The following is a 112,056-nucleotide window of genomic DNA, read 5'->3' as shown; positions in this document are numbered from 1 at the left end:
TCGTCGCGAAGGTGCTCGACGTCGACAAATCGAGCCAGCAGATCGACCTGTCGATCAAGGACGTCAACGACCACCAGCGCTCGGACAAGATCCAGGAGTGGAAGAACGAGCGGAAGGCCGATAACTGGATGGGCATCGCCTTCGGCGAGGACGTCGACGACGACACCTACACCGCCGTCGCGGAGGCGCTGTACGCCGAGTTCGGATCAATGTACGACGGCTTCGAGGCCGCCGCGATCCACGGCGAGGAGGCGCTGGAGGACACCGACCTCACCGACGACCAGATCGAGGCCATCGTCGAGACCGCCCGCGAGAACGTCTCCGTCCCGTACGTGAACGTCACGGGCTACGTCGACCTCTCGTCGCCGGGCCACGACGGCGTCGACGACGTGCGCGCCGCGCTGGAGGCCGCCGAGGGCAACGGCGAGGTCCCCGACGAGATCGAACTCGACGTGTCGTACGTCGGCTCCCCCGAGTACCGCATCAAGGTGCGCGCGCCCGACTACAAGACCGCCGAGACCGAGCTGGAGGCGTCCGCCGAGCGCGCCCGCGAGGCGATCGAGGCCAAGGGCGGCACCGGCCGCTTCCACCGCGAGCGCGAGACCGAGGACGAGTAACCCCGTTCCAGACGCGTGAAGTCCGACATCCGCGTGTGCGGCGACTGGGAGGCGGCCCACGAGCGGCCCGTCTACACCCTCGGCGACGCCTGTCCCGAGTGCGGCGCCGACGCGGTGAACTCCGCGCCCGCGCCGTTCAATCCCGAGGACCCCCACGGGGAGTACCGACGACGGGCGCGCCGTCGGAATCTCGGCGGCGACGCTGACCGCGACGGCGACGCTGACCGCGACGGCGACGCTGACCGCGACGGCGACGACGAGTAGCGAGGGTCGACTTTCGGCGACAACGACCCCGACCAGCCGCGGGCGTGCACACCGCGCGAACGGGTGCGACGACGCCCGTCAGAACCACGGGTGGGACTGGAAGGGGCCGCCGGCCTCGTCAGTCGAGGCGAAGCAAGCACTGGAGCGAGCGCCGGAGGCGCGAGCGAAGCGCGCACCGAGCCGCAGACGACGAGGCCGGCGGGGGCTTCCGCGGTCGTCGTCGCGGTCGCGGCCCTCGCGGCGGCAACACGGTGCACCCTCACGGACCCGTCGGAATCGGATCGAACGGATCGAGCCGACGCGTCTTTACCTCCCCCGCCCGCCAGCAACGAGCATGGACGACATCGACATCGAGGTCGTGAGCGATCCCGATCTCACCGACCCCGTCTTCATCGAGGGGCTGCCCGGCGTCGGCCACGTCGGCAAGCTCGTCGCCGAGCACCTCGTCGAGGAGTTCGACGGCGAGCTCGTCAGGCGCGTGTACACGACCGACTTCCCGCCGCAGGTGACCGTCGACGACGACGGCGTCGCCGAGCTGACGCACGCGGAGTTCCACCACGTCGACGCCGACGGCCAGGATCTCGTTGTTCTGACCGGCGACCACCAGGCCGCGAGCAACGAGGGCCACTACACCCTGACGACCGCGTTCCTCGACATCGCCGAGGAGTTCGGCTGCGAGCGCGCGTTCGCGCTCGGCGGGGTGCCCACGGGCGAGCTCATCGAGGACGACGAGTACGACGTGCTCGCCGCCCGCACCGGCGACACCGACCGCGAGGAGCTTGAGGCCGCGGGCGTCGAGTTCCGCGAGAACGAGCCCGCCGGCGGCATCGTCGGCGTCTCCGGGCTGGTGCTCGGGCTGGGCACCCGGCGCGGGCTCTCCGCGGCGTGTCTGATGGGCGAGACCTCGGGCTACCTCGTCGACCCCAAGAGCGCGCAGGCCGTGCTCGAAGTGCTGCAGAACCTGCTCGACATCGAGGTCGACTTCTCGGACCTGGAGGAGCGTGCCGAGGAGATGGAGGAGGTCGTCGGCAAGATCCAGGAGATGCAGGGCAGCGGCGGCGGCGGGATGCCCAGCGAGGACGAACTGCGCTACATCGGCTGATCGCGCTCTTGGCGACGAGGTCGGCACCCGCCCGGATACCGGCAGCCCGCGCGCCTGCCACAACGCCTTTTCGCGCGAGTCGCCTCCGATCGATCGATGACAGACCAGCAGTCGTTCGGTCCCGACGACATCCCGTCCGCAAAGGGCATGCCGCGACTCGGCCTCGGCACCTGGGAGAACACCGATCCCGAGGCGTGTCGAAACGCGGTCGCGACCGCCCTGGAGATGGGATACCGTCACATCGACACCGCCCAGATCTACGGCAACGAGGCTGAGGTCGGCGACGGCATCGCCCGCGCTGACGTGGACCGGGAGGACGTGTTCCTCGCGACCAAGGTGTGGATCGACAACCTCGCGCCCGAGGACGTGCGCCGAACGACCGAGGAGAGCCTCGACCGCCTCGGCGTCGACAGCGTCGACCTCATGTACGTCCACTGGCCGGCGCGCGAGTACGAGCCGGAGGCGACGCTGAACGCGTTCAACGAGCTGTACGACGACGGCCTGATCGACCGCATCGGGATCTCCAACTTCGAGCCCGAACAGGTCGCCGATGCCGTCGAGATCAGCGACGCGCCGGTGTTCGCCAACCAGTTCGAGTGTCACCCGCTGCTCCGGCAGGCGGAGCTGCGCGAGGCGTGCGCCGAGCACGACGTCGAGGTCGTCGCGTACTCGCCGCTCGCGCGGGGGGAGGTGTTCGACGTGCCGGAGCTGACCGAGATCGCCGAGAAACACGGCGCCAGCGAGGCGCAGGTGAGCCTCGCGTGGCTGCGCGAGAAGGGCGTCACCGCCATCCCGAAGGCGACGAGCGAGGCGCACATCCGCGACAACTGGGAGTCGCTGGGCGTGACGCTCGACGACGAGGACGTGGCGGCCATCGACGGCATCGACCGCGAGGACCGCCGCGTCGACCCCGGGTTCGCGCCCTGGAACTGAGGCGACGGGCCCGGCCTCCCGGTCCCCGGCTCCTCACGGTCGAACCGTCGGAAGCGTCGGAAGCGTGAGAGGAACCGCGGACGAGCGAAACTTTCAATCGGCGGCCGGAGAATCCCTCGCTCGATGGAGCAACGTTCCACGGGGCTGTTGGGTGCCGTCCGGATCGACATCGCGAGGCTCCACGCCACGTGGATGGAGCTTGCGTTCCCCCGGCAACTCGACCCCGGGAGGGTCGTCGGGAAGTGGACGCCCGAGACGACCCCGCAGGCGATCGCGTACTACCTCTGGGCGGCCGTCGGCGTGCCGCTGGTCGCAGTCGGCTACCCCCTGTTGTTGTTCGGGTTCGCCGCGCGCGTTTACGTCAACAGGGTCGACTCGGCGGCCACGCGGCTCGGCGTCGTCGGCGTCGTCCTCCTCTCGCTGGTCGCGTGGGGGGCGCTCACCGTCGCCGCCTGGGTTCGGGAGTTCTCGACTGGCGGCCTGATCGCCGTCGGCGCCGCCGGCGCGGTCGCGACCGTCGCCGCGGCGGTCGCCGTCGGCGCCTCCCGCGTCGGCGGCCGGGGGACGAGCGTCCTGATCGCGTACCCCGCGGCCGTGACCGCGTTCCTCCTCCCGCCGGTCGTCGCGGCGCTGTACTCGCCGGCGCTGGCGGACGTGGTCTTCCCGAACACCACGTCGCTCGCGGTGTGGATCCTCGACGGGCCGCTCGCGGTCGGCGGGCTCAACGAGCTCATCCGCGCGCGGTTCGACCTGCGCGGCACCGCCTACGTGCTGATGTGGGTCGGCATCTCCGTGCCGGTCGGCTGGCTCTTCGGCATGCTCGTCGCGCTCGCGGACGTGATCCGGCCGAAGCGGGAGACCGGAACCAGCGCGCGGATCTGAACGGTCGGCAGCGGTCGACCCCGGACCGCGGACCGGGCTGGCGGCGACCGACCACGAGAAGGCTCACCTCGATCCGATCACTCGCGTCCGGTTGCGATCATCCACGACCGCCGTCGCCGCGGTTTCCGCCGATGTTGGCGTCGCCGGTCGATCCGGATCCGGTCTCGTCGATGACCTCGTCGAGCGTCTCGTCGGAGACGCTGGCGGCGACGCGGACGCCGACGAGCGCGAGCGCGATGCCGCCGACGATGAACACCGCGAGCCGCTGGGTCGGCGTCAGCGCGTACCCGAGGAGGACGAGCGGTTCCTTTCCGGCCTCCTGTTCGAGGAAGTAGCCGGAGAAGCCGCGAAACAGCAACCCGACGGCGAGCACGCCGAACGGGAGGTTCAGGTACGGCGTCCGGACGCCCTCGTCGCGGATGAGCTCGTCGAGCAGCCGGCCGAACGACGCCGTCAGCGCCGCCAGCGCCAGCCACGGCACCGCGGCGTACGCGAACTGGAGCCCGGCGACGAACTCCGCGCCCTCGACGGGCGACGCCGAGAGGACGCCGAGGAAGACCCCGACGACCGACAGCCCGAGCGCGGCGACGTACGTCACGACCGACACCTGCCCGGAGTACAGCGCCTCCCGGGCGTGCTCGGGTGCCGACTCGACGGCCTCGTCCATCCCCATCCCGTAGTACAACAGCGTCGCGCCAAGCAGCGTCGTCACGGCCGCCACCGCGATCGCGGGCGAGAAGTACACGAGCAGCGCCGGGAGGATGAGCAGCCCGACGCCGATCGGTACCAGCACCGTCTCGCGAAGCTCCTCGTCGGCCATGAACTGCTTGAGGAGGTAGTACGTCGACTCCAGGTCGCGCGCCTGTCGGACGACGACGCGGTCGACCGCGTCGACGGGCAGCCGGGATTCGATCATCGGAACGGCGCGCTCGTCGGCGGCGGAGTCGATGACGACGACCGCGGAGTCGAACTCGTTCGTCGCGAGCACGTCGTCGAGCTGGCGCGCGAGCGCGCGGTCGGCCCGCACGGCGGAGTCGCCGGCGCCCGAGACGACCGCGACGGCGACCTCCTCGCCCTCGTCGGAGAGGTCGCGGGCGACCCGGAGCGATTCGAGCAGCGAGTTGACGCCGGCGTCCTCGGGGTCCGCGAGGCCGAGATCCGTCACGAGCGAGCGGACCGCCTCCCACCCCACGACCGGGGTGTCGACGCCGGCCTTCCGGCCCACGTCGTTCGAACGGTCCACGCACAGGACCAGCGTCGTCACGTGTGTTGGGATGGCCCCCCGGGTGAAAAAGGCCACCATGGCGGGGGTTCACGACCGACGGGGTACCGACGGAGCGCCGGGGCGTCGAACCGCCGGACCGCCGGACCGCCGCAGCGAGTTACCGTCGGAAGCGCATATCGCCCGCGCCGTTCCCGCCCGTGCTCCCGTCTCCGGCGACGGCGTCGGCGACGCCGGCGCCGAGGGCGTACGCCGTCGCGGCGGCGCCGCCGCGGAGTCGTCTCATGAGCCCCCGCCCGGGCGTGAACTCCTCGACGACGGCCTCGTGCCCGGTCAACTCCTCGATCCGGTCGAGCACGGCCTCGCGGTCCCCCAGCCCGTCGACGAGGCCGCGCTCGTGCGCCTCGGTTCCGAGGAACACCCGCGCTTCCGTCTCGCGGACCGCCTCCTCGTCCATGTCGCGGCCCTCGGCGACCTGCTCGACGAACTGGTCGTAGTAGTCGTCGACGATGCCCTGGAGGTACGCCCGCTCGTCGGGCGTGACCTCCTTCAGCGGGAGGCCGGCGTCCTTGTATTCGCCGGCGGTGAACTGCTCGTAGCTGACGCCGAGGCGGTCGGCCAGCTCGTGGACGTTCGGGCGCGAACCGATGACCCCGATGGAGCCGACGACGCTGCCCTCGCGGGCCCACAGCTCGTCGCAGCCGACAGCGATCGCGTAGCCGCCGCTGGCGCAGGTGTCGGTCGCGTAGCCGACCGTCGGGCCGTCGAAGCGCTCGGCCGCCAGCCGGATGTCCTCGCTGGGGACGATCTGGCCGCCGGGCGTGTTCAGTTTCACCAGCAACGCCTCGGCGTTCGGGTCCTCGTCGGCGCGCTCGATCTGGTCGACGACCTCGTCGGCGCCCGGCGATCCGGGCGCCGGCGGGAACGATGGCGAGTCGCCGTCGCGGGTGATCGGCCCCTCGACGGCGACCTCGGCGACCGTGTAGTCGGCGAACCGCGACGCCAGCGTCCCGCCGGCGACCTTGAGCGCGACCGCGACGACCGCGACGGTGAGCACGACGCCGATCAACTCCGCGAGGTCGCCCGGCACGACCACGAACAGGACGTAGCCGACCAGCGCCGCGATCACGGCGGCGGCGACGAGCACGGCCACGCCGAGGACGGATCTCCCTGTGGTGTCTGCCATGGCCTCGCTTCGAACGGGAGCGAAATAAGATCGGGTGCCGGCGCACGGGCGCGGCGGCTCTCGGGTATGGGAAAACCGCAGAACGTCAGATCGCGATTCGGACCGTCGGCGCGTCGGATCCCGCGCTCAGAGAAGCCCGGTCTTCTGGAGCTTCATCAGGTCCTCGGTGTCGAGGGTTTCGCCTTCCTTGAACTTCTGGTAGATCTCCTCGGCCTCCTCGCGCTCCTCTTCCATCTTGGCCTCGCGCTCCTCCTTCTTCTCCTCTTCCTCCTCCTTGTCCAGCTCGCGCAGGCGCTTCTGGACGCGGACGAAGTCCTCGTGGTGCTGGTCGGCCGACTCCTGTGCCTCCACGAACAGCTCGTGCATGGCGTCCGCCTCGTCGCGGATCTCGTCGGCCTCGCGGTAGGCCTCGATCATCTGGTTGTGGTGCTCCTGGGCCTCGTCGGCCAGCTCGGTCACCTTCTGGTGGTGCGTCGACGCCTCCGAGCGGACCTCCTCGGCCTCCTCGATGAGCTCCTCCAGCTCGTCGCTTTGGTCGACCTTGCCCTTCTTCTCGGCGAGCTTCTCGCGCTTGTTCTCGATCTTCTCGATGAGTTCGCGCTCCTCGTCGGTGCCGAGGACTTCGGTCTGCTGTTTGAACTCAAGGTCTTCGATCTCCTCTTTGAGCTCCTCGATGGACTTGCCCGAGCCGAGCTCGAGGTCCTGCTTCATCTCCTCGACCTCGTCGAACAGCTCGTTCGCCTCGGCGTTCAGCTCGTTGCGCGACTCCTTGTGCTCCTGGACCTGTTCGTTGAGCTCGTCGCGCATCTCGCGATGCTCCTGCGCCTCGTCGACCTTCTCGCGTGTCTTCGCGTTCAGGTCGTCGCGCTTGGATGCGCGCTCGGACGCCATCTGGTTGAGCTCGTTACGTCGGTCGCGGAGTTGACCGGCCTTCTTGATCAGCTGGCCCTTCGAATCGTTCTCCAGTTCCTCCTCGGAAAGGGAGACGTTTCGTGATTCATCCAACTGATCGAGACCGTACTCTTCGAGAACTTCCTCTTTCGTTACCATGGTTCGTTACCTCGACACCATACTGCTTCGGACTGAGCGGACGCTCTGCGACTGCCTGCGTCCGTCTGGGGGTGAAAACACCGTGTCATTCAGCGATCGATGCCACCACGCCCGAAGGCGTTCTGGTACCTGTACATATACGGTTTCCGTATATAACTCCTTCGCTGTTTCGGGGCGAAAACGCGTGGTAGGGGCCCTCATACCGCCGGGAACGTGTGATCCGCTCACACGCCGGGGCTCGTTCGACCGATCCGGAAGCGGCCGATCATAACGCAACCGATCCGAACGCGACGGGGCGTCCTCAGTCAGATCCGACGATACGCACCCAGTCGGGTACCGTCGAGGAGGTACGCCTCGCCGTCGACGAGCGCGTCCGGGAGGAACGGCGCGAGAAATCCCTGTCCCTCGACGTTCACCCACGTCCCGCCCGAGCGGTCGTTGAACGCCGGAAACACGATCAGCTCCGGATCCCGCCACTCCACGCCGGCGCCCGCGAGATCAACACTACCGTCGAAGGCCGCACGCGAGAGCGGCCCGCGTAGCCAGGCCTTCTCCGCGCGCGCGCCGCCGACGTCGTCCTCCAGCCTGACGGCGACGTGTTCGTGGCCCATACAGACGACCGTCGCGCCGAGCACCTCCGGCGACGGCCACGTGTGGCCGTGGAGCACGCCCACGTCGCCGAGGCGGGCGCCGCCGGGCGGCGTCGCCTCGATCCGGTCGCCGAACGACTCGGCGATCCCAGTGTCGTGGTTGCCGGGCGCGAGCGTCACGGGGACGCCGACCGCCGACAGCAATCCCTCCAGTTCCTCGCGCTCGGCGTCGCCGGCGCCGCCGACCCGGTGGCTCAGGTCGCCGAGGACGACGAGCCGGTCGGCGCCGGTGCGCGCGAGCAGGTCGAGCACGCGCTCGCGACGCTCGTCGCCGGCGCTGTCGAGTTCGACGCCGCGCTCGTAGCGGAGGCCGGCCTCGATGCCGGCGTGATAGTCGGCGATCAGCAGCCCGGTTTCCCCGCCCAGGTCCGCGACGGCGGCGGGCGCGTCCGGCACCGGCTCGACGAGCGGCGACGACCGCCGGTCCGACGGCGGGTCCCGGTCCGCGCTCCCGCCCATCAGATCGGCTTGAGCGCCCCGTCGGCCGGCTCGTAGCACTTGCCGCTCATCAGCGCCTCCTGGATGGCGTCCTCGGCGTCCCCGGGATCGGCGCCGTGGCGCTCGACCGCGGCCGCGACGACGGCCTCGCGGTCGGCGCCGTCGCCGCCGTCCAACTCCGCCATCAGGTCGACGACGGCGTCCTCCAGGTCCACGTCCCCGGCGGCGTCGTCCGTCGCGGCTGCCTCCTCGTCGGACTCGTCGAACTCGCCGAGGTCCTCGTCGGAGGACGTGTCGGCGGCTGCGGACACGTCGTCGCTACCGGCGGACGCGTCCTCGGCGGCACCGGCGTCGTCGGATCCGTCCGTCGAATCGGCGGCCGGCTCGGAAGCCTCCGCGGGGTCCGTTCCGTCGTCGTCCGGCTCGGGCGTCTCAATGCCGGACTCGCCGGCGTCGGGCACCTCGCTCCCCGTGGAGAACTCGACGCCGTGTTCCTCCTCGACCTCGCGGCGCTCCTCGTCGCTGAGGGCGTCCTCGAAGTCCTCGGGGTCCGCGTCGGCGTCGACGGCCGAGTCGTCCGCCTCCGCGTCGAACTCGCCGAGGTCGCCGTCGGCGTCCTCGAAGTCGCCGAGATCGTCGACGCCGTCGGACTCCGCGGGCTCCGGCTCCGCGCTCGCGCCCTGATCGGTCTCGGCGACCGACGCCTCCGTGTCGAGGTCTCCGGCCGCGTCCGCGGGTTCAGTCGCCGCGGCGGCGTCCCCGTCGCCCTCGTCCGCGGCGTCGGCCGCGGCCGGCTCGCCGTCGTCACCTTCGTCCGGTTCGGCGCCGGCGTCGGCGGACTCGACGGGCTCCGGATCGGCCCCCGCGCCGGGATCGGCCTCCGCGACGGCGACATCGTCGTCGCTCGTGTCCGCCGCCTCTGCCGGTTCGCCGGCCTCGTCGGGGTCATGGGCGCCGGACTCGTCGACGGTCGACGCCGTCGACGCCGCCGCGTCGGTTCCCGCCGCGGCCGGATCGTCGGCGGCTCCCGTGTCCGCCTCCGACGCGTCCGCATCCGCCGCGTCGACGGACTCGGCCGACTCGACGGGCTCGGACTCGGGTTCGGGAGCGGGCGCGGTCGCGCCCGCGAAGTCGTACGACACCTCGGGGAGCGGGCCGAGGTCGGCGCCGCCGCGGTCGCCCGGGTCGGCCGAGAGCGCGCGCACCTCCTCGCGCTCGTCGGCGACGACCTCGAGCGCGTCGACCGCCACCGTCCGGACGGCCTCCAGGTACCGCGTCCCCGTGTCGTAGTGGTCGATCGCCAGCGGGACCCCCGCCGCCAGCGCCGTCGGGACGCCGGCGTCCTCCAGGCGGGCGCGCAGGCGATCGCCGCGCTCGTCCATCGAGAGCGCCTCGGCGAACACCGCGACCCGCCGGAGCGTCGCCTCCGCGGCGGAGACGACCCAGCGGTCGCGCGTGTCGGCGTCGACGGTCGCGAGGCTCTCCGGGCGGACGGAGGTGTACACCAGATCGGAGTCCTCCGGCTGGAACGTGCGCGCTTTCCCCGTGAGCGCGACGAACGCCGGCGGCGTCGTCCGGTCGAGGAACGCCGCCTCGTCGGGCTGGTACTGCCCGGCGTAGGTGACGAACGCGCCCGTCGGGTCGACGACGCGCCCGCGCAGCGTCTGCTCGTTCACCGATTCGACCTCGGTGAGCACCCCGACCGCGAACAGGCGGTTCACGCGCAGGCCCGTGGGGGTGACGACGTAGTTGGGCGCGCGCTCCTCGTCGCTCTCGGAGTGTTCCAGGTCCGCGTCGTCGAACTCCGCGGCGAAGAGCCGGTGGGCGACCTCTCGGCTGCCCGGTCCGGGGTCGCCCCCCTCGTCGCCGTCGCCGCCGTCGCTCGAACTCACGCGTCCACCTCCGCGAGGAGGTCCGCGGCACGCGCGGCCGGGTCGTCCTCGCTGGGTTCGAACTCGGTCGCGTCGAGGTTCGCGCCGTACTCGTCGACCGAGAGGTGGCCGCGCACGCGGTACTCCCGTCCCACGAGCGTCTCGGCGATGTCGTCGGCGACGACCTCGCGGCTCATCGCGTCGCGGGCGGCCTCCAGTGCATCCTGTAGGGTGCCGCCGTAGATCTCCTCGGTCAACTCCCGATCGAGGATGGCGGTGACGGTCGCGGTGCCGTCGTCGAGGATCGCCTTCACGCGGAGGTCGTCCTCGGGGTCGACCTGCCCGTGGCTGCGACACTGCCCGTTCTGGACGAGCCGGCCGCACTCGGGACACCGCTCGATGAGGCCGGAGCCGTCCCGCACCTCCAGCACGTTGCCGAGCACCTCCACGTCGTACATCCCGCCGGAGGTGACCGCCTCCCCGACGCTCACGCGGGGTGCCTCGTCGCTGACCTCGACGCTCGCGGGCGACACCTCGGTGAACTCGGTGAGGTTCACCGAGGGGACGCCGCGGAACTCCCGGACGTACACGTCCTCGATCCGGAGCTCGGCGCCCTCGACGACCGCCTCGCGGGCCTGCCAGTCGGTGAACGGGAGCCGGGCGGTCTCGTCGCCGATGACCCCCGAGTGGATCGTCGTCTCGCCGTCGCGGCCGTCGATGGTGCGCTGTTCGAGTTCGAGCACCTTCGCCTCGACCGTGCGACCGCGGTCGCCCGCGGCCAGGTCGACGAGGTCGCGCTCGCCGCCGATCTCGTAGGGTACCTCGAGGGTCTCGGACTCCATCGCGACCGACGAGGACTCCCCGAGGTTGAGTTCGGGCGCGCCCTCCCACTCGCGGACGCTCGCGTTGCCCACGGTGACGGTGTCGCCCGCCTCGAAGCCGAAGTCCTGCCAGGCGGTGTAGCTGATCGTCCCGGTCCCGTCGGCGAGTTCGCCCTCGCGGATGACGGTGTCGTCGCCCTGATAGCGGATCGACCGCCGCCCGACCGTCAGCACGCGCGCGGTGACCGTGACGTTGCCCGAGTCGGGCGTGATCTCGGCGATGTCGACCGACGAGGGGGTCGCGTCGCCGCCCCCGCCGCCACCGTACTTCCGGCGCACGGACTGCTTGGCCTCGTCGATGGGAACGCTGTACTCCAGGAGATTCTCCAAGTCGCGCTTGACCTCCTCTGTGTCTTCGCCGAGAGCGGAGGCGAGCTCCTCGGCGTGTGCGTCGATGTCCATGTGTTCCGTCCTGACCTTCCGCCCGACTCCTGTTAAACTCTCCGCGCGGCGGCGTTCTCCGGCTCGCCGACCGGGCGACCCGGGCGCCCGACAGCGCGGGGGAATGGAGACGCGGGCGTGGGTTTACCACGGAGCTCTCGCACCTCCGGTCCAGTACGGCATGCCGGGGCTGGAAGCGTTCCTGGACAACGCCCACGACAGGATCGTCCTCATCGACGCCGACGGCGTCTATCGGTACGCGAACGCCGCGACCGAGCTGGTCGTGGGGTACGAGCCGTCGGAGATCGTGGGGACGGTGGAACGGCGCCGAATAGGTCGAATCGGGATCCGGGCGCGGTCGGTCGCGCCCGGGCTCACTCCCCGTCGAGCCGGTCTTGCCACTCCTGCACCTTCGCCATGAGCTCGACGGGGGGCGTCTCGTTCACGTCCGTCCCTCGCAGCGCCGACAGCACCGCCTCGGTCTCGGGGTCGAGCCCCGCGTCCGCGTCGGCCGTCGCCGCGGCGGCCCCGTTGCCGGCGGGTGCGCGAGCCCCCGGTCGGTCCGCGTCGCCGGCGTCCCCGGCGGCTCGCCCGTGCCCGCCGCCCGTCGCGAACTCGCCCGCCGAGAGGTCGAAGACCGCCTGTCTCGTTTCGCCCCCGTCCCCGCCCTCGGCGCCCTTCGCCTCGATCGCCTTCTCCTCGCGCAGGCGGTCGAGCACCTCGTCCGCGCGGCCGACGACGGGGTCGGGCACCCCCGCGAGGTCGGCGACGTGGACCCCGTAGCTGCGGTCGGTCGGCCCCTCGCGCACGCGGCGGAGGAACGTCACGTCGCCGTCGCGCTCCTCGGCCGCGACGTGGACGTTCGCGACGCGCGGGAGGTGTTCGGCCAGCGCGGTCAGTTCGTGGTAGTGGGTCGCGAACAGCGTCTTCGCGCGCACCTCGTTGTGCAGGTACTCGGTGGCGGCCCAGGCGATGGAGATCCCGTCGTAGGTCGCCGTGCCGCGGCCCACCTCGTCGAGGATGACCAGCGAGTCCTCCGTCGCCGAGTGGAGGATGTTCGACAGCTCCTGCATCTCGACCATGAACGTCGAGCGACCCTGCGCGAGCTCGTCGAGCGCGCCGACGCGGGTGTAGACGCCGTCGACCAGCGGGAGGGTGGCGGCGTCGGCGGGGACGAACGAGCCGATCTGTGCGAGCAGCGATATCAGCGCACACTGGCGCATGTACGTGGACTTCCCGCTCATGTTCGGCCCGGTGACGATGAGGAAGCCGCGCTCGCGGTCCATCCGGAGGTCGTTGGGCACGAAGTCGGTCGTCCGCTCGACGACCGGGTGTCGCCCGGCCTCGATGTGAAGCTCGTCGCCGTCGGTGAACTCCGGGCGCGTCCAGTCGTTCGTCGCCGCGTGGTGGCCCAGCGCCGCGAGCACATCCAACTCGGCCAGGGCGCGCCCCACGTCCTGGAGGAGTTCGGCCTCGCTCGCGACCCGCTCGCGGACCTCCTCGAAGATGCGCCGCTCCAGTTCCTCGCGGCGCTCCTCCATGCGGAGGACGGTGCGCTCGCGCTCCTCCAGCTCCTCGGTGACGAACCGCTTGGAGTTCTTCAGCGTCTTGATCTCGCGGTAGTGCTCGGGCGCCTGCCCGGCGACGGACTTGCCCACCTGGATGTAGTAGCCGTCCGTCTTGTTGCGGTCGACCGACACGTGGCTCAGGCCGTGTCGGCGCTTCTCGCGCTCCGCGAGCGTGTCGAGCCACTCGAGGGCCTCCTCGTACTCGTCGACCAGCTCGTCGAGCTCCTCGTCGTACCCGCGGGCGATGACCCCGCCGTCGCCGCCGATGCTCCCCGGCGGCTCCTCGGCCAGCGCCTCGCGCAGTTCGTCGTGGAGGTCGCGGGCGGCCGCCTGGTCGGGGCGCGCGAGCACGTCGGGGACCGGGGAGTCCGCGAGCTCGGTGCCGTCGATGGCGGCGGCCAGTTCGGGGAGCCGCCCCAGCGCCGACCGGACGGCGACCAGATCCCGCGGCCCGGCCGAGCCGCTCGTCGCGCGCGCGGCCAGCCGTTCGAGGTCGGCGGTGCCGTCGAGGGTGTCGAGCAGGCGATCGCGCGCCAGCGCCGCGCCGGCGAACGCCTCGACGGCGGCGCCGCGCCGCTCCAACTCGCCGCGGTCGCGCCGTGGTCGGGTGAGCCACTCGCGCAGCAGGCGAGTGCCGGCCGCCGTCTCGGTGTGATCGAGGGTGTCCAGCAGGGTGCCGGTGTGCTCGCCCTGCATCGTCTCCACGAGCTCCAGGTTGCGCTGGGTCGTCGCGTCGAGGGCGACCCTGCCGCCCGCGTCCAGGCCGCCGAGCCGGGTCATCGACGCGAGCACGCCCGCGCCGGTGTCGTCGACGTAGTGGAGCACGGCGCCGGCGGCGGCGACCGCGGGGTCGGCGTCGAGCCCGACGGCGTCGAGCGCCTGCGTCCCGAAGTGGTCGCCGAGGCGGTGGCGCGCGCGACCGGGCGCGAACGCCTCGGCCTCGTGGAGCGTGAGGCGGGCGTCCGTGGACTCCCGGAGATCCGCGAGCCGGGCGTCGTCGTCCCGGACGCCCGGGCCGGGAAGCAGTTCGACCGGGGCGAACCGGTGGAGTTCCGTGCGCACCTCGTCGAGGTCGGCGACGGCGGCGGCGTGGAACCGGCCGGTGGTGACCTCCGCGAACGCGACGCCCCACGGCTCGTCGTCGCTCGCCTCGTCGTGTTCGACGGCCGCGAGCCACCGCGCCTCGGCGCCGTCGGGGTCGACGACGGTTCCCGGGGAGACGATGCGCTCGATCTCGCGGGCGTGGCCGTCGTCGGTCTCGTACTGCTCGGCGACGGCGACGCGGTAGCCGCGCTCGACGAGCGCCTTCAGGTACGGCGTCAGCTCCGAGAGGGGGACGCCCGCCATCGGGTACGAGGAGCCGTGGCTCGACTTCTGGGAGACCTTGAGGTCCAGCTCGTCGGCGACGAGCTCGGCGTCGTCGGCGAAGAATTCGTAGAAGTCGCCGCACTGCATCGCGAGCACGTCCGCGTCCGTGGACTCCTTCAGCGAGAGGAACTCGCCCACGATGCCGCCGGCGTCGGTCGTCATTGTCTGGTCGATGATGGTGCCGTGTCCGGGTAAAACGCTACGGGTCCGGCTTCGCCGACGGTATCGCCGCCGCGGCCCGGGGCGACGCCCCTACCCGACGCCCGCGGAGAAGCGGCGACGGTCCCTACTGCGTTCCGGCGGCCGCTTCTACGTTTCGCCTCCCGACATCCCCGGGTCCCGCCGACGCCCCCGCCGTCGGCGACCCCTCACACCCCCGGGATCCCGAGCGCGGAGAAGCCGCCGAAGCCGACCGCCGACAGCAGCGACAACACGAGCGTTGCCGCGAGCCACCCGACGAGCGCGATCCCGGCGGCAGTGATCCAGCCGCCCTTGTAGCGCCACTTGATCACCGCGAGGTACGCGAGATACGTGAGCGCGGTTCCCAACAGCGGCAGCCACCCGAACAGCGTCGAAACGATCACCCACGCCAGCGCGCCGATGAGCGCAGTCCAGACGGCGTGTTCGTAGCTCCGGGCGTCCGACAGCACCGTCGCCCCCGCGTAGATACCGATTCCCCCCACCAGCGCGCTCACGACAAACACGATGAGCGAGTCGATGACTGCGACCATGCACGGAGTGCGTCGGCAGTCGTTGAAAGCCTAACGGCGGTTCGGGCCGGCGAGTGCGGTCCTACGGGTTCGGACCGTCGTCGTCGTCGTCGCCGGCGACGTCCGGCCCCTCGGGATCGTCCCATTCGAGCCTCGTCGTACACCACGGACAGAAGTCGAGGTCGGCGTCGAGGTCCTTCCCGCAGTTGGGACACGCCGGCGCCTCGGCGGCGGTCGTCGCCCCGCGCCCCGCCGCCCCCGCGCCGCTCCCCGCGACGCCGGGGTGGGACGCGTCCGCGGCGCCGGACCCGGCGTCGCCGGCATCGGAACCCGACGGACGCACGCCCGCGTCCTCACGCGTCGCGCGCGCCAGCATGTACGCGTCGACCGCGCTGGCGAGGACGACGATCACCGGCGGCAGCGCCTTGACCGGGTTCGACACCGGGTCGCCCGCGTTGAGCGCCTCGACGACCTCCGGCGGGACGAACAGCAGGACCGCCGCGAACGTCGCCGCGAACCAGCCGAACGCGCGGAGCCACCGCCGGAGGTACGCGTGGCCCAGCCCGGTGACCGCGAGCGCGAGGAGGACCGCGAGCCACGGGCGCTTGCGACCCGTCGAGCCGCCGAGACGGGGGAGGTTCATACCCTCACACGGGTGCCCCACCCGTGAAAAACCCGCCGGTGGGCGCCGGAACGTCCGTCGGTACCGGCGGTCCGTCCGGAACGACGAACCTCCGGGAGCGACGGACACTAACCCCTGGCTTGCCTTCGCAGTCACATGAGCACCGACGACGCATCCGCCGACGACCCGGCCGACGACGCATCCGCCGACGACGCGAGCGACCGGCGACCGGTCACGATCTACTCCGATTTCGTCTGTCCGTTCTGCTACCTCGGACGGGCGTCGCTGCGGCGGTACCGCGAGGACCGCGCCGAGCGCGACCTCCCCGAGGTGGGCGTGGAGTGGCAGTTCTTCGACCTCCGCGGGCACAAGCGCGGCCCCGACGGGGAGATCCGCGACGACGTCGAGGACGGCAAGGACGAGGACTACTACGATCAGGTGCGCGAGAACGTCGTGCGCCTGCGCGAGGAGTACGACGCCGACGGGATGCTCGCGTTCGACGAGGTGCACGACGCCGACTCCTGGGACGCCCAGCAGGCCGCGCTGTACGTGAAACAGACGGCCGACCTCGACACGTTCCGCGACTTCTACGACGCCGTCCTCGAAGCCCACTGGGAGGAGGGCCGCGAGATCGACGACCTCGACACCCTCGCGGAGCTGGCCGAGTCCGTCGGCGTCGACGGCGGGGAGATCCGCGACGCCGTCGACGACGGGGCGCTGGCCGAGGAACTGGAGTCGCAGTTCGAGGCGGCCCGCGAGCGCGGCGTGACCGGCGTGCCGACGTTCGTCGCCGACGGCCACGCCGCCCGCGGAGCGGTGCCGCCGGAACACCTCCGACGACTGCTGGAGGGCGTCTGATCCGCGGGCACCCACTCGGCCACGAGCACAACTTCGGTTGAGGGGGATCGGCCCTCGCCCGCGATCTGCGGCGGTGGACCGCAACTCTATTTGTGTTCGTCTCCAACCGTCGACTGTGAGCGACGACGGCACGGACGGAGACCTCGGCGTTCTCCGACACAAGCGCGACGCGACGCGGTACCGCATCCTCGTCGAGATCGCCGAGCGCCAGCCCGCGGTGAGCCAACGCGAGATCGCCGACGCCATCGGGATCACCGCCCAGGCGGTCTCCGAACACCTCGGCGACCTCGCCGACGGCGGCTTCGTCGACCGCGAGGGGCGCGGACGCTACCGCGTGACGAAGGAGGGCGTCGACTGGCTCATCTCCCGGACCGACGAGCTCAGCGAGTACCTCGACCACGTCACGAGCGACGTGCTCGGCGACGTGGAGGTCGAGACCGCCCTCGCGGACGGTCCCGTCGAGGAGGGCGACCGCGTCGGCCTCTCGATGCGCGAGGGAGTCCTCCACGCGCGCCGGGTCGCCGACGCGGACGGCGACGCTCCCGACACGGACGCCGCGTCCGGTGGCTCGGACGACGCCGGCGCCACCGCGGTCGCCGTCACGTCCGGCGAGTCGGGCGACGACATCGGCGTCGCGGAGTTCGACGGCGTCGTCGACTACGAGCTGGGCGCCGTCACGGCCGTCACGGTCCCCGGCGTCCGCGACGGCGGGAGCGGCGCGGTCGACCCCGACCGACTGCGGGACCTCGCCGGCGACGCCGACCTCGTCGTCGCCGCGGGGACCGAGGCGCTGGCGGCACTGGGTCGCATCGACCGCGACCCCGACGTGCGCTTCGGCACCGTCGACGCCGTCCGCGAGGCCGCTATGCGCGGGCTCGACGTGCTGCTGGTCGTCGTTGCCGGCGACCTCGCGGCACACGCCGAGGGTCTCCGCGAGACGGCCGTCTCCTACGAGGTCGTCGACGCGTCCCGCGGGACGTAGTTTTCAGTTCAGATAACTGGCGGCGTAGGTTGAAGTAGTCGGTCCGGGAGGTCGAGGTATGCGCACCGAGACCGCCGTTCGCGTCCGGCTCGGGCTCGCGACCGCGGCCGTGCTCGCGGTCACCGCCGTCGCCGCGCTCGGCCTCGCCAGCATCGCGCTGTGAGCTATTCCGCGGGGGCGACGACCTCGACCTTCAGGCCGTCCGGGGACTCGCAGTAGAGCGCGTAGTACCCGCCGGCGAAGGGGTGGCGATCCCCGTAGAGCAGTGAGGCGTCCGCGCGTTCGCGGACGCCGTCGGCGAGGCGGTCCACCTGTTCGCGCGAGGCTGCGTGAAACGCGAGGTGATTCAGTCCGGGCGCGGTTCGGTCGAAGCGTTCGGTCGGCCGGTCCGCCTCGACCAACACCAGGTACGTCGGCCCGTTCACCCACGAGCGGCCGCCGTCCCACTCCTCCTTCGGCTCGTAGCCGAGTTCGCCCAGCAGCCAGTCCCAGAAAGGAGTAACGGCGTCGAGCTCCGCCGCGTACAGCTCGACGTGATGAAGCTGGCCCTCGCGGCCGGGGTCGCCGTGATCGAGGTCATCAACCATCGGATCGGTCGATTACTGCTGCGGGAGCTCCTCTCCCTGCGGGACGCCCTGCGCCGCCACCGTCTCGCCGGTCATGTAGCTGGCGGCGTCGCTCGCGAGGAAGCGGGCGATGTCGGCGATCTCCTCGCTCGTGCCGATCCGGCGGTCCACGTCGCCCCGGTCGACCTCGTCGGCAGAGACGCCCATCTGTTGTTCGACGCCCGGCGTCGCCACGAACCCGGGAGCGATGCAGTTGACGCGCACGTCCCGGCCGGCCCACTCCAGCGCGAGCGTCTCGGTGAGGTTGATCACGCCCGCCTTCGCCGCGCCGTAATGGCTCATGTACTGGGCGGCACGTCGGCCCGCGACGCTCGCGAGGTTGACCACCGCGCCGCCGCCGTCGGCGAGGTGGTCGCCGGCGGCCTGCGTGCAGTGGAACGTGCCGTGGAGGTTGATGTCGACGACGGTCTCCCACCCGTTCGCGGAGATGTCCTCGAAGGCCGCCATGAACGACGCGCCCGCGTTGTTCACGAGCACGTCGAGCCCGCCGAACTCCCCGACGGTCGCCTCGACGAGCGCGTCGACTGCGTCGCGGTCGGTCACGTCGCACTCGACGGCGAGACAGCGACCGTGAGCGGGGGCCGCACCCGGCTCGTCGTCACCCTCGGCATCGCCGTCCGCGTCGGCGGCAGCCTCCGCGGCCCCGTTGATCGCCTCGGCGACGGGGTCGACGTTCCCCTGCTCGCGCGAGCAGACGACCACGTCGGCGCCGTCGGCGGCGAACTCCTCGGCGATCGCGCGGCCGATCCCGCTTGAGGCACCCGTGATCACCGCCACGTCGCCCGAAAGCGAGAAGCGGTCGGCGATACGGCGGGCGGCGTCGCCGCCGGCGTCGCTCACGCCGACCACCCGCCGGACGAGGGCGTCGGGGTCGTCGCACCGGTGCGGGCGAGAGGGCGGGGGTTTCCGTGGGGATCCGTGTCGTGTGTGTCCATGTGATGCGATTCCGCGTCGTGTGAGTCAGTGTGTCGTGTCATCGACAGTGGGTCGGGGGCGGAATCCCATGAATCCCGGGGGGCGAACCCGGCCGAAACTTACCATTGGTAAGCTCGCGGCGGTACACCTATCGGTCGGCCCGCGGGTCCCCGTGGTATAACGAGCGGCGGGTCGAAGGGTGGACGACAGTCCAGTCCTCTACTCCTCGCGTAAGGTCCGGAAGATCTCCGGGTCGGTGCGGAACTTGAGGACGTTGTGGACGACGTGGTTCCGGAGGTTCGAGACGACCGCGCCGTGTTCCTTGTAGAACTCGTGGATCCACTTCGACTGGGCCTCCCGGCTCGGGAACATCATCACCGACTTCCACTGGTACTCGCCGTCAGAGAGGAAATACAGCAGCGTGTGGGGGTCGTCGCGGATGTACTCCATCGCCGCGCGCCACTCCTCCGCGAAGTTCGAGGGGTCGAACTTGAACTCGAACAGGCCGAAGGCGTAGTAGTCCTCGTTCGGGACGATGGCGTCGCGGAACACGCCCCGCTCGCGCATCTTCCGGAGCGTCTCGCTGACGGTGACGTGCGAGACCTCGATACCGTAGTCGTCCTCCAGCACCCGCGACAGCTCCCGAGAGGAGATGCCGGGGTTGTCGGCGACCTCCTCGAGGATCGCCACGTCTCGTTCGGAGAAGTCCCACTCCGGGGCGTCGCCGGCGGCGGCCTCTTCGACCTCGTCGCTCATGCGCCACCCCTCCGGGTTCCGGGTACGGGAACGAGACCGAGGGCGAGGCTGCCGCTCCCCGGCCGATCCCGGGCGGCACTCGTCCGCGACCGCGCCGACGATCCGCCGCGACGGACCGCCGGGGCGCCCGCTCCTCGCGCGCTCACAGCAGCTGATCCGAGATGATGTTCTTCTGGATCTCGGAGGTCCCCTCGTAGATCTTCGTGATCCGTGCGTCGCGGTAGAAGCGCTCGGCGGGGTGGTCCGTGACGAAGCCGGCGCCGCCGTGCACCTGGATCCCCTCGTCGGCGACCTCGACGGCGCGCTCGGAGGCGAACAGCTTCGCCATCGACGCGAACTTCGCGGCCAGCTGGTCGTCGCCGTCGGCGTCGACGACCGATGCCGCGCGGTACGTCAGCGACCGCGCCGCCTCCACGTCGGTCGCCATCTCGGCGAGCTTGTGGGAGATGGCCTGGTACTCCTGGATCGTCTTGCCCCCCTGCTCGCGCTCCCCGGCGTACTCGACGGCGGCGTCGAGCGCGCCCTGGGCCGCGCCGACGGCCTGTGCGGCCACGGAGGTGCGTCCCCCCGCGAAGAACGCCATCAACTGGTAGAAGCCCTGATCGACCGCGCCGATCACGTGGTCCTCGGGGACCCGCACGTCGTCGAGGCGGATCTCCGCGAGGTCGGAGGCGCGGATGCCGAGCTTGTTGTCGATCTTCGTCGGCTCGAACCCGTCGCGGTCGGCCTCGACGAGGAACGCGGTGATGCCGCGGTGGCGTTCGCCGGGCGAGGTCTTCGCCATCACGACCGCCACGTCGGCGATCGTCCCGTTCGTGATCCACATCTTGTCGCCGTTGAGCACCCACTCGCCGGCCTCCTCGTCGAGCTCCGCGCGGGTCTCGATACCCGCCACGTCGGAGCCGTGCGCGGGCTCGGAGATGCACGAGCAGGTGGCCGCGTCGCCGGCGGCGACCTTCGGGAGCCACTCCTCCTTCATCCACTCGTCGCCGAACTCCCGGATCATCGTCGTGCCGAAGCCGCGCGAGCCGATCGCCGAGCCGATCCCGGGGTCCGCGCGCCACAGCTCCTCGGTCACGACCACCGCGGTCAGCAGGTCCATCCCGGCGCCGCCGTACTCCTCGGGGATCGTCGGCGCCACCAGGTCGTACCGTGCGGCCTGCTCCACGAGGTCGTGCGGATACTCGCGCGTCTCGTCGTGTTCGCGCGCGACGGGCCGGATCTCGTTTTCCCCGAACTCCCGGACCACGTCCCGGATCGCCTCCTGCTCGCTCGAAAGCTGGAACGACATGGCGGGCCTGGAGTTTCCATCGCTAAATAGCCACCGCCGGTTCCCGCTTCCGCGCGACCGCCGCGAACCGGTTCGGGTCAGTCCGCGAGGAACGTCCGCACCCGCTCGCGGTACGCCTCGGTGCGGTCGTGGGTAACCCAGTGGTAGGCGTCGTCGAGGCCGACGACCTCGGCGTCGCCGGCGACGGCGTCGGCGAGGCGCTCGGCGTTGTCGATCGGCTGGAGCACGTCGTCGGCGCCCCACAGACACAGCGTCTCGGCGGTGATCGCCCCGTAGTCGATGCAGGTCGTGTGGTTGGTGTTCGTCGCGACCGCCGCCCGCGCAAGCGCCGGCCGGCCGCCCTCGCGGGCCCACGGTTCCCGCATCCCCGCGACGAACGCCGGGTCGGCGTCGCCGTGGGCGCCCTCGGCGAACAGGAACTCCATGTTCTCCTCGAACTCCGCGTCGTCCCAGCCCTCGACGACGCCCGGGACGCCGAGGGAGTTGATGTACTCCACCGGCCACGAGTCGAAGCAGGCGGCGTTCGAAAGCACCAGTTTCCGCACCTGTCGGGGGCGGGCCGCGGCGAACCGCAGCGCGACCCCGCCGCCGATGTCGTGGGCGACGAGGTCGACCTCGTCGTACCCCGCGTCGGCGATCAGCTCGGCGATCACGCCCGTCTGCGCGCGGATCGACCGGTCGAAGTCGTCGGTGCGCTGGGAGTTTCCGTAGCCGACGAGGTCGGGCACGATCACGTGTCTGTCCTCGGCGACCGCGGGGGCGATCCCCCGCCAGAGGAACGACCACGTCGGGATGCCGTGGAGGAAGATCGCCGGCGGGCCGTCGTTGTCGCGGCCGGCCTCGTAGTACGCCACGTCCAGCTCCCGGCCGTCGACGACCGCCGTCGTCTCCGACTGGGCGGCCGCCCACGCCTCGTGGTCCGCATCGAGTGTCACCATGACAGCCCCGTCGCCCGCGGGGGACAAAAATCGGGGCGACGGTTCGGTCCCGGCGGCTTCCGGTCGGGGGCGGTTTTTCGCCGGATCCCTACCCGTTCGGTTCGCCGTAGCGCGTCGCGTTCGCCAGCTCCGACTCGTCCACGTCCGAGAAGGCGTCGCGGGCGATGACGCGCCGGTGGACCTCGTCGGCGCCGTCGATGATCCGGAACTGCCGGACCGACTCGTAGAAGTCCCCGATCGGGAGGTCCTTCCCGATGCCGTTTGCGCCGCACAGCTGGAGCGCGGTGTCGACGATGTCCTGTACCGTGTTGGCGGCGAACGTCTTGCTCATCGCCACCTGCACGCGCGCCTCCTCGCCGCGGTCGATCCGGTCGGCGGCGTCGCGAACCATCGTCCGCACGGCGTGCAACTCGGTCTCCGCGTCGGCGACGTCGTGGCGGACGGCCTGCTTGTCCGCGATCGGGCCGCCGAACGCCTCGCGCTCGCTGGTGTAGGCCTTCGCCACGTCGAGCGCGCGCTCGGCCATCCCGGCGAAGCGCATGCAGTGAGTGAGCCGGGCGGGGCCGAGCCGCTGCTGTGCGTGGGCGAACCCCTCGTTCAGGTTCCCGAGGAGGTTCTCCTCGGGGACGCGGACGCCGTCGTACTCGATCTCCGCGTGACCGACGCCGGTCACCTCGCCGCCCACGTGAGGGATGTCGCGGACGATATTCACGCCCGGCGTGTCCGCGGGGACGAGAAACAGCGACGTGCCCTCGTACGGATGCGCGTCGGGGTCGGTGCGCGCCATCACGATGAGCACGTCCGCCTCGGTGCCGCCGGTGGTCCACCACTTGTGGCCGTCGATGACCCACTCGTCGCCGTCCTTCTCGGCGCTCGTGCGGATCATCTTCGGATCGGAGCCGCCGCCCTGCATCGGCTCGGTCATCGAGAAGCCCGAGGAGATCTCGCCGGCGACGAGCGGTCTGAGCCACCGCGCCTGTTGCTCGTCGGTACCGAGCAGCTCCAGCGTGTGCATGTTCCCCTCGTCGGGTGCGTCGACGCGGCAGGCGGCCGCGCCCAACAGCGACCGCCCCGCCTGCTCGAACATCGGCAACACGTCGCGGAAGGCCATCCCCATGCCGCCGAACTCCTCGCCGATCTGCGGGCAGAACACGTCGTACTCGCGGGCCGCCTCCCGGAGCTCCGCGAGCCGCTCGTCGCTCACGGGGCCGTCCCCGAGCACCTCCCGCTCCGCGGGGACGACCTCCTCGTCGACGAACTCCCGGGTTCGCTCGGCGAGCGCACGCGCCGCCTCGCTGTCGTCGTACTCCATACCACGGGGTCCGACCGCCGAGGCAAAACACTACCCCCGAACGGCCGCCAGAATCGCCCGCCCGAACCGTCAACCCGAACCGCTCGACGGGGCGGGGCGACGGCCGCGCGCTCGCGACCCCCGGCGTTTTTCGTGGGCGGTGTGCAACCGACTCGCATGTCCGACGACTCCGAGGCGTACGTCCGACGCCTCGTCGACCCCGAGCGCCTCCGCTCGTATCTCGCGGCCGAGTTGGGCCCGGCCGACCAGTTCGACGTTCGCCGCCACCCGGAGGGCCACTCCAACGAGACGCTGTTCGTCACCCACGGCGACCGCGAGCTGGTGATCCGCCGGCCCCCGCCGGGCGAGACGGCCGAGACCGCCCACGACGTGCTCCGGGAGTACCGCGTGATGGACGCGCTGCAGGACACCGCCGTGCCGCTGCCGGCGACGGTGCTCGGGTGCGACGACCACGACGCGCTGGGCTCGGACTTCTACGTGATGGAGCGAACCGCGGGCGACGTGCTCCGCGACGACGAACCCGAGCGCTTCGCGGCGCCCGAGCACCGCCGTCGCGTCGGCGAGGAGCTGGTCGACGCCCTCGCGGCGGTCCACGCGGTCGACCCCGGGACGGTCGGCCTCGGCGAGTTCGGGCGTCCCGCGGGCTTCACCGAACGGCAGGTCGGCCGCTGGGCGAAGCAGTTCCGGTGGGCGTTCGAGGTGACCGCCGAGGACCGCGAGGTGCCCGAGATCGCCGAGGTCACCGAGTGGCTGCGGGCGAACGTCCCCGCCGACCACGAGCACGCGCTCGTCCACGGCGACTACAAGCTGGACAACGTCATGTTCGCGCCCGGGACGCCGCCCGAGTTGGTCGCCGTCCTCGACTGGGAGCTGTCGGCGCTGGGCGACCCGCTCACCGACCTGGGGTGGATGCTCTCCTTCTGGCGCGACCCCGGCGACCCCGCGCCGGCGACGCCGGAGCTCACCTCGACGTTCATGGAGCGCGAGGGGTACCCGAGTCGGCGGGATCTGGTCGCGCGCTACGAGGACGCGACCGGGATCGACTACGAGCACGACCGCTTCTACCGGACGCTCGCGGTGTACAAGCTCGCAGCCCTCGGCGAGATGTTCTACCGGCGGTACCTGGAGGGCAACAGCGACGACCCGCTGTACCCGACGATGGAGACGCGGGTGCCGGCGTTGGCACAGCGGTGTCTCCGGATCGTCGACGGCGAGGAGCCGTTGTAACTCCGCGAGACCCGGCCGACCGATCGACCGTCCATCGCGGAGTCGTCGTCGCGTCGTCGTCGAGTCGATATCGGGTCGCCGGCGGGTCCGATCGCCGAGTCGCCGGCGCGGACCGCCGTGTCGGTCGGTTGCCACGCGAACTAAGTTCACGGCGGCCCTACGATCGCCTATGACTCTCCGATCGAAGCTCTCCTCGACGATCACGTACGCCGCGCTCGGCGCCGGTCTCACGGTCGCGGCGACGCGCGCGCTTCGCGCGAAGGCGGGACAGCTCGAACCGCCGCTGCGCGGGATCCAGCGCACCTATCGCTGGCGCGGGATGGACATCGCCTACACCGAGGCCGGCGACGGGGACGACGAGACGCTCGTCCTCCTCCACGGGATCAACGCCGCCGGCTCCGCCGGCGAGTGGCGCGAGGTGTTCGCCGCGCTCTCGAAGGACTACCACGTCGTCGCCCCGGATCTCCCGGGGTTCGGGCGCTCCGATCGCCCGCCGCTGCGCTACTCGGCGGCGCTGTACGAGGACTTCGTCCGCGACTTCCTCGCGGAGTACGACGAGCCGCGCGTGGTCGCCTCGTCGCTGACGGGCGCGTACGTCGCCGCCGTCGCCGACGGCCTCGACCTCGCCGATCTCACGCTCGTGTGCCCGACCGCGGTCGCGGGGCCCGAGCCGCCCAAGACCGCGGTGCGGGAGCTGATCCGGGCGCCGATCGTCGGCGAGGCGGTCTTCGGGCTGCTCGCCTCCAAGCCCTCCATCGCCTACTTCAACGCCGACCACGGCTACTGGGACCCCGAGAAGGCCGGCGACGACTGGCCCGACTACGAGTGGCGCACGACCCACCAGAAGAACGCCCGCTTCGCCCCCGCGTCGTTCGTCTCCGGGTTCCTGAACAGCGACGTGGATCTCGCGGACGCGCTCGCGACGCTGGACGCGCCGACGACGATCGTGTGGGGACGGGAGGCCGACCTCCCGCCGCTCGCGGAGGGCCGCGACCTCGCGGACGCCGCCGGCTGCGAGCTGGTCGTGTTCGACGACGCGATGTTGCTCCCGCACGTGGAGTTCGGCGACCAGTTCGTCGGCGTCGTCGCCGGCGCACGCCCCGACGAGACGGTGACCGTCGAGCAGGAGGACGGCGACGACTGAACGCGCGCCGAAATACCCTTGACAATCGGTCACAAACACTAAGCGGACCATGCTGACCACGGGAGACCTCGCGCCCGATTTCTCGATCGTCGGCGTCGTCCGCGCCGAGCGCGACGAGTTCTCGCTGTCGGAGACGACCGACGCCGGGAACCACGTGGTGTTGTTCTTCTACCCGGCCGACTTCAGCCCGGTGTGTACGCCCGAGATGTGTGCCATCCGCGACGCCGACTTCTTCGAGGCCACCCCCAACGTCGTGCCGTGGGCCATCTCGGGCGACTCGACGTACGCGCACCGTACGTTCGCCGACGCCTATGACCTGGGGTTCCCGTTGCTGTCGGACACGGACCACAGCGTCGCGGCGGCGTACGACGTGAAGTACGAGGAATGGGAGGGCCACCGGGGAATGGTGAAACGCGGCGTCTTCCTGATCGACCCCGACCGGCGCGTCCGCTACGCGTGGCGCAGCGACGACGCGTACGTCAAACCGGACCTGTGGCCGTTGCGGCAGGCGCTCGACGAGGCGATCCGCGGCGGGAGCGTCGCAGGTGACCTCGACGAGGCCGTGTCCGTCCCCGACTACGACACCGACGAACTGGAACGGATCGAGTGAACTCGCGACGGGCGGTCCGCCGCGAGCGCGGCGGCCGCCCTACGCCGGCCGGAACACGACCAGGCGCTTGCCCGTCGCGTCGTTGCGCTCCACGTCCGGCCGCACGGCGGTCCCGATCCCGATCTCGTCGGCGGACAACTCGCGGACGATCCCGGTGACGCGGACGAGGCCGAAGTCGATGACCGCGGTGACGTACGGCGGCTCCTCGCCGAAGCCGGAGGGCGCGACGTGGACCTCGGAGAACGTGGCGACCTCGCCGGTATCGGGCAGCGGCTCCTCGGAGAGGTCGGTGCTCCCGCAGTCCGGGCACACGCGCCGCGGCGGGAGGTTCCCGTGCCCGTTCGCACACTCGATGTAGTAGCCGCCCTCTGCCAGCGAGTCGGCCCACTCGTCGTAGCCCGTGTCAGCGGGCCCGTCGGGCTCGGGGTCGCTCATTCCGCCACCTCCAGCACGTGGACGACGGCGCTGGCGACCGTCCCGCCGGCGTTGTGGGTGAGCCCGACCGTCGCGTCGGGCACGGCGTCGCTGTTGGGGTGGTCGCCGCGCAGGATGCGGGTCATCTCCGCGATCTGCGAGCCGCCGGTCGCGCCGACCGGGTGGCCCTTCGCCTTCAGCCCGCCCGAGAGGTTCACCGGGAGGTCGCCGTCGCGGGTGGTGTCGCCGCGGCGGGCGGCGCCGATCCCCTCGCCGGGGTCGAAGAAGTCCAGCGCCTCAAGCGCCATCACCTCCGCGATGGTGAAGCAGTCGTGGACCTCCGCCACGTCGACCTCGTCGCCGGCGACACCGGCGTCGCCGTACGCCTCGGCGGCCGCGTCGGCGGCGGCGGGCGTGCGGGCCATGTCCGTGCGGTCCTGCAGCGCGGCACGGTCGCCGCCCTGTCCCGTCCCGGTTATCGCGACCGGCGCGTCCAGGTCGTGTTCCTCGGCGTACTCCTCGGAGACGAGCACGAGCGCGCTCGCGCCGTCCGTGATCGGGCAGGCGTCGAACAGGTGCAGCGGGGAGGCGACCGCCGGCGAGTCGAGCGCCTGCTCGACGGTGATCTCCCGCTGGTACTGCGCGTACTCGTTGTTCACGGCGTTGGCGTGGTTCTTCGCGGCCACGTGCGCGAGGTCCTCGCGGCCCCCGCCGTACTCGTCGAAGTACGCGCGGGCCATCAGCGCGTACGCGCCGGGGAAGGTGACGCCCGCGCGCACCTCGAACAGCTCGTCGGCGGCGACCGCGAGCGACTCGGTCACGTCCGCCGTCGAGAGGTTCGTCATGCGCTCCATCCCGCCGGCGAGCATCACGTCGTTCTCGCCCGAGCGGACCGCGCGGACCGCCTCGCGGACGGCGACGCCGGCGGAGGCGCACGCCTCCTCGTACCGGGTGCCCGCACAGCGCAGCCCCGCGGCCTCGGCCATCAGCGGCGCCTGGTGGCCCTGACGCTCGGCGAGCGCGCCCATGAAGTTGCCGTAGTTGAGGTGCTCCACGTCGTCGCCGGCGACGCCGGCGTCGTCGAGCGCCGCGAGCGCCGCCTCCGCGAACAGGTCCCGGCCCGTCCGCCCGGCGTGCTCGCCGAACGGCGTCAGCCCGACCCCCGCGACTCGTACTCCTGTCATGTGGTGTGGATGCTCGCTCGCGGGGCAAAGACCTGCCGGAGTTTCGCGTTTTCGCCGCCGCTGCCCGTCGTTTTCACTCGGTTCCGGGTTGTCGTTTTGCCGACGGAGAACCGGGCGTCGCGGGCGACGGAGCCGTCGCTCGTTACTGATACCCGTCGAAGCGGTGAAAACGAACCGTTCGGACCGCGACGCGTCCGACTTACCGGACGAGCAGGTCCTCGCCCTTCTCCACGACGACGCGGAACGGCGGGGACATCTTGTTGTACGCGCGGCGGTACGCCTCCTTCACGGCGTCGGCCTGGTCGACGTCGACGTAGGCCGTGAAGACGGTCTCGCCGGCGCCCATGCGGGCGGCGGTGCCGACCGGCTTGCCGAACGCCTGGCGCATCCCGTCGGAGACGCGGTCCGCGCCCGCGCCGGTCGCCTGCTTGTTCTCGCGCAGGATCTGGTGCGGGAACTTCCGCAGGACCATCTTGTAGTTGCCCTCGCCCAGCTCGCGGATGAGGTGGCGGTTGGCCGACAGGCGCGCCGACTCCAGCGAGCCGTGGCGGATCTGGACGTCCTCCTCGGTGACCAGCGAGATGTGTACGGGGTAGTCCTCGGGGTCCTTCGTCAGGTCGCCCATGTTGTGCTGTGCGATCTTCGAGCCCGGAATACCGGTGACGTAGTCCCGCCGCGTGTACGACGGCTTGTCGATCTTCCGGTACATGGAGGCCGGCTTGTCGGACATGGTTACTTGTCCGTGACGACGGCGGTGGCGTGGTTAAAGCCTACGTTTCGCCCGCCGGCCGTGTGGCCGGTCCCCACGGGCGATCGGATCGGTCCGACGGGGCCCCGAACCGGGACCCGCACACCCCTTGCTCCTCACGTCTCGCCGCCGCCGTCGCTGTCGGCATCCCCGTCCCCGTCCGGCGGTCCGGCGGCGACGTGTTCGAGCCCCTCGTCGGCGAGCAGCTCGCGGGCGCGGTCGGTGATCGACGGCGCGAGCAACACCCCGCGGACCTCGGTGCCGTCGGGTTCCTCGCGTTCGACGGCGTTGACGTAGCGCGCGAGCTGTCCGGCCGCGTCCGGGCCGACGCGCCGGCGCTTCAGCTCCACGACGACCGGCCGTCCCTCGGCGTCGCGGCCGAACACGTCGATGGGGCCCGCGTCGGACTCGCGCTCGGTCGCCAGCGGCTCGAACCCCGGCTCGACGAGTTCCGGGTCGTCAAGGACGCGTTCCTTGAGGTCGGCCTCGCTGCCGACGACCTCCACCGACCGGCCGCCGGTGACGCCGTAGGCGGCGAGCTGGTCGACGGCCGAGAAGCGCACGTCCAGCGTCTCCGCGGGCGACGTGCGCACGCTTCGCACGCGCAGGCCCCCGTCGCGGACCGCCGCGCGGTGTTCGCACCCCGGCGGCTGCCAGTTCACGGGGGTGCGCCCCTCGTCGGTGTGCACCAGCGCCGACCCGTCCGGCTTGAGCACGAGCAGGCGGGCGCCCGGCCCCAGCGAGGAGGCGGCGCGGCCGTCGTACTCGACCGTACAGGTACCGAACAGCGTGATCAGGTCGCCGCGGTCGAACGCCGCCTCCAGCTCCCACAGCGCCTCGCGGTGGGCCGGCTCGTGCAGCGTCGTCGCCGTCACCATGACCACCGCCGACGCGACGGTCGCCGAACCGTGTTCACGTCGACGGGTTCGGCGCGGGCGGAAATAAGCGACGCGCCGGCGACGCCCCAGTGTCGCGCCGGCGACGTTCCGGTGTCGCGGCGGGGACGCACCAGTGTCGCGGCGGCAACGCGTCGGCGACCCCCCGACGACGCGCCGGTGTCGCCCTCGGCGTCGCTGGCGAGCGATCCGACGCCGGCGCGTTCGGCCGAACCGAACGGCGGCGCGGTCGCTCGCTGTCGGGTGAAAAACGGTGAAAACTGCGGCTCGGTCTCGCGACCGACTCGTCGGAACCTTACAGGCGCTGCAGGTTCTTCGCGCGGGGGCCCTTCTCGGCCTCCTCGATATCGAACTCGACCTCCTGACCTTCCTCCAGGTCGGGGCCGCCGACGTCCTCCATGTGGAAGAAAACGTCCTCGTCCGCGTCCTCAGTCTCGATGAATCCGTAGCCGCCGGTGTCGTTGAAGAAGTCGACCTTCCCAGTTGCCATACACGACACGAGCGGAGGACGACGGTTAACCCTTCCGAGTCACCGCCGCGCGTGTGAACGACCCACTCGCGGCGGAGAGATCGACACGTATGAGGATTGTGTCGATGAATTTCGTCGATTTCCCGTCGTCGATGAGGGGCTCCCCGACGAGAACGACGCGGTCAGTCGACGACGACCTCCTCGTCGAGGACGACGCGCTCGGCGGCGTCCATGTCGGCGAACGTCTCGGCGTCGGCGGTCACTTCCCGGCCGAGTTCGGAGTCGAACGCCGCGGCCATGGTCTCGTCGTCGGGGAAGTACAGCTCCGCGAGCGCGTCGTAGGACGCCGACTCGGGGTCCGCCGGGAACGAGACGGAGTATCGCTCGAGTCCGGGCAGGTCGGCCGCGAGGGGCGCGTGTTCCTCCCGGTAGTACTCTCGGAACTCCTCGACGGACATGTCTTCTCCACGCCGGAGCGTGATCGCGAGCTTCGTCATGGTCGGGTTCGCCTTCGGCGAGGGAAGTGATAAGGGACGTGGGGCCGGGCGACCACCCGTCGGGGAGGGTGCTCGGAGCGACAACGTCAGGCTGATTCTGCTGAGTCATCCCGCGCATACCACCACGCCCACGCGATCAGGACGCCCTGGAGCGGGAGTCGGATCCACAGCGCCGCGTCGTAGAGTCGCTCCGCGCGCTCGGGGAGCGGGTTCGGGCCCACGTCGCGGACGGCCATATTGACGTTCGCGGGGAACACTGCGAGCAGCAGCAGGACCAACCCCTTCGCGGACATCTGGCGTGTTCGCGGGATCAGCACGCCGATTCCGAGTGCGATCTCGACGAGCCCGGAGAGGTACACGAGCGCTCGGGGGGCGGGCAACTCCCGGGGGACGATCCGTTCGAAGGGCGTCGGCGCGAGGAAGTGCGCCACGCCCGCGATCACGTAGAGCAGGCTCATCAGGTACAGGAGCGGGCCGTGGGGGTCGGACCGAGCGCGGGGCGCGTCGGAGCGCATCGGTGGCCCGACGTTCCGCGCGGACAAGACCGTTTTCCCGGGGAGGACGGCGAGACCGTCGTTCGACCGTCCCGGTTCTCGGTTGCGGTGCCTTCCCGTTCGCGGCGGCGTCGCCGAGACGAATGTCGCCTCGCTGATCCGTGACCCACGACAACACTTATCACTGGCCATTGTTCCCGTACGCCTACTCGTGATCGACGGCCGCACCGCGATACGACTCTGTGTCGCATTCCTCGTGACCCTCTCGGTCGGGACCGTCGCAGTCGCCTCCGTACAGGGCGTGGACGGGCGAAACACGGATCAGGGTCCGGCCTTCGAGACGGGCGAGCGGGCGGTCGAGCCGCGCAACGGGACGACCGTCGTCACGACGAGTCAGTACGGGAACAACTTCCTCGTCGCGTTCGCGCCGAACGGTTCCGTCCTTCACTACGACGAGGAGTACGCGGTCTACAACGAGATCGTCCACGTTCCGGGGACGCGCGCGACGGTGATCTACGTGGCGACGCGGAACCTGGATCGCCGATCGTGTCACTCGACGGTCCCGTGCAACCGGAACGTCGTCGAGCGGCTGAACCTGACGACCGGCGACCGCGAGCGACTGTACGAGCGAACCAACCCCCGAAGCCGGAACCAGTGGCACGCGATCGACATCGTCGACGAGGACCACGTCGTCGTCGGCGACATCGCCTACGACCGCGTGTTCGTCCTCGACACGGAGCGGGAGCTGATCGAGTGGGAGTGGGAGGCGCAAACCGACCTCCCGCTCTCTGGCGGCGGGATCTATCCGGGCGACTGGACCCACCTGAATCACGTCGAGGCGCTCCCGGACGGCCGGATCATGGTCAGCCTCCGCAACCAGGACCAGGTCGTCTTCCTCGACAGGGAGACGGGTCTCCAGGAGGAGTGGACCCTCGGAGACGACGGCGACCATGACACGCTGTACGAACAGCACAACCCGCAGTACATCACCGAGGAGAACGGCGGCCCGGCGGTGCTCGTCGCCGACTCCGAGAACGGTCGCATCGTCGAATATCAGCGCGAGGCCGGCGAGTGGCGACAGTCGTGGGAGTGGTCCGATTCGCGGATGCAGTGGCCCCGCGACGCCGATCGCCTGTCGAACGGGCACACGATGATCGTCGACTCCAACGGCGCGCGCGTGATGGAACTCGACCGCGACGGCGACGTCGTCTGGCAGGTCGAAACCAAGGGCGCCTACGACATCGAACACATCGACGGCGCCCCGGAGGCCGGCGACCCCGAGAGCGCCGAGCGTCTCGGCCTCGAGACGCGGTCGGTCGGCGGGACCGGCCCCCGTGAGTCGGTCCCTGACCCCGCGTCCGTCCCTAAACAGTCGCTCGATGCCCTCGACGCGGTCCTGCCGAGCATCGTCGTTAACGGTATCCTGTACGTCCTCCCACCGTGGTTCGGGATCGTGGAACTGTTCGCGACCCTCTCGTTCGGCGCGACGGCGGCCGTCTGGGCCGGCGCGGAACTGTGGTGGGCCGGCTGGCGGATCCGCTGGCCGGTGTTCCGCCGCGATGAGGACAGCTGATCCGGGGGCCGGCGACAGCGACCTCGTGGCCTCGTCGACTGCGGGAGGAAATTGACTCGCCGGCCGAACTCGAAGGTGAAACCGGCTCGGGGGTACAGATTCCCGACCGACGGCTCACTCGCTACGCTCGTTCGCGTTGTCGGCCGGAGACTATGCCGCCTCCCAGCATCTGAACCGCCTTCCACCGAAGGACGAATCACTCCTCATCTGGATATCTGAACCAAGATAAATTATTTGAGCGGAGCGGTCCAAGACCTAGTCGAATGGTTGAATCGAACCCAGGATCGTGGACGGAGACAATGAGCGGACGTGAGCGCGTCCGGCACGTCGTGGAGCTGCTGGACGAACCAACGGCGGTGCAAGAGATCGCGGACCGAGCCGACGTTTCCCGCGCAACGGCCGACGATGAACTCCGGCGACTGGAGAGCGACGACTGGGTCACGGAAACGACTGTCGACGGGACGAAAGCCTACGATCTGAATCCCGTACGGATGCTCTTCGACGAGGTGACCGACCTGATCAAGGCTCACTCGCGTGACGAACTAGAGAGTCAACTCACAGAACTAACGGAGGAACAAGAAGAGCTGGCTGCGGAGTACGAGGTCAGTTCGCTCGATGAGTTCCGGGAACAACTCGCGGACGAGGACTTCTCGACGGAGGAACTTCGTGAACGTCGCAACGTGATCGCCACGTGGGAGGCGATCAACACGGAACTCGGGCTCGTGAAACACGCTCTCCAACTGTACGATGACGTCATCGAACTCTCGTCGCCGCGGACTGACTCTCCCTCGACACTCGCCTAATGGTTGTTTTCCTCGCTAATCGGGCGAACTTGCAGAACAAGCGGCTCCACGACCGCATCCAGAACCGACTCAGCGGTGAGTTCGAGAACGTTCGGCAGCGACGCGCTGAGCCGCGTGAAGCTGGCCCGTACCGGGCCGTCGCTGAGGTAAACCCACGCCAGTTCTTAGACGGCGAGTACCCAGTGGCGACCGCGCGGGTCGAGATCGGGTTCCAACTGCAGACTGGGGAGCCACACGAGTACTATTGGTTCAACTGGATCGAGCCAGATCGAAGTCTGCTGGTGGGCTGGCACCAGGATGACACGCACGACGACCTCGGACCAGTTCATCTGCAGGTCAACGACGGCGCGACATCCGTCGCGCACGAACCTGCGGAATTCATCGACTCACATCCACTGGACATTGTCGAGCGCAGACTCAACTCGCTTCGAGACGTGGTCCTCGCTGTCGAGTGGGAGCATGGACGACCCGTCGGAGTTGATTCCATTGCCACAGTGAGTGAGTAGGTCCGTATTTCGGTGAGTTCTGAGCGACAGCAGAGGTCGGGTGGTCACTCGTGTACCGGAGTATGTATTCAGGTACGTACTGAATGTGCGTATTCGAGATCCTTCGCGCAGTACCACCGATATGGATCGAAGTGCGACGACAGTCGCAGCTCGCGATCGGTAAATCGGTTCCGAGAAACCCTGGGAGATCACCCTTGCAGCACCGCAAGTATTTGAACCGTGAGTATGATGCCGCCTCCCCGATTCGAGCTCGCCGAGACGTTCCGGGCGTGCGGCTCGCTTCGCTCGCGACGATGGGTTCGGAAAATGCCGCCTCCCCGATTTGAACGGGGGACAGCTCGATCTTCAGTCGAGTGCTCTCCCAATCTGAGCTAAGGCGGCGCAACTCAACGAACCCCGGCAGTATGAAAAAGCGTTTCGAATCGCCACGCTAGGTGGCGGTCACAGCACGTCGCGTCGCTCCTTGAACGTGATCGTCACGTCGTCCGACTCGACGGTCGTGAGGATCGTGATCCACCCGTCCTCCTGCTGGACCTGGTACCCCTCCGAGTACGAGAGCTTCACGCGACTCGTCTCCGTGGTCGATCCGCCGGCCTCGAGGCTCCCCACGTCGCGCTTCTCCTCCCACACCTTGTCGCCCGAGGCGGTGGAGTTACCGGCGAATATCCGCGTGTACACGCTGATCCCCGTCGCCGTCTCGTCTCGGTTGTTGTCGAGGCGAACGGTCACGTCCCGGCAGGTCTGCCCGCACTCCTCGATCGACGTGACGGCGAACGTGTACGGCGGCAGCGAGTCGCCGCCGGACCCGTCGGATGCGGTACCCTCGCCGCCGTCGTCGCCGGACGATCCGCTCGAGTCGTCGTACACCGTCCCGGTCGACTCCGGCGTCTCCGTCACGGTGTCGGACTGCCCGCCGCCGATGTCGCCCAGCGGCCCGATCCCGGCGATGAACGCCGCCGCGCCGCCGACGGCGACGACCGCGACGACGGCGCCGACGACCGCGACCGTCTTCAGGTTCATCGTGGCTTCTCCCCGCGAATGCGCTCATGCATCGAGAGCCCGTACCGTCCCGACGAACAAAAGGAGGGGTGGCCGTTCAGTCGGCTCAACCCGAAGTAATCCGAGTTCGAGACGGGGGCGCCGGCGCGTCGTCGAGGCGAGCCTACGGGGACCGACCGGCTACCCGAGGACGATCGGGGCCGCGAGGATCCCCGCTTTCACGAGCAGCGACTGGATCCCGAGCAACAGCGTTCCCCCGATGGCGACCGGAATGACGACCCGGATCCACCACAGCCAGACCGTCGAGAAGCCGCTCCCGAACGAGCTTCCGAGGTTCAGTTCCGCGGCCAGTTGGTCGTCGGCGACCCAGCCGACGAACAGCGAGAGGGACAGCACCGCAAGCGGCAACAGGAGCTCGAACACGATGTCGTTGTACCAACCGAGGATGCCGGTGTCGAGCGCGGTGGGCACGCCGGCGAGCGCGACGAACGCGCCGAGGCCCACCGCGGTCGCGGTCCGATCGTACCCGGTCCGGTCGGCGACGAAGGACGTCGGCACCTCGAGGAGGCTGATCGAGCTGGAGAGCGCGGCAAACAGGAGCACGACGAAGAAGCCGAGACCGATGAGTTGGCCGCCCGGGATCTGACTGAACGCGCCGGCGAGTGCGGTGAACGCCGTGCCGGCCCCGCCCGAGTCCGGAACCGACCCCTCGATGGCGAACAGCACCGGGAAGACGACGAAGCCCGCGATGAGGGCGACCAGCGTGTTCACGACGACGATCGCCGACCCGTCCGCGGGGAGGCTGTCGTCGCGTCCGAGGTAGGAGGAGTAGGCGATCATCACGCCGAACCCCAGCGAGAGCGTGAAGAACGCCTGTCCGACGGCCGGCGGAACGATCCCGGCAAGGTTGCCCGCGATCACGCCCACGTCCGGGGAGAGATAGTACGCGTAGCCCGCGGCCGCGCCCTCGAAGGTGCTCACCCAGACGGCGAGCCCGCCCATGAGGACGAAGATCGCGGGCACCATCAGCTTCGTCGCCCGCTCGATGCCGTCGGTGACGCCGAGCGCGACGATCCCGATCGTCAGCGCCATGAACGCCGCGTGGGCGGCGACGGCGATCGGACCCGCGGAGACGGCGCCGAAGTACGCGCCCGCGTCGCCGAGGTAGCCGCCGGTGACGCTGCCGACGATGTAGCTCAACACCCATCCCCCGACGACGCTGTAGAACGCCAGCGTCACGAACGACGAGACGACCCCCAGGCCGCCCACGACCGACCACTCGCCGAAGCCGAGCGACCGGAACGCCTCCACGGCGTTTCGTTCGCTCCGTCGCCCGATGACGAACTCGCCGAGCATCACGGGGAACCCGAGCAGGAACACCGCACACAGGTACACGACGAGGAACGCCGCACCGCCGTTGGAGGCGGTCTGGAAGGGGAACGACCAGATGTTTCCGAGCCCCACCGCGCTGCCGACGGCGGCGAGAATGAAGCCGACTCGTGACGTCCACGTCTCTCGGTCACTCATAGTTCGTCAGGAGGGATTCCGCTGACACTGAAGATTCCTTCGAACTGTTGTAAATAATGTCTCGCCCCGGATACGAGGGAGTACGGCCCGAGGGAGCACCGTCCGATGCCCGACTGCGGGGACCGACGACGGACGCAAAGAAGATGAGTTATCTGCCTCCAGTATCGCAGTGTAGGTAGCACCTTCACACAATGTCCGACACGTACGACCTCGTTATCGTCGGCGGAGGTATCAGCGGTGCGTCGCTGTTGTACACGACGGCGAAGTTCACCGATATCGAGTCGATCGCGCTGATCGAGAAGGAGCCGGAGATCGCCGCGATCAACTCCCACCACACGAACAACTCCCAGACGCTTCACTTCGGGGACATCGAGACCAACTACACCCTGGAGAAGGCCGAGGAGGTCAAGGAGGGCGCCGAGCTGCTCGCCGGCTATCTCGAGAACCAGGACGCCGACCGGGAGATGCACGCCAAGCGCAGCAAGATGGTGCTGGGCGTCGGCGACGAGGAGGTCGAGAAGCTGGAGCAGCGGTACCACGACGAGGGATTCGGGGACCTCTTCCCGAAGCTTCGGCCGATCGGCCGCGACGAGATCGCCGAGATCGAGCCGAAGGTCGTCGAGGGACGCGACCTCGACACGGAGATGCTCGCGCTGCAGACGCCCGACGGCTACGTCGTCGACTACGGCGAGACGACGAAGTCGTTCGTCGAGCAGGCCCGCGAGGAGGCGACCGTCGACGTGAGGACCGGGACGGCCGTCGAGTCCGTCGAGCCGACGCCCGACGGCTACACGTTCGAGACGACCGCCGGCACTATCGAGTCGGAGGCGGCCGTCGTCGCCGCCGGCTCCCACAGCCTTCAGATGGCGAAGCAGCTTGGATACGGCCAGAACAAGGTCCTGCTCCCCGTCGCGGGCAGTTTCTTCCTCGCCGACGACCTCCTGAACGGGAAGGTCTACACGCTGCAGATGAAGAAGCTCCCCTTCGCGGCCGTCCACGGCGACGCCGACGTGCACGACGGCAGCGTGACGCGGTTCGGCCCGACCGCGAAGCTCGTCCCCGCGCTCGAACGCGGGCGTGTCTCGACGGTGCCCGACTTCCTCGACGTGTTCGGGCTCAACGCGGCGGCGTTCCTCAGCTACGCCAACATCCTCGCCGACCGCATCCTCCTGCCGTACGTGCTTCGGAACCTCGTGTACGACCTCCCGTCCGTCGGGCCCAAGCAGTTCCTCCCGCACGTCCGGAAGGTCGTCCCGAGCGTCGAACTCGACGACATCGAGCGCGCCGAGGGCTACGGCGGCGTCCGGCCGCAGATCGTCGACACCGAGGAGCGCTCGCTCGACATGGGCGAGGCGAAGATCGTCGGCAAGGACATCATCTTCAACATCACCCCGTCGCCCGGCGCCTCGACGTGCCTGAAGAACGCGATGCGCGACACGCACACGCTGATGGACTTCTTCGACGGCGAGTACTCCTTCGACGAGGAGGCGTTCCGCGAGGAGACGATCGAGAACTTCCCGTACGCCGAGGCGACCCACGCCCCCGCCCCCGCGCAGTAGCTCATTTAGCCGGAACCTCGCCGTGTCGGCGGCAGAACCGGGCTCGGGCGGAGTTGAACCACGCCGAGACGTTCCGGGTCGCTCACTCCGTTCGCTTCCCGGGCTGCGACTCGTCTGGTTCACTCCTCACCCGCAGAACATCTCGGCCCTCGCTCCGCTCGGGCGCTCGAATGGGCTCGGGCGGAGTTGAACCGGAGCAAGACGTGCTCACTCGCTTCGTTCGTTGCGCGCGACTTGCAGGGCTCAACTCCTGACACGCCGGACGCCGCCGACGGCTCGTCGCTTCGCTCCTCGCCGGGTCGGCGGCAGAACTGGGCTCGGGCGGAGTTGAACCACCGATCTCTTCCTTGTAAGGGAAGCGTCATAACCACTAGACCACGAGCCCGTACCCGAATACACCGCCCGCGCTCGAATAACGCTTACCTTTTGCCCGATACCCTTTCCCGCCCGCCGCCCGACGATACCGGTATGGCCGTCCGCCGCCGCGTCGCCCCCGCGCTCATCGCGCTGCTGGTCGTGTTCGCCGGCTGCACCGGAACCGTGGCGAACGTCGCGAGCGACGGCGAGTACGAACGCACGACCGTCACCGTCGTCGACGAGGACGGTGCCGAGCTCGGCGCCGTGGAGGCGCGCGTCGCCGACACCTACAGCAAGCGCTACACCGGCCTCTCCGACACGGAGTCGCTCGGCGAGAACGAGGGCATGCTGTTCGTCCACGACGAGGAGGACCGGTACGCGTACGTGATGCGCGACATGGCGTTCCCGATCGACATCGTGTTCATCGCCGCCAACGGGACGATCACCCGCATCCACCACGCCGAACTCCCGCCGGAGGGAACGAACGACTCCGAGCTCCGGCGGTACCGCGGCACCGGGAAGTACGTGCTCGAAGTGCCGCACGGCTGGACGAACGATCACGACGTGTGCGAGGGCGACACCGTCGAGATCGCGGGCGACTACTGAGCCGAGCGCGGAGCCAACCGACGGAGAGGGCCGCCGACTGCGGCGTCTCCGGGGTATTTCGATTCGAAGCGAACCGTTTAGGGTTCTGGTGTCGCTGAGAGTATGTAATGAGTCATCCCTCCGACGAGGACGACCCCTTCGAGGATATCCGTGAGAAGACGGATAACCCGATGAAACGGTTGTTCTCGGAGTACGGGTCCAGGAACCTCCGATACTTCGGGCTGGGCTTCTTCGGCAGCGTCGCCGCGCGGATCCTCGATCTGCTCCCGCCGCTGCTGCTCGGGATCGCGATCGACGCCGTGTTCGAGCAGAACATCCCGTTCGACCTCCCGCTGGTGCCCGCGAGCGTCATCCCGACCGGTCCCCGCGACCAACTGTTGTTCACCGTCGGCATCATCGCGTTCGCGTTCTTCGGCGGGTCGGTGTTCCACTGGATCCGCAACTTCGGCTGGAACTCCTTCGCCCAGAACATCCAACACGACATCCGAACCGACACCTACGACAAGATGCAGCGGCTGAACATGGACTTCTTCGCCGAGAAGCAGACCGGCGAGATGATGTCCGTGCTCTCGAACGACGTGAACCGACTGGAGCGGTTCCTCAACGACGGCATGAACTCCGCGTTCAGGCTGTCGGTGATGGTGCTCGGCATCGCGGGGATCATGTTCTGGCTGAACCCCCGACTGGCGATCGTCTCGCTGCTTCCGGTCCCCGTCATCGCCGTCGTGACCTGGAAGTTCATCGACGTGATCCAGCCGAAGTACGCCGACGTGCGCAAGACCGTCGGCCACCTCAACTCCCGGCTGGAGAACAACCTCGGCGGGATCAAGGTGATCAAGACGTTCAACACCGAGGGGTTCGAGTCCGACCGCGTCGACGACGTCTCCGGCGAGTACTACGACGCCAACTGGGACGCCATCACCACCCGGATCAAGTTCTTCCCCGCGCTTCGGGTCATCGCCGGGGTCGGCTTCGTCATCACCTTCGCCGTGGGCGGCCTGTGGGTGCTCGACGAGGCGCCGCTGTGGCTGACCGGCGGCAACGAGTTGACCGTCGGCGTGTTCACCACCTTCATCCTCTACACCCAGCGGTTCATCTGGCCGATGGCGCAGTTCGGCTCCATCATCAACATGTACCAGCGTGCCCGCGCCTCCAGCGCGCGCCTGTTCGGCCTGATGGACACACCCTCGCGGATCGTCGAGGACCCGGCCGCCGAGGACCTCGTGGTCGACGACGGGACGGTCGTCTACGACGACGTGACGTTCGGCTACGACGAGGACGAGACCATCGTCGACGACATCGCCTTCGAGGTCGACGGCGGCGACACCCTCGCGCTCGTCGGCCCGACCGGCGCCGGGAAGTCGACGGTGCTGAAGCTGCTCCTGCGGATGTACGACGTGAACGAGGGAAGCATCGAGATCGACGGGCAGGACATCCGCGACGTGACGATCCCGAGCCTGCGGCGGTCGCTCGGCTACGTGAGCCAGGACACGTTCATGTTCTACGGGACTGTCCGCGACAACATCGCCTACGGCACCTTCGAGGCCGACGAGGAGGACATCGTCGAGGCCGCGAAGGCGGCGGAGGCCCACGAGTTCATCACGAACCTCCCGGAGGGCTACGACACCGAGATCGGCGAGCGCGGCGTGAAGCTCTCGGGCGGCCAGCGCCAACGGCTTTCGATCGCCCGCGCGATCCTGAAGGACCCTGAGATCCTCGTGCTCGACGAGGCGACCTCCGACGTGGACACCGAGACGGAGATGCTCATCCAGCGCTCCATCGACAAGCTGACCGAGGATCGCACCACCTTCGCCATCGCCCACCGCCTCTCGACGATCAAGGACGCCGACCAGATCGTCGTTCTCGAGGAGGGGGAGATCGCCGAGCGCGGCACCCACGAGGAGCTGCTGAGCGATGACGGCCTCTACGCGCACCTGTGGGGCGTACAGGCCGGAGAGATCGACGAGCTCCCGCAGGAGTTCATCGATCGCGCCGCGAAGCGCGCCTCCAGGACCGAGGCCGAAGCGAGCGACGACTGACCCGTCGCGTACGAACGTGGCGAGACGCGCCCGAACGAACCTTCTTCACCGATACCGCACCAGCCACCCCGATGCGCTGACCGCGACGGCGCGCCGACGAGACGTGACGTACCGGGACTGGACTGCCCCGCCCGTCCGTCATTGCCCCGAGCACGGCCACATGTTCGCCACCGATCGAGCGACCGCGTTCGCGGCATCCGCGCCTTCTAAGTCGCACAGCGCCGACCACCAGGACGATGAGTTCCTTCCGTACCCTCGACGACCTGCCCGCCGAGCAGCGCGTCCTCGTCCGCCTCGACCTCAACTCCCCGGTCGAGGACGGCGTCGTACAGGACAATCGCCGCTTCTCCCGGCACGCCGAGACCGTCGCCGAGTTGGCCGAAGACGGCCACCGTGTCGCACTTATGGCCCACCAGGGCCGCCCGGGCAGGGACACCTTCGTCTCGCTGGAACAGCACGCCGACATCCTCGCCGAGCACGCCGGCGCCGACGTGGACTTCGTCGGCGACACGTTCGGCGACGAGGCCCTCGGGGCCGTCCGCGGCCTCGACGCAGGCGACGTGCTCCTGCTCGAGAACACCCGGATGACCGACGACGAATTGCCGGAGAAGGAGCCCGAGGAGCACGCTGACAGCGACTTCGTCCGGACGCTCGCTCCGGAGTTCGACGCCTACGTCAACGACGCGTACTCGGCCGCGCACCGAAAGCACGCGTCGCTGGTGGGGTTCCCGCTCCGGCTGCCGAGCTACGCCGGCCGCGTGATGGAGACCGAGTACGAGGCCAACACCGCCATCGCCGAGCGCGAGTTCGACGGCGACGTGACGATGGTGGTAGGCGGGACGAAGGCGACCGACGTGATCGGCGTCATGGAGGCGCTCGACGGGAAGGTCGACCGGTTCCTGCTCGGCGGCGTCGCCGGCGAGCTGTTCCTTCGCGCGGCCGGCTACCCCGTCGGCGAGGACGTGGACACCGAGCTGTTCGACGAGCAGTGGGACGCCAACGAGGAGACGATCCGCTCGGTCCTCGACGAGCGCCGCGAGCAGGTGACGCTCGCGTCGGATCTGGCGTACGAGGACGCCGAGGACGAGCGCGCCGAGGTCGACGTGGACGACATCGTGGAGAAGACGCAGGCGTTCCTCGACATCGGTTCCGGGACCGTCGCCGATTACGAGCCCGCGATCCGCGACTCCGAGGCCGTGTTCGTGAAGGGCGCGCTCGGCGTCTTCGAGGACGAGCGCTTCAGCGTCGGCACGGTCGGCGTGCTGGAGGCCATCGCCGACACCGACTGCTTCTCCGTCGTCGGCGGGGGCGACACCTCCCGCGCGATAACGATGTACGGCATGTCGGAGGACGACTTCTCGCACGTCTCCATCGCCGGCGGCGCGTACATCCGCGCGCTCACCGGCGAGCCGCTGCCCGCGGTCGAGCTGTTGATTCGGAGCGCCGAGCGCGAAGCATAGTCTCGCAAGCCCGCGCCGTGGTCGCGGCGGTTCGGGCGGACCGTTGATTAGCTCCCGGCGTGACGCCCCACCCATGCTCGTCGGCGTCGTCTCCGACACCCACGACAACGCACAGTACGTCGAGGCCGCGGTCGAGGCGTTCGCGGACGCGGGCGCCGACGCCGTGATCCACTGCGGCGACATCGTCGCGCCGTTCTCCGCGACGCCGTTCGATCCGGACGCGGTCGACGGGTCGGACGCGGACTGGGAGTTTCACGCCGTCCGCGGCAACAACGACGGCGAGTGGGCGCTCGCCGACGCCGTCCGCGGGTTCGGCTCCTACCACGGCGAGTTCGCGTCGCTGACGCTCGACGGGGCCGAGTTCGCCGTCTATCACGGCACCAGCGAGCCGATCGTCGACGCCCTGATCGCCAGCGGGAGCTACGACTACGTCCTCCGGGGGCACACCCACGAGCGCGTCCACGAGGAGCGCGACGGCACCGTCCACCTCAACCCCGGCGGCGTGCCGATCCCCGGCCGGGAGGAGGAGCCGGCGGCGATGCTCGTCGACACGGCGTCCGGGGACGTGACCGTCCGCGACCTGGGATAACAAGTACGGCACGGGGACCGCTCCGCCGTCCTTCCGGCACGCTCAGTCGCTCACTCCGTTCGCTTCCTCGCGTCTCGCCTCATTTGTGGGCGGCTCGGCCAGACGACCTCGCCGCCGTCCTTCCGAGACGCTCAGTCGCTCACTATGTTCGCTTCCTCGCGTCTCGCATCAATCGTCGCCGTTGCTCTTCGGCACCACGCGCTGGCGCTGGCCGTCGAACAGCGACTCCAGCCCCACGCCGAGCGTCTCGTCGGTCGTCGCCATGCTCGTCCCGCGGTCCTCCCAGTCGAGCAGCGCCCTGACCGCGTCGATGTTCTCGGGGATCACGTCCGACTCCTGGTGGATCGACTGGAACAGATAGAGGTCGTTCCCCTCCATCGAGATGGACTCCTCCCAGATGCAGTTCTCCCAGAGGTCGCCGCGCGGGCGGCCGGTGTCCATCGCGAACTCCTTCAACTTCCCCGTTCCGTCGATGCCCGTCTCCTCGGGCACGAGGAACAGCCGCGGTTCGTCCCCGAGCAGTTCGCGCACCTCCTCTGCCGACGGTGACGCATCGAGGGTGACGTTCACCGAGTGGAGGTGCATCAGCGTCGCCGGCACCTTCACGCCGAGGGTGTCGATGTCCACGTCGGGGATGATCGTGTTCACGTCCGGGCCGTGGTGGGAGGGGACCGTGACGGGGTCCGGGAGGATGTCGTTGATCGGGCCGCGGGAGGTCTGTCCGGGGTCGCCGCCGCGGCGGACGAGCGTGACGCGCGACTTCTCGACGCCGTAGGTCTCGATCAGCGGCGTGAGCAGTCGCGAGAGCCCGGTGGTGTTGCAGGAGACGACGCGGGCGGTCTCGACGCCGTCGTCTCTCGCCAGATCGTAGTTGGACCGGGCGTTGAAGCTCACGTCGGCCACGTCGGCGTCCTCGCCGCCCTGGAAGACGGCGGGCGTGTCGTAGCGCTCGTACAGCTCCCGGTTGTCGGCGCCGATCCCGGAGGGCGTCGTGTCGACGACCACGTCGGCGGTCATCACCATGTCCTCGACCTCGCCCGCGAGGTCGATCCCGGCCTCGTGGAACAGGTCCGCGCGCTCGGGGATCGCGGCGTACAGCGGGTACCCCTTCCGGATCGCCGCCTCCGCCTCGTAGTTCGGGCGGGTCTTCGCCACGCCCGTCAGCGTCATGTCGGGCTGTGCGGACACCGCGTCGGCGACGCGCTTCCCGATCGTGCCGTACCCGTTGACGCCCACCTGGATCATTGTCGAATTCTCCTTCGTGCCCGGGGTTAATCGTTACGGGTCGGATAACCAGAAAACAACTACAGAACGAGTAAGCTCCCGGAATTCGCCGGAATCGTCCCGACGATATCGGCGTCGCTGTCGCTCCGACAGGCCCAAACGGGATCGGGTCGCAGCGTCGGTATGGACGACGACCTCCGTGCCGCGGCCGAAACGGCGATCCACCAGTGTCTCGATCTCGGGGACGACGAGTCGCTCGCGGTCGTCACCGACGACAAGCGCGCCGAGATCGGCGAGGCGCTGTACGCGGTCGCCAGCGAGGTGACTGACGACGCGAGCATCGTCCGCTACCCGCCCGCGAGCCAGCACGGCGAGGAGCCGCCCGCGCCCGTCGCCGCCGCGATGCGGGAGGCCGACGCCTTCCTCGCGCCGACGACCAAGAGCCTGAGCCACACCCGCGCCCGCGGCGCCGCCTGCGACGCCGGCGCCCGCGGGGCGACGCTCCCGGGGATCACCCGAGAGGTGTTCGTCACCGGCCTCGACGCCGACTACGGGGCGATCGCCCGCCACTGCGACGACGTGCTCGACCAGATCGGCGACGCCGAGGAGATCCGCGTGACCACCGAGGCCGGCACCGACATCACCTTCGAGCCCGGCGACCGGGAGTTCCTGGCCGATACCGGCGACGTGAGCGAGGCGGGCTCGTTCTCGAACCTCCCGGCCGGCGAGGTGTTCGTCAGCCCCGAGGACGCGAACGGCACCTACGTCGTCGACGGGACGATGATGCCGTACGGGCTGTTGGAGGGGCGAGAACTCCGGTTCGAGGTCGAGGACGGCTACGTCACCGACATCTCCGACGACGAGGTGCGCGAGCAGGTCGAGGCCGCCGCCGAGGAGGTCGGCCGCGACGCGTACAACCTCGCGGAGCTGGGTATCGGGACGAACGTCGGCGTCAGGGACCTCGTCGGGTCGGTGCTGCTCGACGAGAAGGCCGCCGGCACGGTCCACATCGCCATCGGCGACGACGCGGGCATCGGCGGCGACACGGACGCGCCGCTGCATCTCGACGGGATCGTGACGGAGCCGACCGTGTGGGCGGACGGGGAGGTCGTAGACCTCCCGTAAGTCGAGCGGTGCGTGGCCGACCGAAGGGAGGCCACGAGAAGCGAACGGGGAACGGAGTGACCCGTGAGCGGTGAAACCGCGAGACGGCGAGGAAGTGGAACTTCCGCGGTAAACGCCAGCGGTTCGTCAAGGGTCACAGGAGGACGTCGCCGGCGCGGCTCGGCCCGTGCGGCCCGATAGGCGCTCAGTCGTCGCGCGCGGCGTCGAGTCGCCTCGCGTCGCGCCGGGCGATCCCGAACACGAACGCGAGCTTCAGCGCCATCGAGACCGCGCCCGCGACGGCGGCGCGGACGGGTCGCCGGCGGGAGGCGGCGTACAGCGCGTAGGCGAACGGCGCCGCCGAGAGCCCGTTGAGCCGCTCCCAGGCGCCGGGGTCGAGGTCGCCGCGGAGCCACGCGCGCTCGGCGTCGACGCCGCGGGTCATGATCGAGGGCCGATCGATCTCGCGGTCGACTCTCGGGAAGAGCACCGGATTCACGACCGTCCACCCGAGCGCGAGGGCGAGGATCCGCTTGCTCCTGAGGTACACGGCGAGGAGGATCAGCGGGGTCGCGAGCAGCCGCGACCACCCGCTCTTGGGGTTCGCGTGGCGCTCCCAGAACACGTCGAGGTCGGCGAAGCGTCTTCGGAGGCTCATACACACTCCTACGAGGGCGAGAGAAATCAGCGTATCGCGACCGCCGGCGAGGCGGGGTCAGCCGATCCGACGGACGGCGTCGAAGAGCCCCTGCACCGTCGAAACCGTCCGCTCGTCGTGCGCGTTCGGGTCGAGATAGAACTGCGCACGGGCGCCGGCGCGGTGGACGCCGGTGACGAGGGTGTGGAGGAACCGATAGGCCACGCCGAGATCGGCGTACTGGAGGAGCGCGGTCACCGAGTCGAACGCGACGAAGAGGTTCCCCTGCCCGCGGGCCTCCGCCAGCGCGTCCTGCCACTTCATGCACAGCCCGGTGAGGTCCCGCGGGTGCGCGCCCTCGACGGCGAACGAGCCGCCGTCGGCGGCGACGCGCGGCCCAGGGACCTCGCCGGTTCCGGACGCGTCGACGATCATGTGACACGGCGGCGCGCCGACCTCGGCGCGCCAGCGCTCGTGCAGCGTCACCGGGTCGGAGTCGTAGGTGAACTCCACGACGGTGGGGTGATCGACGTACCCCGCGACCGCCTGCCGCTTCAGCATCGTCCGTCGGTCCGGTCCCGGCGGCGTCAACACCAGCTCGGCCTTCGGGGAGCGCTCCCGCTCGACCGCTCGGGGTCCCACTCCCTCCTGCGTCCCACTCCTGCTCATCTGCGTGTCCCTGCGGATGCGGAAAGCGTATTTAATCGATCCGCCGGAGTTCTCAGCGCGTAGAATCGCGGTGCACGGAGCATGCGTGGTCGGCCACGGGTCGAACGCGGAGTCGCGTCCGAACACGGGATTGATACCCCTCGACCCCGAGCGTTCGAGCGATGACCGGGGAGATCCGCGCGCTCGACGACCGCACCGTCCGGGAGATCGCGGCGGGCGAGGTCGTCGAGCGACCCGCCTCCGTCGTGAAGGAGCTCGTCGAGAACGCCCTCGACGCCGGCGCCGACCGCGTCGCCGTCGCCGTCGAGAACGGCGGCATCGACGGCATCCGCGTGCGCGACGACGGCGCGGGCATCCCCCCCGAGGAGATCCCGATGGCGGTGGCGAAACACGCGACCAGCAAGCTCGACGGCATGGACGACCTCGATTCGGGCGTCGCCACGCTCGGGTTCCGCGGGGAGGCGCTCCACTCCGTCGGCGCGGTCGCGGAACTGACCGTCCGCTCGCGCACCCCCGATGCCGACACCGGCGCCGAACTCGTCGTCGATCACGGCGACGAGGGCGAGGTGGAGCCGGCGGGCTGTCCCGTCGGCACGACCGTGGAGGTTCGTGACCTGTTCGGGCGCACGCCCGCGCGCCGGAAGTTCCTCAAGACGCCCGCCACCGAGTTCGACCGCGTCAGCGGCGTCGTCTCGGCGTACGCGCTCGCGAACCCAGACGTGGCGGTGTCGCTGGAGCACGACGGCCGCGAGGTGTTCGCCTCCCCCGGCGACGGGAACCGACGCTCGGCCGTCCTCGCCGTCTACGGCCGCGAGGTCGCCGAGTCGATGGTCGACGTCGCCCACGAGTCCGACTCCGGAGCGGTGTCCGTCTCGGGGCTCGTCTCACATCCGGAGACGACCCGCGCGGGCCGGGAGTACCTCACCACCTACGTGAACGACCGCTGGGTGCGCGACGGCGACCTGCGCGGCGCCGTCGTCGACGCCTACGGCGGCCAACTCGCGACGAACCGCTACCCGTTCGCCGTCCTGTTCGTCGACGTGCCGGCCCCGGCCGTCGACGTGAACGTCCATCCGCGCAAGACGGAGGTGCGCTTCGACGACGACGCGGACGTGATCGGAACCGTCCGCGAGGCGGTCCGGGCGGCGCTGTTGGAGCACGGTCTCGTGCGCTCGTCGGCGCCGCGGGGACGCTCGGCCCCCGACGAGGCCGCCGTCGACCCCGAGGTCGTCGGGGGCGCCGGCACCGACCACGAGCGCGCCGCGCGCGACCGGCGGGAGGACGCGGAGCACGACGACGGCGACGACGACGGTCACGGAACCGCCGACCCCGACGACCACGCCGACCCGGAGACAGCCGACGCGACGAGCGCCGGTGCCGAGACCACCTCCTCGGTGCTCGACGCCTGGGGCGGCCCCGACGCCGGGACTCCGGAGGATCCGACGGACGCCCCGACGGACGGCGTGTCGCCGCCGGAGGACGGCACGGGCGACACGAACGCGGAAGGGACGGACGGCACGGCCACCGAGTCAGCGGTCGACACGGCCGACGCGACCGACACGGACACGGATCCCGACGACGGCGACGCGGCGTGGCGCGTCGGTCTCGGCGGGAGCGGCGACGCGACCGACCGACCGACGGATCACCCCGAGCGCGGGCGGACGGACGCGACCGCGGGCGGGGCCCCGTCGCCGCGGGCGTGGCAGTCCGGCGGCGACGGGGCGGACGGCGGTGACGAGGTGACCGACCGCGAGCACGCGGACGGGCCGGCCGACGGCGCCGGCTCCGACCCCGGCACCTCGGAAGCGACGCCGTCGGATCGATCCCGGACATGGGGGGCGCCCTCGCAGTCGACGCTCGCGGGCGGCACCACCGACGAGCGGACCGATCGCGACCGGCTGCCGTCGATGCGCGTGCTCGGACAGTACGACGGCACGTACGTCGTCTGCGAGACCGACGAGGGCCTCGTCCTCGTCGACCAGCACGCGGCCGACGAGCGCGTCAACTACGAGCGGCTCCGGGACGCCGTCGGCGACAGCGCGCCCGCGCAGACGCTCGCGACGCCCGTCGAACTGGAGCTGACCGCGCGCGAGTCGGAGCTGTTCGAGACGTTCCGCGAGGCGCTGCGCGAGGTCGGGTTCCGCGCGGAGCGCGTGGAGCAGCGCGGCGGGGGCGAGGGCGGCGATGGCGGTTCCGACGGCGACCGCGGCGACGACCCCCCGACGCACGCCGTGGCGGTGACGGCGGTGCCGGCGGTGTTCGACGCGACGCTGGACCCGGATCTGCTCCGGGACGTGCTCGCGGCCTTCGCCGACGAGGTGACCGCCGGCGACCGCCCCGTCTCGGAGGTCGCCGACGCGCTGCTCGCCGACCTGGCCTGTTACCCGTCGGTGACCGGGAACACCTCGCTGACCGAGGGGAGCGTCGCCGACCTGCTGGACGCGCTCGACGCCTGCGAGAACCCATACGCGTGCCCGCACGGACGGCCCGTGCTCGTGGAGTTCGGCCGCGGGGAGATCGAAGATCGGTTCGAGCGCGACTATCCCGGCCACGGCGGGCGGCGCGCGGAGTAGATCGACTCGTCGCCGCCGCGCTTCCAGACCCTTCTTGGTGGACCCCGCCGTCGCCTCGCGCATGACCGACCTCGTCACGTTCGGGGAGACGATGCTGCGACTCTCCCCGCCGCAGGGGACCAGGCTGGAGACGACCGAGGAGTTCGACGTGCGCGTCGGCGGCGCCGAGAGCAACGTCGCCGTCGCGGGCGCGTCGCTGGGGCTGGACTCGGTGTGGCTGTCGAAGCTCCCGCGCTCGCCGCTCGGCCGCCGGGTCGTGAGCGAACTGCGCGCCCACGGCGTCCGCACCGGCGTGGCGTGGGACGACGACGCCCGCCTCGGCACCTACTACCTCGAACACGGCGGCGAGCCCCGCGGCACGAACGTCATCTACGACCGCGCGGACTCCGCGGTGACGACCGTCGCGCCCGAGGAGATCCCGCTGGGCGTGCTCGACGACGCGACCGCGTTCCACACGACGGGGATCACCCCGGCGCTGTCCGATGCCGCCGCCGAGACGACCCGGGCGGTGCTGGAACGGGCGAGCGAGGCGGGCGCGACGACGAGCTTCGATCTGAACTACCGGAGCAAGCTCTGGAGCCACGCCGAGGCCCGCGAGACCCTGACGGACCTGTTGGAGCACGTCGACGCGCTGTTCGTCGCCAAGCGCGACGCGGAGGCGGTACTCGACCGCGACGGCGAGGCCGTCGAGGTCGCCCACGGGCTGGCGACCGACTTCGGCTTCGAGACCGTCGTGATCACCCGCGGCGACCGCGGCGCGCTCGCGCTCCACGACGGAGAGGTGTTCGAGCAGCCTGTGTACGAGGCCGACACGCTCGACGCCATCGGCACCGGCGACGCGTTCGTCGGCGGCTTCCTCTCGAAGCGCGCGCTCGGCGGCGACATCGACGCCGCCCTGGAGTGGGGCGCCGCGACGGCGTCGCTCAAGCGCACGATCGCCGGCGACCTCGCGGTCGTCACCCCAGAAGAGGTCGAACGCGTCGTCGCCGAGGGCGACGGCGGGATCTCGCGGTAGGAACGGACGGTCGGTCAGACGCGGCCGCGACCGGTCCCGGACGACTCCTCGGCGTGATCCAGCGCGGTCGCGTACGCCTCTCGAACCTCCGAGAACGCCTCGCGGCTCCCGCCCTGGTCCGGGTGGGTCTCCTTCACCTTCTCGCGGTATGCCCGCTCGACGGACTCCTCGTCGGCGGTGGCGGGCAGATCGAGCGTGTCGAAGGCGGCGGTGACCGGCCTCGCGGTCGGGTCCGGTCCGAGGTGGAGGTCGGGAACCTCGAACGGGAGGCGCCGCCCGAGGTGGCGGCCGGGCATCTCGTGCTCACAGAGGATCACGCGGGTGTGACGGTCCTCGTCGTCGCGGATGCCGAAGTACGCGTGGACGTCGAAGGTGAGCGCGACGTCCCGCTCTGGGAGGTAGAACTCGACGCGCGTGCCGTCGAGGTCGGCGTTCTCGACGAACCGCTCGTCGATGCGCCTGAGGTAGTCGCGGATCTCCGCCTTCCGCCGGAGCGACCCCTGGTCGGGGGCACCGGTCCGTGCGGGTGGGTCCGGGAACAGGCGGTTGGCCGCGAGGAAGACGCCCGCGACGCCGGCGGAGGCGACCACGCCGGCGGCGACGCCCCACACGAGCCATCCCGGCAGCGCCGCGAGCCACTCACCGATCACACCCGCGATTGGCGACGGTCGCTATTGAACCCCTCGCCGGTCGGGCGACGATCCGTCGCCGCGGTCGCCGGTGGGGCCGCTGGCGCCGTCGCCGGTGCGGTCGCTGGCGCCGTCGCCGACGCGGGATCGAGAAAGTTCGAGAAGGGCAGGTTGTCGTCGCCGCTCAGATCATCCCGTTGTCCTTCAGGCCCTCGATGACGTCGTCGACGAGCGACTCGACGTCCTCGTAGGGGAAGTCCTGGCTGGAGCCCAGCTTCGCCGCCAGCTCCATCGCGGTGACCGAGAAGTCGCCGGACTCGAACTTCGTCCCGGGGCCTTGCGGCAGCGCGGGCACGAGGTCCATCTGGCTCGACACCGGGAAGTCGGCGCCGGAGAACGCGTCCGTGAACTGCTCGCGGAGGTCGGCTTCGACGTCGTCTGACATACCCACATCGCGGGGCGACGACCGCAAAAGCGTTCCGGAACCACAGAGAACTCCGGGAGAGTTTTCACACCCGGCGGTCCGGGCCGGAACCCCCGCGATTAATCGGGGCCGTGCCGAACGGGCGGCCATGGCGTTCGATTTCGACTTCGACCTGCTGCGGGAGTTGACCGAGGCGAGCGGCGTCCCCGGCTACGAGGACCGCGTCCGCGACCGCGTTCGGACCGTGTTCGAGGGGGCCGTCGACGAGGTGCGCACCGACTCGATGGGCAACGTGATCGGGACCGTCGAGGGAACCGGCGACTACGAGGTCGCCGTGGCCGCCCACATGGACGAGATCGGCTTCATGGTGAAACACGTCACCGACGACGGCTTCCTCAAGGTCGACGCCCTCGGCGGGTGGGACGCCCGCGTGCTACGCGCCCAGCGCGTCCGCGTTCACACCCAGCAGGGCGACCTCACGGGCGTCATCGGCTCGGTACCGCCGCACACGCTCTCCGAGGAGGAACGCGAGAAGGAGGACGCCGTCGAGGACGTGGTGATCGACCTCGGGCGCGAGGGCGAGGAGGTCGAGGAGATCGTCTCCGTCGGGGACCTCGTCACGATGGAGCAGTCGACGGTGAAGATGGACGATACGGTCACCGGGAAGGCGCTCGACGACCGCGTGTGTCTGTTCGCGATGCTGGAGTCCGCCCGCGAGCTGGCGGACCCGGAGGCGACGGTCCACTTCTGTGCGACCGTCCAGGAGGAGGTCGGCCTGCGGGGCGCCCAGGCGCTCGGCGTCGACGTGGACCCGGATCTGGCGGTCGCGCTCGACGTGACGATCGCCTCCGACACCGCGGGCGTCGCCGAGGACAAGCAGGTGACCCGGCTGGGCGAGGGCACGGCGGTGAAACTCAAGGACGGCTCGGTCATCACGAACCCGAAGGTGACGCGCCGCCTGCGCGACGTGGCGGAGGCCGAGGGGATCGAGCACCAGCTCGAAGTGCTTCCCTCGGGCGGCACCGACACCGCCGCCTTCCAGAAGGCCAACGGCGCGAAGCCGGTCGGCGCGATCTCGATCCCGACGCGCTACCTCCACACCGTCACCGAGACCGCCCACGGCGACGACATCCGCTCGACGATCGACCTGTTGACGGCGTTCCTCGCGAGCGAGGACGGCGGCAACGACTACTCCCTATAGGCGACTCGGTGCGGAGCGCCGGCGCCGACGGAGGCCGCCGCGACCGATCCCCCCGGTGATCGGTCGGCGGCACGTCGGCTGCCTCCAGTGAACTTCCCGATCCCTCGGTGAACTCCCCGATCCCCCCGTGAACCCTTCTTCTCCCCCCGATCGATCGTTCGGACACTCACTCATGAACGTGTTGTTTTTGAGACAGTAGTTTCCGGATTGCGATCGAGTATCGTCACGACGGTGGCCGAAACTCCCGGTTAGCTCGCCCGAGCCTTCTCCAGCGCCGTTAGCACGCCTCCCCACTCGACCGGCGGTTCGACCGTCGCCAGGTCCTCGTCGATCGCTTCCGACTTCCGGTCGTACCGGTCGCGCCAGGACTGCCGGGCGAGCGCGTCGAGCCGGTCGGCGGTCACGGCGAGTCGGTCCTCGAGGTCGGCCGTCAGGTCCCGGACGGCCTCGTGGGCGGGGTCCTCGGGCTCGGCCCCGAGCCGCTCGTCGACGGTCGTCACATCGGCGGCCGCCGCGCGCAGGTCGGCGGCCTGCAGTTCCAACACGCGGCGGCGGAGCGTGCAGTCGAACCACGTTCGGGCGGAGGTGTCGGCGACATCGGCGTCGCCGTCACCGTGGTCGGCGTCGTCAGCGTCGGTGGCGTCCTCCGCGTCGGCGGCGTCGGCCGCGTCCACCGCGTCGGCAAGGGACGCCGCATCGTCCTCCAGTGCCTCGACCGCGGCGGTCAACTCCTCGGCGTCCGTCCGGAGTTCGTCGTGTCGGACCGAGGGCCGCGCGATCCACCGTCCGAACGACTCGATCTCCGTCGTGAGTTCGTCGGCCTCCCCCTGGAGTCGCGTCGCCTCGGCGTGGATCCGTCGACCCTCGGCGGCGATCCGGTACAGCTCGACTCCCTCGCTCTCGGAAGGGTCCGCCGGAACGGCCGTTTCCTCGGCACGGTCGACGAGGTCCCGGAGGTCCGCGTCCAGCGTCTCCACGTCCGACTCGATCGCCCCCACGCGTGCGGCGAACCCGTCCAGCCGGGCGGCGACGCTCGGTACGTCGGCCACCTCGGTCGCGTCCTCGCGCGCGGAATCGAATTCCATCCGCGACAGCTCCACGCGGGTGGCTGGCGTCGAGACGACCTTCGAGAGGTGCGCCATCGCCGAGTCGACGCTCTCCCCGGTGAGGACGCCGTCGACGGCCACCCCTCGCAGCGTCGCCGCGATCTCCGCGGAGTCTCCCGCGTCGATGCCGTCCGCCGCGGCGACCGTCTCGGCGATGTCCTCGACGGATCGACTCCCGATCCGGCCGTCCTCGGACCGCTCGGCACGTTCCATGCTCGGTCGAGGCTCGCCGCTACCGCGACAAATATTTTCCGTAGTTGACGTGTATACGTTCGGATACGTACCGACTCCGTCACCAACGGAGTCCTATATACCGCACGTGACCGGGACGCGGTCCTCTCATCGGTACTGACCGCACCCGTGTCCTCCGGCGGAGTACCCGGGTCCGGGTACCCCTATTATAAACCCCTTTTTACTAATCCCGGGAGCGTTCAGGTGATGACGAAGGAGAAAGCGGCTCGGAGCGAGTTCGTTTCGCGGAGAAAGTTCCTCGTCGCCGCCGGCGCGGCCGGCGCGACGGGGCTCGCGGGCTGTTCCGGTTCCAGCGGGGGGTCCAACACCGACGCCTCGGACGGGTCGGGCGGATCGGGGGGCTCCGGCGGCGACTCCGGCGGCGACAGCGGGTCGGCCGATAGCGACGGAACGGACACGTCCCTGCTCAACGCCGAGGGGTCCTCGACGGTGTACCCCATCTCGAACAAGGGGAGCTCCTACTGGAACTCCAACGCGCCGCCGAGCGACGGCGAGTACTGGGGGTCCAACTCCGAGAGCACCGTTCCGGGCTGGGAGGAGCTGGGCGAGCCGGACATGATGATCGCCGATTACTTCGCGAGCAAGGCCGGCTTCGAGCCGACCGAACAGCGGTCGGATCCGCCGTTCCCGACGACGGTCGGCCTCTCGCACTCGGGGACCGGCTGTGAGGCGGTCGTCGACGGCCTCGTCGACATCGGCAACTCCTCGGGCCCCATCACGGCCGAGCTCGACTGGAGCGAGGAGCGCAGGGACGAGGAGGTCGTCGACCACGTCGTCGGCCGCGACGGCCAGCCCGTCGTCGTCAGCTCGGACGTGTCGGACGCCGGCGTCACCCAGCTCACCGGCGATCAGATCCGTCGGATCTTCCAGGGCGAGGTCGACAACTGGAGCGACCTCGAGGGCGTCGACTACGACCAGGAGATCTACGTCATCGGCCGCGCCGAGGGCTCCGGAACCGACACCGCGTTCAGGCTCAACATGCTCGGCGACGCCGACGCGCCCATGGACGTCGACACCCGCCAGGGGCAGAACCAGCAGGTCGCCCAGCTCGTCTCGCAGAACGACGGGGCCATCGCGTACATGGCGCTCGCGTTCACCAGCGAGGAGGTCACGCCCATCGGGATCGACTTCGAGGGCACGCTGTACGAGCCGGACCCGGACGCGGAGAACACGATCTTCGACAGCGAGTACCCGCTGAACCGCGACCTGCACATGTACACGAAGATCACCGAGGACACGCCCAGCGGGACCGACCGCCGCGAGGCCGCGTTCCTCAACATGTTCCTGACCGACTTCGGCCAGCAGCTGTTCGTCGAGGACGTGAACTACATCCCGCTGCCGACCGCCGACATCGAATCCGAGCGGGAGAAGCTGAGCGACTGGATCGACTACTGAGTCGGGGGCGGTCGCCTCCGCACCCCCGGGACAGCGCGGCAACGAACGATACTATTTGACTGAAATGACAACAGACACGGAACGGGTAGAATCGGGCGTTCTGGGGGCCCTCCGGCGGCGGGTTCGCCGGGGGAGGGACTTCGTGGACGAGACCGAACCGGCGGCGCTCGCGGCCGTCGTCGTCGCGGTCGCGTCGATGGCCGCCACGTTCGTCGGCTTCCTGCTGGTCTCGTCGCTGACCGTCCTCCCGTTCGCGGTCGCCATCGCGGCGATCGGCTACGGCTGGATCAGCCACCAGGAGGTCACCGCGCGCGTCGTGACGCTGATGATGACCGTCTCGACCGTCCTCGTCCTCGCGCTCATCATCGTCTTCATCTTCATGGAGTCGATCCCGGTGATCGCCTACGAGAGCGCCACCGTGTTCGGCGTGAGCGTTCCCGGGCTCCGGATGTTCATCGAGCCGCGATGGGACGCGGTGTCGGATCCGGTTCGGTACTCGATGGTGCCGATGATCCACGGGACGGTGATGGTGACCGTCATCGCCACGGCGGTGGCCGGCCCGCTGGGGGTCGCCGCGGCGCTGTTCCTCTCGGAGATCGCGCCCCCGATGGTCCGGGAGGCGGTCAAGCCCGGCGTCGAGATACTCGCCGGGATCCCCTCCATTGTCTACGGGTTCATCGGGTTCACCGTGTTGAGTCCGTGGGCGTCGACCCAGTTCGACCTCAACGGGCAGGGGACGTACCTCTTCGTCGGCATCGTCGTCGGGCTGATGGCGCTGCCGACGGTCGTTTCCGTCGCCGAGGACGCCCTCTCGAGCGTCCCCGAGTCGATGAAGAGCGGGTCGCTCGCGATCGGCACGACCGGCTGGCAGACGATGACCTCGATCACGCTCCCCGCGGCGTTCTCGGGCGTCTCCGCGGCCGTACTGCTCGGGGTCGGGCGGGCGATCGGCGAGACGATGGCCGCGACGGTGATGTTGCGCGGGGTGCCCCGGCTCACGGACCCGCTGTACAACGTCTTCTACGGACAGGAGACCCTCACCTCGCTCATCGCGCGCAACTACGGCGACGCCGACGGCCTCCAGATGGACGCCCTGTTCGTCGCCGGCGTGATCCTCTTCGTCACCGTCCTCGTCATCTCGGTCGGCTCGCAGTACATCGAGTGGCGGATGAGCGAGAAGTTCGGGGGTGAGATCTGATGGCGGGCGCGACGCGAACCGAACTCGTCAGTCAGGACACCTCCGGAACCGACGCGGTCGCCGCCGTCGCCGTCGCGATCTCGGCGCTGCTGTTCGGCCTCTCGATCGTGGCGCTCGCTGACCTCGTGTCGATCACGGGCTCGGTCGCGGGCGTCCCGACCGTGTCGCTGCTGGGGACCCTGCTCGTCCTGCTCGGCGGGGCCGTGATGGTCTTCGGCGTCGGGTCCCGCCTCGAAGCGGTGTCGACGACCCCGGACGCGACCGCCGGCTTGATCGCCGGAGTCGTCGCCGGCGCCCTGTGGGTCGTCCTGGGCAGCGGCGTCGGAAGCCTGCTGATCGGCGACATCGGAACCGCCGCCGTCGGGCTCCTCGCCGGCGCCGTGGCCTTCGCGGCGACCGTCCTCCCCCGGGAGGACGTCGGCTCGACGGTCCCGATCGGGGCGGTACCCGTGTTGACCGGACTGGTGTTTCTGACGGGGACGCTCGGCCCCGAGTGGGTGTTCGACCTCGGCTGGGAGCAGGGCGCGTCGCTGACCGCCGCGTTCGTCATCCCGGTCGCGACCCTGTTCAGCGCGATGGTCGCCGGCTGGGCGGCCGCGAAGGCGTACGGCGGCTTCGGCGCCCGCGGCCGGCACCTCGGCGCGTACACGCTCGTCTACCTGAACGCGCTCTCGATCGTCGCGTTCCTGTTCGTCCTCGTCGCGTTCACCGTCGTCAAGGGAGTCCCCGGGCTGCTTACGGGTGCCCAGTTCGGCCCCGGCGTCGGACCGTCGACGACGCTCGGGCTGTTCGGACTGGAGGTGAGCGTCCGGGTGCCGTTCTCCGTCCCCTTCGTGATGAACGGCGTCGCGCTGTTGAACGACTACCAGGGCGTACTCCCGGCGATCGTCGGGACCGTCTGGCTCGTCGTCGGCGCGGTGCTGTTCGCGGTGCCGCTCGGGGTCGGGGCGGCCGTCTTCCTCACCGAGTACGCCGACCGCGGCCGGTTCACGCAGGCCGTCGAGGTCGCGACAAACGGGCTGTGGTCGACGCCGAGCATCGTCTTCGGGCTGTTCGGCTTCGCGTTCCTCGTCCCGCGGTTCGGGAACGGCAAGTCGCTGCTGTCGGGGATGATCACGCTCGGGTTCATGCTGCTCCCGCTGGTGTTGATCACCAGCCGCGAGGCGATGCTCTCGGTCCCCGACGAGTACCGCGACGCCAGCGCCGCCCTCGGCGTGAACAAGTGGCAGACGATCCGCAGCGTCGTCCTGCCCGCGGCGCTGCCGGGCGTCGTCACCGGGGTCATCCTCGGCGTCGGCCGTATCGCCGGCGAGACGGCCCCGATCCTGCTGACGATGGCGGGCGGGACGTTCGTCCCGGGCGGACAGACGGTCGACGTTATCGGCGGCTTCGAGTTCACCGCGTCGCCCCCGTTCGTCGCGAACCCGGAGCTGCTCCAGGCCACCTCGGCGCTCCCCTACCAACTGTTCGCGCTCATCACGGCTGGCGTCGGTCTCGGGGAGAACGTCGCGAACCCGGACGAGTTCCGGTGGGCGACCGCGCTCGTCCTCCTGCTGGTGGTCCTGTCGTTTTACGCCATCGGCATCGGCACGCGATACTACTTCCGGCGGAAGCTGCGGTACGAGTGACAATGAGTGACACAACACAGACACGACAGGCGGGCGAGATCGGCGAATCGGCCGAGGCGACGGCGACGACCACGACGACGACCGGCGAGAGCGACGAGCGCGTCCGCGAGGAGTGGCGCGATCACGAGTTCGCCGGGCGGGCGAAGCTGTCGGTCGAGAACCTGAACGTGCACTACTGCGACGACCACGCGCTGAAGGACGTCTCGATCGACATCCCCGAGCGGAGCGTCACCGCGCTGATCGGCCCCTCGGGCTGCGGCAAGTCGACGTTCCTTCGGTGTCTCAACCGGATGAACGACAGGGTGAGCTCCGCCCGGATCGACGGCTCGGTGCGGCTCGACGGCGAGGAGATCTACCAGGAGGGCGTGAACCTCGTCGAGTTGCGCAAGCGCGTCGGCATGGTGTTTCAGTCGCCGAACCCGTTCCCGAAGTCGATCCGCGACAACATCTCCTACGGCCCCCGCAAGCACGGCGACCTCGAGACGGGCCTGCTCGCTCGCCTGCTCGGCCGATCCGACGAGGACGAGCGCGAGGAACTCGTCGAACGGTGCCTACGAGACGCCGCGCTGTGGGACGAGGTGAACGACCGCCTCGACGACAACGCGCTCGGGCTCTCCGGCGGCCAACAACAACGACTCTGCATCGCCCGCTGTCTCTCCGTCGACCCGGAGGTCATCCTGATGGACGAGCCCGCCTCGGCGCTGGACCCGATCGCGACCGCCAAGATCGAGGACCTCATCGACGACCTGAGCGAGGAGTACACGGTCGTCATCGTCACCCACAACATGCAGCAGGCGGCGCGCATCTCCGACCAGACCGCCGTCTTCCTCACCGGCGGCGAGCTCGTCGAGTACGACGCGACCGACAAGATCTTCGAGAACCCCGAGTCACAGCGCGTGGAGGAGTACATCAGCGGCAAGTTCGGGTGATCGCCGTGGGCTCGACACGCTCGACCGCGCCGACCGACACCCTCCGCCCGGACGGATGACGAGACGCAAGATCCAGCTCGTCGGCGGCGGCACCTACAGCGTCTCCCTGCCGAAGGGGTGGGCGGAGTCGCAGGGGGTCGAGCCCGGCGACGAGGTCTCGCTGCACGCCCACCTCGACGGCGTGCTCGTCGTGGAGACGGACGCGGCGGCGGACGATCAGTCCGGCGGCGGCCGTGTCGACCTGCCGGTCGACGGCGCGGACCCGACCCACGCTGGGCGGCTCCTCCGAGCGGCGTACGCCGCGGGCGTCGACCGGGCGACGATCGAGGCGGAGGACGGGTTCTCCGTCGAGACGCGCCGCGAGATCGAACGCACCGCCAGAGGGCTTACGGGGACGACCGTCGCCGACGGAACCGACTCGGAGATCACCGCGGCCACGCCGCTGGATCCGTCGGAGGTTTCGATCCGACAGTCGGTGCGCCACCTGTCGTTCGTCGCGCTGTCGACGCACCGCGACGCGACGGCGGCCGTGCTCGACGGGGGAAGCCACGACGCCGTCGTCGACCGCGGCGACCAGGCGCGCCGCCTCCACGCGCTGGTCGACCGACACTTCCGTCGCAGCCTCTCGCGGCTCGACGAGGTGGACGCGCTCGGGCTCACCCGGCCGGAGCTGTTCGATCTGTGGACGACGAGCCGGGAGCTCGAACGCGTCGCCCGCCGCGCGACTGAGCTGGCCGAGACCGCGCGTCGGCTCGACGACTGTGTCGACGAGCGCGTCGGGGCCGACCTCCGCGAGTGCGCTCGCGACGCGCGCGACGTCGTCGAGGCGGCGGTTGACGTCGTCGTCGACGAGCGGGGGATCGCGTCCGCCCGCGGGGCGCTGGTCGCGCGCGACGACCTCCGCGAGGCGACGGGCGCGCTCGACCGCCGGCTGTTCGAGTCGGACGGGGCGGACCCCCGGCTGACCGCGGCCGTCGACGCCGTCGGCCGGACCGCCGACCACGGCGCGGCGATCGCCGAGGCCGGACTCCGGGCGGCCGTCCGACGAGCCGACACCGCCGCGGACGACGGGTCGCGCGTCGGCGACGGAGTCGGCGTCACCGCCGGCGACGACGACTGACGCCTCCAGGTTTCGCATCACGGGCACCGGTCACTCGTCGGCGATAGCGGGATCGAAAACGGCGGTCGAAACGATGTGGAACCGTCGGCCGAATCCGACGGCGGGTCCCTTCGGTTACTCCTCGGGCGGTTCGTAGTCGCCGCCGTACTTGGTGAAGAAGAACGCGAGGCCGAGCGTCGACACCATCGCGATGAAGGAGGCGATGCCGAGGCTCTTGGCGGAGTCGGGGACCTCCGGCGGGCCGGCGGCCGTCGGCGTCGGGGTCGGGAGCTGTTCGACGACCTCGATGGTTCCCTCCATACCGACGGAGGCGTGGGGCTCGCAGACGTACTCGTAGACGCCGACGGTCTCGAAGGTGAACTCCGTCGAGAAGCCCTCGTCCTCGATCGGAGTGTGGCCCTCCCAGCCGGCTCCATCGGGTTGGCTGTTGACGGCGATGTTGTGGCCGCCGGAGACCCATTCGAACGTCACCGTGGTCCCGGGCGTCACGTAGAACGTCTCCTCGGTTCCGGGCGTGAACAGGAGTCCGTCGCTGCCGGCGCCGACCTCGACGGTCCCCTCGCCGTCCGCGGTCGCCTGCGCGGCGGCGGTCCCCGATCCCGCGGCGACCGCGCCGGCTGCGGCGGTCGCGCCCGCCGCCCCCCGGATGAAGCTCCGGCGGCTGAGCGTGTCGTCTTCCATGCACGCGGCTTGGCGTCTCCCGAACGTATATCCGTCGATCGAATCCGTGGCGGGACGGCGGGGAGGCGACGCGGCGGCGGTGCGGTCGCGGAAGCTGTGCGGACGCGGTGGCGGTGCGGTCGCGGAAGCTGTGCGGACGCGGTGGCGGTGCGGTCGCGGAAGCTGTGCGGACGCGGTGGCGGTGCGGTCGCGGAAGCTGTGCGGACGCGGTGGCGGTGCGGTCGCGGAAGCTGTGCGGACGCGGTGGCGGTGCGGAAGTCACTAGCAGTTGTACCGCGAGCGAGCCAGCCGGCAGGCTGGCGAGCGAGCGGCCCTTTTGTCATGAACGGGTTTTCAACGAGGGGTTCCCGCAGGCCGCCGGAGGCGGCCGAGGAAACCCCTCGTCAGAAAAGCGGTTCAGAGCCAGCCGTGCCCCTCGATCGCGTCCTCGTAGCACTCGACCCACTCGGAGCGCACCTCGTCGTGGTCGAAGCCGGCGAACCCGTCGTTGGTCTCCCACTCCGGCAGCGAGCCGCAGGCGACGATCTCGTCGGCCAACTCCTGCGGGGAGGTGACCAGTCGGCCGCGGTCGAGCCCCTCGACGAGCTCGTGGGCGGACGAGCCCGCCTGATACTCGACGATGCCGACGCAGCCGCACGCCAGCGCCCACAGCAACCCGGTCGCGAACGGCTCGTACGTCGCCGTCTGGGCGAACACGTGCGACCCCTTCAACACCGGGACGAACGCCGCCTCGTCGAGGTCGCCGAGGAACCGGACGCGGTCGTCGATCCGGAGGTCGGCGGCCATGCGCTCGGCGTCGTCGCGGGCGGGCCCGTCGCCGACGATCGCCGCCGTCCAGTCGCGGTCGCGAAGCTCCGCCAGCGCCAGGAGGAACTCCCCGACGTTGGCGTCGCCGTCGAGGTCGCGCCCCCACACCATGTCGAAGCGGTCGTCCGCGTCGGCCGACCGCACCAGGTCCATGTCGATGCTCTCGGGGATCACCCGGGCGTTCACGTCGCTGGCGCCGTGCTCGCGCACGGCGGTGCGGACCGTCTCGGAGGGCGCGATCACCCGGTCGGCGCGCGTCGCGGCCTTCCGGTACTGTCGGCCGGAACCGCGGTCGGGATCGCGTTCCCACCAGTCGAGGACGACCGGGACCCGAAGCATCGCGGCGGTCGTCTTGGCGGTCGTCGCGTGCCCCGGCGGCACCGAAACGGCGTGGACGACGTCCGGGTCGACGCGGCGGAGGACGAACGGGAGCTTCGACCGGAACCGCCCGGACGAGGGGCGCTCGGTCACCGCGTGGTACTCGATGCCGTCCTGCTCGAAGTGCTCGATCTCGCCGCCCCACCACTGTGCACACAGCCAGTGGACGTCGTGTCCGGCGGCGGCGAGCCCGGCGGCGACGCGCCGCGTCCGGCGGACCGCGGGCGCGTCCCGCGTCGCCACCGTGTCCATCGAGACCACCGCGACGCGCATTGTGCGATCCGGTACCGGTGGGAGAATAAAAAGGGAGGCGATACTCCCCCGGGGTCGGGCGGCCGCCGGCGGCGCCCTGCCGGCGCGATCGAACCTGTTCGCCGACCCGAACGTTTTCGATGCGCGGCGGGGACTACTACGCCATGAGCGACCCGACCTACGACATCGAGCGCTACCTCAACGTGCGCTCGGCCCACGGCGCCGCGTTCGCCCCCGACGGCACCCTCGCGTTCCTGATGGACACCACCGGCACGCCGCAGGTGTGGAGCCTCGACGAGCCGGCCGCCTGGCCCCAGCAACACACGTTCTACGAGGAGCGCGTCACGTTCGTGGACTGGTCGCCCGAGCGCCGCGAGCTCGCCTTCGGGATGGACGAGGGCGGCGACGAGCGGATGCAGCTGTACCGGCTCGACCCCGATTCCGGCGTCGTCACCGAGCTGACGGGGATGCCAGAGGCGAAACACCGCTGGGGCGGCTGGTCCCACGACGGCGAGCGGTTCGCGTTCGCCTCGAACCGCCGCGACGAGTCCGTCTTCGACGTGTACGTGCAGGGGCGCGACGAGACCGGCGACGAGGCCGAGTTGGTGTACGAGGGCGACGGCTGGCTATCGGTCGCCGGGTGGTCGCCCGACGACACGCGCGTGCTCGTCCACGAGGCCCACGCGAGCTTCGACCACGACCTCCACGTGCTCGACGTGGAGACCGGCGAACTCACCCATCTGACGCCGCACGCGACCGAGGCACGGTTCCAGAGCCCCGAGTGGGCGCCAGACGGCGACGGCGTGTACGTGTGCACCGACCACGCTTCCGACACCCTCCGGCTGGAGCGGATCGCGCTCGGTAACGAGGCCGGCGGCGACCGAGGGGGCAGCGGGGACGGGAGCGACGGCGGAGCCGGCGGGGCCGGCGACGCCGACGGCGGGACCCTCGGGGACCTGTTCGTCGTCGAGGACGGCGACGGCTGGAACGTCGACGGCGTCGCGGTCGACGAGGACACCGGCCGCGTCGCCTACTCGCGCAACGTCGACGGCTACACGGAGATCACCGTCGGGGAGCTCACCGCGCCCGACCGGGTCGACCCGTTCGCCGAGCCGGACCTCCCGAAGGGCGTCGCCGGCGGCGTCTCCTTCGGCCCCGACGCCGACCGGTTGGCCGTCACCGTCACCGGCAGCACCGTCAACACGAATACGTACGTCGTGGACGTGAAACGGGGCGAGGCGACGCGGTGGACCCACGCCGCGACCGCGGGCATCCCCGAGGACACGTTCGTCGAGCCCGAGTTGGTCCACTACCCGACCTTCGACGGCCGGGACATCCCGGCGTTCTTCTCGACGCCGGACGACGCCGGCGAGGGCGACACGCCCGTCATCGTCGACATCCACGGCGGGCCCGAGAGCCAGCGCCGGCCGTCGTTCAACGCCGTCAAGCAGTACTTCCTCAACAACGGCTACGCCGTGTTCGAGCCGAACGTCCGCGGCTCCTCGGGGTACGGGAAGGCGTACAGCCACCTCGACGACGTGGAACACCGGATGGACTCGGTCGCCGACATCGAGGCGGCCGTCGAGTGGCTCCACGATCACCCCGTCGTCGACCCCGAGCGGATCGTCGCCATGGGCGGCAGCTACGGCGGGTTCATGGTGCTCGCGGCGATGACCGAGTACCCCGACCTGTGGGCCGCCGGGATCGACATCGTCGGCATCGCCAGCTTCGTGACGTTCCTCGAGAACACCGGCGACTGGCGCCGCGAGCTGCGCGAGGCCGAGTACGGCAGCCTGGCTGACGACCGTGAGTTCCTCGAGTCCGTCTCGCCGATCAATCACGTCGACGAGATCGCGGCGCCCCTGTTCGTCCTCCACGGCGCGAACGACCCGCGGGTTCCCGTCGGCGAGGCCGAACAGATCGTCGAGGAGGCCAGCGAGCACGTCCCCACGCGGAAGCTGATCTTCGAGGACGAGGGGCACGGTTTCTCGAAGCTGGAGAACCGGATCGAGGCGTACCGCGCGATCGTGGAGTTCCTGAACGAACACGTGTGAGTCACACACTCGTACGACCGCCGGCGGCGGGTCGGCGCGAGACCGGGTAGACGAATGAGTTATCTCTTTGGGATCCTTCATTGGCGGTGTTCAGATAAGGATGAAGAGTGAGGCGGAACGATTTTTGAGTGATCAATGCTCGAAATCGCCCGCCTCGACGGAGGTAGCGATTGCTTCGAGTTAGATTTTGTGGAGCGAGAGGCGACACCCGAGCCGGCGATGAAGCTCGGTATCCGACTCCATTTGGCTGGACTATCACTTTCGGATACCGTTTCAATTCTCGATAGGTTGGGTGTCGACCGCTGTCGAACGACCGTTCACAACTGGGTTCAGAAGGCCGATCTACAGCCCCTCGATGGCGCCAATCCGGATCACGTCGCGGTTGACGAGACCGTGATCCAGCTCAACGACCAACGGTTCTGGCTGTACGCTGCCGTCGATCCCGACACGAATCGTTTGTTGCACGTGAAGCTCTCTCCGACGAGAAATCAAGCGATTACCGAGATGTTTCTTGCGGAACTCCGCGACAAACATCTCGTCGATGACGCGCTCTTTCTCGTCGATTCCGCACCGTGGCTGCAAGCGGCACTTCACCGACACGGCCTCGATTACAGATACGAAAAACATGGTAATCGGAATGCCGTTGAACGTGTCTTCAGAGAACTAAAACGACGAACTAACCAGTTCTCAAACTGTTTTAGCCACGCCGAAGCAGACACCGTCGAAAATTGGCTTCAAGCGTTCGCCTTCGCATGGAACCAGCTTATCTGAACACTACCCCTTCATTAGCGACGGGACGATCGATGGCCACCGTACACGACGCGCGCGTCTTAGTCGCGGTGTCGGATCAGACGCCGAACGAGTTCGGCGCGGACGTCGTGGAGGCGATCGAATCGGGCCTGAACGCGACCGTCCTGCACAAACGTGGCGCCGTCGCCACGGAGTTCCTCCGCGAACTCGGGCCGACGCTCGATTGCGTCGTCGTCGTGTCCGATCGGTCGACCTGCGTGGAGAATCTCGTCTCCGAGGCGGGGGAGGTGCCACTGATCGTCTACGGCGACGAGGTCCCGTCGGTCCCGGTCGACGAGGTGATCGCGACCGACGGCGGCACGGACCTGCTCGTGCGCCGCGTCGCCGAACGCATCGAGCGCGAACGCGAGCGAAACGCCCTCACGGAGGCGAACGCGAAGCTGTCGGCGCTCAACGCCTACACCCGCGAGCTGACCGGCTGTGAGACCGTCCGCGAGGTGAGCGACACCGTGGTCGAGGCCGTCACGAACGCCCTCGGCCACGAGGAGGTCGTCCTCGCCATGCTCGACGACGGGACCTTCTTCCCGTACGGCCATACGCTCCCGAACGATTACGACGTCGAGGCCGACACCGACGAGGGGGTCATCGGACGCACGTACCGGACGGAGGAGACGCAGGTCGTCAACGAGTACGACGCCGACCCCGACAAGATCCGCGACGCGGACGACGTGGCCTCGGTGCTGAGTACCCCCGTCGGCGACCACGGCGTTCTCCAGGTGACGACCGATCGGACGGGAGCGTTCGACCAGCAGGACGCCGAGTTCCTCGAGATCGTCGCCTCCCACGCGGCGGAGGCGCTCGCGCGACTCCAGCGGGAGGCGGACCTCCGCGTCGAGCGCGACCGCCTCCACTACTTCTTCGACGGGATCAAATCGCCGGCCGTGTACGTGGAGTCGACCGACGGCGACGAGCCCGTCCTGGTGGAGGTGAACACGGCCTACGAGGCGCTGTTCGGCGCCGACGGCGTCGGCAGCCCGGTGTCGGAGGGGTTCCCGACCGAGACCGAACGGGAACTGTTCGGCTTCGACGGTCCCGACGAGGTCGTCCACCGCGACATCACACGCGAGACGACCGACGGACCGGCCGACCTGATCGTCGGCGCGGTCCCGATCCCGCTTTCGGGGGTCGAAACCGCCGCCTTCGGGCTGTACGCCGCCGACGTGGAGTTCCCGTAGTACGCCACGCGGGGCCGGCGGGCGACCGCCGATCCGGACGACTCCCCGCAGGCGACACGTCATGGACGTCCGTTAAAGTCAACACAGGCGGCGTCCAACCGGATCGCATGAGTACGCAAGAACGAGAGACGGGGCGCCAGATCCGCTGTCTCATCGCGAAGGTCGGCCTCGACGGGCACGACCGGGGCGCACACGTCATCTCGCGGGCGTTCCGCGACGCCGGCTTCGAGGTCATCTACTCCGGGCTCCACCGTGCGCCCGACGAGATCGTCCAGGCGGCCGTCCAGGAGGACGTCGACGTCCTCGGCATCTCCATTCTCTCGGGGGCGCACAACACGCTCGTCCCGAAGATCGTCGACGGCCTGAAGGAGTACGACGCCTTCGAGGACACCCTGATCCTCGTCGGCGGCATCATCCCCGACGACGACCGGGAGGACCTCCTCGAGATGGGCGTCGGCGCCGTCTTCGGGCCGGGGACGCCGATGGAGGAGACGATCGAGTTCGTCCGCGAGAACGTCCACGACCGCGAGTGATGACGGTCACAGGGACGGAGTCGTCGCTGGTCGACGACCTGCTGGACGGGAAACACCGGGCGCTCGCGCGCGTCATCACGAAGATCGAGAACCGCTCGCCGGGGTACCGCGACATCGTCTCCGCGCTCCACACCCACACCGGGACCGCGGACGTGATCGGGATCACGGGCAGCCCCGGCGCCGGCAAGTCGACGCTGGTCGACAAGCTGGCGAAGTCGTATCGCGACCGCGACGAGACGGTGGGCGTCATCGCTGTCGACCCCTCCTCGCCGTACACCGGCGGGGCGGTGCTGGGCGATCGCATCCGCATGGCCTCCAACGTCGGCGACATGGACGTGTTCTTCCGGTCGATGAGCGCGAGGGGGACCCTCGGCGGGCTCTCGACGGCCACCGCGGACGCGGTGAAGGCGCTCGACGCCTTCGGCAAGGACAAGGTGATCATCGAGACGGTCGGCGCCGGGCAAAACGAGGTCGACATCGTGAAGACCGCCGACACGGTGTGCGTGCTCGTCCAGCCGGGGTCGGGCGACGACGTGCAGATGCTGAAGGCGGGCATCCTCGAGATCGGCGACGTGTTCGTCGTCAACAAGGCCGACATGGACGGGGCCGAGCGCACCGTCGCCGAGCTGGAGGAGATGATCCACATGCGCGAGAACCCCGCCGCGGGGCTGGACACGGGCCACCACGGCCCCGTCGACGAGGAGGAGATGGCGGAGGTGGCGCTCGACGAAGAGGACGAGGAGGCGTGGGACGCGCGGGTCGTCGAGACGGTCGCCACCGACGCAACCGGCGTCGACGAGCTGATCGACACGCTCGGCGACCACGCCGACTGGCTTCACGAGACGGGCCGGATCGACGAGCGGGCGCGCACCCGGTACGCCGAGGAGATCCGGCAGCTCGTGCGGGCGGACACCGCCGGCCTGCTCGAGGACGTGATCGAATCCCGCGGCGGGATCGAGGCGCTCGCCGACCGCGTGCTGGCGAGGGAGACGGACCCGTACACGGTCGCCGACGAGCTGGTCGAGCCCGTGCGCGAGTGTGTCCGCGAGCGGGACGGCGACGAGGACGACTGATCGGCGGGACCCACCTCGATTCCCTCGCGGACCAACTGACGACCGGTTCCGACCGTCGACGAAACGGCTCGTTACTCCCGTCGGGCGTGCGATCCCGTCGACCGAACGGATCGACTGCGAGGCTGTCCGTTCCTCCGGCTCCGTTCTCGCAGGGTGACCGTACCCGACCGTACGGAGGGCTAGGGGTGACCGTACTCGACCGTACGGAGGAGGTAGCAATGTAGCGTCGCGTGGACAGTGTGTCCGCATGTCGAACCAAAGCGACGAAACCGACGAGAGGGGCGGATCGACGGACGAACACGGCTGGATACCGGAGGCGTCGCGCAGACGGGTGATCAAGTTCGGCGGGGCGGCCGCCGCGGCGGCGACGCTGGGCGGGGCCGGCATGGTCGCGGGCCAGCAGGACGACGGCGAGGACGGGGACGGATCGGGAGACGACGGCGACGACGGGGGCGACGGAGAGTCCGCCGGCAGCGACGCGGTGCTCGACGACCTCGTGGACCCCACCTTCGGGTACCCGCTCGCGGCCGACGAGACCGACGGCGTGACCGTCGAGCACGTCGTGGACGTGACCACCGAGGAGGGCGAGGGCGACCACCCGCAGTTCCCGTCCGAACCCGACGAGGACTCACCGGGGTCGTTCCTCGAGGTCCCCGCGGAGTTCCTCTTCGACCCCGTGGGGCTGCAGATCGAACCGGGCGACCTCGTTCAGTTCGTCGACGTCAACGGTCTCCACACGGTGACCGCGTTCACGGAGCTCGCTGAACCTGACCTCGAGGTACCGCGGCGGGTTCCGGAGGGAGTCGAACCGTTCACCTCCCCGCCCCTGACGCCGGGGCAGTCGTGGGTGTACGAGTTCACCGAGCCGGGGGTGTACGACTACCTCTGCCTGCCGCACCTGGGGCTCGGAATGGTCGGCCGGATCGTCGTGATCGACCCCGAGGAGGACGACGTGTCGGACGACGCGTTCTCGGTCCCCGGGCCCGAGGGGCTCTTCCCGAACGATCGGCGGGTCCTCACGGCCCCGGAACTCGAACCGGCGAACGTCGTCGAGCAGGGGACCGTCGCCTGGGCGGATCTCTCGCTCGGCGAGCCGTCGCCGACCGAGACGGAGGCGGGGACGGAAACCGAACCCGAGGGCGAAACCGAGACCGAAGCTGAGGCCGGAACCGAGACCGAAACGGCGGCAGAAGACGAAACCGAAACGACGACAGCGGACGACGCCGGGACCTCGACGGAGACCGAGGCGGACGGGTAAGCGACCGGCGGCCGGTCGCCGTCGAAGGCGAGATCGAAGGCGAGATCGAGGTCGTGGTCGGGGTCGAGTTCCTCGGGGCGGCTGCCGTGGTCGGTAGCTCAGTCCGGTGACGGGATCCGAACCGATCGGGCGCGCGCGAGGAGCCGCGGTTCGACCGGACGGCGCGCCGGCGGCTCAGACGTAGGTGAACCACTCCTCGTGGTCGTCGGTGCGACGCTCCACGAGGTCGAAGAACGCGGTCTGCAGCTCCTCGGTGACCGGCCCGCGCGAGCCGTTGCCGATCTCGACGTTGTCGACCTGCCGGATCGGGGTGACCTCCGCCGCCGAGCCGGTGAAGAACAGCTCGTCGGCCGTGTTCAACTCGCCGCGGGAGATGCTCACGTTGTCGTGGACGGTGTAGCCGCGCTCGCGAGCCAGCTCGATCACCGTGTTGCGGGTGATGCCGTCGAGGATCGACTCCGAGAGCCCGGGCGTGAAGATCTCGCCGTCGCGCACGAGGAAGATGTTCTCGCCGGGGCCCTCCGCGACGTTGCCCTCCTTGTTGAGGACGATCGCCTCCTTGTAGCCGTTGCGGCGGGCCTCCTCGCCCGCGAGCAGGGAGTTGACGTACAGCCCCGTCGTCTTCGCGTTCGTCGGGATCTGCGAGGAGGAGTGCTTGCGCCAGGAGGACACCATCGCCTTGATGCCGTTCTCCAGCGCGTCGTCTCCGAGGTACGCGCCCCACGGCCACGCCGCGATCGCCACGTCGGTGGGACAGTCGCCCGGCGAGACGCCGAGCGAGTGGTAGCCGTAGTAGGCGATGGGGCGGACGTACGCCGATTCGAGGTCGTTGCGGCGGATGACCTCCATCGTCGCCTCGGTCAGCTCCTCCCGGGAGTAGGGGATCTCCATGTCGTACGGCTTCGTCGACTCGAAGAAGCGGTCGAGGTGCTCCTCCCAGCGGAACACCGCCGTCCCCTTCTCGGTGTCGTACGCGCGCACGCCCTCGAAGACGCCCGTGCCGTAGTGCAGTCCGTGTGTGAGGACGTGCGTGGTCGCGTCCTCCCAATCGACGTACTCGCCGTTTTGCCAGATGGTGTCGACGTCCATCTCCGCGAAGCCAGCCATACGCGGTCGCAGGATTTGCCGGACAATAAATACCACAGAAACACCGGGCGTCCACCCCCGCCCGTCCCCCCGTCCGCGTCGTCGCCGCGCCGTCACGGTTCCGTCACAGCCGCGACGCGCTCGGTCACCCTTCTGTCACCGCCTCGATTTCGCCGGCAACGACCCCCATTTACGACCATGAATAATAAAGACGTGCAGTTTAATTACCTCAGTGAATTACGAACCGGTGATGGATACGCAACCGCCACGCGCCGACGAGCCCCTCGGCGACGCGCGGCGGCCGACGTTCGGCGAGGCGCTCGTGCCGCTCGCGGTCGTCGTCGCCTCGTTGGCCGTCGGCTCGGGGCTGCTCGGCCTGGCCCCGCACGGACCGCTGCTTTGGAGCATCGCCTTCGCCGGGTTGTTCGCGCGCTACCGGCTCGGCTACGACTGGGACGGCGTGTACGACGCCGCCGAGGGCGGCCTGCGGATGGGCATGCAGGCGATCCTCATCCTGTTCGTCATCTACGGGCTGATCGCGACGTGGACCAGCGCCGGCACGATCCCGGGGCTCATGTACTACGGGCTCGGGCTGCTGTCGCCGGCGGTGTTCCTCCCCGTGACGGCCGTGCTCGCGGCCGTCGTCGCCTTCGCGATCGGCTCGTCGTGGACGACCGTCGGGACGCTCGGCGTCGCCTTCATCGGCATCGGCTCGGGACTGGACGTGTCGGCGCCGATGACCGCCGGCGCCATCGTCTCGGGCGCGTACGCCGGCGACAAGCAGAGCCCGCTGTCGGACACGACGAACCTCGCGGCCGCGGTGACGAACACCGACCTGTACGACCACATCAACGCGATGCGCCTCGGCACCGCCGTCGCGTTCGGCCTCTCGGTCGTCGGCTACGCCGTCCTCGGCGCGTACGCCGTGACCGGCTCCGGCGGCGACCCTTCGGCGATCACCGGGCCGCTGGCGTCGACGTACGCGCTCGGCCCGCTCGTGTTCCTCCCGCTGGTGGTCACGTTCGGCCTCGCGATCCGGGGGTACCCCGCGCTCCCGGCGCTGATCGCCGGCGTGTTCGCGGGCGCCGGGACGACCGTGCTCGCGCAGGGGCGCTCCTTCACCGCCGCCTGGGAGGCGTTCCTGAGCGGCACCGCGCCTGAGACGGGAAGCGAGCTCGTCAACGGCCTGCTGGCGACGGGCGGGCTCGCGGGCTCGGGCTGGACGATCGCCGTCGTCGTGGCGGCGCTGGCGCTGGGCGGGCTGCTGGAGGGAACCGACGTGCTCGCGGTCGTCGCCGACCGCCTGGCCGACGTGGTGTGGTCGCGCAACTCCCTCGTGGTCGGCACCGGCGCGTCCGCGCTGCTCACGAACGCCTTCACCGCCCAGCAGTACATGAGCATCGTCGTGCCGGGCGTGAGCCTCCGGGGGCTGTACGACGAGTACGGGCTCGACTCGCGGGACCTCTCGCGGGCCGTCGAGGCCGCCGGCACCCCCACCGGACCGCTGTTCCCGTGGCACGCCGGCGCGGTCTTCATGGCGGCCGCGCTCGGCTTCGAATCGTCGTGGGCGTTCGTCCCGTACTACTTCTTCGGGCCCCTGTCGGTGCTGGCGCTCGTCGGGCTCGCGCTGGCCGGCCGGGCGACGACGCCGACCGATGCGCCGGCGGGGGCCGTCCCCGCCGACGACTGAGGCGAGACGCGAGCGAAGCGAGCGTCTCGGAAGAACCGCGGCGAGGTCTTCGGGCCGAGCCGCGCACGAATTGGGCGCGACGCGAGGCGAAGCCGAGCGTCTCGGAGTACGGCGGAGCGGTCCTGTGCCGCTCCGCCCATAACCGACACAAGGTCGACCGGAGGGGTCCCCCGGGAACGACGCCGGCGTTCCGACCGCCCGGTCCCGGATCTCGACCGGCGACCACGCTCCCCCGGCCCGAAGGTTGATTCCTCGACGCCCGGACGGTACGGTCGAACGATGGTACAGGGCGGGCCGCTCGTGCAGGTCGGGATCGTCGTCCTCTCGGTGCTGGGGCTGTGGATCGGCGCGCGCCTCCTCGTGGACGCGGTGGTCCGGCTCGCCCGGCGGTTCGGGCTCTCCGAACTCGCCATCGGCCTCACGGTCGTCGCGATGGGCACGTCGACGCCGGAGCTGTCGGTCTCCCTCGACGCCGCGGCGAACGGACTCGGCGACATCGCCGTCGCGAACGTCCTCGGGTCGAACGTCTACAACCTCGCGTTCATCCTCGGCGTCGTCGCGCTGATCCGGGTGATCCCGATCGCCGAGACGCTGGTTCACCGGGACGGCCTCGCGCTGCTGGCGAGCACCGCCGTCGGCGGGATCGCGCTGGTCGACCTCGCCGTCTCCCGCGTCGAGGGCGCCGTGCTCGCCGGGCTGTTCGTCACGTACACCGCCTATCTGCTCCGCGCCGAGGGCGGGTCCACGGTTGCCGGAGCGGGGACCGAGGACGAAGAGCCGGAAGTGGAGCCCGAGGCGGGCTCCGCCCCCTCGGACGTGAAACCCGGATCCGATCCGGGGACGTTCCCCGGCGACGCGGCGACGACCGACATCACGGGGCGAGTGTCGTTCCGCGGTCGCGACGCGCTGTTACTCGTCGGCGGGCTGGCGCTGGTGCTGGTGAGCGGCGACTACATGGTCGCCGCGGCGTCGACGCTCGCGCGCGGGGCCGGGATCTCCGAGTGGGTGATCGGCGGGACCATCGTCGCCGCCGGCACGTCGACCCCGGAGTTCGCGGTGTCGCTGGTGGCGCTGAGCCGCGGGAGCCTCGGCGTCTCCGTCGGCAACGTCGTCGGCAGCAACGTGTTCAACATCACTGGGATCATGGGGGCGGCGGCGCTCGTCCGGCCGCTGGCCGTGTCCGCGAACGCGCTGGAGACATTGGCGTGGCTGGCCGGCGTCACGGTTCTGATGGTCGCCGCGCTGTGGACCGGGCGACAGCTTTCCCGTCCGGAGGGCGCGCTGTTCGCGGGATCGGAGATCGGTCGATGGGTACTCGGGCTGTTCGGGCTGCTCGGCTGAGTCGCCGCCGGCGGGACCGGGGACGCTACCGCAGCGCCTCGACCAGCTCCTCGCCCTCGACGTACGGGAAGCCGTGGCGCTGTGCGTACTCGCGGGCCGCCCGGGTCGACAGCGCCCGGCCGGTCTCGTCGTCGAGCATCTCACAGACGACCGCGGCGGGCGGGTTGCCCGTCTCCGCGGCCATCGCGAGCCCCAGCTCGGTGTGCCCCAGTCGGTCCGAGAGCCCGTCGGGGGCGCCCCGGAGCACGTGGACGTGGCCGGGCGCGCGGAACTCGGCGGCGAACTCGTCGGGGCCGTACTCGACGCCCGCCTCGACGGCGGAGGCCATCGAGGCAAGCTCCGTGATCGTCAGCGCGCGGTCGTCGTCGGTGATCCCGGTGAAGGTGTCGCGGTGGTTCACCGGCAGCGAGAACGACGAGCGGTCGTCGTACGCGAGGTCGTGGCTCGCGGCCGCCGGGTGGTCGATCTGCTCCTCGAGGAACGGGAGGTCGGCGGCGTCGGCGACGGCGTCGGAGACGGCCACGCAGATCAGCCCGCCGGCGTCGTTGCGCATGCGCGTCACGTCCGCCGGCTCGACGGCGCCCGCGGGGTACACGAGGTCCGTCTCCCCCTCGCGGTCGTCGAAGTCGTGGACGAGCACCGGCTCGCCAGCGCGGAAGGCGGCGAGCGCGCGGTCCAGCCGGCCGGCCTGCCGGCTCACGCCGACCCCCCGGCGTCAGCGCCCCCGGCCGACGGGGCGGGCTCGTCGGCGCGCTCGGCGTCGGTGACGCGCACGCGCACCTCGTCGCCGTCGGCCAGATCCAGCTCCTCGCGCAGCTTCGCGGGCGCGATGAGTTCGAGCTGGTCCTCGTCGTGGTGGGTGCGCTCGGGCACGATCACGTGCGCCGGCGCGAACGCGTCGCCGTCGGCGCGCACCTCGGCGGCGTAACACGTCGCCGGGCCGAACGTGCGCTCCTCGTCCTCCCAGCCGTCGATCGGGATCCCGTCGACGGAGTCCAGCCCCGCGCGGGCGCGGACGGCCGCCTCCGAGAGCTCGACGTTCAGCGTGCCCGGGAACGGCTCGTAGCCGAGGCGCTCGACGAACTGCTCGTGGTAGCCCGACAGCTGGATGTAGTGGCGTCCCTCGCCCATCCCGGAGGTGACCGTCCCGGACAGCGAGAGGCCGGCCTCGCCCTCGAACAGGCGACGGTAGTCGGCGTACTCCCCGCGCAGGCGACGCTCGCCGGCGTCTGTCACCGTCACCCACTGCCCGTCGCCGACGACGTCGCGATCGAGCAGTCCGGCGGACTCGAGCCGCTGGAGCCGTCGCGAGGCCGTCTGACTGGAGGCGTCGAGGCGCTCGCCGAGCGTCGAACAGGAGACCTTCACCGGCTCGCGGAGGCCGCCCCGCAGCGCGACCGTCTTCAGCGCGGCCACCTCGTCGTGGCCGACGGCCGTCGTGGAAGTGCTCATTGCCCACAGGTCGGAGGGCGCGACCCAAAAGCATACCGAATCCGGTATGCATAACAGAATCGTTACGGATCGTCACGCGACCGGGATTCGTACCGATGCTGTGGGCCCGATACACCAAAAGGCGTCGGTGCCGGCGAGCCGGGTCGCGTCCGGTGAACGGGAACGAGAACGGGACGCGGTTGCCGCCGCGGTCGGCGGTGCGGTTCGGAAACCCATTTATCGGCGGCGGGGGAAGCCACGCGCATGTTCAGACAGTTCCGGTCGGCCGTGGCGGCGGCGCTGACGGACGCGCTCGCCGACCTCGGCTATCCGACCGACGACCTCGGCATCGAGGACCCGCCCGACGGCGTCGACGCGACGCTCGCCTCCAGCGTCGCCTTCCGGTTAGCCGGCGAGGCGGGCGCGCCGCCGCCGCAGGTCGCCGGCGAGGTCGCCGACGCGGTCGACGTGGCCGCCACGGAGTACCTCGCGCGCGTGGACACCAGCGGCCCGTACGTGAACTTCTTCGTCGACGACGCCTACCTCGCGGACACGCTCGACGCCGCCCGCGACGCCGAGTTCGGCCGACTCCCGCGGAAGGACGAGTCCGTCGTCGTGGAGCACACCTCCGCGAACCCGACGGGGCCGGTCCACGTCGGCCGCGCGCGCAACCCCATCATCGGCGACGCCGTCGCCAACGCCGTCGAGTACGCCGGCTACGACGTGGACCGCCACTACTACGTCAACGACGCCGGCCGACAGATGGCGATCTTCACGTGGGCCTACGAGACGTTCGACGAGTCCGACCTCCCCGAGCCCGCCCGCGACAAGCCCGACTACGACCTCGTGCGCTACTACCGCAAGGGCAACGAGGTGCTGGAGGAGGGCGACGAGGAGACGGTGGAGGCGGCCGAGGCGGAGATCGCCTCGATCCTCCAGGGGCTCGAGTCGGGCGACGAGGACACCTATGAGCGCGTCGGCGAGGTCGTCGACACGGTGCTCTCGGGGATGGAGGCGTCGCTCGCGCGCCTGCCCGCCGAGTTCGACGAGTTCGTCAAGGAGACGCGCTTCATCCGCGACGGCTCCTCCGACGACGTGGCACGGCGCCTGAAGGACCTCGACGAGTCCGTCCTCGAGGAGGGCGCCTGGCAGGTCGACCTCTCGGCGCACGGCTACGAGAAGAAGCTCGTGTTCCTCCGCTCGGACGGCACCTCGCTGTACACGACGCGGGACCTCGCGCACCACGAGTGGAAGTTCGAGAACTACGACCGCGCGGTGACGGTGCTGGGCGAGGACCACAAGCTCCAGGCCGGCCAGCTCCAGGCCGCGCTCGAGCTCCTCGGCAACGACACCGACCGCCTGCAGTCGATGTTCTACTCGTACGTGAACCTCCCCGAGGGGAAGATGTCCACGCGCGCTGGCACGGCGGTGAACCTCGACGACCTGCTCGACGAGGCGATCGACCGCGCCCGCCAGGAGGTGGAGTCGCGCATGGACGACCGCATCCGCGACGACGACCTGAGCGAGGAGGACGTCGAACGCATCGCCCGGCAGGTCGGCATCGGCGCCGTCCGCTACGACATCGTCAGCAAGCAGCCGACGAAGTCGATCACCTTCGAGTGGGACCGCGCGCTCGACTTCGAGGCGCAGTCGGCGCCGTACGTCCAGTACGTCCACGCGCGTTGCTGCGGGATCGTCTCGGAAGCCGGCGAGGAGGGGCTGGCCCCCGACGCCGCCGTCGATCCGGAGGCGCTGTCGACGCCCGAGGAACGCGACCTGCTGAAGGTCGTCGCGCGGTTCCCGGCCGTCGTCGAGGAGGCCGCCGACGACCTGGAACCCCACCGGATCGCCACCTACACCCGCGAGTTCGCGGAGACGTTCAACGCCTTCTACCGGGAGTGTCCGGTGCTCACGGCCGACGACGAGGCGACCCGGGAGGCGCGCCTCGCGCTCGTCGCCGCCGCGCGCCACACGATCGCCAACGCCCTCGACGTGCTCGGGGTCGAGGCGCCCGAGTCGATGTAGAGCGGAGAACAGCCACAGTCGTCGTCGTTTCCCCTCTTTTCGGACCGCGGTTCGACTACGCCAGCGGCAGCAGCATCGCCGGATCGATCAGGCTCCCGCCGACCGAGAGCACCGCGATAGCGCCCAGCCCGAGCGCGAGGACGATGAAGACGAGGATCCACCAGATCGGCACGGAGTCGTTGCCTGCTTCGCTCATACTCCCGAGAGGTGGCGGCGACGAAAAGAAACTCCCGATCCGCCTCCCGCGGCGGGCTACGACGACCGGAACAGCCGACCGAGGAAGCCGCCCCCGTCGCGGCCGTCGTCCCCGTCGTCGGCGTCGTCGCCGTCGCGCTGCTGTTTCGCCTCCTCCGTGCGCTCCTTGCTCTGCTGGGCGAAGGGGATCACGTCCTCGCCGATGTCGGCGGACTCGCCCGACTCGGCGTCCTCGACGGTCGCGACCTCGTCCTCGTCGTCGTTCCGGCGGGCGTCGTACTCCGCCTCGTCGAGCACCGTCGTCCGGGCCGCGACGGCCGCGTCGTCCTCGGCGTCGTCGCCGGCGGGCTCGTCGTCGAGGATGACGGCGTCGTCGACATCCGGCTCGGGGTCGACCTCCGTGTCCGCGTCGGTTTCCGCTTCGGCGTCCGCGTCCGGGTCGACTTCCGCTTCCGCGTCGGCTTCCGCTTCGGCGTCGGCCTCCACGTCCGACTCGGCTTCCACGACCGACTCGGCTTCCGTGAGCGTCTCCTCCGGTGTCTCATCCGCCGAGTCCGCCTCCTCGTCGACCTCGGGCAGGTCGAGCGCGGCTTCGGGTGCCTCGTCGGGGGCTGCCGCCTCGTACGCCGGGTCCTCCGGCGTCGCCTCCGAGTTGTCCGGCGTCACCGCGGGCCGGATCGGCTCGCCGGTGAGCGAGGACGCCAGCGACCGGAACGCCGCCGCGGCGTCGCTGCCGGGGCCGTACGCCGAGAGGGGGCTGCCGGCCGCCTGCGCCTCGGCGACCAGCGGGTCGTCCGGGATCGCGCCCAACACGGGCACGTCGATGTCGCCGGTGTCCTCGTCGCCCTCGGCCTCGTTGAGCGCGAGGCCGACGACTTCGCCCTCGAGCTTCTCGGTGAGGTCCTGGGTCTTCCGGGTGTTCGCGAGTCCGTCGCGCGTCGGCGTCGACACCAGGAGGACGCCGTCGGCGACCGACAGCGGGAGCGCCGTCTGGTGGGTCAACCCGGCGCCCGTGTCGACGATCACGTAGTCGACGCCCGTGATCTCCTCCAGCACGTCGACGATCTCGCTCGGCTCTGCCTTCCGGAAGTGCTCCAGGCTGTCGCCCCCGGGGAGCACCGCGAGGCCGTGTGGCCCCTCGCGGGTCGCCTCCGCGGGGTCGGCCTCGCCCGCGAGCACGTCGTGCAGCGTCGTCCCCTCCGGGTCGACGCCCAGGGACGGGCCGAGGCTGGCCGATCCGAGGTCGGCGTCGACCGCGACGGTCTCGTAGCCGGCGGCCGCGAGCGTGGCCGCGAGGTTGGCGGCCGTGGTCGTCTTGCCGACACCCCCCTTCACGCTCGCGACGGCGTAGATCTTCGGCATTTACCGTGGCTACGGCGGTCACACGTGATAAAGGTGGGTCCCGTCGCCCGGCCCCGGAGCCGGGGCGGCTTCCCGACCTGCGGTCGACGATCCGGCCGTCGACGGCGCGCATGCGGTGTGTCACCGTGGTATTCAACAGGTACTTACCCCGCGGCCGGCGAACTAGAGCGTAATGAGCAGCGACGCCCAGGAGGGGCAGGCGAGCGAGGACCGCCGGAAGTACGAGTTCCGGAAGGTCCTCGACGAGCTCGACGACTTCGAGGGCTCGGGCACCCAGCTCGTCACGATCTACATCCCCGACGACAAGCAGATCTCCGACGTGGTCGCCCACGTCACCCAGGAGCACAGCGAGGCGTCCAACATCAAGTCCAAGCAGACCCGGACGGCCGTGCAGGACGCGCTCACCAGCATCAAGGACCGCCTGCGCTACTACGACGTCTACCCGCCGGACAACGGCATCGTGATCTTCTCGGGCGCGGTCGACTCCGGCGGCGGACAAACCGAGATGGTGACGAAGGTGCTGGAGTCGCCACCCGAGCCGATCCAGTCGTTCCGCTACCACTGCGACTCGAACTTCCTGACCGGGCCGCTGGAGGACATGATGACCGACAAGGGCCTGTTCGGGCTCATCGTCCTCGACCGCCGGGAGGCGAACGTCGGCTGGCTCAAGGGCAAGCGCGTCGAGCCGGTCAAGTCAGCCTCCTCGCTCGTGCCCGGGAAACAGCGGAAGGGTGGCCAGTCGGCACAGCGGTTCGCCCGCCTGCGCCTGGAGGCCATCGACAACTTCTATCAGGAGGTCGCGGGGATGGCGAACGACCTGATGGTGGACAAGCGCCACGACCTCGAGGGCATCCTCGTGGGCGGCCCCTCGCCGACGAAGGACGAGTTCCTCGACGGCGACTACCTCCACCACGAGCTGCAGGACCACGTCATCGGGAAGTTCGACGTGGCCTACACCGACGAGTCGGGGCTGTACGACCTGGTCGACGCCGCGAGCGACGTGCTCGCCGACCAGGAGGTGATGAAGGACAAGCGGGAGATGGAGGAGTTCTTCGAGAACCTCCACAGCGGCGACAAGGCCACCTACGGCTTCGAGGAGACCCGCCGCAACCTGATCATGGGCTCGGTCGAGCGCCTCCTCCTCTCGGAGGACCTCCACCACGACGTGATCACCTACGAGTGCCCGAACGGCCACGAGGAGCGCGAAGTCGTCGAGCGCCGCCACTCGACCCCCGACCACGAGTGCGGGGAGTGCGGCGAGACGGTCTCGGCGAACGACGCCGGCGAGCGCGAGGACATCGTCGAGCACCTCATCGAGATCGCAGAACAGCGCGGCACCGAGACGAAGTTCATCTCCACCGACTTCGAGAAGGGCGACCAGCTCATGGACGCCTTCGGCGGCGTCGCCGGCATTCTCCGCTACTCCACGGGCGTATAAACCGCGACGACTGACCCCTCCACGTCCCCCTCACCCGCGTCGCTCTCACTCCTCGGCAGTCTGAACCAGCACGACGCCGACGATCACCAGCACGCCGCCCGCGATCATCGCCGGCGTCACCGGTTCGCCGAGGAAGGCCGCGCCCAGCGCGACCGCCACCGTCGGCTCGGCCGTCGAGAGCACGCCCGCGCGCCCGGCGCCGACGCGCGCCAGCCCGGCGAAGAACGCGAACATCGCGAACGCCGTGGCGACGACGCCCAGCGCGACCACCGTCCCCCAGCCGGTCGCGGTCGTCGGGAGCGTGACCGCGTCCGTCGCGGTCGCGACGAGCGCCAGCGACGCGGCGGCCGCCGGGGCGACGTAGGCCGTGAGCACGCGCTCGTCGGCCGACTCCAGGGTCAGCCGCGAGACGACGATGTACGCCGCGTACATCCCCGCGGCCGCGAGCGTCGCGGCCGCGCCGAGGGGGTCGAACGCCCCCGCCCCGGTCCACGATATCAGCACCACCCCGGAGAGGGTGAGCCCGGCGGCGACGCCGGTTCGGAGGCCCACGCGCTCGTCGAGGAACGCCGCCGCCAGCGCGACGACGAACAGCGGGTACGTGTAGAGGATCACCGCGGCGAGGCCGGCGCTCATCCGCTCGACGCCGACGAAGAAGCCGTAGCTGACGCCCGCGTAGCCGACCGCGCCCAACGCGATCGCGGTGACCGCCTCGCGGGGCGGCAACCCGAGCGCCGGGGCGTCGCCGCCGGTCGTCGCGCGGTAGCCGAGCACCCCGACCCAGACGACGAACGAGCCGACGACGAAGCGTAAGGCGAGCGCCGACGGCACGGACAGCCCCTCGCGGAACGCGACCTCGCCGAGCACGCCGAGCGTGCCGAAGGCGGCCGCCGACGCGAGCACGAGGAGACTGCCGACCCTGTCGCTGTCCATCGGTTCGTGTTCGGGTCGGAGGCCCACCGCCGGGATACGTCTTGCCGTTCGCCCCGGTCCCATTGGGGGACGGTCCAACACCTCGGCCGATCGGGGGCGAGGAACCGGCGCGCCCGCTCAGGAACGGTCCAACAGCGAGTCGAGCTGTCGGACCCGCCGTTGGAGGTCGAACTCGGGCACGATCTCGGCGTCGTGGACGGCGTCGATCAGGCGGTCGAACGCGAGGGCGGTGTCGACGCCCTCGCGTTCGGCGCGCTCGCGGAGCGCCCGCGCGGACGCCTTGTTCAACGCGATCGAGGGCAACGTCCCGATCAACAGCGCGAACGCGACGCCGCCGTCGCCGTCGGGGAAGGACTCGTGAACTCGGGGAAACTCGGGATCGGCACCGGCGTCGTTCGCGTCCGCGGAGTCGACGGCCAGACAGTTCGGACAGACGGTCGCCGTCGACGCCGACTCGGGGGCGTGCTCGCGCAGATCCGCCGGCACCGCGAACACGACGACCTCGGTGTCACAGTGGGGACAGTTCATACACCGCGTGACCCCCGCCGGCTCATAAACATCGGGGACCGAGGACGGGGGTCGAAGCGACGAGATACGGGAGCGAACGGAAGTGAACGGAACGGAACGAAGGGAATGGAACGGAACGAACACTGACCGCGCCGTCGGTCGGGGACGGCCTCGCGCCGTCAGTCGTCGCTCTCGGCGACGCCGGCTTCGAGCGCCTCGGCCTCGGCCTTCGCTTCGGCCTCGCGCTCCTCCTCGGCCTTCTCCTCCTCCTCCTTCTTGGCCTTGATCTTCTTGAGGCGGAAGATCTCCTCGCGCTCTTGCTCCTCGAGCTTCTGCTCGATGTACTCCTTGTTCTCGTTGAGCTCGGGCAGGAGCTTGAACTCCAGCGCGTTGACGCGGCGCTTCGTCGTCTCGATCTCCTCGAGCATCTTCTTCATCGCCGTCTCGACCTCCGCGGCGAGGATGATCGACTCCAGCAGCTCCTCGTAGGCGTCGGCCGCCTCGTCGATGCGGGCGGAGGAGCCGAGCACGCCGTAGCCGCGCTCGTCGAGGTCCTTGCGCACCTTCGAGGACTCGATCTGCGGGACGACCACGCCCATGATGTTCTTCGACTGGGTCGTGATCTCGGGGTGCTCCTTCAGCGCCGCCGCGGCGCCGCGGACGGCCACGTCGCCCTCCATCGCGCGGGCCTTGTTGATCTTCTCCTGGGCCGTGTCGTAGTCGGACTCCAGCTGGTCGCGGACGTCCTGCGCCTGGTCGAGGATGTCCATGAACTCCATGATGAGCCCGTCGCGCTTCTGTTCGAGCGTGTCGTGACCGCGCTCGGACAGATCGATGCGGTCCTCGATCTCCATCAGGTTCTTCCGGGTCGGCTTGACGTCCTCCGCCATAGTCTTGCCAGACGGTTGCGCGGCGAGGGTGTTAATCCTTGTTAGTCGGCGTGCGCGCGTGAGGCGGTCGGTCGACGACACGGCCGCGGCTCGCGGGTCGGGCGGTCGAAAGAAGTGAACCGAAGTCGGTGTCCGCGGTGTTCGCGCTCGCCCGTCAGTCCGCGGAGACTTCCTCGGCCTCGTCGCCGGCGGCCGCGGCGTCCTCGCGGTAGTGCTCCTCGATGAGCTCCTCGTCGACGCGGTTGAGCTCCGTCTTCGGCAGCGTCGACAGCAGGTCCCAGCCGAGCTCGATCGTCTCGTCGATCGTGCGGTCGGTGTCGAACCCCTGCTGGACGAACTCCTCCTCGAAGGCGTCCGCGAAGTCGAGGTACTTGTTGTCGCGCTCGGAGAGCGCCTCGCGGCCGACGATGTTCACGAGGTCGCGGAGGTCCTCACCTTCCGCGTACGCCGCGTACATCTGGTCGGACACGTCGGCGTGGTCGGCGCGGGTGAGGCCCTCGCCGATACCGTCGTCCATCAGCCGCGACAGGCTGGGCAGCACGTTGACCGGCGGCTTGATGCCCTGGCTGTGGAGCGGGCGGTCCATCATGATCTGCCCCTCCGTGATGTATCCCGTCAGGTCGGGGATCGGGTGGGTGTCGTCGTCGCCGGGCATCGTGAGGATCGGGATCTGCGTCACCGAGCCCTCGCGGTCCTTGAGGCGACCCGCGCGCTCGTACAGCTGCGCCAGGTCGGTGTACATGTACCCGGGGTAGCCACGGCGGCCGGGCACCTCCTCGCGGGCGGCGCCGATCTCGCGCAGCGCCTCGCAGTAGTTGGTCATGTCCGTCAGGACGACGAGCACGTGGTACCCCTTGTCGAACGCGAGGTACTCCGCGGTCGTCAGGGCCAGCCGCGGCGTGACCGTCCGCTCGACGGCGGGGTCGTCCGCGAGGTTCATGAAGACGACCGAGCGCTCCAGCGCGCCCGTCCGCTCGAAGTCCTGCATGAACTCGTTGGCCTCCTCCTGCGTGATACCCATCGCGCCGAAGATCACCGCGAACTCCGACTCGTCCTCGTCGCCCTCGCCCTCGCCCTCTTCCTCCGGGACGGTCGCCTGGCGGGCGATCTGGAGCGCGAGGTCGTTGTGCGGCAGGCCGGAGCCCGAGAAGATCGGGAGCTTCTGGCCGCGCACGAGCGTGTTCATCCCGTCGATGGCCGAGACGCCCGTCTGGATGAAGTCCTCGGGGTACTCGCGGCTGTACGGGTTGATCGCGGCGCCGACGATGTCGCGGCGCTCGTCCGGGACGATCTCCGGCCCGCCGTCGATCGGGTTGCCGGAGCCGTCGAGCACGCGACCGAGGAGGTCCTCGGTCACGGGCATCTTCAGCGTCTCGCCCAGGAACCGCACCGAGGCGTTGCGGTCGATGCCGGTGGTGCCCTCGAACACCTGGATGGCGACGACGCCCTCCTCGGATTCGAGGACCTGACCGCGCTTCGTCTCGCCGCTCGGCGTCTCGATCTCGACGATCTCGTCGTAGCCGATGGGCTCGTCGACCTCGGCGTACACCAGCGGGCCGCTGACTTCCGTGATTGTCTGGTACTCTTTCATGGTTAGTAGAGCGAGCGGAGCTGCTCGGTGATGTCTGCTTGAAGCTCCTCGACGAACTCCTCCCAGTCCTCCTGGGTGGCGATCCGGTTGAGCTTCGGCGCCGCGTCGATGGACGTGATGTCCTCGATCGGGACGCCGGCGTCGAGCGCGTCGAACGCCTCGTCGTTGTACGTCTGGATCGTCGAGAGGATCGCGTACGTCTTCTCGGGCGGACAGTACATGTCCACGTCGATGAAGGCGTTCTGCTGGAGGTATCCCTCACGCAGGTAGCGCGCGATCTCGAGGGTGAGCTGCTGGTCCTCCGGCAGGGCGTCCTTCCCGACGAGCTGGACGATCTCCTGGAGTTCGCCCTCCTCGTCGAGCGTGTCGACGGCCCACTGCCGTCGCTCGGCCCAGTCCTCCGCGACGTTCTCCTTGAACCACGGGTCGAGCTGGTCCTGGTACAGCGAGTACGACTCGTTCCAGTTGATCGCCGGGAAGTGCCGACGCTCGGCGAGGTCGGCGTCCAGCGCCCAGAACGTCTTCACAATACGCAGCGTGTTCTGGGTGACCGGCTCGGAGAAGTCGCCGCCGGGCGGGCTGACCGCGCCGATCGCCGACACGGAGCCCTCGGTGCCGTTGAGGTTCTCGAAGTAGCCGGCGCGCTCGTAGAACTCCGCGAGGCGCGCGGCGAGGTACGCGGGGTACCCCTCCTCGCCGGGCATCTCCTCCAGCCGCGAGGAGATCTCGCGCATGGCCTCGGCCCACCGCGAGGTGGAGTCGGCCATGAGCGCCACGTCGTAGCCCATGTCGCGGTAGTACTCGGCGATGGTGATGCCGGTGTACACGCACGACTCGCGGGCGGCGACTGGCATGTTCGAGGTGTTCGCGATGAGCGAGGTGCGGGCCATCAGCGAGTTGCCCGTCTTCGGGTCCTCCAGCTCGGGGAAGTCCTCGATCACCTCGGTCATCTCGTTGCCGCGCTCGCCGCAGCCGACGTACACGACGATGTCGGCGTCGGCGAACTTGGCGAGGCTGTGCTGGGTGACCGTCTTTCCGGAGCCGAACGGCCCCGGGATCGCCGCGGTACCGCCCTTGGCGATGGGGAAGAGGCCGTCGAGGATGCGCTGGCCCGACACCAGCGGGGTGCGCGGGGTGCGCTTCTCGACGGTCGGGCGCTGCTCGCGCACCGGCCACTCCTGGCGCATCGCGATCTCCTCGCCGTTCTCAAGCGTGACGACGGGGTCGTCGACGGTGAACTCGCCCTCCTCGGCGCTCTCGACGACGCCGCCCTCGTAGTCCGGCGGCACCATGACCTTGTGGTCGATGGTGACCGTCTCCGGCACGACGCCGACGATGTCGCCGGGTTCGACGTTGTCGCCCGCCTCGACCTCGGGAGTGAACTCCCACTCCTTCTCCAGGTCGATGCCGGGCGCGTCGACCCCGCGGTCGAGGAACGCGCTGTCCATCTTCTCCTCCAGCACGTCGAGCGGGCGCTGCACGCCGTCGTAGATGGCGTCCAGCATGCCGGGGCCCAGGTCGACGGAGAGGGGTTCGCCCGTGTTCTCGACGGGTTCGCCGGGGGCGACCCCGGAGGTCTCCTCGTACACCTGAATGGTCGTGACGTCGCCCTCGATCTCGATGACCTCGCCCATCAGCCCTTCGTCGCCCACGTAGACGACGTCGTTCATCCGGGCGTCGAGATCGACGGCCTTCACGACCGGGCCGCTCACGCTCTTGATGCGTCCGGTTCCTTCGGTCGTCTCGGGTTCGCTTGCCTGACTCATGTGTTCACTCGTCCTCGTCCATCAGGTCGATCCCGATGGCTCTCTTGATCTGTTCGCGTAGGCCGCTCCCGGCGCCGCCGCCGAGCGTGACCAGTACCGGTTCCACGCTCCCCTCCACGTCCCTGCGGACGGTCCGCGAGAGGTGCTCGAGGTCAGCGTCGCGCATCACGACGATGCCGACGTCGTCGTCCGCGAGCGTCTCCTCGACGGCCTCGTCGAGGCGGTCGTCCTTCTCGTCCTCGGGGACGTTCGCACACTTGCGGACGCCGGCGAGCCGGAAGCCGGTGGTGAACTCGGGGCTGCCGATTACCGCGATCTCCTGACTCATAGGATCACCAGCTCGGATTCGATCTCCTCGGGGCCGAGGCCGGCCTCCTTCCCGCGCGCGATGGCGCGGATGTTGTCGACCTCGCGCTCCTTCGCGAGCACGTACGACACGACGGGAGTCACCGACAGCGGGTGGACCAGCCCGAGCGAGTCCGCGTACTCCAACAGCGCCGCCTCCAGCGCGTGCTCGAACCCGATGAGGCTCTCGGCCCCCTCGAGCTCGGTCAACGCGTCCGAGAGCTGCTCGCCGTACCGCGACTCGCGGATACGGGCGATCAGTTCGTCGGTGTTGGACGCGAGCTGACGGAGCTCGGACGCCGAGAACAGAATGCCCCCCTCGATGAAGTACTGCGAGGGGTTTAGATCGGCGCCCGAGCGGGCCAGCCGCAGGGCGTTGATCGCGTTGCGGAAGTCGATCTCCGCCTCGAGGAACTCGCGGTACTCCGAAAGCGCCTCGCCGGAGAGGTCGTCGGTGCGGAGCAGTTCGTAGTACGCGCGGTCGACCGCGTTCTCCAGCGGCACCAGCACGCCAGACGACTTGTAGTCGTCGAGCGCGGCCGCGAGCGAGTCGCCGAAGACGGTCCGATCGAGCACCTCGATGGCCTCCTCGATGCTCCCGGCGTCCAGGAGCCGGTCGAGCAGCCGGTCGTCGAACTCGCCGGCGCGGATGAGGTCGTCGGCGACGGCCTCGCGCTCGGTGTCCGAGTAGATGCCCCGCAGAACGGTCTTCACGTTCCACGCGTCGAACTTGCGGAGGTAGCGGGCGACGTGCCCGTACAGCTCACCCTCACACCAGCGGAGGATGTCCTCGAAGTCGTCGGCGAGGCTCGCGTTCAGCGCGTACTCGATGAGGTCGACGCCCGAGAACCGCGACCCGAGCGCGTTGATCTCCTCCTCGTACGCCGGCGATTCCTCCATGAACCGGGCGATCTCCGCCGGGCTCATCCTAACCAGCTTCCGATAGTCGTCCTCCTCGAACAGCGACGCCCGCCGCGATCGGACGCGGGCGTTCACGTACTCGGGGTTCGACGTGCCGGCGCGGCTACTCATCGTCGAACAGTCGGTCGCTCAGCTCCTTGAGGTTGTCCTCCCAGACCGCCTCGAGGACCGAGTCGAACGTGTTGTTCACACGGACGCGCGACTCCTCGCTCTCGACGACGACGCCGCCGAGACACTCTCGCTCGCCGGCGTACGACCAGCCGTCGTAGTCGTCGAGCACGTCGGTCAACAGCTCCTCGTCGTCGGCCCGCCCGTAGACGGAGACCGTCTCGCCGTCGTCGAACTCGGGGGCCGCCGCATCGAGCAGTGCGCGGGTCAGCTCCTCGCGCTCCTCGCCCTCGAGGTCGGCGATGGCCGCCTCGGTCCGCTCGCGCACGTCGGCGAGCACGTCCCGGCGCGCCTCGAGTCGCTGCTGTTTCGCCTCCAGCTTCGCCGCGGAGAGCGTCTGCTCACGCTCCTGTTCGATCTGCCGCTCGACCGCTTGTTCTCGTTCTTCGACGATACTCTCGGCCTCCTCCTCGGCCTCCGCGACGATCTCCTCGGCGCGCTCTTCGGCCTCTTCACGGATGTCCTCCGCACGCGCGTGGGCCTCGTCTCGGATGTCTTCGACGACTGTCTCCAGACTCATGGTGGAAAGGGAGGGGGCGGTTTAGACCAGGAAGATGGTGACCAGTGCGAGAATGACGAGGGTCTCGGGCAGGACCGTGAAGATCAGGCCCGTGACGAACAGGTCCTCGTCCTCGGCGACGGCGCCGACGGCGGCCGAGCCGATGCCGCGCTCGGCATAGCCGGCGCCGAAGGCGGCCAGACCGACCGCCAGCGCCGCGGCGGACGCGGACGGGATGGCCGGGGCGTTACTACCTTCCTGCAGTACAACGTTAGCGAGTTCGGGTGCGATTTCGAGCATGGTATTCGGTAGGCGGATGCCTAACTCCGGACAAGTCGTGGTTGCACCTGTGGAGTGCATAAAGCTTCCCAAAACGAACGACGAGACGGCCGAATACACGGTCGTCACGCGTCGCTACCGTGTCAACCAACCCCATTCGATCGGTCCGACCGAAGCCGCAACGTGGGCGCGGGTCGCCTCGGGAGCGACCCCCGACGCGACGCTTACTCGTCGACGGTGAAGCGCCGCTCGCTGCCGAACGGTTCGTACTCCGTGCCGCCGCCCTCGAAGAACTTCGAGAAGAACTCGTAGTACTCGAGACGGACCGCCTGCAGGCCGGCGGAGGTGACGCCCAGCGCGAGCACGAGCAGGTGCCCGAGCACGAGGATCACCAGGCCGCCCACGAGCGCCGCCGCGCCGCCGTGGACCAGCCCGCCGAACATGATCGCCTCGCGACCGTACTCGGCGGCGTAGTACTCGGGGCCGTGGGTGAGCATGAAGTGGAACTCGCCGTCGGCCGTCTGGTACGCCCCGAAGAACAGGAGGTTGACGACGAACGCCATCCCCGCCTTCGCGAGCAGCACCGCGGCGATACGAGTGTAGCTCAGCACGTTCACGAGCACGTCGAAGATCTCGAGGATCTCCGCCGGCGCGCCGAGCACCAGCAGGAGCGCGCCCAGGGCGAACAGCCCGAGCCCGAGCATGCCGACGGTCGGCGAGAAGCCGTTGAAGCCGAGCGCGAACGCCGTGGAGGCGAACTCGCCGGACGCCTCCGGCGCCGCGCCCGAGCCGTCGAAGACGGTGAAGATGAAGGCGGGCTTCTTCGCCTCGTACAGCCGGCTGAACACGAACAGCCAGAGGCCGTTCATGCCCAACAGCCACGAGCCCTTCTCGGTGATGGCCGCCTTCGCCCCGTGGAACTCGAGCTCCTCGAGGAAACCGAAGACGTACCCGATGTTCAGGTGGAACAGGGCGACGACCGTCGAGACGACGAGCCACGCCTGCGCCCAGTAGATGTCAGCGGGCTGGAGCCCCTTGTGGATCGGGGCGCTGGAGAGGCCGACGACGCCCTCCCAGAAGTACGTCGAGATGACGTGCAACCCGAAGAACTCGCCGTAGAAGACGCCGAACACCGCGGTGAACAGCCCCGCGGCGATGGTGACGCCCCCCATGGACTTGAACGCCTTCGAGTCGAAGTTCGAGTACAGGAAGTACCCGATCGCGGTGTAGAGGATCCCGTATCCGAGGTCGCCGATCATGAACCCGAAGAACGCCGGGAACGTGAGGAACAGGATCACCGACGGGTCGAACTCGCGGTAGTTCGGGCGCCCGACCGCCTGCACGAGCACCTCGAACGGGGAGACGAGCCCGGGGTTGTCCTGGACGACCGGCGGGTCGTCGTTGCGCATGACGACCGAGCCGCCGCCGTCCGCGACCGCGCGTCGCTGCTCGGACTCGCCGTCGCCGGTCGCCTCGGCGCCCTCCTCGCGACCGGCGTCCTCGACGGCCGGCGGCACGTCCTCGCGGACCTGCACCTCGCCGTCCGCGCCGAAGGACGCGCGCTCGATCTCCTCGATCTCGACGTGGCTGCCGACGGCGTCCTGCACCGCCGACTTGAACTCGGTGTAGCTGTCGGTGGGGATCCACCCCTCGGCGACGAACGCGTTGCGCGTCGTCGCGTACGACAGGGGGGCCTCCGACTTCTGTACCTCGATAGCGAGCTTCTCCTCGGCGGCCAGCAGGAAGCCGGCCGCGTCCGCCCGCACCGCCTCGATCTCGGCCTCGACCGATTCGAGGTCCGACTCCAGCGACTGTCGCTGGCTCTCCAGGTCGTCGACGTACGCCTCCGGCGAGACGCTGTCGCCCTCGACGTCGGGTACCTCGTGGGCGGCGAACTCGGCGCTCACCAGCGCGTCCGTGAGGGCGCTCTCGTCGGCGTCACGCTCGGGGCGCGCGAAGACGGCGATCACGTCGTCGCCGAACACCTGGTACTCGGTGAGCCCGGGCGCGTCGAGCACGGCGCGCTCGACGGCGTCACGGTCGCCCTCGCCGACCGCGACCTGGAGGGAGTCGTACCCCTGCAGCAGGTCGAGGTCGATACCCAGCTCCGCGAAGGGCTCGACCGCCTCGATGCGCTCCTCGACGGACCGCAGCTGCGAGCGGATCTCGTCGCGCCGATCGTCGAGCGCGTTGACCTCCTCGCGGAGCTCCTCGAGCTCGGCCGTCAGCTCGCCGTCGTCGAGCACGCGGGTCGGCCCCGCCTCGTCGTCCTCGACGCCGAGCATGGACTTCAGCGACCGAACGGTGACCAGCTTGTCGGCCGCGTCCTCCGCGCCCGACTGCGGGTTACCCTGGACGAATCCCTCCCAGCCGCCACCGTACTCGGTGACGTGCAGGAGGTTCAGCTCGTGAACCGCCTCGATGACCGACTCCATGTACGCCTTGGAGCCGGTCACCGAGACCTTGCTCATCCGCTCAGGCCTGAGCATGTACCGCCTCCTCGAACCGTTCCACCGCGAACTCGACGACCTCGTCGATCCGGTCGCTCGCCTCGTCGACGAGTTCGTTCCGCTCGCGGCGGCCCGCCGCGATGGTCTCCTCCCGTTTCTCCTCGATCTGTTCGCGCGCTTCGTCGAGGCGCTCCTGCTCGATGCGGTCGGCCTCGGCTTCGGCCTCGGCGACGATCTCGTCGGCCTCCGACCGGGCCTCCGAGATCCGCGCCTCGCGGTCGGCCTCGGCCTCGGCGACGATCTCCTCGGCATCGGCTTCGGCCTCCTTCACGCGTTCGAGAACTTCGGGTCTCGGCATGGATACTCGTCGTCTGTGGGTTTGCCCACGTCGATATAAGGTGTTTGCGGAACGCGTGCGTCGTGTGCGTCGTCGAGCGAGTGAGCGGAGCGAACGAGCGAGACGACGGGGGACGGCGGCGAGGTCCCCGTGCCGAGCCGCCCATCAAGTGTGCGTCGTCGAGCGAGTGAGCGGAGCGAACGAGCGAGACGACGGGGGACGGCGGCGAGGTCCCCGTGCCGAGCCGCCCAAGAATCGGGCCGAGCCGCCTATTAAGCGTACCGTCAACCGATGGCGTAGCGAACGGCCGAGACGACCGAATACCGCGTCGGCGGCGCTCAGCGCGCGCGGATGTCTCGCGCTGCCTTCTGCATGCCCCGTCGGATCGAGTCTCGCTCGGCGAACGCCTCCCCGAACGCCCAGCCGAACAGGAGGATCGTCCCGGCGAGGGCGCCGGCGAACGCCCACGAGCCCATCCAGGCCGGGCGGATCCACGGCGTGACGTGGGCCCACCGCGTCGCGAACTCCTGAGCCGGGGCGCCCAGGGGGGTGCCCGCGAACGTGTTCTGCACCGCCCCGGCGAACGTCAGCGAGCCGCCTGTGCCCTCGATGAGGCCGGCCGAGCCGTAGATCTGGTAGCTCCCGGAGACGCCCTGATCGGCCATCGTCGGGCCGTTGGACTCGGCGCCCGTGCCGATGCGCTCGGCGTCGTACGGGCCCCAGGTGGCGTAGTACTCCCAGACGATCTCCCCCTGCGGCGTCACCTCGATGACGCGGTGGTTGAGCGAGTCGGTGATGAGCGTGTTCCCGTTCGGCAGGCGGTCGGCGTCCCGGGGCCACGAGAGCTGTCCGGTGCCGACCTCCCACACCTCGACCCACTCGCCGTCGCGGCGCTCGTACTCGACGACGCGGTCGTTCTCGGAGTCGGCGACGAGGATCGTCGGGTTCCCGTCCTCGCTGACGAGCCAGTCGGGGTTGTGCTGCTCGTTCATGATATCGTGGTTGTCGTCCTCGCCGAGGCGGTAGTCGATCTCCTTCGTCGAGCGGTTCACCACGATCGCCTGATCGAAGTTACGCGGGGAGACGAGGTACTGCCCCTCGGCGATGCGGTCGACGTCGTTGACGTGCGTCCAGTCCTCGCTGAAGCCGCCGTCGGTCGAGTTGGGGTAGTGGTTTCTGAACGTCCACTGCCAGTCGATCTCCTCGGTCGAGCGGTTGTACACGAGGATGCGGTCGTCCGAGCGCTGCTCCTCCTCGTTCCAGTTACGCATATTGGCGATCAGCAGGTTCCCGCTCGGGAGCATCTCCACGTCGTGAGTGTCCTTGAAGTCGAAGCGCTCGGTCCAGACCGGCTCTCGCGTCTCGCGGTCGAGTTCCGCGACGACCGTCCCGCCGGCGTTCGTGCCGACGACGAGCAGGTTCCCGTTCGCCAGCGGGTCGACGTCGTAGAACCACCGGGCGTTCAGGTTCGAGCCGTCGTACACCCAGTCGGTCGAGCCGTCGGGCGTCACCTGGACGAGCCGGGCGGGTTTCTTCTGTGATCCCTGTCCCTGGAAGTGGAAGCCCTGGATCGCGACCACGGTGTCGTTGCTGGCCTCCGAGTCGATCGTTCCGGCCTCGAGTCCGACGGTTCCAGGCGTGCCCGAGTCGCCCGGGACGAACGCCTGGACGGCCGCGGGCGCGAACAGCCCGACGACGACCAGCCCGACGAGCACGCGGGCGGCCGTACGTCTGGAGAGAGGGAGGGAGAGAGCCATACTGCGAACGGAGGGGTGCGGGGTGGAAACTCTTGTGCTCCGTCACGGCGCGGCGGGAATCGGGTCGGGGATCCCGCCCTTGCCCGTGTCCGTTCCTCAGAGCGCGCCGCCGAGGACGCCGCCCGTCCGGACGAAGAAGTAGGCGACGAACGCGGCCGCGAGCACCCAGTGGCCCGGGCGGACGTCGTCGTACTCGCCGGCGGCGACCTTGACCAGCGGGTACGAGACGATGCCCGCCGCGATACCGTAGGCGATGGAGTAGGTGAACGGCATCACGAGGATCGTCAGCCCCGCGGGCACCGCGTTGGTGTAGTCGGCCCAGTCGATGTCGACCAGGTTGCGCAGCATGAGCACCGCGATGGCGACGAGCGCGATGTGGCTCGCCCAGATCGGCACGGCCGCCGCGAGCGGCACGGCCGCGAGCGAGAACACGAACAGCACCGCGATGACCAGCGCAGTCATCCCCGAACGGCCGCCCTCCTCGACGCCGGCGGCGGACTCGATGTACGTCGTCACCGTCGAGGTGCCGAGGATGCCGCCCACGGTGGTGCCGATCGCGTCGGCCATCAGCGGCCTGTCGATGTCGGGGAGGTTGCCGTCCTCGTCGAGGAAGCCCGCGACCTGCGAGACGCCGACCAGCGTGCCGGCGGTGTCGAAGAAGTCGACGAAGAAGAACGTGAACACGATGAGCGCGAACGCGAACGCGTCCACGTTCGAGAACCCGGAGACGAACGCGCCGACGAGCGGCGTGATGTCGTAGCCGGCCGCCGAGTACGTCAGCGTGTCCAGCGCCGGCGACAGCGACGCGTCGGCGAGGACGAAGCCGGCGTCGTCGGGAACGGCGTACGCGGAGTAGCCGAGCGTCGACACGATCCACCCGAGCACGCTCGTCCCGAGGATCCCGAAGACGATGCTCCCCGGGACGCCGCGGGCGTACAGCATGAACGTGAGGAACAACCCGACGACCGACAACACGGCGACCGGGTCCTGCGCGAACACCGGCGAGAACTGGACGTACGTCGCGGGGTCGGAGGCGACGACGCGCATCGCTTCCAACCCGATGATGGCGAGGAACAGCCCGATACCGCCCCCGACCGCGAACTTCACCGGCTCGGGGAACAGCTTGATCACGTACTCACGCGCTCCGGCGACGGTGAGCAGCATGAACACGATCCCCTCGACGACGACCGCCGCGAGCGCGGTGTTCCACGGGACGCCGAGCCCGAGCACGACCGTGAACGCGAAGAACGCGTTCAGCCCGAGCCCGGGTGCCTGCCCGAACGGCCGCTTCGCGTACAGCGCCATCACGAGCGTCGCGACCGCCGCGGAGATGAGCGTCACCACCGCGATCATCTGCTGGACCTCGGGCAACGACCGGCCGATGTCGGGCCCCGGCCCGTTCACGATCGCCACCGCGAGGATGCTCGGATTGACGATGACGATGTAGCTCATCGTCAGGAACGTCGTGATCCCGGCCACGACCTCAGTCCGGAGATCCGTCCCGAGCTCGTCGAAGTTGAAGTACTCCGCCAACTGCTGTTGCAGCCCCATGTCGCCACACTTGTGCATACTTGGCTTAAGCGTTCGGCTTTTTCCCGACAATATATGCACTAATGTGGATATTAGTCGGGACGGAAGCGTCAGTACGTTGTCCCGAGCCGTCCGTCTCGCCGACGGCGACACGAAACAAACCGACCGCGGCGGCGACAATCGACGAGAATCGGTCGCGCATCGGAATACTCGCTGTCGCACCATGAGCGGCTCGCCCACAAGCTCGCCGCCGTTTACCGTCGTCTCGCTTCGCTCGACGACGCTCTTTCTGTGGGCGGCTCGGCACGAAGACCTCGCCGCCGAATTCCGTCGTCTCGCTTCGCTCGACGACGCTCTTTCTGTGGGCGGAGCGGCACGGGACCGCTCCGCCGTACTTCCGAGGCCTCCCTGCGGTCGGCCTCGCCTTACTCGAACCGCGTCAACGCACCCACCGGCGCGTCGGTGATCTCCGACGCCCGGTCGGTCCCCTCGTCGCCGACGGCGATGAGCGCGAACACGCCGGTCACGTCGGCGTCGGCCTGAAGCGCGATGTCGAGCAGCAGCTCCTGCGTCTCGCCCGACCGGATGAGGTCGTCGACGACGAGCACGGACTCGCCGGCGTCGATGGCGCCCGCGGGGAGGTAGTACGTCAGCTCGATCCCTGAGGCGAGCCGCTGGCGCGACTCGATGAACTCCTCGACGGCGGTCTCCTTCGACTTCTTCGCGTAGGCGACGCGGGCGTCGAAGTGGCTCGCCATCGCCGCGCCGAGGGTGATCCCGTCGGTCGCGGCCGTGAGCACCACGTCGGGCGTCTCGAAGGCGAACGACTCGGCGGCGACGGGCGCGACCAGATCGAGGAACGGCTGGTCGAACACGACGCCGGAGTTGTCGACGTACCCCTCGTCGTCGAAGCCGATGCGCGCTTCGAGCTCCGCGGCGAGCGTCTCGTGACCGATGCCGCCGACGACCTCCTGGGCGCGCTCGGCGCCCGGGAGGACGTGCCCGTTGACGTAGCGGTTCAGATCGCCCGCCGGCAGGCCGGTCACCTCGGCGAGTTCGTCGTACGTTCGCGTCTCCTTCAGCGTCCGCAACACGGCGACCGCCTGCAACTGCAGGGCGGCCTTCTCGGCCCTGTTCATGGATCTATGCTCGTTCGTGCAAGTATGAACACTTCGGATTCGATCATCCGTCGATCTGCCAGTCTTGCGTATGTGTGGCTAGATCGTCGATCCGCCACTGGCGACCGGTAACGACGGCCGAAAACACGGGTTCCGAGTGTTTTCGGCGAAGAAACGCTTCCGACGCGGCCGGACGCTACCTGTCCTCGAGCAGGCGCGTCGCCGTCAGCAGCGACTCCAGCTCCACGTCGTGGTCCGCGAGCAGCTCCGCGGCGCCCTCCTCGCGGTCGACGACGACGAGCACCTTGTTCACGGTCGCACCCGCCTCCCGCAGCGCCTCGACGGCGTCGAGGGCGGACTGGCCGGTCGTGGCGATGTCCTCGAGCACGACGACCTCCTCGCCCTCGTCGAGGGCCCCCTCGATCCGGTTCCCGGTGCCGTACTCCTTGGCCGCCTTGCGGACGATGACGTACGGGGAACCGGTCTCGACGGCGGTCGCGGCCACCAGCGGGACGGCGCCGAGTGCGACGCCGGCGAGCTTCGCCTCGCCGACGCGCTCGGCGTACGCCCGGGCGACGAGGCCCAGACACGTGGGATCCGTCTCGAAGCGGTACTTGTCGACGTAGTAGTCGCTCGTCCCCCCGTGGGCGAGTTCGAACTCGCCGAACAGGACGGCCTCCGCGTCCCGAAGCGCGGCGATCAGCTCCGCGTCCGTGACGGCGTCGTCGGTGGAGTCGCGCATACCCGAGGGAGGCGCACGGTGCCGCGAAAGGCTATCGGTCCGCGACCGCCGCCGGGGCTCGTCGTAGCGAGAACGTGACCCGCCGGATCGTCCGGTCAGTTCGCCGCCTCGCACCGCTCGACGACGCTCGCGGGGATGGGCGCGTCGACCTCGTAGGCGCCGACGGTGTGGTCGGCCGCGCGACCCTCGAAGACGACGCGGTACGTCGCCCCCTGGGTCGGACACGCGAGCGCGCTACGGCCGGTGATCTCCGCCTCGCCCGTGTCGGTCCGGAGGTCGGTCCACGGGACCTTCGTGCCCGCCTCGTCGACGACGACGACACGCTCCTCGGAGGGGACGGTTCCGTCGGGATGCGTGACCACGATAGCCGTGTCGTCACCCTCGCCGGCGACGGAGAAGGAGAAGCCCTCGGGTCGGTCGATCGGCTCGCCGCCGAGGCCCGTCGCGACGACGCCGCCGATCCCCGCGACGCTGGCGGCCGCAAGCAGCATGAACGCCAGCGCGATGCTCGGAAACATGACCCGGACGTGCTCGCGTGGCGACAGCTCGCCCTCCTCCTCGACTCCCTCCGGGGGGTCGCTGGACTCCGAGACGTCCGAGTCGCTCACGTCCGAGCTGCCGCGGGGAGCCCTCAAAACCGCACCGGCCCGATTCTCACGAGTGAATTCGGGGCGGGCGTCGTCCTCGCGTCGACTACAGGGGCTCTACCACGGCTCGTTCTTGACCCCGATCAGGTAGGCAATGACGTTCGTCGCGACGTGCAACAGCGGCGTCGCGACGAGCACGACGGCGAGGCGTTCGAGCGTGAACGTCGCGAGCGTCCACGCGGGCGCCAGCGCCAGCGCGAGCACGAGCGCGCCGACGACGAAGTCGAGCTGGTCGAGCCCGGGGAAGGAGGCGCCCCGCTCGCGACCCGACCTGCGTTTGACGAACGAGGCGCCGATGTCGCCGAGCATCGCGCCCAGCGCGAGCCCGAGCGCCGCCAGCGGCGGGAACGTCGGGAGGTCGACGCCGACGGCGGCGCCGACGGGGTCCGCGACCGCGTTGAGTGCGACCGCGAGCGCGATGCCCGCGAGCGTGCCGACGGCGGTGCCGCGCCACGTCTTCCCGTCGCCGAGCACGCGGCGGCCGCCCCACGTCCGGCCGCCGTCGATCGCCGCGCCCCCGCCCGCGAGCACGGCGGCGTTGTTCGGAACGTACGCCGGCAACATCGCCCACAGCGCGCCCGCGACGAGTTCGACGAGTCCGGCCATCGTCGGAGGCTGGTTCGCGTTCGGTGTTAAGTGGGCGGGGTTCCGGGGCGCCTGCGTGTGGCGAACGCCGTGGGTCCGCACCGTCGACCCGCGCGGCGGTCGACGCCGACGGCGGCGCCGGCGCTCGGCGCGGATCCGCGGAACTCAAGACACGCGACCGGCAAGCGTTGCCACCGACATGATCCCGCCCATCGCCAGCCGCTTCGTCGCGGGCGAGACGCCGGCCGCGGCGTTCGACCACGTTCGCCGCGCCAACGAGGACGGCGTGAAGGTGATCCTCAACCTCCTCGGCGAGCACTACCGCGAGCGCTCGGCCGCCGCCGCCGACGCCGAGGCGTACGTCTCCCTGATCCGCGATATCGGCGGTACGGATCTGGACGCCTGCGTCTCGGTGAAGCCCTCCCAGCTCGGGATCGACATCGGCGACGACGTGTTCCGCGAGAACCTCCGCCGGGTCGTCGAGGCCGGCGACGAACACGGCGTGTTCGTCTGGTGTGACATGGAGGACGCCGACACGACCGACGCGACGCTCGACGCCTTCGAGGAGCTGACCCGCGAGTTCGACGGCGGCGTCGGACAGTGCGTGCAGGCGAACCTCCGTCGCACCCGCGAGGACCTCGACCGGCTGGCGGACGTTCCGGGGAAGATCCGGCTCGTGAAGGGCGCGTACGACGAGCCCGAGTCGATCGCCTACACCGACAAGGCCGACGTGAACGAGGCCTACCGCGAGGACCTGGAGTTCCTGTTCAAGGAGCGCGAGGGGGGCATCGCCGTCGGCAGCCACGACCCGAAGATGGTCTCACTGGCGGCCGAACTGTCCGCCGAGTACGGCGCCGACTACGAGGTGCAGATGCTCATGGGCGTCCGCGAGGACGAACAGCGCCGGCTGGCGGAGGAGGGGGTCGAGACGTGGCAGTACGCCCCCTACGGCGACAAGTGGATGTCGTACTTCTACCGACGCGTTCGCGAGCGCAAGGAGAACGCCCTGTTCGCCCTCCGGGCGGTCGTCGGCGTCTGACGGCCCGAGCGCCTCGAACACCCCCGTCGTCGGGCACGTCGACCGCGGTGCGGTGGCGAGCCCCGTGTAGAAGGGCTGATATGCCCTCGTCCCCGATGAACGTGTGAACTCCGAATGTCCACGTGGAAGCGCGATTTCGCGAGCGGGCTGGTCGTGGTCACGCCGCTTCTCGTCATCCTCTTCGTCGCGAACTGGCTGTACAACCTCCTGTCGACGCTCCCGTTCGTCCCCACGATAACCCCGGAGAACCCGAACCCGGACTACCTCCCGCTGTACGAGTTCGCCGAGGTGATCACCGCGCTCGTGGTGTTCATTCTGCTGGTGTTCTCGGCGGGATACCTCATGCGGACGACCGCCGGCAGGCTCGCGGAAGGGGTCCTCGACGGCGCGATCAATCGCGTGCCGGGGCTGCGGGTCATCTACAACGCCTCGAAGCTGGCCGTCGAGACCGCGCTCACGGGGACCGAGGACCTCCAGACGCCGGTGAAGATCGAGCCGTGGAACGGGATGCGCATGACCGCGTTCAAGACCGGCAAGACGACCGACGACGGCCGCGAGGTCGTGTTCATGCCGACGGCGCCGAACATCACGACCGGGTTCGTCATGGAGATCGAATCCGAGGACCTCACCGAGACCGACGAGAAGGTCGAGGAGGCGCTCACGCGCATCCTCTCGGCCGGCTTCGGCGAGGGGAAGGACGGCTCGCCGGGCGAGACCAGCCTGCGCGACGTCGTCGAGGCGGGATCCGAGGACTGACCCCGGCGGCCGGTTCCGTTCCGTAGCCTCCGAACCGAACGGTGAAGTGCCGCGCCGGCGCCACTCGGCACATGAGCGACGACCCCGCACACATCGACGACGACCACGTCGACCTCTTGCAAGCGTTCATCGAGAGCCACGGCTTCCTCTCGTGGCTCGACCTGACCGTCGAGGAGCTGGACCGCGGCCGCATCGTCATGTCGGTTCCGTACGACGAGAAGCTCGTCAACCCCGGATCGCCGGTGGGCTCGATCCACGGGGGGATCGCGGCGACGCTGGTGGACACCGCCTCCGGGTTCGCCCTGCGGTCGACGTTCGACGAGCCGACGACGGGGTCGCTGGCGACGACCGACCTCAACGTCACGTACCTCCGTCCCGCGACCAACGACCTCCGCGTCGAGGCGGAGGTGTTGCGCGCCGGCGGCTCGATGGGGTTCACCGATACGCTCGTCTCCAGCGTCGCCCCGGACGGCGAGCAGAAGGACGTGGCCGTCGGTCGCACCTCCTACCGGCTGTTCCGGGAGGCCGACCGGGAGTAACCCCGAGCAACCCTTTTCCGCCGGCCCGTCGAACCGCTCCACTATCGGATGCATCGAGACGAGCCCGTCGAGTACGAGCCGGTGAGCGTGAAGGCCGTGTTGGCCGAGATGAAGGACACCGCGGAGCTGCTCATCGACCTGTCGTACTCGGCGGTGCTCCACGGGAGCCCCGACCTGGCGGCGGAGGTGCTGGCGCTGGAATCCCGGATGGACGTGCTCCAGTTGCAGGCGCGCATGAGCGTGATGATGGCCGCGCGCTCGCCGGAGGACGTGGAGGACCTGGCGCCCGTGTTGGGCGTCGTCGGCGCCGCCGAGAAGATCAGCGACGCCGCCGGCGACATCGCGAAGGTCGTCCTCGAGGACGTCGGGCTCCCCGAGGCGATGCGCGCGGCGCTGCCGGAGGCCGTCGAGACGCTCGTTCGCGTCCCCGTCGCCGACGACTCGCCGTACGTCGGTCGGACCCTCGCCGGCATCAACATGGAGACCGAGACGGGCGTGCGCGTCATCGCCGTCCGCCGCGATCAGGCCACCGGGAAGGCCCGCTGGATCACGAACCCCGACCGCGAGACGGAGCTGCGCGCGGGCGACACGCTGATCCTCCGCGGGTTCGAGGAGGGGCTGCGGGAGGTGTACGAGGCGGCCTCCGGCGACGCGTACGAGTCGCCGGAGTCGCCGGACCCCGCCGTCGAGGACCTCGAGCGCGCCGTCGATTCTATCGTCCTGATGAAGAACATGAGCGAGCTCGCCGTCGACCTGGCGTACGGCGCGGTGCTGTTCGACAGTCGCGGCGTCGCCGAGGAGGTCGCCGAGCTGGAGGCGGAGGTCGACGCGCTGAAGTCGCGCTTCGAGGCGTGGACGCTCCGGGCGGCCGCGCGCGTCGACGACCCGGTCAGCCTCCGCGGGCTCGTCCACCTCGCGGTCGCGACCGAGGAGATCAGCGACGCCGCCGTCGAGATCAGCGAGGGCGTCCTCCGCGGGCTGGACGCCCACCCGGTCATCGCGGAGGCCGTCGAGGAGTCCGACGAGGTGATCGTCCGCGCGGTCGTCGCCGCGGGATCGGAACTCGCGGGCTCGACGCTGGGCGACCGCGAGGTGAAGACCGCGACGGGCATGCGCGTCATCGCCGTCCGCCGCGGTCGCCGGGACGGGAGCGACGGCGACGAGCCCGCCGACGGCGACGTGAACGGCCGAGCGAACGGCGACGCGGCCGACGGATCGGACGACGAGGAGGACGGGAACGGCGAGTGGATCGTCTCGCCGGGGGCCGAGACGCGACTGCGCGCCGGCGACGTGCTCATCGCGAAGGGGACCCGCGCGGGCGCCGAGCGGTTCACAGCGATGGCCGGGTCACCCGAGGAGTTCGACGTGGACTGACGCCGCGCTCACGAACCCCGCGGGCTGCGGTCGAGAGCCGGGCGATCGGCGACCTCCTCGAGCGACGCCCCGCACGTCGGACACCGCCCGGGACGGGGCGAGCGCAGCGTCGCGCAGTCGGAACACAGGACGAGTCGACGGGCCCGCCCCGGGTCCTCCCAGTCGTCTCCGGACGCCTCCGAAGTTTCCTCCACGGCGGCCATCCGCATCGTGTGCTCGACGAGCACGTCGCTTCGGAGCCGGTCGAGGAGCCGAAGCAACCCGAGGTACGCGACCGTCGGGACGAGACACAACACCCCCGTGAGGAGGAGCCGGACGGCGGCCTCGGCCGTGCTCGCGGCCATGCGGATCGATCACTCACCGCATAGACCTTATCGTTCCGCCGCCGCGGCGACGCGCCCCTCGGGGCGTCGCATCCCTCAGGAGGTGTCGGGTTCGCGAAGCGCGCGAACCGCGGAGACGACGGTCAGCACCGACGCGACGAGCAGCGTCGTCGACGACGCGAGCACGAACGCGAGCAGCAGGAAGTAGCCGTCCGGGCCCAACACGGGATACTCGCGGGTGCCGCCGACCGGGCCGAGCAGTTCGAGCGCACGCACCGCGTACACGGCGACCGCGAGCGCGACGCCGACGGCCGCCCCGACGGTCACGTTTCGCTTCACCGACAGCGTCTCCACCAGCCCGGCGATCGGGGGACGGTCCGGGCGCGACTCGGCGGGGACGGACTCGTCGCCGGTCTCACGTGACTCCTCGCTCACGACCCGAGTTGGGGCCCCCGCCTCAAATCCCCATCGCCCCACGGCGCCGGCACCGGCGGTCGCCACGCCCGTTCCCGCAGCGGTTGACGGCGTCGATCATGTTAAGTAGTAGCATGACATTGGAGCGCGTCCCAAGGATGTCGACGGACGACTCGATCCGAACGGGGACGGCGGACCGGGGCGCCGAGAGCCGTGGCGACGACGGGACGGCGGAGTCGCTCCGGGTCGTCCACGTCGAATCCGACGCGGAGTTCGCGGCGCTGACGGACGCCTATCTCCGACGGTGCTTCCCCGGGATCGAACTCGTGCACGCGGACGGCGTCGCGGACGCGGTCGCGGCCGTCCGGTCGGGCGTCGACTGTGTCGTTACCGACCACCGGCCGCCCCTGACCGACGCCGCCGAGGTCGCGACGGGGGTCCGCCGCGTCGACGCGGGCGTTCCGGTCGTCGCGCTCTCGGGCGCCCTCGACGACCCCGACCGGGCTGCCGGGGTCGACGGGGCCATCTCGAAGCGCCGGGGCCTCGACGCGCTGGACGCGCTCGTCGAGCGCGTGTCGCACGCGGCGGCGACCGACGGAAGCGAACCGAGCGGACTGCCGTAGAACCCCGTAGCCGGGTCAGGCGCTCGCGTACGCCTCGAACTCGCGGCCCTGCAGGAGGAAGTACGCGACGCCGACGAGGCCGACGACTGTCGCGAGGGCGAACGCGACCTCCGGCGACCGGCCGTAGATCCAGCCGCCGACGAGGGCGCTCGGGATGGTGATCACGTTGCGGACGAGGTAGTACGTGCCCGTCACGCGCCCGCCGGCGTCGGCCTCGGCCGGCCCGACGATGAGCGCCTTGTGGGCGGGCAGGCCCGCGAACCGGAGCCCAGAGAACGCGAACAGCACCGCCAGCAGCGTCGCGTCCGGCGGCGCGAAGATCAACATCGCGGGGAACACGGCGTAGACGGCGAACCCGAGCGCGACCACGGGCTTGAGGCCGACCGACCGCGCGAGGCGTGCGACCGGCACCATCGTGAGCAGGGCGACCGCCATCTCGATCCCCAGCAGGACGCCGAAGTACGCCTCCGGGGAGAGCTCCCCCACGACCGGGAGCGTCGCGCCGACCGCCAGCACGTCGACGACGACGCGCACGAAGAACACGTACACCATCCCGTTGGCGAACCGCACCAACGTGTCGCCGACGAGCAGCGGGCCGAGCGTGTCCGGCAGCGACCGCAGGTCCTCGAGGACCATGCCGACGCCCGCGAACGACTTCCCGATCGAGTCGTTCGAGGCGTCGTAGAGGACGAACTGGGCGACCGTCGCGACCGCCCCGACGACGGCCGCGCCCAGCAAGACGAGGCGGAATCCCTCGGTGAACGCGTACACGGAGAGCACGCCGGCGACGAGCAGCGGCCCCAGCAGGAACGCCGTCCGTCGAAACGTCTCCGTGGCGGCGAACCCGGAGGCGAGCCGGTCGGGCGGCACCGACTGCTTCACCACCGCGAACGTCGCGCCGAGCCCGAACGACTTCCACGCCTGCGAGAGGAACAGCCCGAGGAAGATCATGACGACCGCGAGGTTCGTCGGGCCGACTGGCACCGTCCGGAACGGGTCGGCCGCCCACCACACGAGGAAGCCGAGCGTCGACGCGAGGCCGAACAGCGTGAGCGACGTGCGCGAGCCGAGCCGGTCCGACAGCGCGCCCCCCGGGTACGGGAACACCGCGGAGACGAGGTTGCCGACCGAGCCGTAGGCGCCGAGCGCGAGGCTGGAGGCGCCGAGCACCGCGAGATACTGCGGCAGGTACCGCCCGGTCGCCTGAAAGCCGAGGCTGAACGCGAACATCGCAAGCGAGAGCACGAACACGTCGCCCGGGAGCGCGGCGAACTGCCGGAAGGAGTCGAGGGGGTCCGGTTCGGGGTCCGCGTCGGTCTGCGCGCCGGTCCCCGCCCCGGAATCGTCCGGCATCACCGACGACTGCGGGTGGCGGGTGCAAAACCGTTCCGGGGGCGGTCGCCTGTGATCGCCCGCGGTCGCGACGGTCGACCGCGTGCGGCGTTCGGTGCGACACCGCCGCGCCCCCGCCGGCGAGAATCGCCGGCGTCCGCGAGCGTCGGCACCGACCGACAGAACCTGAATTACTTTACGCGCCCCCGCAGATGAGCCCCCTATGGGACTATTCGACCGGCTCCGCGGGGACGACGATCCCCGAGTCGCGTTCATCGGTATCGACGGGGTGCCCAACTCGCTGCTGGCGGAACACCCCGACCGGTTCCCGAACTTCGCCGCGCTCGCCGACGAGGGCTCGTCCGCCGCCATCGACTCCATCGTTCCGCCGGAGTCGTCGGCGTGCTGGCCGGCGCTCACGACCGGCGTCAACCCGGGTGAGACGGGCGTGTACGGCTTCCAGGACCGCGAGGTCGGGAGCTACGACACGTACGTCCCGATGGGTCGGGACGTGCAGGCGACGCGCATCTGGGACCGGATCGCCGAGGACGGCCGCGACGCGAGCGTGCTGAACGTCCCGGTGACGTTCCCGCCCCAGCGCAACGTCCAGCGGATGGTCTCGGGGTTCCTCTCGCCGGGCGTCGACAAGGCGGCCTACCCCGACGACCTCCGGGAGTACCTCGAGTCGATAGACTACCGGATCGACACGAACGCGAAACTCGGGCACAACGACGACAAGAGCGAGTTCCTCGAGGTCTCCCACGAGACCCTCGACAAGCGCTTCGAGGCGTTCACCCACTACATCGAGCAGGACGACTGGGACCTGTTCTTCGGCGTGTTCATGACGACCGACCGGGTGAACCACTTCCTGTTCGAGGACTACGCCCGCGACGGCGAGTACTACGAGGAGTTCATGGAGTTCTACGAGAAGGTCGACGACTACGTCGGGCAGATCCGCGAGATGCTCCCGGAGGACGTGACGCTCGTCGTCGCCTCCGACCACGGCTTCACCGTGCAGGACTACGAGGTGGAGATCAACCGGTGGCTCCAGAACGAGGGGTGGCTCGAGTTCGAGGACGACGACCACGAGGAGCTGGGCGACATCGCCGACGACGCGCGCGCGTACTCGCTCATCCCCGGCCGCCTGTACCTCAACCTGGAGGGCCGCGAGCCCCGCGGGTCGGTGCCCCGGGAGGACTACGAGGAGGTCCGCGACGAGCTGAAAGCGGACATCGAGGCCCTCGAGGGTCCCGACGGCACCCCCGTCGCCAAGCGCGTCGTCGAGAAGGAGGAGGCGTTCAGGGGCGACCACGACGACATCGCGCCGGACCTGACGATCATCCCGAACCACGGCTTCGACCTGAAGGCGAAGTTCAAGCCCCACGACGACGGCGTGTTCTCGACGGGGCCGCGAAACGGGATGCACAGCTTCGAGAACGCGACCCTGTTCGTCGACGACCCCGACGCGACGATCGCCGACGCCGACCTGCTCGACATCGCGCCGACTATCCTCGACCTGATGGACGTGGACTACGCCCGCGCCGACTTCGACGGCGCCAGCCTCGTCTGAGTCGGTCGGCCGTCGACCGACGGGTTACCCGAAGTTCTCGACTTTCGCGTCGCCCGCGTACCCCGCCGCCGAGAGCGCCGCGGTCGCCGTGTCGACGAAGTCGGCGAAGCCGTAGACGAACGCCTGCTCGCCGTCGGCGCCCGTGATCGCCTCGGCGACCGCGTCGGCGATGTCGCCGTCGGTGACCACGACGCTCGCGCCGCGCTCTGCCAGCGCGTCGAGGCGCTCGGTGTGTGCCGGCGCGTCGTCCCGGTAGACGACGGCGGCCTCGTTGCCCGCCGCCAGCGCCGCCTCGCCGATGGCGACCGCGGGGCCGACGCCCGGGCCGCCCGCGAGCACGACCGCGCGCGCCTCGCCCCGGTAGTAGTCGTCGCCGAAGGGACCGGCCATCTCGATCTCGTCGCCGGCCTCCAGGGCCGCGAGGTACGCCGAGAAGTCGCCGCCGTCGAGGCCGACGGTCGTCTCGAACTCGCCGTCGGTGTCGGGCGAGGAGATCGTGTAGAAGCGCGACACCTCCTCGTCGTCGACGACGGCGGTGAGCTTCACGAACTGCCCCGGTCTCCCGTCGAACTCCGCGGGCGAATCGAGCGTCACCGCGACCGTATCGGGACCGACTTCCGCGACCGACCGCACCGCGACTGTGGCGTCCATGCGCGTCGGTTGCGCGCGGGGGTACCCGAAGGTGTCGCTTCCGGAGCCCCGACGCCACGTGGCGGGAGTCCCGATCCCCGATCCCGGATCCCCGGTCCGGGTATCCCGTGCACCGTCGCCGGATCGTCGTCACCCGTCGAACCGCGCTAATACGCCTGTCGTACCGGGAATCGGGCGCGTTCGCCCGAGGGCGCGAATCGTGCCGCGAGACGACGAAAAACCGATCGTTCGTCCGTCGAATCGCCGCTATCAGCCGAGAAGAACTTACATTCGTCGTTTGAGGCGGTGAACTATCCGACGATCCACAAGTGTCCCGTCCTCCCCCCATTCAGAAGGCTTTTCCACCGACCGTGGGAAGGTGTGACCAGTATGCCAGCGGACTTCAACTGGGCCATCGGCGGGGAGGCCGGCGATGGCATCGACTCCACCGGGAAGATCTTCGCGCAGGCGCTCTCCCGGGCGGGTCGACACGTCTTCACGTCGAAGGACTTCGCCTCCCGGATCCGGGGCGGCTACACCGCGTACAAGGTGCGCACGTCCACGGAGAAGGTCCGGTCGGTCGTCGACCGGCTGGACGTCCTCGTCGCGCTCACGCCCCGAACGATCGAGGAGAACCTCGACGAGCTCCACGAGGGCTCGGTCATCATCTACGACGGCGAGCGGACGACGATGGCCGACGTCGAGATCCCCGACGGGATGATCGGGCTCGACGTGCCGCTCAAGAGCCTCGCGGAGGACGCCGGCGGCGCCATCATGCGCAACGTCGTCGCGCTGGGCGCAGCCTGCGAGGCGACGAACTTCGACATCGAGCACCTCGACTCCTCGCTGAAGAAGCGCTTCGGCGACAAGGGCCAGGCGCTCGTCGACAACAACAAGCAGGCGGCCCGACTCGGCCAGGAGTACGTTCAGGAGGAGTACTCCGACATCGAGTTCGACTACGACCTGGAGACGACCGACAACGACTACGTCCTGCTCAACGGCGACGAGGCGATCGGCATGGGTGCCATCGCGGCCGGCTGCAAGTACTACGCCGGCTACCCGATCACGCCCGCGACGGACGTGATGACGTACCTGAAGGGCCGCATCGAGAACTTCGGCGGCCACGTCGTCCAGGCGGAGGACGAGCTCGCGGCGATCAACCTGGCGCTCGGCGCCGCGCGCGCCGGAGCGCGCTCGATGACGGCGACCTCCGGGCCCGGCATCGACCTGATGACCGAGACGTTCGGCCTCGTCGCGACCTCCGAGACCCCGCTGGTCATCGTCGACGTAATGCGCTCGGGTCCCTCGACGGGGATGCCGACCAAGCAGGAGCAGGGCGACCTCAACATGATGCTGTACGGCGGGCACGGCGAGATCCCGCGGTTCGTCGTCGCGCCCACGACCGTCGACGAGTGCTTTTGGAAGACCGTCGAGGCGTTCAACCTCGCCGAGAAGTACCAGACCCCCGTCTACCTCGCGGCCGACCTCGCGATGGCGGTCACCGAGCAGACGTTCGAGCCCGACGCCTTCGACATGGACGCCGTCGAGATCGACCGCGGCAAGGTCGTAGACGAGGACACGATCGGCGAGCACCAGACCGAGTCTGGCGGCTTCAAGCCGCACGAGCTCACCGAGGACGGCGTCTCCCCGCGCGCGTTCCCCGGCACGGAGGGCGGCGCGCACATGTCCACCGGCCTGGAGCACGACGAGCAGGGCCGCCGGACCGAGGACACGGAGATGCGCGTCAAGCAGGTCGACAAGCGCAACCGCAAGGTCGAGACCGCCCGCGAGCGGGAGGACTTCTCGCCGCGGGAGTTCGGCGACCCCGAGTCGGACAACCTCGTCGTCACGTGGGGGTCCAACGAGGGGACCCTCGTCGAGGCGCTGGAGTTCCTCGAGGAGGAGGACATCGACGTGCGGATCCTCTCGGTGCCGTACCTGTTCCCGCGTCCGGACCTCACCGAGGAGTTCGAGGCGGCCGACGAGGTCGTCGTCGTCGAGTGTAACGCGACGGGCCAGTTCGCGGACGTGGTCGAGCACGACACGCTCCAGCGCGTGAAACGGGTTAACAAGTACAACGGCGTGCAGTTCAAGGCGGACGAGCTCGCCGACGACATCAAGGAGACCCTGGCCCCCGACGAGGGCCAGGAGGTGGAAGCATGAGTTCCCAGGTCAGGTTCACCGACTTCAAATCCGACAAGCAGCCCACGTGGTGTCCCGGATGCGGCGACTTCGGGACGATGAACGGCATGATGAAGGCGCTCGCGGAGACGGGCAACGACCCCGACAACACCTTCGTGGTCGCCGGCATCGGCTGTTCGGGCAAGATCGGCACGTACATGCACAGCTACGCGATCCACGGCGTCCACGGCCGCGCGCTCCCGGTCGGCGCCGGCGTGAAGATGGCCAACCCCGACCTGGAAGTGATGGTCGCCGGCGGCGACGGCGACGGCTACTCCATCGGCGCGGGCCACTTCGTCCACGCCGTCCGCCGCAACGTCGACATGAGCTACGTCGTGATGGACAACCGCATCTACGGGCTGACGAAGGGGCAGGCCTCCCCGACCAGCCGGGAGGACTTCGAGACCTCGACGACGCCGGAGGGGCCCCAGCAGCCGCCCGTCAACCCGCTCGCGCTCGCGCTCGCATCGGGCGCGACGTTCATCGCCCAGTCGTTCTCCAGTGACGCCCTGCGTCACCAGGAGATCGTCAAGCAGGCGATCGAGCACGACGGGTTCGGCTTCGTGAACGTGTTCTCGCCGTGCGTCACGTTCAACGACGTCGACACCTACGACTACTTCCGCGACTCGCTGGTCGACCTCGCGGACACCGACTACGACCCGACCGACCGCGAGGCGGCCAAGGAGAAGGTTCTCGACGCCGACAAGGAGTACATGGGCGTGCTCTACCAGGACGAGGAGAGCCGGTCGTACGAGCAGACGCACGGTCTCGACTCGAACATGAGCGACATCGACCACGAGGGCGCCCCCGAGGGCGCGATGGACCTCGTGAGAGAGTTCTACTAACCGACCACTTTTCACGGGGGCCTCGCGCCTTCGGCGCTCGACCCCCGCCAAACCCCGTCGATGATCAAAAGGCCGCTCGCTCGCCAGCCGTCGGCTGGCTCGCTCGCGGTACGGTACGTAGGGGCTCCGCTGAATTCCGAGAGTACTGGTCGATAGATCGCCCGATCTCGTGGTTCACAGTACCTTCTGCCGGCGATTCCCTCGACCGCGTCACTGCTTTACTTTGTTACACAACTGACACCGGACCGGAGAAGGACACTCGTCGCCGTCGGCGTCGTCCGGCCAGTCGTGGCCACGAACCCAACAGAGTACCGAGACGAGGCCGGAGTTCAACTTCGGACTCGGCGCCGACGGACCCATACAGGACACTGGAACGGTCTATGCTTAAACGACGGTGCATGGGCTACCCGTTCCTGCCCGGGGAGATCCCTCGAACCGTCGATCCGCGGTGTCTTCTCCCCGGTACGACGGGAGTTCGGCCGTCGCGATTCCGGCGGGGCCTACCGCTCCCGAACCACGACGAACTCCGCCAGATCCCGCAGGTATCCGCGAGCGTCCGACTCGCCGACCCCCGCGGTCTCCAGCGCCTCCAGCGCCGCGTCCGCCTGGTCGCGGGCGCGCTGGTCGGCCTCCTCCGGGGTGAGGTCCGTCACCTGCAGCAGTGACGGTCGGTCGACAGCCTCGTCGACGCCGGTCGGCTTGCCCAACTCCTCGGCGTCGGCGGTCGCGTCGAGCACGTCGTCGCGGATCTGGAAGGCGACGCCGACGCGCTCGGCGTACTCGCCGAACGCCTCGATCGTGAAGCCGTCGGCGCCGGCGGCGACGGCGCCGAGTTCGGCGGCCGCACGGAACAACGCGCCCGTCTTGCGGCGCGCGAGCGTCATGTACTCCTCCTCGTTCGTGGGCTTCGCGACCAGCTCAGTCGCCTCGCCCTCGCCGAGCTCCACCATCGCCTCGGCGACGACCTGCATCGCCTGCTCGTTCGCGGAGAAGAGGTGAAACGCCTCCCCGAGCATGCCGTCGGAGGCGACGATCGCGGGGCCGTAGCCGAACGCCGCCCACGCCGAGGGGGTGCCGCGGCGCACGTCCGAGCGGTCGATGATGTCGTCGATGACCAGCGAGGCGTTGTGGACGAGCTCGACCCCGACCGCGAAGTCGACGGCGTCCTCGGGGTCGCCGCCGGCGGCCTCACACGCCAGGAGCGTCACGGTCGGGCGGACGCGCTTGCCGCCCGCGAGCGCGACGTGCTCGATCTCCTCGCCGAGTTCCGACGGCTCGACCGCCCCGGTCACCTCCGCGAGGCGCTCGTCGACCATCGCGACCCGACGCTCCAGATACTCCATTGACGCGTGTTCGGGTCCGGTCGGAAAAGAGGGTACCGGATGCGGGAGCGGCGACCGGGGGCGAAAGCCGATCCGAGCGTCGGCCGATCAGGAGAACTGTTCGATGAGTTCCGGCACCACGTCGAACAGGTCGCCGACGATCCCGTAGTCGGCGATGTCGAAGATCGGCGCGTTCGGGTCCGTGTTGATCGCGATGATCGTCTCGGCACCCTTCATCCCGGCGACGTGCTGGACGGCCCCGGAGATACCGATCGCGAGGTACACGTCCGGCGTCACCTGCTTGCCCGACTGGCCGACCTGCCGGTTCTTCGGGAGCCAGCCGTTGTCGACGATCGGCCGCGAGGACGACAGCGTCGCGCCGGTGACCTCGGCGAGTTCCTCGATGAGTTCGAGGTTCTCTTCCTCCTCGATACCGCGGCCGATCGAGACGAGGAACTCCGCGTCTGCGATGTCCACGTCGCCGGCGCCGACCTCCTCGAAGCCCTGCACGCGGGCGCCGGAGGCCGACTCGTCGAACTCGTAGTCGAACGCCTCGACGGGGACGTCGGCCGTCTCCTCGACGGCGGCCCACTCGCCCCCGCGGACGGTGACGGCGAACGGCTCCTCGCTCACCCCGACGGCCGTCTCGACCTTCGATCCGTACATCTCGCGGGTGGCCTCCAACCCGCCGTCGTACGCGAGGCCGACCGCGTCGGCGACCAGCGGCAGGTCGAGGCGGTTGGCGACCGCCGGCGCGTAGTCGAGGCCGTTGACGGAGTTGGGCATCAGGACCGCCGTCGGCGACAGTTCCTCGAACAGCGCGGCCGTCGCGCCGGCGTACAGGTCGTGGTTGAACTCCACGCCGTCGTCCACGACGTGGATCGCGTCGACGCCCGCGAGCGAGAGCCGGTCGGCGAACGCCTCGGTGTCGCCGGCGATCACCGCGAGGTGGAGGTCGCCGCCGAGGTCGGCCGCCAACTCGCGCCCGGCGCGGACGATCTCGAAGCTCACGTCGCGAAGCTCGCCGCGTCGGTGGTCGGCGACCGCGAGCACGTCGCTCATTCCGACACCACCCCCTTGTCGCGGAGCACGTCGGCCAACTGCGCCGCCTGTTCGTCGGCAGAGCCGTCGAAGTACGTCGCGTCCGACTCCGTCTCGGGCTCGTACATCGCGGTGCGCTCGATGGGCGAGGCGACCGCGTCGGCGTCGAGGCCGAGGTCGGCGAGACCGAACTCGGCGATCTCCTTGCCCTGGGCCTGGCGAATGCCGCGCAGGCTGGCGTACCGCGGCTCGTTCAGTCCCGTCTGGATCGTGAGCACCGCCGGGAGGTCCACGTCGGTCAGCTCCTCGATTCCCCCCTCGAGCTCGCGGTGGACGTGCGCCGTCGAAAGGTCGTCGTCGGTGTCGAGGTGGTTGACCACGGCCGCCCAGTCGAAGCCGATCTCGTCGGCCAGCGAGACGCCGGTGGCGCCGAAGCCGTCGTCGGCCGCCTGCACGCCCGAGAGCACGAGGTCGGGCTCCTCCTCCTCGACGACGGCCGCGAACAGCCGCGTCTTGGCCGCAACGTCGAGGTCGGCGCCCGCGACGTCGTCGTCCCACACGCGGATCGCGCGGTCGACGCCCTTCGCGAGCGCCATCCGGATCGTCTCCTCGGAGCGCTCGGGACCGATGGTGGCCGAGACGACCTCCACGTCGTCGTACTCCTCCGAGAGCTGGACGGCCGCCTCGACGGCGTAGTCGTCCCACTCGTTGAGGTCGTACTCGAGGAACTGCTCCCCGATGTCTGTCCCCTCGATCTCGAAGTCGTCGGCCGCCTCCGCGACCTCCTTGACCGTGACGAGGATCTTCATCGCGCAAACGTTGCCATGGTCGGGGGTAAACAGTTTCGGAACCGCCGGCAACGGGCGAGGCGTCGGTCGAGGTCGACGGTCCCCGTCGACCGGGCCGGACGGCCCCGGCGACTACGACCAGCCGCCGGGTCCGGGACCGACCGCGTCGCCCCCGTCGTCGCCCGATCCGCCTCCGCCGTCTCCGTCATCGCGGCTCCCGTTCCCGCCCGACCCGTCGCCCTCGCTCCCGTCGTCGTCGCCTCCGTCGTCGTCCCCGTCGTCGACCAGCGAGATGAGGTTCTCCCGGCCGAGCCGCAGCTTCTCGACGCGCCCCTCGTCGGCCATCGCCGACAGTAGCTGCGACACCTTCGCGTCGGACCACCCCGTCTCGTCGACG

107 protein-coding genes, 2 tRNA genes and 1 pseudogene (2 of these 110 only partly in view) are annotated in these 112,056 nt (G+C 69.9%); 46 read left to right on the top strand and 64 right to left on the bottom strand.

The annotated features are described in order from the left end of the window. The 5 genes and pseudogenes from K6T36_RS13615 to K6T36_RS13595 all read left to right on the top strand — a co-directional run. A protein-coding gene (locus tag K6T36_RS13615) for a translation initiation factor IF-2 subunit alpha (protein ID WP_222921753.1) crosses the window boundary here: on the top strand, positions 1-617 show its 3' portion. Its footprint begins 184 nt before the window's first position; only the last 617 of its 801 coding nucleotides appear in the window; the start codon falls outside the window, past its left edge; its stop codon occupies positions 615-617. A gap of 15 nt (positions 618-632) precedes the next feature. Further along, positions 633-806, top strand: a pseudogene (locus K6T36_RS13610) (RNA-protein complex protein Nop10); the annotation flags it as partial. A 409-nt stretch (positions 807-1,215) separates the two neighbouring features. Then, the gene (locus tag K6T36_RS13605) at positions 1,216-1,983 is read left to right on the top strand and encodes a proteasome assembly chaperone family protein (protein ID WP_222921751.1); all 768 of its coding nucleotides are present in this window, start codon (positions 1,216-1,218) and stop codon (positions 1,981-1,983) included. A 147-nt stretch (positions 1,984-2,130) separates the two neighbouring features. Continuing rightward, positions 2,131-2,916: an aldo/keto reductase gene (locus K6T36_RS13600; protein WP_222923465.1), complete on the top strand. Its 786-nt coding sequence runs from the start codon at positions 2,131-2,133 to the stop codon at positions 2,914-2,916. Positions 2,917-3,039: 123 nt separating this feature from the next. After that, positions 3,040-3,798, top strand: a complete 759-nt coding sequence (locus K6T36_RS13595) for a hypothetical protein (RefSeq protein ID WP_225935132.1) — start codon at positions 3,040-3,042, stop codon at positions 3,796-3,798. Between the two features lie 97 nt (positions 3,799-3,895). On the opposite strand, the gene K6T36_RS13590 is transcribed toward K6T36_RS13595, so the two are convergent. The 6 genes from K6T36_RS13590 to K6T36_RS13565 form a co-directional block, all read right to left on the bottom strand. Continuing rightward, positions 3,896-5,062: a DUF373 family protein gene (locus tag K6T36_RS13590; RefSeq protein WP_222921750.1), complete on the bottom strand. Its 1,167-nt coding sequence runs from the start codon at positions 5,060-5,062 to the stop codon at positions 3,896-3,898. 118 nt (positions 5,063-5,180) lie between these two features. After that, positions 5,181-6,206 carry a signal peptide peptidase SppA gene (gene sppA, locus K6T36_RS13585; protein WP_222921749.1) on the bottom strand — a complete coding sequence of 342 codons (1,026 nt, stop codon included), beginning with the start codon at positions 6,204-6,206 and terminating at the stop codon, positions 5,181-5,183. A 126-nt stretch (positions 6,207-6,332) separates the two neighbouring features. Continuing rightward, positions 6,333-7,256 carry a coiled-coil protein gene (locus tag K6T36_RS13580; RefSeq protein ID WP_222607119.1) on the bottom strand — a complete coding sequence of 308 codons (924 nt, stop codon included), beginning with the start codon at positions 7,254-7,256 and terminating at the stop codon, positions 6,333-6,335. A 305-nt stretch (positions 7,257-7,561) separates the two neighbouring features. Then, positions 7,562-8,365 carry a metallophosphoesterase gene (locus K6T36_RS13575; RefSeq protein WP_222921748.1) on the bottom strand — a complete coding sequence of 268 codons (804 nt, stop codon included), beginning with the start codon at positions 8,363-8,365 and terminating at the stop codon, positions 7,562-7,564. Next, complete coding sequence (locus K6T36_RS13570; protein ID WP_222921747.1) at positions 8,365-10,236, bottom strand: hypothetical protein; 1,872 nt, start codon at positions 10,234-10,236, stop codon at positions 8,365-8,367. The genes K6T36_RS13575 and K6T36_RS13570 overlap by 1 nt, the downstream gene beginning before the upstream one ends. Next, a complete protein-coding gene (locus K6T36_RS13565; RefSeq protein WP_222921746.1) occupies positions 10,233-11,498 on the bottom strand; it encodes a Single-stranded DNA binding protein in 1,266 nt (421 codons plus the stop codon). The genes K6T36_RS13570 and K6T36_RS13565 overlap by 4 nt, the downstream gene beginning before the upstream one ends. Before the next feature lie 103 nt (positions 11,499-11,601). Between K6T36_RS13565 and K6T36_RS13560 the strand changes: the two genes are divergently transcribed. Further along, positions 11,602-11,898 (top strand): PAS domain-containing protein, encoded by a 297-nt coding sequence (locus K6T36_RS13560; protein WP_222921745.1) that lies wholly within the window; start codon positions 11,602-11,604, stop codon positions 11,896-11,898. Here the strand turns inward: K6T36_RS13560 and mutS are convergent. From mutS to K6T36_RS13545, 3 genes are all read right to left on the bottom strand, one after another. Further along, positions 11,852-14,575 (bottom strand): DNA mismatch repair protein MutS, encoded by a 2,724-nt coding sequence (gene mutS / locus K6T36_RS13555; RefSeq protein ID WP_222921744.1) that lies wholly within the window; start codon positions 14,573-14,575, stop codon positions 11,852-11,854. The two genes, K6T36_RS13560 and mutS, sit on opposite strands and share 47 nt — an antisense overlap. Positions 14,576-14,781: 206 nt before the next feature. After that, on the bottom strand, positions 14,782-15,144 hold the full coding sequence (locus K6T36_RS13550) for a hypothetical protein (protein WP_222921743.1): 363 nt from the start codon (positions 15,142-15,144) through the stop codon (positions 14,782-14,784). Between the two features lie 61 nt (positions 15,145-15,205). Next, positions 15,206-15,766, bottom strand: coding sequence for a zinc ribbon domain-containing protein (locus tag K6T36_RS13545; protein WP_222921742.1), 561 nt, complete (start codon positions 15,764-15,766; stop codon positions 15,206-15,208). Positions 15,767-15,901: 135 nt separating this feature from the next. Between K6T36_RS13545 and K6T36_RS13540 the strand changes: the two genes are divergently transcribed. Together K6T36_RS13540 and K6T36_RS13535 are read left to right on the top strand one after the other, a co-directional pair. After that, positions 15,902-16,603: a DsbA family oxidoreductase gene (locus K6T36_RS13540; protein WP_222921741.1), complete on the top strand. Its 702-nt coding sequence runs from the start codon at positions 15,902-15,904 to the stop codon at positions 16,601-16,603. Between the two features lie 115 nt (positions 16,604-16,718). Then, positions 16,719-17,585: a DUF7839 domain-containing protein gene (locus K6T36_RS13535; RefSeq protein ID WP_222921740.1), complete on the top strand. Its 867-nt coding sequence runs from the start codon at positions 16,719-16,721 to the stop codon at positions 17,583-17,585. A gap of 164 nt (positions 17,586-17,749) precedes the next feature. Here K6T36_RS13535 and K6T36_RS13530 read toward each other — a convergent pair whose 3' ends face one another. From K6T36_RS13530 to K6T36_RS13505, 6 genes are all read right to left on the bottom strand, one after another. Then, complete coding sequence (locus tag K6T36_RS13530; protein ID WP_222921739.1) at positions 17,750-18,172, bottom strand: VOC family protein; 423 nt, start codon at positions 18,170-18,172, stop codon at positions 17,750-17,752. Between the two features lie 12 nt (positions 18,173-18,184). Continuing rightward, the gene (locus tag K6T36_RS13525) at positions 18,185-19,018 is read right to left on the bottom strand and encodes an SDR family NAD(P)-dependent oxidoreductase (RefSeq protein WP_222923463.1); all 834 of its coding nucleotides are present in this window, start codon (positions 19,016-19,018) and stop codon (positions 18,185-18,187) included. A gap of 327 nt (positions 19,019-19,345) precedes the next feature. After that, complete coding sequence (locus tag K6T36_RS13520; RefSeq protein WP_222921738.1) at positions 19,346-19,882, bottom strand: winged helix-turn-helix domain-containing protein; 537 nt, start codon at positions 19,880-19,882, stop codon at positions 19,346-19,348. A gap of 142 nt (positions 19,883-20,024) precedes the next feature. Continuing rightward, on the bottom strand, positions 20,025-21,173 hold the full coding sequence (locus K6T36_RS13515) for an acyl-CoA dehydrogenase family protein (protein WP_222921737.1): 1,149 nt from the start codon (positions 21,171-21,173) through the stop codon (positions 20,025-20,027). A gap of 77 nt (positions 21,174-21,250) precedes the next feature. Further along, positions 21,251-22,111, bottom strand: a complete 861-nt coding sequence (locus tag K6T36_RS13510) for an alpha/beta fold hydrolase (protein WP_222921736.1) — start codon at positions 22,109-22,111, stop codon at positions 21,251-21,253. Positions 22,112-22,199: 88 nt separating this feature from the next. Then, the gene (locus tag K6T36_RS13505; protein ID WP_222921735.1) at positions 22,200-23,423 is read right to left on the bottom strand and encodes an acyl-CoA dehydrogenase family protein; all 1,224 of its coding nucleotides are present in this window, start codon (positions 23,421-23,423) and stop codon (positions 22,200-22,202) included. A gap of 156 nt (positions 23,424-23,579) precedes the next feature. On the opposite strand from K6T36_RS13505, the gene K6T36_RS13500 reads away from it, so the two are divergent. The 3 genes from K6T36_RS13500 to K6T36_RS13490 all read left to right on the top strand — a co-directional run bounded on the left by K6T36_RS13500 (position 23,580) and on the right by K6T36_RS13490 (position 26,404). Next, a complete protein-coding gene (locus tag K6T36_RS13500; protein ID WP_222921734.1) occupies positions 23,580-24,650 on the top strand; it encodes a phosphotransferase family protein in 1,071 nt (356 codons plus the stop codon). A 169-nt stretch (positions 24,651-24,819) separates the two neighbouring features. Further along, positions 24,820-25,794, top strand: a complete 975-nt coding sequence (locus K6T36_RS13495; RefSeq protein WP_222921733.1) for an alpha/beta fold hydrolase — start codon at positions 24,820-24,822, stop codon at positions 25,792-25,794. A gap of 49 nt (positions 25,795-25,843) precedes the next feature. Further along, on the top strand, positions 25,844-26,404 hold the full coding sequence (locus K6T36_RS13490; RefSeq protein ID WP_222921732.1) for a redoxin domain-containing protein: 561 nt from the start codon (positions 25,844-25,846) through the stop codon (positions 26,402-26,404). A 39-nt stretch (positions 26,405-26,443) separates the two neighbouring features. On the opposite strand, the gene K6T36_RS13485 is transcribed toward K6T36_RS13490, so the two are convergent. From K6T36_RS13485 to K6T36_RS13455, 7 genes are all read right to left on the bottom strand, one after another. After that, positions 26,444-26,839 carry a Zn-ribbon domain-containing OB-fold protein gene (locus tag K6T36_RS13485; RefSeq protein ID WP_222921731.1) on the bottom strand — a complete coding sequence of 132 codons (396 nt, stop codon included), beginning with the start codon at positions 26,837-26,839 and terminating at the stop codon, positions 26,444-26,446. Continuing rightward, entirely contained in the window at positions 26,836-28,002 is a 1,167-nt protein-coding gene (locus K6T36_RS13480; protein WP_222921730.1) for a thiolase domain-containing protein, read from the bottom strand. The genes K6T36_RS13485 and K6T36_RS13480 overlap by 4 nt, the downstream gene beginning before the upstream one ends. Positions 28,003-28,201: 199 nt before the next feature. Then, positions 28,202-28,732 (bottom strand): 50S ribosomal protein L16, encoded by a 531-nt coding sequence (locus tag K6T36_RS13475; protein WP_222921729.1) that lies wholly within the window; start codon positions 28,730-28,732, stop codon positions 28,202-28,204. Positions 28,733-28,866: 134 nt separating this feature from the next. Continuing rightward, complete coding sequence (gene nucS / locus K6T36_RS13470) at positions 28,867-29,625, bottom strand: endonuclease NucS (RefSeq protein ID WP_222923462.1); 759 nt, start codon at positions 29,623-29,625, stop codon at positions 28,867-28,869. Positions 29,626-29,941: 316 nt separating this feature from the next. Further along, entirely contained in the window at positions 29,942-30,136 is a 195-nt protein-coding gene (locus tag K6T36_RS13465; RefSeq protein WP_073307057.1) for a cold-shock protein, read from the bottom strand. A 161-nt stretch (positions 30,137-30,297) separates the two neighbouring features. After that, positions 30,298-30,612, bottom strand: coding sequence for an EthD family reductase (locus K6T36_RS13460; protein ID WP_222921728.1), 315 nt, complete (start codon positions 30,610-30,612; stop codon positions 30,298-30,300). 86 nt (positions 30,613-30,698) lie between these two features. After that, positions 30,699-31,127 carry a DoxX family protein gene (locus K6T36_RS13455; RefSeq protein ID WP_222921727.1) on the bottom strand — a complete coding sequence of 143 codons (429 nt, stop codon included), beginning with the start codon at positions 31,125-31,127 and terminating at the stop codon, positions 30,699-30,701. Between the two features lie 190 nt (positions 31,128-31,317). On the opposite strand from K6T36_RS13455, the gene K6T36_RS13450 reads away from it, so the two are divergent. The 3 genes from K6T36_RS13450 to K6T36_RS13440 all read left to right on the top strand — a co-directional run bounded on the left by K6T36_RS13450 (position 31,318) and on the right by K6T36_RS13440 (position 33,988). Continuing rightward, entirely contained in the window at positions 31,318-32,679 is a 1,362-nt protein-coding gene (locus K6T36_RS13450; RefSeq protein ID WP_222921726.1) for an aryl-sulfate sulfotransferase, read from the top strand. A 299-nt stretch (positions 32,680-32,978) separates the two neighbouring features. Next, complete coding sequence (locus K6T36_RS13445) at positions 32,979-33,482, top strand: winged helix-turn-helix domain-containing protein (RefSeq protein ID WP_222921725.1); 504 nt, start codon at positions 32,979-32,981, stop codon at positions 33,480-33,482. Continuing rightward, entirely contained in the window at positions 33,482-33,988 is a 507-nt protein-coding gene (locus tag K6T36_RS13440; RefSeq protein WP_222921724.1) for a hypothetical protein, read from the top strand. Before K6T36_RS13445 ends, K6T36_RS13440 begins: the two co-directional genes overlap by 1 nt. A gap of 307 nt (positions 33,989-34,295) precedes the next feature. Here K6T36_RS13440 and K6T36_RS13435 read toward each other — a convergent pair. The 3 genes from K6T36_RS13435 to K6T36_RS13425 all read right to left on the bottom strand — a co-directional run bounded on the left by K6T36_RS13435 (position 34,296) and on the right by K6T36_RS13425 (position 36,514). After that, positions 34,296-34,369, bottom strand: a tRNA-Phe gene (locus tag K6T36_RS13435). Between the two features lie 60 nt (positions 34,370-34,429). Continuing rightward, positions 34,430-35,008 (bottom strand): hypothetical protein, encoded by a 579-nt coding sequence (locus tag K6T36_RS13430; protein WP_222921723.1) that lies wholly within the window; start codon positions 35,006-35,008, stop codon positions 34,430-34,432. A gap of 159 nt (positions 35,009-35,167) precedes the next feature. Then, positions 35,168-36,514 carry a sodium-dependent transporter gene (locus tag K6T36_RS13425; protein WP_222921722.1) on the bottom strand — a complete coding sequence of 449 codons (1,347 nt, stop codon included), beginning with the start codon at positions 36,512-36,514 and terminating at the stop codon, positions 35,168-35,170. A 191-nt stretch (positions 36,515-36,705) separates the two neighbouring features. Here K6T36_RS13425 and K6T36_RS13420 point away from each other — a divergent pair, with 191 nt between their 5' ends. Next, positions 36,706-38,073, top strand: a complete 1,368-nt coding sequence (locus K6T36_RS13420) for an FAD-dependent oxidoreductase (RefSeq protein WP_222921721.1) — start codon at positions 36,706-36,708, stop codon at positions 38,071-38,073. A gap of 312 nt (positions 38,074-38,385) precedes the next feature. Here K6T36_RS13420 and K6T36_RS13415 read toward each other — a convergent pair. Further along, a tRNA-Val gene (locus tag K6T36_RS13415) sits at positions 38,386-38,458 on the bottom strand. 83 nt (positions 38,459-38,541) lie between these two features. Here K6T36_RS13415 and K6T36_RS13410 point away from each other — a divergent pair. The 4 genes from K6T36_RS13410 to K6T36_RS13395 all read left to right on the top strand — a co-directional run bounded on the left by K6T36_RS13410 (position 38,542) and on the right by K6T36_RS13395 (position 43,124). Next, positions 38,542-39,036: a DUF192 domain-containing protein gene (locus K6T36_RS13410; RefSeq protein ID WP_222921720.1), complete on the top strand. Its 495-nt coding sequence runs from the start codon at positions 38,542-38,544 to the stop codon at positions 39,034-39,036. Between the two features lie 107 nt (positions 39,037-39,143). Continuing rightward, positions 39,144-41,075 (top strand): ABC transporter ATP-binding protein, encoded by a 1,932-nt coding sequence (locus K6T36_RS13405; protein WP_222921719.1) that lies wholly within the window; start codon positions 39,144-39,146, stop codon positions 41,073-41,075. Positions 41,076-41,311: 236 nt separating this feature from the next. Further along, the gene (locus tag K6T36_RS13400) at positions 41,312-42,535 is read left to right on the top strand and encodes a phosphoglycerate kinase (protein WP_222921718.1); all 1,224 of its coding nucleotides are present in this window, start codon (positions 41,312-41,314) and stop codon (positions 42,533-42,535) included. Between the two features lie 73 nt (positions 42,536-42,608). Then, positions 42,609-43,124: a metallophosphoesterase gene (locus tag K6T36_RS13395; protein WP_222921717.1), complete on the top strand. Its 516-nt coding sequence runs from the start codon at positions 42,609-42,611 to the stop codon at positions 43,122-43,124. Positions 43,125-43,292: 168 nt separating this feature from the next. Here K6T36_RS13395 and K6T36_RS13390 read toward each other — a convergent pair whose 3' ends face one another. Next, entirely contained in the window at positions 43,293-44,369 is a 1,077-nt protein-coding gene (locus K6T36_RS13390; RefSeq protein WP_222921716.1) for a type II glyceraldehyde-3-phosphate dehydrogenase, read from the bottom strand. Between the two features lie 162 nt (positions 44,370-44,531). On the opposite strand from K6T36_RS13390, the gene K6T36_RS13385 reads away from it, so the two are divergent. Further along, entirely contained in the window at positions 44,532-45,473 is a 942-nt protein-coding gene (locus tag K6T36_RS13385) for an aminopeptidase (protein WP_222921715.1), read from the top strand. 184 nt (positions 45,474-45,657) lie between these two features. Here K6T36_RS13385 and K6T36_RS13380 read toward each other — a convergent pair whose 3' ends face one another. Further along, positions 45,658-46,110, bottom strand: coding sequence for a DUF6653 family protein (locus K6T36_RS13380; RefSeq protein ID WP_222921714.1), 453 nt, complete (start codon positions 46,108-46,110; stop codon positions 45,658-45,660). 57 nt (positions 46,111-46,167) lie between these two features. Next, positions 46,168-46,731 (bottom strand): DUF7504 family protein, encoded by a 564-nt coding sequence (locus tag K6T36_RS13375; RefSeq protein ID WP_222921713.1) that lies wholly within the window; start codon positions 46,729-46,731, stop codon positions 46,168-46,170. A 188-nt stretch (positions 46,732-46,919) separates the two neighbouring features. On the opposite strand from K6T36_RS13375, the gene mutL reads away from it, so the two are divergent. Together mutL and kdgK1 are read left to right on the top strand one after the other, a co-directional pair. After that, positions 46,920-49,331 (top strand): DNA mismatch repair endonuclease MutL, encoded by a 2,412-nt coding sequence (gene mutL, locus K6T36_RS13370; RefSeq protein ID WP_222921712.1) that lies wholly within the window; start codon positions 46,920-46,922, stop codon positions 49,329-49,331. Positions 49,332-49,392: 61 nt separating this feature from the next. Beyond that, positions 49,393-50,346: a bifunctional 2-dehydro-3-deoxygluconokinase/2-dehydro-3-deoxygalactonokinase gene (gene kdgK1, locus K6T36_RS13365; protein WP_222921711.1), complete on the top strand. Its 954-nt coding sequence runs from the start codon at positions 49,393-49,395 to the stop codon at positions 50,344-50,346. Between the two features lie 14 nt (positions 50,347-50,360). Here kdgK1 and K6T36_RS13360 read toward each other — a convergent pair whose 3' ends face one another. Both K6T36_RS13360 and K6T36_RS13355 read right to left on the bottom strand, forming a co-directional pair. Then, complete coding sequence (locus tag K6T36_RS13360; protein ID WP_222921710.1) at positions 50,361-50,996, bottom strand: J domain-containing protein; 636 nt, start codon at positions 50,994-50,996, stop codon at positions 50,361-50,363. A 163-nt stretch (positions 50,997-51,159) separates the two neighbouring features. After that, positions 51,160-51,420: an MTH865 family protein gene (locus K6T36_RS13355; RefSeq protein WP_222921709.1), complete on the bottom strand. Its 261-nt coding sequence runs from the start codon at positions 51,418-51,420 to the stop codon at positions 51,160-51,162. A gap of 127 nt (positions 51,421-51,547) precedes the next feature. Between K6T36_RS13355 and K6T36_RS13350 the strand changes: the two genes are divergently transcribed. Then, positions 51,548-52,600: a M42 family metallopeptidase gene (locus tag K6T36_RS13350; protein WP_222921708.1), complete on the top strand. Its 1,053-nt coding sequence runs from the start codon at positions 51,548-51,550 to the stop codon at positions 52,598-52,600. 248 nt (positions 52,601-52,848) lie between these two features. Here K6T36_RS13350 and K6T36_RS13345 read toward each other — a convergent pair whose 3' ends face one another. Further along, complete coding sequence (locus tag K6T36_RS13345; protein WP_222921707.1) at positions 52,849-53,919, bottom strand: hypothetical protein; 1,071 nt, start codon at positions 53,917-53,919, stop codon at positions 52,849-52,851. Positions 53,920-54,144: 225 nt separating this feature from the next. Between K6T36_RS13345 and K6T36_RS13340 the strand changes: the two genes are divergently transcribed. The 5 genes from K6T36_RS13340 to K6T36_RS13320 all read left to right on the top strand — a co-directional run bounded on the left by K6T36_RS13340 (position 54,145) and on the right by K6T36_RS13320 (position 60,228). Next, entirely contained in the window at positions 54,145-55,353 is a 1,209-nt protein-coding gene (locus K6T36_RS13340) for a PstS family phosphate ABC transporter substrate-binding protein (RefSeq protein ID WP_222921706.1), read from the top strand. A 64-nt stretch (positions 55,354-55,417) separates the two neighbouring features. Further along, positions 55,418-56,551 (top strand): phosphate ABC transporter permease subunit PstC, encoded by a 1,134-nt coding sequence (gene pstC / locus K6T36_RS13335; RefSeq protein WP_222921705.1) that lies wholly within the window; start codon positions 55,418-55,420, stop codon positions 56,549-56,551. Beyond that, a complete protein-coding gene (gene pstA, locus K6T36_RS13330) occupies positions 56,551-58,179 on the top strand; it encodes a phosphate ABC transporter permease PstA (protein WP_222921704.1) in 1,629 nt (542 codons plus the stop codon). The genes pstC and pstA overlap by 1 nt, the downstream gene beginning before the upstream one ends. 2 nt (positions 58,180-58,181) lie before the next feature. Beyond that, positions 58,182-59,108: a phosphate ABC transporter ATP-binding protein PstB gene (gene pstB, locus K6T36_RS13325; protein ID WP_222921703.1), complete on the top strand. Its 927-nt coding sequence runs from the start codon at positions 58,182-58,184 to the stop codon at positions 59,106-59,108. A 55-nt stretch (positions 59,109-59,163) separates the two neighbouring features. Beyond that, positions 59,164-60,228 (top strand): AbrB/MazE/SpoVT family DNA-binding domain-containing protein, encoded by a 1,065-nt coding sequence (locus tag K6T36_RS13320; RefSeq protein ID WP_222921702.1) that lies wholly within the window; start codon positions 59,164-59,166, stop codon positions 60,226-60,228. Between the two features lie 114 nt (positions 60,229-60,342). On the opposite strand, the gene K6T36_RS13315 is transcribed toward K6T36_RS13320, so the two are convergent. Together K6T36_RS13315 and K6T36_RS13310 are read right to left on the bottom strand one after the other, a co-directional pair. After that, positions 60,343-60,909 carry a plastocyanin/azurin family copper-binding protein gene (locus tag K6T36_RS13315; RefSeq protein ID WP_222921701.1) on the bottom strand — a complete coding sequence of 189 codons (567 nt, stop codon included), beginning with the start codon at positions 60,907-60,909 and terminating at the stop codon, positions 60,343-60,345. 396 nt (positions 60,910-61,305) lie between these two features. Then, positions 61,306-62,367, bottom strand: a complete 1,062-nt coding sequence (locus K6T36_RS13310) for a glycosyltransferase family 4 protein (protein ID WP_222921700.1) — start codon at positions 62,365-62,367, stop codon at positions 61,306-61,308. Between the two features lie 143 nt (positions 62,368-62,510). On the opposite strand from K6T36_RS13310, the gene K6T36_RS13305 reads away from it, so the two are divergent. The 6 genes from K6T36_RS13305 (at position 62,511) to K6T36_RS13280 (ending at position 69,249) form a co-directional block, all read left to right on the top strand. Continuing rightward, positions 62,511-64,400 carry a S9 family peptidase gene (locus K6T36_RS13305; protein WP_222921699.1) on the top strand — a complete coding sequence of 630 codons (1,890 nt, stop codon included), beginning with the start codon at positions 62,511-62,513 and terminating at the stop codon, positions 64,398-64,400. A gap of 135 nt (positions 64,401-64,535) precedes the next feature. Further along, positions 64,536-65,171 carry an IS6 family transposase gene (locus K6T36_RS13300; RefSeq protein WP_222920972.1) on the top strand — a complete coding sequence of 212 codons (636 nt, stop codon included), beginning with the start codon at positions 64,536-64,538 and terminating at the stop codon, positions 65,169-65,171. Between the two features lie 32 nt (positions 65,172-65,203). After that, positions 65,204-66,385: a GAF domain-containing protein gene (locus tag K6T36_RS13295; RefSeq protein ID WP_222921698.1), complete on the top strand. Its 1,182-nt coding sequence runs from the start codon at positions 65,204-65,206 to the stop codon at positions 66,383-66,385. A 107-nt stretch (positions 66,386-66,492) separates the two neighbouring features. Then, positions 66,493-66,918, top strand: a complete 426-nt coding sequence (locus tag K6T36_RS13290; protein ID WP_222921697.1) for a cobalamin B12-binding domain-containing protein — start codon at positions 66,493-66,495, stop codon at positions 66,916-66,918. Next, positions 66,918-67,991, top strand: coding sequence for a methylmalonyl Co-A mutase-associated GTPase MeaB (gene meaB, locus K6T36_RS13285; RefSeq protein ID WP_222921696.1), 1,074 nt, complete (start codon positions 66,918-66,920; stop codon positions 67,989-67,991). The genes K6T36_RS13290 and meaB overlap by 1 nt, the downstream gene beginning before the upstream one ends. 247 nt (positions 67,992-68,238) lie before the next feature. Beyond that, positions 68,239-69,249: a plastocyanin/azurin family copper-binding protein gene (locus tag K6T36_RS13280; protein WP_222921695.1), complete on the top strand. Its 1,011-nt coding sequence runs from the start codon at positions 68,239-68,241 to the stop codon at positions 69,247-69,249. A 174-nt stretch (positions 69,250-69,423) separates the two neighbouring features. On the opposite strand, the gene K6T36_RS13275 is transcribed toward K6T36_RS13280, so the two are convergent. Continuing rightward, positions 69,424-70,356, bottom strand: a complete 933-nt coding sequence (locus K6T36_RS13275) for a branched-chain amino acid transaminase (protein WP_222921694.1) — start codon at positions 70,354-70,356, stop codon at positions 69,424-69,426. 229 nt (positions 70,357-70,585) lie between these two features. Here K6T36_RS13275 and arcD point away from each other — a divergent pair, with 229 nt between their 5' ends. Both arcD and K6T36_RS13265 read left to right on the top strand, forming a co-directional pair. After that, positions 70,586-72,025 (top strand): arginine/ornithine antiporter ArcD, encoded by a 1,440-nt coding sequence (arcD, locus tag K6T36_RS13270; RefSeq protein WP_222921693.1) that lies wholly within the window; start codon positions 70,586-70,588, stop codon positions 72,023-72,025. 279 nt (positions 72,026-72,304) lie between these two features. Beyond that, positions 72,305-73,366 (top strand): calcium/sodium antiporter, encoded by a 1,062-nt coding sequence (locus tag K6T36_RS13265; RefSeq protein ID WP_222921692.1) that lies wholly within the window; start codon positions 72,305-72,307, stop codon positions 73,364-73,366. A 25-nt stretch (positions 73,367-73,391) separates the two neighbouring features. On the opposite strand, the gene ribB is transcribed toward K6T36_RS13265, so the two are convergent. Further along, complete coding sequence (gene ribB / locus K6T36_RS13260; protein WP_222921691.1) at positions 73,392-74,066, bottom strand: 3,4-dihydroxy-2-butanone-4-phosphate synthase; 675 nt, start codon at positions 74,064-74,066, stop codon at positions 73,392-73,394. Then, the gene (locus K6T36_RS13255) at positions 74,063-74,818 is read right to left on the bottom strand and encodes a DUF120 domain-containing protein (RefSeq protein WP_222921690.1); all 756 of its coding nucleotides are present in this window, start codon (positions 74,816-74,818) and stop codon (positions 74,063-74,065) included. Before K6T36_RS13255 ends, ribB begins: the two co-directional genes overlap by 4 nt. 243 nt (positions 74,819-75,061) lie before the next feature. Here K6T36_RS13255 and argS point away from each other — a divergent pair, with 243 nt between their 5' ends. Continuing rightward, entirely contained in the window at positions 75,062-76,822 is a 1,761-nt protein-coding gene (gene argS / locus K6T36_RS13250) for an arginine--tRNA ligase (RefSeq protein WP_222921689.1), read from the top strand. Positions 76,823-76,877: 55 nt separating this feature from the next. Here argS and K6T36_RS13245 read toward each other — a convergent pair whose 3' ends face one another. Together K6T36_RS13245 and K6T36_RS13240 are read right to left on the bottom strand one after the other, a co-directional pair. Then, entirely contained in the window at positions 76,878-77,018 is a 141-nt protein-coding gene (locus K6T36_RS13245) for a hypothetical protein (RefSeq protein WP_222607062.1), read from the bottom strand. A 56-nt stretch (positions 77,019-77,074) separates the two neighbouring features. Next, complete coding sequence (locus K6T36_RS13240; RefSeq protein WP_222921688.1) at positions 77,075-78,379, bottom strand: MinD/ParA family ATP-binding protein; 1,305 nt, start codon at positions 78,377-78,379, stop codon at positions 77,075-77,077. A 172-nt stretch (positions 78,380-78,551) separates the two neighbouring features. Here K6T36_RS13240 and prf1 point away from each other — a divergent pair, with 172 nt between their 5' ends. Then, positions 78,552-79,817 (top strand): peptide chain release factor aRF-1, encoded by a 1,266-nt coding sequence (gene prf1, locus K6T36_RS13235; RefSeq protein WP_222921687.1) that lies wholly within the window; start codon positions 78,552-78,554, stop codon positions 79,815-79,817. Between the two features lie 45 nt (positions 79,818-79,862). Here prf1 and K6T36_RS13230 read toward each other — a convergent pair whose 3' ends face one another. From K6T36_RS13230 to K6T36_RS13150, 17 genes are all read right to left on the bottom strand, one after another. After that, positions 79,863-80,750 (bottom strand): DMT family transporter, encoded by an 888-nt coding sequence (locus K6T36_RS13230; protein WP_222921686.1) that lies wholly within the window; start codon positions 80,748-80,750, stop codon positions 79,863-79,865. Between the two features lie 117 nt (positions 80,751-80,867). Next, positions 80,868-81,278 (bottom strand): DUF6276 family protein, encoded by a 411-nt coding sequence (locus K6T36_RS13225; protein ID WP_222921685.1) that lies wholly within the window; start codon positions 81,276-81,278, stop codon positions 80,868-80,870. Positions 81,279-81,436: 158 nt separating this feature from the next. Further along, complete coding sequence (locus tag K6T36_RS13220) at positions 81,437-82,147, bottom strand: V-type ATP synthase subunit D (protein ID WP_222607057.1); 711 nt, start codon at positions 82,145-82,147, stop codon at positions 81,437-81,439. A gap of 154 nt (positions 82,148-82,301) precedes the next feature. Next, on the bottom strand, positions 82,302-83,738 hold the full coding sequence (locus K6T36_RS13215; protein ID WP_222921684.1) for an ATP synthase subunit B: 1,437 nt from the start codon (positions 83,736-83,738) through the stop codon (positions 82,302-82,304). A gap of 2 nt (positions 83,739-83,740) precedes the next feature. Continuing rightward, positions 83,741-85,504 carry an ATP synthase subunit A gene (locus tag K6T36_RS13210; protein ID WP_222921683.1) on the bottom strand — a complete coding sequence of 588 codons (1,764 nt, stop codon included), beginning with the start codon at positions 85,502-85,504 and terminating at the stop codon, positions 83,741-83,743. Positions 85,505-85,508: 4 nt separating this feature from the next. Then, the gene (locus tag K6T36_RS13205; protein ID WP_222921682.1) at positions 85,509-85,832 is read right to left on the bottom strand and encodes a V-type ATP synthase subunit F; all 324 of its coding nucleotides are present in this window, start codon (positions 85,830-85,832) and stop codon (positions 85,509-85,511) included. Beyond that, a complete protein-coding gene (locus K6T36_RS13200) occupies positions 85,829-86,881 on the bottom strand; it encodes a V-type ATP synthase subunit C (protein ID WP_222921681.1) in 1,053 nt (350 codons plus the stop codon). The genes K6T36_RS13205 and K6T36_RS13200 overlap by 4 nt, the downstream gene beginning before the upstream one ends. After that, entirely contained in the window at positions 86,874-87,458 is a 585-nt protein-coding gene (locus K6T36_RS13195; protein WP_222921680.1) for a V-type ATP synthase subunit E, read from the bottom strand. The genes K6T36_RS13200 and K6T36_RS13195 overlap by 8 nt, the downstream gene beginning before the upstream one ends. A 21-nt stretch (positions 87,459-87,479) precedes the next feature. After that, positions 87,480-87,737: a F0F1 ATP synthase subunit C gene (locus K6T36_RS13190; protein ID WP_073306769.1), complete on the bottom strand. Its 258-nt coding sequence runs from the start codon at positions 87,735-87,737 to the stop codon at positions 87,480-87,482. A 203-nt stretch (positions 87,738-87,940) separates the two neighbouring features. Continuing rightward, complete coding sequence (locus tag K6T36_RS13185; RefSeq protein ID WP_222921679.1) at positions 87,941-90,205, bottom strand: V-type ATP synthase subunit I; 2,265 nt, start codon at positions 90,203-90,205, stop codon at positions 87,941-87,943. Beyond that, positions 90,192-90,524, bottom strand: a complete 333-nt coding sequence (ahaH, locus tag K6T36_RS13180) for an ATP synthase archaeal subunit H (protein ID WP_222607050.1) — start codon at positions 90,522-90,524, stop codon at positions 90,192-90,194. The genes K6T36_RS13185 and ahaH overlap by 14 nt, the downstream gene beginning before the upstream one ends. A gap of 317 nt (positions 90,525-90,841) precedes the next feature. Then, positions 90,842-92,260 carry an aryl-sulfate sulfotransferase gene (locus tag K6T36_RS13175; RefSeq protein ID WP_222921678.1) on the bottom strand — a complete coding sequence of 473 codons (1,419 nt, stop codon included), beginning with the start codon at positions 92,258-92,260 and terminating at the stop codon, positions 90,842-90,844. Between the two features lie 96 nt (positions 92,261-92,356). After that, positions 92,357-93,811: an NCS2 family permease gene (locus tag K6T36_RS13170; RefSeq protein WP_222921677.1), complete on the bottom strand. Its 1,455-nt coding sequence runs from the start codon at positions 93,809-93,811 to the stop codon at positions 92,357-92,359. 404 nt (positions 93,812-94,215) lie between these two features. Beyond that, on the bottom strand, positions 94,216-94,929 hold the full coding sequence (locus K6T36_RS13165) for a phosphoribosyltransferase family protein (RefSeq protein ID WP_222921676.1): 714 nt from the start codon (positions 94,927-94,929) through the stop codon (positions 94,216-94,218). Between the two features lie 175 nt (positions 94,930-95,104). Then, on the bottom strand, positions 95,105-95,650 hold the full coding sequence (pyrE, locus tag K6T36_RS13160; protein WP_222921675.1) for an orotate phosphoribosyltransferase: 546 nt from the start codon (positions 95,648-95,650) through the stop codon (positions 95,105-95,107). Between the two features lie 95 nt (positions 95,651-95,745). Next, positions 95,746-96,258, bottom strand: a complete 513-nt coding sequence (locus K6T36_RS13155; protein WP_222921674.1) for a hypothetical protein — start codon at positions 96,256-96,258, stop codon at positions 95,746-95,748. A gap of 96 nt (positions 96,259-96,354) precedes the next feature. Beyond that, the gene (locus K6T36_RS13150; RefSeq protein ID WP_222921673.1) at positions 96,355-96,903 is read right to left on the bottom strand and encodes a CDP-2,3-bis-(O-geranylgeranyl)-sn-glycerol synthase; all 549 of its coding nucleotides are present in this window, start codon (positions 96,901-96,903) and stop codon (positions 96,355-96,357) included. 178 nt (positions 96,904-97,081) lie between these two features. Here K6T36_RS13150 and K6T36_RS13145 point away from each other — a divergent pair, with 178 nt between their 5' ends. The 4 genes from K6T36_RS13145 (at position 97,082) to K6T36_RS13130 (ending at position 100,590) form a co-directional block, all read left to right on the top strand. Then, positions 97,082-97,921, top strand: coding sequence for a proline dehydrogenase family protein (locus K6T36_RS13145; RefSeq protein WP_222921672.1), 840 nt, complete (start codon positions 97,082-97,084; stop codon positions 97,919-97,921). A 114-nt stretch (positions 97,922-98,035) separates the two neighbouring features. Then, a complete protein-coding gene (locus K6T36_RS13140) occupies positions 98,036-98,677 on the top strand; it encodes a DUF502 domain-containing protein (RefSeq protein WP_222921671.1) in 642 nt (213 codons plus the stop codon). Between the two features lie 71 nt (positions 98,678-98,748). After that, positions 98,749-99,216: a PaaI family thioesterase gene (locus K6T36_RS13135; protein ID WP_222921670.1), complete on the top strand. Its 468-nt coding sequence runs from the start codon at positions 98,749-98,751 to the stop codon at positions 99,214-99,216. 48 nt (positions 99,217-99,264) lie between these two features. Continuing rightward, entirely contained in the window at positions 99,265-100,590 is a 1,326-nt protein-coding gene (locus tag K6T36_RS13130; RefSeq protein ID WP_222921669.1) for a potassium channel family protein, read from the top strand. Between the two features lie 8 nt (positions 100,591-100,598). On the opposite strand, the gene K6T36_RS13125 is transcribed toward K6T36_RS13130, so the two are convergent. Together K6T36_RS13125 and K6T36_RS13120 are read right to left on the bottom strand one after the other, a co-directional pair. Then, positions 100,599-100,934: a hypothetical protein gene (locus K6T36_RS13125; protein ID WP_222921668.1), complete on the bottom strand. Its 336-nt coding sequence runs from the start codon at positions 100,932-100,934 to the stop codon at positions 100,599-100,601. A gap of 75 nt (positions 100,935-101,009) precedes the next feature. Further along, positions 101,010-101,348 carry a DUF7536 family protein gene (locus tag K6T36_RS13120; RefSeq protein ID WP_222921667.1) on the bottom strand — a complete coding sequence of 113 codons (339 nt, stop codon included), beginning with the start codon at positions 101,346-101,348 and terminating at the stop codon, positions 101,010-101,012. Positions 101,349-101,485: 137 nt separating this feature from the next. Here K6T36_RS13120 and K6T36_RS13115 point away from each other — a divergent pair, with 137 nt between their 5' ends. Beyond that, on the top strand, positions 101,486-101,950 hold the full coding sequence (locus K6T36_RS13115; RefSeq protein WP_222921666.1) for a response regulator: 465 nt from the start codon (positions 101,486-101,488) through the stop codon (positions 101,948-101,950). A 15-nt stretch (positions 101,951-101,965) separates the two neighbouring features. Here the strand turns inward: K6T36_RS13115 and K6T36_RS13110 are convergent, their stop codons facing one another. Then, positions 101,966-103,303, bottom strand: coding sequence for an MFS transporter (locus K6T36_RS13110; protein WP_222921665.1), 1,338 nt, complete (start codon positions 103,301-103,303; stop codon positions 101,966-101,968). Positions 103,304-103,505: 202 nt separating this feature from the next. Between K6T36_RS13110 and K6T36_RS13105 the strand changes: the two genes are divergently transcribed. Next, the gene (locus K6T36_RS13105; RefSeq protein WP_222921664.1) at positions 103,506-104,852 is read left to right on the top strand and encodes an alkaline phosphatase family protein; all 1,347 of its coding nucleotides are present in this window, start codon (positions 103,506-103,508) and stop codon (positions 104,850-104,852) included. A gap of 24 nt (positions 104,853-104,876) precedes the next feature. On the opposite strand, the gene K6T36_RS13100 is transcribed toward K6T36_RS13105, so the two are convergent. Beyond that, positions 104,877-105,503: an FAD-dependent oxidoreductase gene (locus K6T36_RS13100; protein ID WP_222921663.1), complete on the bottom strand. Its 627-nt coding sequence runs from the start codon at positions 105,501-105,503 to the stop codon at positions 104,877-104,879. A 369-nt stretch (positions 105,504-105,872) separates the two neighbouring features. Between K6T36_RS13100 and K6T36_RS13095 the strand changes: the two genes are divergently transcribed. Beyond that, positions 105,873-107,645, top strand: coding sequence for a 2-oxoacid:acceptor oxidoreductase subunit alpha (locus K6T36_RS13095; RefSeq protein ID WP_222921662.1), 1,773 nt, complete (start codon positions 105,873-105,875; stop codon positions 107,643-107,645). Next, the gene (locus tag K6T36_RS13090; protein WP_222921661.1) at positions 107,642-108,508 is read left to right on the top strand and encodes a 2-oxoacid:ferredoxin oxidoreductase subunit beta; all 867 of its coding nucleotides are present in this window, start codon (positions 107,642-107,644) and stop codon (positions 108,506-108,508) included. Before K6T36_RS13095 ends, K6T36_RS13090 begins: the two co-directional genes overlap by 4 nt. 500 nt (positions 108,509-109,008) lie before the next feature. On the opposite strand, the gene K6T36_RS13085 is transcribed toward K6T36_RS13090, so the two are convergent. The 4 genes from K6T36_RS13085 to K6T36_RS18925 form a co-directional block, all read right to left on the bottom strand. Further along, complete coding sequence (locus K6T36_RS13085; RefSeq protein WP_222921660.1) at positions 109,009-109,851, bottom strand: polyprenyl synthetase family protein; 843 nt, start codon at positions 109,849-109,851, stop codon at positions 109,009-109,011. 87 nt (positions 109,852-109,938) lie between these two features. Further along, positions 109,939-110,892 (bottom strand): electron transfer flavoprotein subunit alpha/FixB family protein, encoded by a 954-nt coding sequence (locus K6T36_RS13080; RefSeq protein ID WP_222921659.1) that lies wholly within the window; start codon positions 110,890-110,892, stop codon positions 109,939-109,941. Further along, positions 110,889-111,680, bottom strand: a complete 792-nt coding sequence (locus K6T36_RS13075) for an electron transfer flavoprotein subunit beta/FixA family protein (RefSeq protein WP_222921658.1) — start codon at positions 111,678-111,680, stop codon at positions 110,889-110,891. The genes K6T36_RS13080 and K6T36_RS13075 overlap by 4 nt, the downstream gene beginning before the upstream one ends. A 111-nt stretch (positions 111,681-111,791) precedes the next feature. Further along, positions 111,792-112,056, bottom strand: the 3' portion of a protein-coding gene (locus K6T36_RS18925) for a helix-turn-helix transcriptional regulator (RefSeq protein WP_225935129.1). The gene runs 1,208 nt beyond the window's last position; only the last 265 of its 1,473 coding nucleotides appear in the window; the start codon falls outside the window, past its right edge; its stop codon occupies positions 111,792-111,794.

The sequence above is a fragment of the Halobaculum roseum genome (genome assembly GCF_019880245.1).
Lineage (GTDB): Archaea > Halobacteriota > Halobacteria > Halobacteriales > Haloferacaceae > Halobaculum > Halobaculum roseum.
The sequence above is the reverse complement of the archived record's forward strand: the minus strand, read 5'-3'. Positions and strand labels throughout refer to the sequence as shown.

Excerpts from the sequence above, each read along its gene's own strand:
- K6T36_RS13605 (WP_222921751.1), top strand. The coding sequence starts at position 1,216 with ATGGACGACATCGACATCGAGGTCGTGAGCGATCCCGATCTCACCGAC.
- K6T36_RS13600 (WP_222923465.1), top strand. The coding sequence starts at position 2,131 with ATGCCGCGACTCGGCCTCGGCACCTGGGAGAACACCGATCCCGAGGCG.
- K6T36_RS13595 (WP_225935132.1), top strand. The coding sequence starts at position 3,040 with ATGGAGCAACGTTCCACGGGGCTGTTGGGTGCCGTCCGGATCGACATC.
- sppA (WP_222921749.1), bottom strand. The coding sequence starts at position 6,206 with ATGGCAGACACCACAGGGAGATCCGTCCTCGGCGTGGCCGTGCTCGTC.
- K6T36_RS13580 (WP_222607119.1), bottom strand. The coding sequence starts at position 7,256 with ATGGTAACGAAAGAGGAAGTTCTCGAAGAGTACGGTCTCGATCAGTTG.
- K6T36_RS13575 (WP_222921748.1), bottom strand. The coding sequence starts at position 8,365 with ATGGGCGGGAGCGCGGACCGGGACCCGCCGTCGGACCGGCGGTCGTCG.
- K6T36_RS13565 (WP_222921746.1), bottom strand. The coding sequence starts at position 11,498 with ATGGACATCGACGCACACGCCGAGGAGCTCGCCTCCGCTCTCGGCGAA.
- K6T36_RS13560 (WP_222921745.1), top strand. The coding sequence starts at position 11,602 with ATGGAGACGCGGGCGTGGGTTTACCACGGAGCTCTCGCACCTCCGGTC.
- mutS (WP_222921744.1), bottom strand. The coding sequence starts at position 14,575 with ATGACGACCGACGCCGGCGGCATCGTGGGCGAGTTCCTCTCGCTGAAG.
- K6T36_RS13550 (WP_222921743.1), bottom strand. The coding sequence starts at position 15,144 with ATGGTCGCAGTCATCGACTCGCTCATCGTGTTTGTCGTGAGCGCGCTG.
- K6T36_RS13545 (WP_222921742.1), bottom strand. The coding sequence starts at position 15,766 with ATGAACCTCCCCCGTCTCGGCGGCTCGACGGGTCGCAAGCGCCCGTGG.
- K6T36_RS13540 (WP_222921741.1), top strand. The coding sequence starts at position 15,902 with ATGAGCACCGACGACGCATCCGCCGACGACCCGGCCGACGACGCATCC.
- K6T36_RS13530 (WP_222921739.1), bottom strand. The coding sequence starts at position 18,172 with ATGGTTGATGACCTCGATCACGGCGACCCCGGCCGCGAGGGCCAGCTT.
- K6T36_RS13520 (WP_222921738.1), bottom strand. The coding sequence starts at position 19,882 with ATGAGCGACGAGGTCGAAGAGGCCGCCGCCGGCGACGCCCCGGAGTGG.
- K6T36_RS13515 (WP_222921737.1), bottom strand. The coding sequence starts at position 21,173 with ATGTCGTTCCAGCTTTCGAGCGAGCAGGAGGCGATCCGGGACGTGGTC.
- K6T36_RS13510 (WP_222921736.1), bottom strand. The coding sequence starts at position 22,111 with ATGGTGACACTCGATGCGGACCACGAGGCGTGGGCGGCCGCCCAGTCG.
- K6T36_RS13505 (WP_222921735.1), bottom strand. The coding sequence starts at position 23,423 with ATGGAGTACGACGACAGCGAGGCGGCGCGTGCGCTCGCCGAGCGAACC.
- K6T36_RS13500 (WP_222921734.1), top strand. The coding sequence starts at position 23,580 with ATGTCCGACGACTCCGAGGCGTACGTCCGACGCCTCGTCGACCCCGAG.
- K6T36_RS13495 (WP_222921733.1), top strand. The coding sequence starts at position 24,820 with ATGACTCTCCGATCGAAGCTCTCCTCGACGATCACGTACGCCGCGCTC.
- K6T36_RS13490 (WP_222921732.1), top strand. The coding sequence starts at position 25,844 with ATGCTGACCACGGGAGACCTCGCGCCCGATTTCTCGATCGTCGGCGTC.
- K6T36_RS13485 (WP_222921731.1), bottom strand. The coding sequence starts at position 26,839 with ATGAGCGACCCCGAGCCCGACGGGCCCGCTGACACGGGCTACGACGAG.
- K6T36_RS13480 (WP_222921730.1), bottom strand. The coding sequence starts at position 28,002 with ATGACAGGAGTACGAGTCGCGGGGGTCGGGCTGACGCCGTTCGGCGAG.
- K6T36_RS13475 (WP_222921729.1), bottom strand. The coding sequence starts at position 28,732 with ATGTCCGACAAGCCGGCCTCCATGTACCGGAAGATCGACAAGCCGTCG.
- K6T36_RS13465 (WP_073307057.1), bottom strand. The coding sequence starts at position 30,136 with ATGGCAACTGGGAAGGTCGACTTCTTCAACGACACCGGCGGCTACGGA.
- K6T36_RS13460 (WP_222921728.1), bottom strand. The coding sequence starts at position 30,612 with ATGACGAAGCTCGCGATCACGCTCCGGCGTGGAGAAGACATGTCCGTC.
- K6T36_RS13455 (WP_222921727.1), bottom strand. The coding sequence starts at position 31,127 with ATGCGCTCCGACGCGCCCCGCGCTCGGTCCGACCCCCACGGCCCGCTC.
- K6T36_RS13445 (WP_222921725.1), top strand. The coding sequence starts at position 32,979 with ATGAGCGGACGTGAGCGCGTCCGGCACGTCGTGGAGCTGCTGGACGAA.
- K6T36_RS13440 (WP_222921724.1), top strand. The coding sequence starts at position 33,482 with ATGGTTGTTTTCCTCGCTAATCGGGCGAACTTGCAGAACAAGCGGCTC.
- K6T36_RS13430 (WP_222921723.1), bottom strand. The coding sequence starts at position 35,008 with ATGAACCTGAAGACGGTCGCGGTCGTCGGCGCCGTCGTCGCGGTCGTC.
- K6T36_RS13425 (WP_222921722.1), bottom strand. The coding sequence starts at position 36,514 with ATGAGTGACCGAGAGACGTGGACGTCACGAGTCGGCTTCATTCTCGCC.
- K6T36_RS13420 (WP_222921721.1), top strand. The coding sequence starts at position 36,706 with ATGTCCGACACGTACGACCTCGTTATCGTCGGCGGAGGTATCAGCGGT.
- K6T36_RS13410 (WP_222921720.1), top strand. The coding sequence starts at position 38,542 with ATGGCCGTCCGCCGCCGCGTCGCCCCCGCGCTCATCGCGCTGCTGGTC.
- K6T36_RS13405 (WP_222921719.1), top strand. The coding sequence starts at position 39,144 with ATGAGTCATCCCTCCGACGAGGACGACCCCTTCGAGGATATCCGTGAG.
- K6T36_RS13400 (WP_222921718.1), top strand. The coding sequence starts at position 41,312 with ATGAGTTCCTTCCGTACCCTCGACGACCTGCCCGCCGAGCAGCGCGTC.
- K6T36_RS13395 (WP_222921717.1), top strand. The coding sequence starts at position 42,609 with ATGCTCGTCGGCGTCGTCTCCGACACCCACGACAACGCACAGTACGTC.
- K6T36_RS13390 (WP_222921716.1), bottom strand. The coding sequence starts at position 44,369 with ATGATCCAGGTGGGCGTCAACGGGTACGGCACGATCGGGAAGCGCGTC.
- K6T36_RS13385 (WP_222921715.1), top strand. The coding sequence starts at position 44,532 with ATGGACGACGACCTCCGTGCCGCGGCCGAAACGGCGATCCACCAGTGT.
- K6T36_RS13380 (WP_222921714.1), bottom strand. The coding sequence starts at position 46,110 with ATGAGCCTCCGAAGACGCTTCGCCGACCTCGACGTGTTCTGGGAGCGC.
- mutL (WP_222921712.1), top strand. The coding sequence starts at position 46,920 with ATGACCGGGGAGATCCGCGCGCTCGACGACCGCACCGTCCGGGAGATC.
- kdgK1 (WP_222921711.1), top strand. The coding sequence starts at position 49,393 with ATGACCGACCTCGTCACGTTCGGGGAGACGATGCTGCGACTCTCCCCG.
- K6T36_RS13355 (WP_222921709.1), bottom strand. The coding sequence starts at position 51,420 with ATGTCAGACGACGTCGAAGCCGACCTCCGCGAGCAGTTCACGGACGCG.
- K6T36_RS13350 (WP_222921708.1), top strand. The coding sequence starts at position 51,548 with ATGGCGTTCGATTTCGACTTCGACCTGCTGCGGGAGTTGACCGAGGCG.
- K6T36_RS13345 (WP_222921707.1), bottom strand. The coding sequence starts at position 53,919 with ATGGAACGTGCCGAGCGGTCCGAGGACGGCCGGATCGGGAGTCGATCC.
- K6T36_RS13340 (WP_222921706.1), top strand. The coding sequence starts at position 54,145 with ATGACGAAGGAGAAAGCGGCTCGGAGCGAGTTCGTTTCGCGGAGAAAG.
- pstC (WP_222921705.1), top strand. The coding sequence starts at position 55,418 with ATGACAACAGACACGGAACGGGTAGAATCGGGCGTTCTGGGGGCCCTC.
- pstA (WP_222921704.1), top strand. The coding sequence starts at position 56,551 with ATGGCGGGCGCGACGCGAACCGAACTCGTCAGTCAGGACACCTCCGGA.
- pstB (WP_222921703.1), top strand. The coding sequence starts at position 58,182 with ATGAGTGACACAACACAGACACGACAGGCGGGCGAGATCGGCGAATCG.
- K6T36_RS13320 (WP_222921702.1), top strand. The coding sequence starts at position 59,164 with ATGACGAGACGCAAGATCCAGCTCGTCGGCGGCGGCACCTACAGCGTC.
- K6T36_RS13315 (WP_222921701.1), bottom strand. The coding sequence starts at position 60,909 with ATGGAAGACGACACGCTCAGCCGCCGGAGCTTCATCCGGGGGGCGGCG.
- K6T36_RS13310 (WP_222921700.1), bottom strand. The coding sequence starts at position 62,367 with ATGCGCGTCGCGGTGGTCTCGATGGACACGGTGGCGACGCGGGACGCG.
- K6T36_RS13305 (WP_222921699.1), top strand. The coding sequence starts at position 62,511 with ATGAGCGACCCGACCTACGACATCGAGCGCTACCTCAACGTGCGCTCG.
- K6T36_RS13300 (WP_222920972.1), top strand. The coding sequence starts at position 64,536 with ATGCTCGAAATCGCCCGCCTCGACGGAGGTAGCGATTGCTTCGAGTTA.
- K6T36_RS13295 (WP_222921698.1), top strand. The coding sequence starts at position 65,204 with ATGGCCACCGTACACGACGCGCGCGTCTTAGTCGCGGTGTCGGATCAG.
- K6T36_RS13290 (WP_222921697.1), top strand. The coding sequence starts at position 66,493 with ATGAGTACGCAAGAACGAGAGACGGGGCGCCAGATCCGCTGTCTCATC.
- meaB (WP_222921696.1), top strand. The coding sequence starts at position 66,918 with ATGACGGTCACAGGGACGGAGTCGTCGCTGGTCGACGACCTGCTGGAC.
- K6T36_RS13280 (WP_222921695.1), top strand. The coding sequence starts at position 68,239 with ATGTCGAACCAAAGCGACGAAACCGACGAGAGGGGCGGATCGACGGAC.
- K6T36_RS13275 (WP_222921694.1), bottom strand. The coding sequence starts at position 70,356 with ATGGCTGGCTTCGCGGAGATGGACGTCGACACCATCTGGCAAAACGGC.
- arcD (WP_222921693.1), top strand. The coding sequence starts at position 70,586 with ATGGATACGCAACCGCCACGCGCCGACGAGCCCCTCGGCGACGCGCGG.
- K6T36_RS13265 (WP_222921692.1), top strand. The coding sequence starts at position 72,305 with ATGGTACAGGGCGGGCCGCTCGTGCAGGTCGGGATCGTCGTCCTCTCG.
- K6T36_RS13255 (WP_222921690.1), bottom strand. The coding sequence starts at position 74,818 with ATGAGCACTTCCACGACGGCCGTCGGCCACGACGAGGTGGCCGCGCTG.
- argS (WP_222921689.1), top strand. The coding sequence starts at position 75,062 with ATGTTCAGACAGTTCCGGTCGGCCGTGGCGGCGGCGCTGACGGACGCG.
- K6T36_RS13245 (WP_222607062.1), bottom strand. The coding sequence starts at position 77,018 with ATGAGCGAAGCAGGCAACGACTCCGTGCCGATCTGGTGGATCCTCGTC.
- K6T36_RS13240 (WP_222921688.1), bottom strand. The coding sequence starts at position 78,379 with ATGCCGAAGATCTACGCCGTCGCGAGCGTGAAGGGGGGTGTCGGCAAG.
- prf1 (WP_222921687.1), top strand. The coding sequence starts at position 78,552 with ATGAGCAGCGACGCCCAGGAGGGGCAGGCGAGCGAGGACCGCCGGAAG.
- K6T36_RS13230 (WP_222921686.1), bottom strand. The coding sequence starts at position 80,750 with ATGGACAGCGACAGGGTCGGCAGTCTCCTCGTGCTCGCGTCGGCGGCC.
- K6T36_RS13225 (WP_222921685.1), bottom strand. The coding sequence starts at position 81,278 with ATGAACTGTCCCCACTGTGACACCGAGGTCGTCGTGTTCGCGGTGCCG.
- K6T36_RS13220 (WP_222607057.1), bottom strand. The coding sequence starts at position 82,147 with ATGGCGGAGGACGTCAAGCCGACCCGGAAGAACCTGATGGAGATCGAG.
- K6T36_RS13215 (WP_222921684.1), bottom strand. The coding sequence starts at position 83,738 with ATGAAAGAGTACCAGACAATCACGGAAGTCAGCGGCCCGCTGGTGTAC.
- K6T36_RS13210 (WP_222921683.1), bottom strand. The coding sequence starts at position 85,504 with ATGAGTCAGGCAAGCGAACCCGAGACGACCGAAGGAACCGGACGCATC.
- K6T36_RS13205 (WP_222921682.1), bottom strand. The coding sequence starts at position 85,832 with ATGAGTCAGGAGATCGCGGTAATCGGCAGCCCCGAGTTCACCACCGGC.
- K6T36_RS13200 (WP_222921681.1), bottom strand. The coding sequence starts at position 86,881 with ATGAGTAGCCGCGCCGGCACGTCGAACCCCGAGTACGTGAACGCCCGC.
- K6T36_RS13195 (WP_222921680.1), bottom strand. The coding sequence starts at position 87,458 with ATGAGTCTGGAGACAGTCGTCGAAGACATCCGAGACGAGGCCCACGCG.
- K6T36_RS13190 (WP_073306769.1), bottom strand. The coding sequence starts at position 87,737 with ATGCTCGAAATCGCACCCGAACTCGCTAACGTTGTACTGCAGGAAGGT.
- K6T36_RS13185 (WP_222921679.1), bottom strand. The coding sequence starts at position 90,205 with ATGCTCAGGCCTGAGCGGATGAGCAAGGTCTCGGTGACCGGCTCCAAG.
- ahaH (WP_222607050.1), bottom strand. The coding sequence starts at position 90,524 with ATGCCGAGACCCGAAGTTCTCGAACGCGTGAAGGAGGCCGAAGCCGAT.
- K6T36_RS13175 (WP_222921678.1), bottom strand. The coding sequence starts at position 92,260 with ATGGCTCTCTCCCTCCCTCTCTCCAGACGTACGGCCGCCCGCGTGCTC.
- K6T36_RS13170 (WP_222921677.1), bottom strand. The coding sequence starts at position 93,811 with ATGGGGCTGCAACAGCAGTTGGCGGAGTACTTCAACTTCGACGAGCTC.
- K6T36_RS13165 (WP_222921676.1), bottom strand. The coding sequence starts at position 94,929 with ATGAACAGGGCCGAGAAGGCCGCCCTGCAGTTGCAGGCGGTCGCCGTG.
- pyrE (WP_222921675.1), bottom strand. The coding sequence starts at position 95,650 with ATGCGCGACTCCACCGACGACGCCGTCACGGACGCGGAGCTGATCGCC.
- K6T36_RS13150 (WP_222921673.1), bottom strand. The coding sequence starts at position 96,903 with ATGGCCGGACTCGTCGAACTCGTCGCGGGCGCGCTGTGGGCGATGTTG.
- K6T36_RS13145 (WP_222921672.1), top strand. The coding sequence starts at position 97,082 with ATGATCCCGCCCATCGCCAGCCGCTTCGTCGCGGGCGAGACGCCGGCC.
- K6T36_RS13140 (WP_222921671.1), top strand. The coding sequence starts at position 98,036 with ATGTCCACGTGGAAGCGCGATTTCGCGAGCGGGCTGGTCGTGGTCACG.
- K6T36_RS13135 (WP_222921670.1), top strand. The coding sequence starts at position 98,749 with ATGAGCGACGACCCCGCACACATCGACGACGACCACGTCGACCTCTTG.
- K6T36_RS13130 (WP_222921669.1), top strand. The coding sequence starts at position 99,265 with ATGCATCGAGACGAGCCCGTCGAGTACGAGCCGGTGAGCGTGAAGGCC.
- K6T36_RS13125 (WP_222921668.1), bottom strand. The coding sequence starts at position 100,934 with ATGGCCGCGAGCACGGCCGAGGCCGCCGTCCGGCTCCTCCTCACGGGG.
- K6T36_RS13115 (WP_222921666.1), top strand. The coding sequence starts at position 101,486 with ATGTCGACGGACGACTCGATCCGAACGGGGACGGCGGACCGGGGCGCC.
- K6T36_RS13110 (WP_222921665.1), bottom strand. The coding sequence starts at position 103,303 with ATGCCGGACGATTCCGGGGCGGGGACCGGCGCGCAGACCGACGCGGAC.
- K6T36_RS13105 (WP_222921664.1), top strand. The coding sequence starts at position 103,506 with ATGGGACTATTCGACCGGCTCCGCGGGGACGACGATCCCCGAGTCGCG.
- K6T36_RS13100 (WP_222921663.1), bottom strand. The coding sequence starts at position 105,503 with ATGGACGCCACAGTCGCGGTGCGGTCGGTCGCGGAAGTCGGTCCCGAT.
- K6T36_RS13095 (WP_222921662.1), top strand. The coding sequence starts at position 105,873 with ATGCCAGCGGACTTCAACTGGGCCATCGGCGGGGAGGCCGGCGATGGC.
- K6T36_RS13090 (WP_222921661.1), top strand. The coding sequence starts at position 107,642 with ATGAGTTCCCAGGTCAGGTTCACCGACTTCAAATCCGACAAGCAGCCC.
- K6T36_RS13085 (WP_222921660.1), bottom strand. The coding sequence starts at position 109,851 with ATGGAGTATCTGGAGCGTCGGGTCGCGATGGTCGACGAGCGCCTCGCG.
- K6T36_RS13080 (WP_222921659.1), bottom strand. The coding sequence starts at position 110,892 with ATGAGCGACGTGCTCGCGGTCGCCGACCACCGACGCGGCGAGCTTCGC.
- K6T36_RS13075 (WP_222921658.1), bottom strand. The coding sequence starts at position 111,680 with ATGAAGATCCTCGTCACGGTCAAGGAGGTCGCGGAGGCGGCCGACGAC.